104 protein-coding genes and 1 tRNA gene (2 of these 105 running past the window's edge) are annotated in these 115343 nt (G+C 56.7%); 79 read left to right on the forward strand and 26 right to left on the reverse strand.

Annotation, left to right across the window (positions count from 1 at the left end; genetic code table 11):
* The 5 genes from tssE to D5067_RS06925 all read left to right on the forward strand — a co-directional run.
* Positions 1 to 105: the 3' portion of a type VI secretion system baseplate subunit TssE gene (gene tssE / locus D5067_RS06910; protein ID WP_119937144.1), read on the forward strand. Its footprint begins 351 nt before the window's first position; 105 of the gene's 456 nt are visible here — the last part of the coding sequence; its start codon lies beyond the left edge, outside the window; it ends in the stop codon at positions 103 to 105.
* Positions 106 to 119: 14 nt separating this feature from the next.
* Entirely contained in the window at positions 120 to 590 is a 471-nt protein-coding gene (locus D5067_RS06915; RefSeq protein WP_119937143.1) for a hypothetical protein, read from the forward strand.
* A gap of 121 nt (positions 591 to 711) precedes the next feature.
* The gene (locus D5067_RS24125; RefSeq protein ID WP_119937142.1) at positions 712 to 1110 is read left to right on the forward strand and encodes a YdcA family protein; all 399 of its coding nucleotides are present in this window, start codon (positions 712 to 714) and stop codon (positions 1108 to 1110) included.
* A 78-nt stretch (positions 1111 to 1188) separates the two neighbouring features.
* Positions 1189 to 2433, forward strand: a complete 1245-nt coding sequence (locus D5067_RS06920) for a GIY-YIG nuclease family protein (protein WP_119937141.1) — start codon at positions 1189 to 1191, stop codon at positions 2431 to 2433.
* 46 nt (positions 2434 to 2479) lie between these two features.
* A complete protein-coding gene (locus D5067_RS06925; protein ID WP_119937140.1) occupies positions 2480 to 3859 on the forward strand; it encodes a VasL domain-containing protein in 1380 nt (459 codons plus the stop codon).
* A 114-nt stretch (positions 3860 to 3973) separates the two neighbouring features.
* On the opposite strand, the gene D5067_RS06930 is transcribed toward D5067_RS06925, so the two are convergent.
* Both D5067_RS06930 and D5067_RS06935 read right to left on the reverse strand, forming a co-directional pair.
* Positions 3974 to 4048: transfer RNA gene (locus tag D5067_RS06930), tRNA-Arg, on the reverse strand.
* 75 nt (positions 4049 to 4123) lie between these two features.
* Complete coding sequence (locus D5067_RS06935; RefSeq protein WP_119937139.1) at positions 4124 to 5044, reverse strand: formate/nitrite transporter family protein; 921 nt, start codon at positions 5042 to 5044, stop codon at positions 4124 to 4126.
* Between the two features lie 315 nt (positions 5045 to 5359).
* Here D5067_RS06935 and mlaA point away from each other — a divergent pair, with 315 nt between their 5' ends.
* Positions 5360 to 6112, forward strand: a complete 753-nt coding sequence (gene mlaA / locus D5067_RS06940; protein ID WP_119937138.1) for a phospholipid-binding lipoprotein MlaA — start codon at positions 5360 to 5362, stop codon at positions 6110 to 6112.
* 44 nt (positions 6113 to 6156) lie between these two features.
* On the opposite strand, the gene fadL is transcribed toward mlaA, so the two are convergent.
* A complete protein-coding gene (gene fadL, locus D5067_RS06945; RefSeq protein ID WP_119937137.1) occupies positions 6157 to 7491 on the reverse strand; it encodes a long-chain fatty acid transporter FadL in 1335 nt (444 codons plus the stop codon).
* Positions 7492 to 7857: 366 nt separating this feature from the next.
* On the opposite strand from fadL, the gene D5067_RS06950 reads away from it, so the two are divergent.
* The 4 genes from D5067_RS06950 to sixA all read left to right on the forward strand — a co-directional run bounded on the left by D5067_RS06950 (position 7858) and on the right by sixA (position 12534).
* Positions 7858 to 8142, forward strand: coding sequence for a YfcZ/YiiS family protein (locus D5067_RS06950; RefSeq protein ID WP_119937136.1), 285 nt, complete (start codon positions 7858 to 7860; stop codon positions 8140 to 8142).
* A 238-nt stretch (positions 8143 to 8380) separates the two neighbouring features.
* Positions 8381 to 9691 (forward strand): acetyl-CoA C-acyltransferase FadI, encoded by a 1311-nt coding sequence (fadI, locus tag D5067_RS06955; protein WP_119937135.1) that lies wholly within the window; start codon positions 8381 to 8383, stop codon positions 9689 to 9691.
* Positions 9691 to 11838, forward strand: a complete 2148-nt coding sequence (gene fadJ, locus D5067_RS06960) for a fatty acid oxidation complex subunit alpha FadJ (protein ID WP_119937134.1) — start codon at positions 9691 to 9693, stop codon at positions 11836 to 11838. The genes fadI and fadJ overlap by 1 nt, the downstream gene beginning before the upstream one ends.
* A 210-nt stretch (positions 11839 to 12048) precedes the next feature.
* Entirely contained in the window at positions 12049 to 12534 is a 486-nt protein-coding gene (gene sixA / locus D5067_RS06965; RefSeq protein ID WP_119937133.1) for a phosphohistidine phosphatase SixA, read from the forward strand.
* A 46-nt stretch (positions 12535 to 12580) separates the two neighbouring features.
* On the opposite strand, the gene smrB is transcribed toward sixA, so the two are convergent.
* A complete protein-coding gene (gene smrB, locus D5067_RS06970) occupies positions 12581 to 13132 on the reverse strand; it encodes an endonuclease SmrB (protein WP_119937132.1) in 552 nt (183 codons plus the stop codon).
* Between the two features lie 145 nt (positions 13133 to 13277).
* Here smrB and prmB point away from each other — a divergent pair, with 145 nt between their 5' ends.
* Genes prmB through D5067_RS07000 form a run of 6 tightly spaced genes read left to right on the forward strand, consistent with a single transcriptional unit; the run spans position 13278 to position 17829 of the window.
* Positions 13278 to 14210: a 50S ribosomal protein L3 N(5)-glutamine methyltransferase gene (prmB, locus tag D5067_RS06975; protein ID WP_119937131.1), complete on the forward strand. Its 933-nt coding sequence runs from the start codon at positions 13278 to 13280 to the stop codon at positions 14208 to 14210.
* Between the two features lie 60 nt (positions 14211 to 14270).
* Positions 14271 to 15356: a chorismate synthase gene (gene aroC / locus D5067_RS06980; RefSeq protein WP_119937130.1), complete on the forward strand. Its 1086-nt coding sequence runs from the start codon at positions 14271 to 14273 to the stop codon at positions 15354 to 15356.
* 2 nt (positions 15357 to 15358) lie between these two features.
* Positions 15359 to 16183 carry a penicillin-insensitive murein endopeptidase gene (gene mepA, locus D5067_RS06985; protein ID WP_119937129.1) on the forward strand — a complete coding sequence of 275 codons (825 nt, stop codon included), beginning with the start codon at positions 15359 to 15361 and terminating at the stop codon, positions 16181 to 16183.
* The gene (locus D5067_RS06990) at positions 16183 to 16992 is read left to right on the forward strand and encodes a sulfite exporter TauE/SafE family protein (protein ID WP_119937128.1); all 810 of its coding nucleotides are present in this window, start codon (positions 16183 to 16185) and stop codon (positions 16990 to 16992) included. Before mepA ends, D5067_RS06990 begins: the two co-directional genes overlap by 1 nt.
* A complete protein-coding gene (locus D5067_RS06995) occupies positions 16992 to 17537 on the forward strand; it encodes an elongation factor P hydroxylase (protein ID WP_119937127.1) in 546 nt (181 codons plus the stop codon). The genes D5067_RS06990 and D5067_RS06995 overlap by 1 nt, the downstream gene beginning before the upstream one ends.
* A 13-nt stretch (positions 17538 to 17550) precedes the next feature.
* Positions 17551 to 17829 (forward strand): YfcL family protein, encoded by a 279-nt coding sequence (locus tag D5067_RS07000; protein ID WP_024908938.1) that lies wholly within the window; start codon positions 17551 to 17553, stop codon positions 17827 to 17829.
* Positions 17830 to 17887: 58 nt separating this feature from the next.
* Here D5067_RS07000 and mnmC read toward each other — a convergent pair whose 3' ends face one another.
* A complete protein-coding gene (mnmC, locus tag D5067_RS07005; protein WP_162497940.1) occupies positions 17888 to 19885 on the reverse strand; it encodes a bifunctional tRNA (5-methylaminomethyl-2-thiouridine)(34)-methyltransferase MnmC2/FAD-dependent 5-carboxymethylaminomethyl-2-thiouridine(34) oxidoreductase MnmC1 in 1998 nt (665 codons plus the stop codon).
* A gap of 158 nt (positions 19886 to 20043) precedes the next feature.
* Between mnmC and fabB the strand changes: the two genes are divergently transcribed.
* Positions 20044 to 21261, forward strand: coding sequence for a beta-ketoacyl-ACP synthase I (fabB, locus tag D5067_RS07010; RefSeq protein WP_119937125.1), 1218 nt, complete (start codon positions 20044 to 20046; stop codon positions 21259 to 21261).
* 68 nt (positions 21262 to 21329) lie between these two features.
* The gene (locus tag D5067_RS07015; RefSeq protein ID WP_119937124.1) at positions 21330 to 22508 is read left to right on the forward strand and encodes an MFS transporter; all 1179 of its coding nucleotides are present in this window, start codon (positions 21330 to 21332) and stop codon (positions 22506 to 22508) included.
* A gap of 90 nt (positions 22509 to 22598) precedes the next feature.
* Here the strand turns inward: D5067_RS07015 and flk are convergent, their stop codons facing one another.
* A complete protein-coding gene (gene flk / locus D5067_RS07020) occupies positions 22599 to 23603 on the reverse strand; it encodes a flagella biosynthesis regulator Flk (RefSeq protein ID WP_119937123.1) in 1005 nt (334 codons plus the stop codon).
* 113 nt (positions 23604 to 23716) lie between these two features.
* Here flk and pdxB point away from each other — a divergent pair, with 113 nt between their 5' ends.
* From pdxB to hisP, 15 genes are all read left to right on the forward strand, one after another.
* Positions 23717 to 24853, forward strand: a complete 1137-nt coding sequence (gene pdxB / locus D5067_RS07025; RefSeq protein ID WP_119937122.1) for a 4-phosphoerythronate dehydrogenase PdxB — start codon at positions 23717 to 23719, stop codon at positions 24851 to 24853.
* A gap of 67 nt (positions 24854 to 24920) precedes the next feature.
* A complete protein-coding gene (locus D5067_RS07030; RefSeq protein ID WP_119937121.1) occupies positions 24921 to 25934 on the forward strand; it encodes an aspartate-semialdehyde dehydrogenase in 1014 nt (337 codons plus the stop codon).
* The gene (truA, locus tag D5067_RS07035; RefSeq protein WP_119937120.1) at positions 25934 to 26746 is read left to right on the forward strand and encodes a tRNA pseudouridine(38-40) synthase TruA; all 813 of its coding nucleotides are present in this window, start codon (positions 25934 to 25936) and stop codon (positions 26744 to 26746) included. The genes D5067_RS07030 and truA overlap by 1 nt, the downstream gene beginning before the upstream one ends.
* 28 nt (positions 26747 to 26774) lie before the next feature.
* Positions 26775 to 27434 (forward strand): DedA family protein, encoded by a 660-nt coding sequence (locus D5067_RS07040; protein ID WP_119937119.1) that lies wholly within the window; start codon positions 26775 to 26777, stop codon positions 27432 to 27434.
* A gap of 154 nt (positions 27435 to 27588) precedes the next feature.
* The gene (gene accD / locus D5067_RS07045) at positions 27589 to 28494 is read left to right on the forward strand and encodes an acetyl-CoA carboxylase, carboxyltransferase subunit beta (RefSeq protein WP_063145400.1); all 906 of its coding nucleotides are present in this window, start codon (positions 27589 to 27591) and stop codon (positions 28492 to 28494) included.
* A 70-nt stretch (positions 28495 to 28564) separates the two neighbouring features.
* Entirely contained in the window at positions 28565 to 29833 is a 1269-nt protein-coding gene (folC, locus tag D5067_RS07050) for a bifunctional tetrahydrofolate synthase/dihydrofolate synthase (RefSeq protein ID WP_119937118.1), read from the forward strand.
* Positions 29823 to 30509: a cell division protein DedD gene (gene dedD, locus D5067_RS07055; RefSeq protein ID WP_119937117.1), complete on the forward strand. Its 687-nt coding sequence runs from the start codon at positions 29823 to 29825 to the stop codon at positions 30507 to 30509. The genes folC and dedD overlap by 11 nt, the downstream gene beginning before the upstream one ends.
* 219 nt (positions 30510 to 30728) lie before the next feature.
* Positions 30729 to 31217 carry a colicin V production protein gene (gene cvpA / locus D5067_RS07060; RefSeq protein ID WP_000262116.1) on the forward strand — a complete coding sequence of 163 codons (489 nt, stop codon included), beginning with the start codon at positions 30729 to 30731 and terminating at the stop codon, positions 31215 to 31217.
* Between the two features lie 33 nt (positions 31218 to 31250).
* Complete coding sequence (gene purF, locus D5067_RS07065) at positions 31251 to 32768, forward strand: amidophosphoribosyltransferase (protein WP_119937116.1); 1518 nt, start codon at positions 31251 to 31253, stop codon at positions 32766 to 32768.
* An 89-nt stretch (positions 32769 to 32857) separates the two neighbouring features.
* The gene (locus D5067_RS07070) at positions 32858 to 33427 is read left to right on the forward strand and encodes a UbiX family flavin prenyltransferase (RefSeq protein ID WP_119937115.1); all 570 of its coding nucleotides are present in this window, start codon (positions 32858 to 32860) and stop codon (positions 33425 to 33427) included.
* Between the two features lie 290 nt (positions 33428 to 33717).
* Positions 33718 to 34500, forward strand: coding sequence for a lysine/arginine/ornithine ABC transporter substrate-binding protein ArgT (gene argT / locus D5067_RS07075; protein WP_119937114.1), 783 nt, complete (start codon positions 33718 to 33720; stop codon positions 34498 to 34500).
* 224 nt (positions 34501 to 34724) lie between these two features.
* Entirely contained in the window at positions 34725 to 35507 is a 783-nt protein-coding gene (gene hisJ, locus D5067_RS07080; RefSeq protein ID WP_119937113.1) for a histidine ABC transporter substrate-binding protein HisJ, read from the forward strand.
* Between the two features lie 88 nt (positions 35508 to 35595).
* Entirely contained in the window at positions 35596 to 36282 is a 687-nt protein-coding gene (locus tag D5067_RS07085; protein ID WP_119937112.1) for a histidine ABC transporter permease HisQ, read from the forward strand.
* Positions 36279 to 36992 (forward strand): ABC transporter permease, encoded by a 714-nt coding sequence (locus D5067_RS07090; protein WP_119937111.1) that lies wholly within the window; start codon positions 36279 to 36281, stop codon positions 36990 to 36992. The genes D5067_RS07085 and D5067_RS07090 overlap by 4 nt, the downstream gene beginning before the upstream one ends.
* Before the next feature lie 8 nt (positions 36993 to 37000).
* Entirely contained in the window at positions 37001 to 37774 is a 774-nt protein-coding gene (gene hisP / locus D5067_RS07095; RefSeq protein ID WP_028016220.1) for a histidine ABC transporter ATP-binding protein HisP, read from the forward strand.
* A gap of 97 nt (positions 37775 to 37871) precedes the next feature.
* Here the strand turns inward: hisP and D5067_RS07100 are convergent, their stop codons facing one another.
* From D5067_RS07100 to yfcG, 4 genes are all read right to left on the reverse strand, one after another.
* On the reverse strand, positions 37872 to 38393 hold the full coding sequence (locus tag D5067_RS07100; RefSeq protein ID WP_119937110.1) for a GNAT family N-acetyltransferase: 522 nt from the start codon (positions 38391 to 38393) through the stop codon (positions 37872 to 37874).
* A 44-nt stretch (positions 38394 to 38437) separates the two neighbouring features.
* Positions 38438 to 39331: a TIGR01777 family oxidoreductase gene (locus tag D5067_RS07105; protein ID WP_119937109.1), complete on the reverse strand. Its 894-nt coding sequence runs from the start codon at positions 39329 to 39331 to the stop codon at positions 38438 to 38440.
* A 13-nt stretch (positions 39332 to 39344) separates the two neighbouring features.
* Positions 39345 to 39713: a dihydroneopterin triphosphate 2'-epimerase gene (gene folX / locus D5067_RS07110; RefSeq protein WP_119937108.1), complete on the reverse strand. Its 369-nt coding sequence runs from the start codon at positions 39711 to 39713 to the stop codon at positions 39345 to 39347.
* Between the two features lie 75 nt (positions 39714 to 39788).
* Complete coding sequence (yfcG, locus tag D5067_RS07115; RefSeq protein WP_119937107.1) at positions 39789 to 40418, reverse strand: GSH-dependent disulfide bond oxidoreductase; 630 nt, start codon at positions 40416 to 40418, stop codon at positions 39789 to 39791.
* Positions 40419 to 40558: 140 nt separating this feature from the next.
* Between yfcG and yfcF the strand changes: the two genes are divergently transcribed.
* Genes yfcF through yfcD form a run of 3 tightly spaced genes read left to right on the forward strand, consistent with a single transcriptional unit; the run spans position 40559 to position 42433 of the window.
* Positions 40559 to 41203, forward strand: coding sequence for a glutathione transferase (yfcF, locus tag D5067_RS07120; RefSeq protein ID WP_119937106.1), 645 nt, complete (start codon positions 40559 to 40561; stop codon positions 41201 to 41203).
* A gap of 56 nt (positions 41204 to 41259) precedes the next feature.
* Positions 41260 to 41811: a phosphodiesterase gene (gene yfcE / locus D5067_RS07125; RefSeq protein ID WP_133302822.1), complete on the forward strand. Its 552-nt coding sequence runs from the start codon at positions 41260 to 41262 to the stop codon at positions 41809 to 41811.
* A gap of 55 nt (positions 41812 to 41866) precedes the next feature.
* Entirely contained in the window at positions 41867 to 42433 is a 567-nt protein-coding gene (yfcD, locus tag D5067_RS07130) for an NUDIX hydrolase YfcD (RefSeq protein ID WP_119937104.1), read from the forward strand.
* Between the two features lie 3 nt (positions 42434 to 42436).
* On the opposite strand, the gene D5067_RS07135 is transcribed toward yfcD, so the two are convergent.
* Positions 42437 to 43456 (reverse strand): LacI family DNA-binding transcriptional regulator, encoded by a 1020-nt coding sequence (locus tag D5067_RS07135; protein WP_119937103.1) that lies wholly within the window; start codon positions 43454 to 43456, stop codon positions 42437 to 42439.
* 236 nt (positions 43457 to 43692) lie between these two features.
* On the opposite strand from D5067_RS07135, the gene D5067_RS07140 reads away from it, so the two are divergent.
* From D5067_RS07140 to D5067_RS07160, 5 genes are all read left to right on the forward strand, one after another.
* A complete protein-coding gene (locus tag D5067_RS07140; protein ID WP_119937102.1) occupies positions 43693 to 44136 on the forward strand; it encodes a PTS sugar transporter subunit IIA in 444 nt (147 codons plus the stop codon).
* Between the two features lie 79 nt (positions 44137 to 44215).
* Complete coding sequence (locus D5067_RS07145; RefSeq protein ID WP_003861447.1) at positions 44216 to 44488, forward strand: PTS sugar transporter subunit IIB; 273 nt, start codon at positions 44216 to 44218, stop codon at positions 44486 to 44488.
* Positions 44489 to 44509: 21 nt separating this feature from the next.
* Positions 44510 to 45901 carry a PTS ascorbate transporter subunit IIC gene (locus D5067_RS07150; RefSeq protein WP_119937101.1) on the forward strand — a complete coding sequence of 464 codons (1392 nt, stop codon included), beginning with the start codon at positions 44510 to 44512 and terminating at the stop codon, positions 45899 to 45901.
* Positions 45898 to 46728, forward strand: coding sequence for a transketolase (locus tag D5067_RS07155; protein WP_119937100.1), 831 nt, complete (start codon positions 45898 to 45900; stop codon positions 46726 to 46728). Before D5067_RS07150 ends, D5067_RS07155 begins: the two co-directional genes overlap by 4 nt.
* Positions 46721 to 47674: a transketolase family protein gene (locus D5067_RS07160; RefSeq protein WP_048992666.1), complete on the forward strand. Its 954-nt coding sequence runs from the start codon at positions 46721 to 46723 to the stop codon at positions 47672 to 47674. Before D5067_RS07155 ends, D5067_RS07160 begins: the two co-directional genes overlap by 8 nt.
* Positions 47675 to 47748: 74 nt before the next feature.
* Here D5067_RS07160 and pta read toward each other — a convergent pair whose 3' ends face one another.
* Positions 47749 to 49893: a phosphate acetyltransferase gene (gene pta / locus D5067_RS07165; protein ID WP_119937099.1), complete on the reverse strand. Its 2145-nt coding sequence runs from the start codon at positions 49891 to 49893 to the stop codon at positions 47749 to 47751.
* Between the two features lie 77 nt (positions 49894 to 49970).
* Entirely contained in the window at positions 49971 to 51173 is a 1203-nt protein-coding gene (gene ackA, locus D5067_RS07170; protein WP_119937098.1) for an acetate kinase, read from the reverse strand.
* A 337-nt stretch (positions 51174 to 51510) separates the two neighbouring features.
* Here ackA and yfbV point away from each other — a divergent pair, with 337 nt between their 5' ends.
* From yfbV to D5067_RS07190, 4 genes are all read left to right on the forward strand, one after another.
* Complete coding sequence (gene yfbV, locus D5067_RS07175) at positions 51511 to 51966, forward strand: terminus macrodomain insulation protein YfbV (RefSeq protein WP_119937097.1); 456 nt, start codon at positions 51511 to 51513, stop codon at positions 51964 to 51966.
* A 92-nt stretch (positions 51967 to 52058) separates the two neighbouring features.
* Positions 52059 to 52553, forward strand: coding sequence for a YfbU family protein (locus D5067_RS07180; protein ID WP_119937096.1), 495 nt, complete (start codon positions 52059 to 52061; stop codon positions 52551 to 52553).
* An 11-nt stretch (positions 52554 to 52564) separates the two neighbouring features.
* A complete protein-coding gene (locus tag D5067_RS07185; RefSeq protein ID WP_119937095.1) occupies positions 52565 to 53224 on the forward strand; it encodes a sugar phosphatase in 660 nt (219 codons plus the stop codon).
* 75 nt (positions 53225 to 53299) lie between these two features.
* Positions 53300 to 55132 carry an SLC13 family permease gene (locus D5067_RS07190; RefSeq protein ID WP_119937094.1) on the forward strand — a complete coding sequence of 611 codons (1833 nt, stop codon included), beginning with the start codon at positions 53300 to 53302 and terminating at the stop codon, positions 55130 to 55132.
* An 81-nt stretch (positions 55133 to 55213) separates the two neighbouring features.
* Here the strand turns inward: D5067_RS07190 and yfbR are convergent, their stop codons facing one another.
* Together yfbR and alaA are read right to left on the reverse strand one after the other, a co-directional pair.
* The gene (gene yfbR / locus D5067_RS07195) at positions 55214 to 55813 is read right to left on the reverse strand and encodes a 5'-deoxynucleotidase (protein WP_119937093.1); all 600 of its coding nucleotides are present in this window, start codon (positions 55811 to 55813) and stop codon (positions 55214 to 55216) included.
* Between the two features lie 118 nt (positions 55814 to 55931).
* Positions 55932 to 57146, reverse strand: coding sequence for an alanine transaminase AlaA (gene alaA, locus D5067_RS07200; RefSeq protein WP_047346618.1), 1215 nt, complete (start codon positions 57144 to 57146; stop codon positions 55932 to 55934).
* 947 nt (positions 57147 to 58093) lie between these two features.
* Here alaA and lrhA point away from each other — a divergent pair.
* The 14 genes from lrhA (at position 58094) to nuoN (ending at position 74686) form a co-directional block, all read left to right on the forward strand.
* Positions 58094 to 59032, forward strand: coding sequence for a transcriptional regulator LrhA (gene lrhA / locus D5067_RS07205; RefSeq protein ID WP_119937092.1), 939 nt, complete (start codon positions 58094 to 58096; stop codon positions 59030 to 59032).
* A gap of 631 nt (positions 59033 to 59663) precedes the next feature.
* Positions 59664 to 60104, forward strand: coding sequence for an NADH-quinone oxidoreductase subunit NuoA (gene nuoA / locus D5067_RS07210; RefSeq protein ID WP_119937091.1), 441 nt, complete (start codon positions 59664 to 59666; stop codon positions 60102 to 60104).
* Positions 60105 to 60119: 15 nt separating this feature from the next.
* Complete coding sequence (nuoB, locus tag D5067_RS07215) at positions 60120 to 60794, forward strand: NADH-quinone oxidoreductase subunit NuoB (RefSeq protein ID WP_003861482.1); 675 nt, start codon at positions 60120 to 60122, stop codon at positions 60792 to 60794.
* 89 nt (positions 60795 to 60883) lie between these two features.
* The gene (gene nuoC / locus D5067_RS07220; protein WP_119937090.1) at positions 60884 to 62686 is read left to right on the forward strand and encodes an NADH-quinone oxidoreductase subunit C/D; all 1803 of its coding nucleotides are present in this window, start codon (positions 60884 to 60886) and stop codon (positions 62684 to 62686) included.
* Between the two features lie 2 nt (positions 62687 to 62688).
* The gene (gene nuoE / locus D5067_RS07225; protein WP_119937089.1) at positions 62689 to 63189 is read left to right on the forward strand and encodes an NADH-quinone oxidoreductase subunit NuoE; all 501 of its coding nucleotides are present in this window, start codon (positions 62689 to 62691) and stop codon (positions 63187 to 63189) included.
* Positions 63186 to 64523 carry an NADH-quinone oxidoreductase subunit NuoF gene (gene nuoF / locus D5067_RS07230; protein WP_089597913.1) on the forward strand — a complete coding sequence of 446 codons (1338 nt, stop codon included), beginning with the start codon at positions 63186 to 63188 and terminating at the stop codon, positions 64521 to 64523. The genes nuoE and nuoF overlap by 4 nt, the downstream gene beginning before the upstream one ends.
* Before the next feature lie 54 nt (positions 64524 to 64577).
* Entirely contained in the window at positions 64578 to 67301 is a 2724-nt protein-coding gene (nuoG, locus tag D5067_RS07235) for an NADH-quinone oxidoreductase subunit NuoG (RefSeq protein WP_133302821.1), read from the forward strand.
* A complete protein-coding gene (nuoH, locus tag D5067_RS07240; protein WP_006176509.1) occupies positions 67298 to 68275 on the forward strand; it encodes an NADH-quinone oxidoreductase subunit NuoH in 978 nt (325 codons plus the stop codon). The genes nuoG and nuoH overlap by 4 nt, the downstream gene beginning before the upstream one ends.
* Positions 68276 to 68288: 13 nt before the next feature.
* Positions 68289 to 68831 (forward strand): NADH-quinone oxidoreductase subunit NuoI, encoded by a 543-nt coding sequence (gene nuoI / locus D5067_RS07245; protein WP_119937087.1) that lies wholly within the window; start codon positions 68289 to 68291, stop codon positions 68829 to 68831.
* Positions 68832 to 68841: 10 nt separating this feature from the next.
* A complete protein-coding gene (nuoJ, locus tag D5067_RS07250) occupies positions 68842 to 69396 on the forward strand; it encodes an NADH-quinone oxidoreductase subunit J (protein ID WP_119937086.1) in 555 nt (184 codons plus the stop codon).
* Positions 69393 to 69695 carry an NADH-quinone oxidoreductase subunit NuoK gene (gene nuoK, locus D5067_RS07255; protein WP_006176506.1) on the forward strand — a complete coding sequence of 101 codons (303 nt, stop codon included), beginning with the start codon at positions 69393 to 69395 and terminating at the stop codon, positions 69693 to 69695. Before nuoJ ends, nuoK begins: the two co-directional genes overlap by 4 nt.
* On the forward strand, positions 69692 to 71533 hold the full coding sequence (nuoL, locus tag D5067_RS07260) for an NADH-quinone oxidoreductase subunit L (protein ID WP_119937085.1): 1842 nt from the start codon (positions 69692 to 69694) through the stop codon (positions 71531 to 71533). The genes nuoK and nuoL overlap by 4 nt, the downstream gene beginning before the upstream one ends.
* 159 nt (positions 71534 to 71692) lie before the next feature.
* On the forward strand, positions 71693 to 73222 hold the full coding sequence (gene nuoM, locus D5067_RS07265; RefSeq protein ID WP_119937084.1) for an NADH-quinone oxidoreductase subunit M: 1530 nt from the start codon (positions 71693 to 71695) through the stop codon (positions 73220 to 73222).
* A gap of 6 nt (positions 73223 to 73228) precedes the next feature.
* Positions 73229 to 74686, forward strand: coding sequence for an NADH-quinone oxidoreductase subunit NuoN (nuoN, locus tag D5067_RS07270; RefSeq protein WP_119937083.1), 1458 nt, complete (start codon positions 73229 to 73231; stop codon positions 74684 to 74686).
* A gap of 129 nt (positions 74687 to 74815) precedes the next feature.
* Here nuoN and D5067_RS07275 read toward each other — a convergent pair whose 3' ends face one another.
* A complete protein-coding gene (locus D5067_RS07275) occupies positions 74816 to 75820 on the reverse strand; it encodes a chemotaxis protein (RefSeq protein WP_119937082.1) in 1005 nt (334 codons plus the stop codon).
* A gap of 64 nt (positions 75821 to 75884) precedes the next feature.
* A complete protein-coding gene (rbn, locus tag D5067_RS07280) occupies positions 75885 to 76802 on the reverse strand; it encodes a ribonuclease BN (RefSeq protein ID WP_119937081.1) in 918 nt (305 codons plus the stop codon).
* A 71-nt stretch (positions 76803 to 76873) separates the two neighbouring features.
* Between rbn and D5067_RS07285 the strand changes: the two genes are divergently transcribed.
* The 10 genes from D5067_RS07285 (at position 76874) to D5067_RS07330 (ending at position 86751) form a co-directional block, all read left to right on the forward strand.
* Complete coding sequence (locus tag D5067_RS07285; protein WP_119937080.1) at positions 76874 to 77335, forward strand: GNAT family N-acetyltransferase; 462 nt, start codon at positions 76874 to 76876, stop codon at positions 77333 to 77335.
* Positions 77336 to 77388: 53 nt separating this feature from the next.
* The gene (elaB, locus tag D5067_RS07290; RefSeq protein ID WP_045351798.1) at positions 77389 to 77694 is read left to right on the forward strand and encodes a stress response protein ElaB; all 306 of its coding nucleotides are present in this window, start codon (positions 77389 to 77391) and stop codon (positions 77692 to 77694) included.
* Between the two features lie 96 nt (positions 77695 to 77790).
* The gene (menF, locus tag D5067_RS07295) at positions 77791 to 79086 is read left to right on the forward strand and encodes an isochorismate synthase MenF (protein WP_119937079.1); all 1296 of its coding nucleotides are present in this window, start codon (positions 77791 to 77793) and stop codon (positions 79084 to 79086) included.
* A gap of 88 nt (positions 79087 to 79174) precedes the next feature.
* Positions 79175 to 80845: a 2-succinyl-5-enolpyruvyl-6-hydroxy-3-cyclohexene-1-carboxylic-acid synthase gene (menD, locus tag D5067_RS07300; RefSeq protein WP_119937078.1), complete on the forward strand. Its 1671-nt coding sequence runs from the start codon at positions 79175 to 79177 to the stop codon at positions 80843 to 80845.
* Positions 80842 to 81618, forward strand: coding sequence for a 2-succinyl-6-hydroxy-2,4-cyclohexadiene-1-carboxylate synthase (gene menH / locus D5067_RS07305; RefSeq protein ID WP_119937077.1), 777 nt, complete (start codon positions 80842 to 80844; stop codon positions 81616 to 81618). Before menD ends, menH begins: the two co-directional genes overlap by 4 nt.
* Positions 81615 to 82472: a 1,4-dihydroxy-2-naphthoyl-CoA synthase gene (gene menB, locus D5067_RS07310; RefSeq protein ID WP_080328564.1), complete on the forward strand. Its 858-nt coding sequence runs from the start codon at positions 81615 to 81617 to the stop codon at positions 82470 to 82472. The genes menH and menB overlap by 4 nt, the downstream gene beginning before the upstream one ends.
* Positions 82472 to 83437 carry an o-succinylbenzoate synthase gene (gene menC / locus D5067_RS07315; RefSeq protein ID WP_119937076.1) on the forward strand — a complete coding sequence of 322 codons (966 nt, stop codon included), beginning with the start codon at positions 82472 to 82474 and terminating at the stop codon, positions 83435 to 83437. Before menB ends, menC begins: the two co-directional genes overlap by 1 nt.
* Positions 83434 to 84795: an o-succinylbenzoate--CoA ligase gene (gene menE, locus D5067_RS07320; protein WP_119937075.1), complete on the forward strand. Its 1362-nt coding sequence runs from the start codon at positions 83434 to 83436 to the stop codon at positions 84793 to 84795. Before menC ends, menE begins: the two co-directional genes overlap by 4 nt.
* A 124-nt stretch (positions 84796 to 84919) precedes the next feature.
* Entirely contained in the window at positions 84920 to 85459 is a 540-nt protein-coding gene (locus tag D5067_RS07325) for a YfaZ family outer membrane protein (RefSeq protein WP_119937074.1), read from the forward strand.
* Between the two features lie 92 nt (positions 85460 to 85551).
* Positions 85552 to 86751, forward strand: a complete 1200-nt coding sequence (locus D5067_RS07330; RefSeq protein ID WP_119937073.1) for a nicotinamide mononucleotide deamidase-related protein YfaY — start codon at positions 85552 to 85554, stop codon at positions 86749 to 86751.
* 32 nt (positions 86752 to 86783) lie between these two features.
* Here the strand turns inward: D5067_RS07330 and glpC are convergent, their stop codons facing one another.
* The 3 genes from glpC to glpA are packed head-to-tail and all read right to left on the reverse strand — an operon-like array spanning position 86784 to position 90806.
* On the reverse strand, positions 86784 to 87974 hold the full coding sequence (gene glpC / locus D5067_RS07335; RefSeq protein ID WP_119937072.1) for an anaerobic glycerol-3-phosphate dehydrogenase subunit GlpC: 1191 nt from the start codon (positions 87972 to 87974) through the stop codon (positions 86784 to 86786).
* A complete protein-coding gene (glpB, locus tag D5067_RS07340; protein WP_119937071.1) occupies positions 87971 to 89188 on the reverse strand; it encodes a glycerol-3-phosphate dehydrogenase subunit GlpB in 1218 nt (405 codons plus the stop codon). The genes glpC and glpB overlap by 4 nt, the downstream gene beginning before the upstream one ends.
* Positions 89178 to 90806 carry an anaerobic glycerol-3-phosphate dehydrogenase subunit A gene (glpA, locus tag D5067_RS07345; protein WP_119937070.1) on the reverse strand — a complete coding sequence of 543 codons (1629 nt, stop codon included), beginning with the start codon at positions 90804 to 90806 and terminating at the stop codon, positions 89178 to 89180. Before glpA ends, glpB begins: the two co-directional genes overlap by 11 nt.
* Positions 90807 to 91057: 251 nt before the next feature.
* Here glpA and glpT point away from each other — a divergent pair, with 251 nt between their 5' ends.
* Together glpT and glpQ are read left to right on the forward strand one after the other, a co-directional pair.
* Positions 91058 to 92410, forward strand: coding sequence for a glycerol-3-phosphate transporter (glpT, locus tag D5067_RS07350; protein ID WP_119937069.1), 1353 nt, complete (start codon positions 91058 to 91060; stop codon positions 92408 to 92410).
* Positions 92411 to 92421: 11 nt separating this feature from the next.
* Complete coding sequence (gene glpQ, locus D5067_RS07355) at positions 92422 to 93480, forward strand: glycerophosphodiester phosphodiesterase (protein WP_119937068.1); 1059 nt, start codon at positions 92422 to 92424, stop codon at positions 93478 to 93480.
* Between the two features lie 105 nt (positions 93481 to 93585).
* On the opposite strand, the gene yfaE is transcribed toward glpQ, so the two are convergent.
* The 4 genes from yfaE to ubiG all read right to left on the reverse strand — a co-directional run bounded on the left by yfaE (position 93586) and on the right by ubiG (position 98399).
* On the reverse strand, positions 93586 to 93840 hold the full coding sequence (gene yfaE / locus D5067_RS07360; protein WP_119937067.1) for a class I ribonucleotide reductase maintenance protein YfaE: 255 nt from the start codon (positions 93838 to 93840) through the stop codon (positions 93586 to 93588).
* Positions 93840 to 94970 carry a class Ia ribonucleoside-diphosphate reductase subunit beta gene (gene nrdB, locus D5067_RS07365; RefSeq protein ID WP_119937066.1) on the reverse strand — a complete coding sequence of 377 codons (1131 nt, stop codon included), beginning with the start codon at positions 94968 to 94970 and terminating at the stop codon, positions 93840 to 93842. Before nrdB ends, yfaE begins: the two co-directional genes overlap by 1 nt.
* 81 nt (positions 94971 to 95051) lie before the next feature.
* Positions 95052 to 97337, reverse strand: a complete 2286-nt coding sequence (gene nrdA, locus D5067_RS07370; RefSeq protein ID WP_119937065.1) for a class 1a ribonucleoside-diphosphate reductase subunit alpha — start codon at positions 97335 to 97337, stop codon at positions 95052 to 95054.
* 333 nt (positions 97338 to 97670) lie between these two features.
* Complete coding sequence (ubiG, locus tag D5067_RS07375) at positions 97671 to 98399, reverse strand: bifunctional 2-polyprenyl-6-hydroxyphenol methylase/3-demethylubiquinol 3-O-methyltransferase UbiG (RefSeq protein ID WP_119937064.1); 729 nt, start codon at positions 98397 to 98399, stop codon at positions 97671 to 97673.
* Positions 98400 to 98545: 146 nt separating this feature from the next.
* On the opposite strand from ubiG, the gene gyrA reads away from it, so the two are divergent.
* Complete coding sequence (gene gyrA / locus D5067_RS07380; protein ID WP_119937063.1) at positions 98546 to 101182, forward strand: DNA topoisomerase (ATP-hydrolyzing) subunit A; 2637 nt, start codon at positions 98546 to 98548, stop codon at positions 101180 to 101182.
* Positions 101183 to 101317: 135 nt separating this feature from the next.
* Complete coding sequence (gene rcsC, locus D5067_RS07385; protein WP_119937061.1) at positions 101318 to 104164, forward strand: two-component system sensor histidine kinase RcsC; 2847 nt, start codon at positions 101318 to 101320, stop codon at positions 104162 to 104164.
* A 90-nt stretch (positions 104165 to 104254) separates the two neighbouring features.
* Here the strand turns inward: rcsC and rcsB are convergent, their stop codons facing one another.
* Together rcsB and rcsD are read right to left on the reverse strand one after the other, a co-directional pair.
* Entirely contained in the window at positions 104255 to 104905 is a 651-nt protein-coding gene (gene rcsB / locus D5067_RS07390) for a response regulator transcription factor RcsB (RefSeq protein ID WP_003859405.1), read from the reverse strand.
* 16 nt (positions 104906 to 104921) lie between these two features.
* Entirely contained in the window at positions 104922 to 107594 is a 2673-nt protein-coding gene (rcsD, locus tag D5067_RS07395) for a phosphotransferase RcsD (protein WP_119937060.1), read from the reverse strand.
* A 742-nt stretch (positions 107595 to 108336) separates the two neighbouring features.
* Here rcsD and D5067_RS07400 point away from each other — a divergent pair.
* The 6 genes from D5067_RS07400 to mgtE form a co-directional block, all read left to right on the forward strand.
* Complete coding sequence (locus D5067_RS07400; protein WP_119937059.1) at positions 108337 to 109446, forward strand: porin OmpC; 1110 nt, start codon at positions 108337 to 108339, stop codon at positions 109444 to 109446.
* Positions 109447 to 109561: 115 nt separating this feature from the next.
* A complete protein-coding gene (apbE, locus tag D5067_RS07405; RefSeq protein WP_119937058.1) occupies positions 109562 to 110617 on the forward strand; it encodes an FAD:protein FMN transferase ApbE in 1056 nt (351 codons plus the stop codon).
* A gap of 72 nt (positions 110618 to 110689) precedes the next feature.
* On the forward strand, positions 110690 to 111748 hold the full coding sequence (gene ada, locus D5067_RS07410) for a bifunctional DNA-binding transcriptional regulator/O6-methylguanine-DNA methyltransferase Ada (protein ID WP_119937057.1): 1059 nt from the start codon (positions 110690 to 110692) through the stop codon (positions 111746 to 111748).
* On the forward strand, positions 111748 to 112398 hold the full coding sequence (alkB, locus tag D5067_RS07415) for a DNA oxidative demethylase AlkB (RefSeq protein WP_119937056.1): 651 nt from the start codon (positions 111748 to 111750) through the stop codon (positions 112396 to 112398). Before ada ends, alkB begins: the two co-directional genes overlap by 1 nt.
* Positions 112399 to 112474: 76 nt before the next feature.
* A complete protein-coding gene (locus D5067_RS07420) occupies positions 112475 to 114118 on the forward strand; it encodes a multidrug ABC transporter permease/ATP-binding protein (protein ID WP_119937055.1) in 1644 nt (547 codons plus the stop codon).
* A gap of 148 nt (positions 114119 to 114266) precedes the next feature.
* Positions 114267 to 115343, forward strand: partial view of a magnesium transporter gene (gene mgtE, locus D5067_RS07425; protein WP_119937054.1) — the 5' portion only. It continues 360 nt past the right edge of the window; 1077 of the gene's 1437 nt are visible here — the first part of the coding sequence; its start codon is at positions 114267 to 114269; its stop codon lies beyond the right edge, outside the window.

Consider the following 115343-nt stretch of genomic DNA (forward strand, 5'->3'; position numbering starts at 1 on the left):
GGCATTGGCCTCGTGCGTTACGGAACAGAGTTTATGCCCGAGGGACGTGTTCTCCTGCGGCATTTTAAACAACAGCACTATCTTGACACCACAACCCGTCTGTAAGGCCAGTTAACACCATGTCAGTAAAATCACAGTTTCTCGAAAAATTGCAGACCAGACAGTCTGCTCCGGTTTCATCTGTCAGTAAGAGTCAGGCCGATATTGCAGAGTTTCGCCTGCGAATGGCACAGCTTCAGGAGCAGATGGACGCGTGGCTGGTGAGTACCGGACTGAATGTCGAGACGCTCAATACACCCGTTACGGACCTGCTGGTTGAGGGGGGGAAATTTGATATTGTCTCCCTCGTTCTGCGTATCGACGACCGATCTGTAAAATTTGTGCCGGCATTCCTTTATGGTCAGGGTGTAACCGGGTGCGTGGAGGCGACCTTCCATAATGGAGGGCTCGTGACGCCACTGGGGCGATTATTTATGCGGTCAGGCACGGTGAACAACTGGACCTTTGTTCCGCCTGGTGCTTTATCCCCCTCCGGGCAGGGTTTTGATGAGAGCACATTTTTTGGTTTGATTCTGGCGCTGCTTCCATAGCAGAGCCGGAATGAGTAATAGTTTGTTTGCCTGTCTGTCATTGCATAATTACCTGGCGAAACAGTTAATGGCTGACGGAGAACAGATTCACAAAATAACGAAATAAATCAAGGATATGGAAATGAGAAAGTTAATCTTTTTTCTGGTCTCAGGGATACTGTTTACGGCACAAGCCGATGCTGCGCGTGGAAGGCAGCCCTGCTCAGGTTCAAAAGGCGGTATAGCGCACTGCACATCGGATGGCCGCTTTGTCTGTAATGACGGGAGTCTGAGTCAGTCGAAACGATTCTGTTCCGGGTATGGTTCCTCAGCAGCCAGCAATCCGGTAAAACAGTCCACTTCCACTCGCAAAGCTAAGCCGGAAAAAGTGACAACTGCAAAAAAACAGGAGCCGCAAAGTGTTGCACAAAACGACGAACCGGTCAGTACCCAACCCCGACAGCCCACATGCGCTCCTCTCTATATGGCCAACAAGCCCGGATACACTCATTTACCAATTTGCTCAGGGAATCAGTATTGATTTGCTATGGAAAAGATTCTATTCCCATTATTCAGATTAAATTGTCTGGATAAACATAAGAAAGGAAAGAAGTAAAACATGGCACGAAGAAAAAAAGATGACAATGCTACGGGTATTATTCTGATTATTATTGGTGTCATTGCCTGGGGTATTTATGTCGCGGTAAGAGCATTAATTAATCTTAATGAGCGATTTATTGAAACGGTGTCGAATCCGGCAGGTGTCATCGGTTTGTTCTTTGGCTTACTGATAGCCGTTGCGTTAATAATCCGGTTTTTCATTTACCGGGGCTTCCGGAAGAAAGCTGCGGAGCTTGAACAAGCCATGTCGGACCAGGCACAGAAAGAGAAAGCCTTTGAAGAAACTGTAAGTACTGAAGTGGCTCGTGGCCTGTATCAGGAAAAGAAACAGCTTTCCGGCCAGTGGGATAACTTTCACAATGCCAGAAATAAAGCCTCCCGGGCAATGCAGCGTATTGTGGACTCTGCGTATAAATTCAAAGTCAAAACCCTGCTTTCTGGCACCACGGTGAATAACTGGCAAAGTAAGTACGACCAGCTCAGAAAAGAGAGAGACGCTTATGCTGCTATAAGCGAGAGAATCACCTTTCTGGAACTTGAAGATAATGCCGACTGGGAAGGCGTAAAGCAGCAGTTTCTGGATAAGGTCGCCATGCTGGAAAAAGCGCAGGAAGAAAAAGAATATCAGGCTGAGCTCAAGCGTCAGATGCGGGAAGAAAAACAGCGACAGGACGAACTGGAGCAGCAGCAGCGCGAAGCGGAAGAAGAGGAACAACGCCTTGCTGAGCAGCAGCGTTTACTGGAAGAAGCCCTGTTCGCCGCTGAGGGGGCTCACAGGGAAGAGCTGGAACGACAGCGCCTGGAGCTGGAGCACAAAATCCAGGATGTGCATCAACAGTATGAGCGCGCCAAATCTATGGCCCAGCTCACGAAACAGGGACACGTGTATGTGATTTCGAATATCGGTTCCTTCGGTGAAAACGTCTTCAAAATCGGTATGACCCGACGGCTGGAGCCTATGGAGCGTGTAAAAGAACTGAGCGGGGCAGCCGTGCCGTTTGATTTTGACGTCCACGCCATGATTTCCTGCGATGATGCTCCTGCGCTTGAAAAGACACTGCATGACCATCTGGAAAGCTACCGGATTAACCGGGTTAATCTGCGTAAGGAGTTTTTCCGGGTTGAACTCAGTAAAATTATCGATGAGGTTGAGCGTCATCATGGGCAGGTTGAATATATCGCTGACCCGGTGGCGCTACAGTATCTGCAGAATCTCGAATATGCAGAAAGCGAAGCCGCATAAGCAATGACTTTCAATAGCTCCTTATACGTCAAATGGACAACTGGTCATGAATGACATTACCCCATGTAAAATTAAAACAGGCGGTGACCCAAGGGCGTTACCGGATTATGCCTCCCTGCGCGATGAGCTAAGTAAGCTGAAACATCCGGCGCGTCCGGACGTAAACTGGCGGTATGTCGAGAAGCTTTGCCTCTCACTGTTTGAGCAGAACGGAGTGGAGCTGCAGACGGCAGCCTGGTACACGCTTGCGCGTACGCAACTGGCCGGCTTATTCGGGCTCAATGAAGGGCTGGCGATACTCGAGGCGCTGATAAGCCATCAGTGGGGGGCGCTGTGGCCGCAGCCTGTCCATGCCCGAATGGAAATCCTCAGCAGCCTGAGCCAACGTTTGCAACAGCGGATGCGCTCGCTCCCTCTGAATTACAGCGACCTCAGCCAGTTATACCGGGCGGAGAAGCTGCTTACCGGTCTGGGGGAAGTTTTGCAGCGTCTGGAGCTTAAGCATCTGAGCCAGCTTGATACGTTGCGAACCCTGATGCATAACAGTGCTGTCCGGCTGGAAAACAGTGATGGCGTAACCAGCTCGGGGCCAAACAGTCAGCCTGGTATAGTGTTGCCTTCTTCCGTGATGAATGATGCGGCAGCAGTCAAGGCGGACCTTGCTGATAGTCCGCCTGAAGGTAAGCCTGACGGTGCCGCGAAGTGGGTGTATGTTGCGCAGCCCGAACACAATTTGAATGTGGAAGTACTGGCGGCAATGCCCACTCCGGTCAAAAAGTGGAAATCTTTCAGCGCCGGGATGTGTACCATGCTGATAATAAGCGCTGCTGCAGCGTGGAGCTGGCATTATCTTCACCGACCCGACCCGCTACAGTCTCAGCTTGCAGCCTCACTGGCTCCTTTACCTGCACCTCTCGTCCCTGAACAGCTGGATATGCTACGTCAGCAAGCTCCGTTGCCGAACGATCTTATTGGTCAAACACAACAGCAGCTTGCCCGACTGGATAAATACCCTCCTGACTGGAACATCACTTACGCCAGAAAACTTACAGAACAGGCTCAGGCGCTGTGGCCGGAACAGGCTAAGCCTCTAATACAACAGTGGCAGCGACAGATAAGTGCCTCAGCGCTACCTGCTGATGCAATGAATGGCTGGCATGAGGGAATGCTGAAACTGCAGGAGCTGACGACACAGCTCAATACCCTGGATGGGCAGAAAGGTAAGTATATTACCGTCAGCGAACTGAAATCACAGGTCTTTGCTGCTATCCAGGCATTCAATAAAACCGTGCCAGTTGAAGAACAGCTGCGGCAGATGAGCATTAGGGAAAACTCAGGAGTGGTCCCGTCAGCGCAAAAAATCCAGACAGAGCAGCATCTGAAGCAGCTTATCACGAGCTACTCAACGGTGACTGCGGGCCAATAGGCTTCACTGCGTGCTGGCTGAATTGCAGCAGAGACGTCGCATAGCCAGAATAAAGGGTTAATTGCTGATTGTCAGGGGGAGTAGTGAGTTCGGTAGACGTGAGGAGAGGTGAAATGGTGTCCCCTGCAGGAATCGAACCTGCAACTAGCCCTTAGGAGGGGCTCGTTATATCCATTTAACTAAGGGGACGAAGCGGCACGAGTATAGCGTTATTTACACTTTGCGTTAAGCTCATCGCCGCCTGACTGCTCAAAGAGTCACCATTCAGGCTGATTTTTTTACCGCTTTAGCATTATCGTCCTGCGCCTTTAGCTCTGCTTTACGCTTGTTAGACATGTCGTTACGGATTTGCGCATGGCTTAACAGGGAAAAAATAAAGGTTCCGCCGCAGATGTTGCCTGCCAGCGTTGGCAGTGCGAACGGCCAGATAAAATCGCTCCAGTGCAGCGTGCCGTTGAAAACCAGATACAGTATTTCAACGCTCCCGACCACAATGTGGGTGGTATCAGCAAGCGCGATGAGCCAGGTCATCAGGATAATCACCACAATTTTTGCGCTGCCTGCGGAAGGGAACATCCAGACCATAGTGGCGATGATCCACCCGGAAATGATTGCATTTGAGAACATTTCTAACGGCGTGTTTTTCATTACGTCCATACCGATTTTGACGAAGGCATCCCGCGTGGGTTCGTCAAAAATTGGCATATACTCGAAAGCCCACGCCGCGACGCCGGTTCCGACGATATTCCCCAGCAGCACCACGCTCCAGAGCCGCATCAGTAAACCGAAGTTACCGAGGGTAGGGTTTTGCATTACGGGCAGCACGGCGGTAACGGTGTTTTCAGTAAACAGCTGCTGGCGCGCCATGATGACGATAATGAAGCCAAAGGTGTAGCCGAGATTCTCCAGCAAAAAGCCCCCCGGTATGCCCTCAAGCTGGACATGAAATATCCCTTTGGCCAGCAGCGATGCGCCCATTGACAGCCCGGCCGCGATGGCCGACCAGAATAACGCCATGGCGTCGCGTTCCATCTCTTTTTCGCCATCCTGACGGATGTGCTCGTGAATCGCCATTGCCCGCGAGGGGAGGCGATCCTCATCAACCTCTATCTCCTCCCCACGGTCTTTTTCCTCACTTTCAATCTCTCTTTCTTCACCAATTTTTTCTTCATTAATTTCCTTCATAACATCTCCAGAGTGAGGGGCCCGCATTTAAGCGTAGCGGCTTTTACTGGAATCCCCGTGGGGATGCTCTTAAATTGAAAGTAATGGCAACAAAGGTGATACATCTCATTCAAAGACATTATAAAATTGCCGGCGAAACGAATTCCAAAAGCCAGGCTATGCTGAGATCAGAGTGACGGTGGTTACCGCCCGTAATTGTGCTCATAGACATCGGGAAACGTGCTGTTACAATCACTTGCACGTTTTCAGACGGAGCGCCAGACGCTTCGTTACGGATGGCAATCAACGATAGCCATACTGAACAGGGAGATAATGATGAAACTTCGGCTGTCGGCGCTTGCGCTGGGCACAACGATGCTTGTGGGGTGCGCCAGCTCTGGGGAGCAAACGGGACGCTCCGATCCTCTCGAAGGATTTAACCGCTCAATGTATAGCTTTAACTACAACGTGCTCGATCCCTACCTGGTTCGCCCGGTAGCCGTGGCATGGCGCGACTATGTTCCACAACCTGCGCGTAATGGGCTAAGCAACTTCACCAGTAACCTGGAAGAGCCTGCGGTGATGGTGAACTTCTTCCTGCAAGGTGACCCGTATCAGGGGATGGTGCACTTTACCCGCTTCTTCCTGAATACCATTTTGGGTATGGGTGGTTTCATAGATGTGGCCGGTATGGCTAACCAGAAGCTGCAGCGTGAACAGCCGCACCGTTTCGGCAGCACGCTGGGGCATTATGGCGTGGGCTATGGTCCGTATGTGCACCTGCCGTTCTACGGCAGTTTCACCGTACGTGATGATGGCGGCGACATGGCGGATACGCTGTATCCGGTGCTCTCCTGGCTGACCTGGCCGTTGTCGATTGGTAAATGGACGGTGGAAGGCATAGAAACCCGCGCGCAGCTGCTCGATTCCGACGGCCTGCTGCGTCAGTCTTCCGATCCGTACATCATGGTGCGTGAAGCTTACTTCCAGAACCATGACTTCATCGCCAACGGCGGCAAGCTGAAGCCGGAAGATAATCCGAACGCGAAAGCCATCGAAAACGAATTGCAGGATATCGATTCGGAATAAATAAAAAAGGTGAGCAATGCTCACCTTTTTTGATCCCTGCGCGATTAGAACGCGTAGTTGAAGTTCATGCCGTACAGCCAGGCTTTCCCTTCGGAAGAGAATTCATACGGGCCTTCCTGGAAGGTCACTTTCTGACCGTGCATATAAGAGACGCCCGCATCAATTGAGGCATCTTTGTTGAATGCATAGGTCGCACCGGCACTCAGCCAGAAGCGGTCCTGATCCGGAATAGAGATGGAGCGTTTATCTGCCGGAACCGGGCTGTCATCGAATGCAATACCGGTACGGAACGTCCAGTTGTCATCCATGTAGTAGGTGGTCCCCAGCGCGATGCGGTAAGCGTCACGGAAGCTTTCATCTTTATAGAAGAGGGTGTCGCCGTTGCTGTTTGTCGCTTTGAGCTCCTGGAACTGGCTCCAGCTGGTGTAGGTCAGGCTATAGTGAACGGCCCACTGCGGCGCCACTTTGTTATAACCGGACAATTCCCACATCTCAGGCAGGTGAAGGCTCAGAGAACCGCCGGTTGTGCGGCCGTCGGTGCCCATCGGCAGGCCGAAGCTTCCGAGGATCTGGTTATACGCTGAAGGCAGGCTGCTCTTATAATCGCCGTCAAAGTCGATTTTCACTTCAGAACGATAGGTCAAGCCGTAGCGGTTGTTCTTATCAATTTCATAAAGAATACCTGCGTTCCAGCCGAAGCCCCACTCGTCACCCTTCAGATAAGCGATCTGGGTATTGGCAGGGATGCCTGCAACCTGCTGCGCCAGGCCAGGAACTGCCGGCAGTGCGCCTGAACCCGCAACGATCTGGCCCAGGTCGCCCGCGTAGCGTTCAATCTTCGCTTTTGCGTAAACGGCATCAAAGCCAAGGCCGAAGCTCCAGTGGTTATTCAGACGATAAGCGCCGCTCAGGTTCAGGTTCAGCGTTTCGAGATCGGTGGTGCCGCCGTAAGCGCCGGCAGCGTAGCTGTTGCTAAACTCCGTGGCCAGACCATAGTTAGAGGTCACGGATGCCCCCCAACCAAACTGGTCGTTGATTGGCGCAACGAAGTGCAGGTTAGGAACCCATGCCGTTGGCGCAATGTTATCCGAATTCAGGCTGGCACCGGTAGGTGAACGGCCGGTGATATCAACACCCGGGTCCACAAAAATCGCACCCGCGGAGAACGTTGGGCGATCGAACATCATGATCAGCGCAGGGTTACGGCTTGCGTTGCCTGCGTCATCGGCAATTGCGCCTTCCCCGGAATATGCACGGCCAAGGCCAGAGGAAGAAAATTCGTTTAACTGGAAGCCCGCTGACCAGGCGGACGTTGAGACGATTGCCACTGCGACTGCCAGCGCAGTCTTTTTGAACAGGGTTTTCTGGCTCATGACCATAACCTCATTGAGTTATTTTTATTCAATAATTGTTACATACCGTAACAGGAGCGCGAAGTGTAGGGTCTGAGGTATCACATACAAATCAGACCAGTGGCGAGAGTATAGGTCTGACCAGCTGGAATGTTGCAAGTATGTTTATTAATATTTTCAAACATGTTTCTTGAAACGGGATCTGGTTGGCAAAATTGTGACAATAGCGATTCATCCGAAAGGGTGAATTTTGTTTTAGATCATTTTTTAGTGTGATATTGGTCACTTATCCCCGTTTACGTCATTAACGGCTGGAGAGAGCCTGCGCCGGGGCGTAAAATATCAGCATCGTGTTTATCTCGCGCGCAGCGCGAATACAGAGGAAATTGAGCTATGAGTAAATGCAGTGCTGATGAAACCCCGGTTTGCTGCTGTATGGATGTTGGCACCATCATGGACAACACCGATTGCACCGCCTCTTACAGCCGTGTGTTCACGAACCGCGCCGAAGCGGAAGAGACGCTGAGTGCGCTGAGCAAGCGTGCGCGTGACGTTGAGTCCGATCCGTGCGAAATCAAATCCACCTTCACGGAAGTGGAAGGCGGCGTGAAGCTGGATATCGACTTTGTGTTTGCCTGTGAAGCAGAAACGCTGATTTTCCAGCTGGGCCTGCGTTAATCCCAGCGGTCTGGTGCCCTCACCCCAACCCTCTTCCACGGGAGAGGGTGCAAACATCAAAAAACGGTAACCTCAGGGTTACCGTTTTGCTTTTAACTCGGGGCATTTTCTTTTTCTTCTCTGTGTTTTAGCTCGCATTTTTATGCTTCCCTGATTGGCTGAATGTAAAAAAATGGTTAAGACTGTTATCAGGTCAGACCACTTTATATTCATGTAAAATTTTTCACAGGGGAAGGTTATGAGTCAGGCATTACCGCTAATCACCCGACAAGGTGACCGCATTGCCATTGTCAGCGGACTGCGTACGCCGTTTGCACGTCAGGCGACGGCGTTCCACGGTATACCGGCCGTCGATCTGGGGAAAATGGTTGTGGGGGAAATGCTGGCTCGCAGCGAAATTCCGCCTGAAGTCATTGAGCAACTGGTCTTCGGCCAGGTCGTCCAGATGCCGGAGGCCCCCAACATTGCGCGTGAAATCGTATTGGGCACGGGAATGAGCGTGCACACCGATGCCTACAGCGTTAGCCGCGCGTGCGCGACCAGTTTCCAGGCGGTGGCGAACGTGGCGGAAAGCCTGATGGCGGGCACTATCCGCGCCGGAATTGCCGGCGGCGCTGATTCCTCCTCCGTGCTGCCGATTGGGGTAAGCAAAAAGCTGGCGCGTATCTTGGTGGACGCCAACAAGGCCCGCACCACCGGCCAAAAACTTAAACTCTTCTCGCGGCTGCGCCTGCGCGATCTCATGCCCGTTCCCCCCGCCGTGGCTGAATATTCCACCGGGCTGCGCATGGGCGATACCGCCGAGCAGATGGCAAAAACCTACGGCATCACCCGCGAACAGCAGGACGCCCTGGCGCATCGCTCGCATCAGCTCGCCGCTAAGGCCTGGTCGGAAGGCAAGCTGGCCGACGAGGTCATGACCGCCTACGTTCCCCCTTACCGCGAACCGCTTGCGGAAGATAACAATATTCGCGGCACCTCGACGCTGGCGGATTACGCAAAGCTGCGCCCGGCGTTTGACCGCAGGCACGGTACCGTCACGGCGGCTAACAGTACTCCTCTGACGGACGGAGCCGCCGCCGTGATCCTGATGACGGAATCCCGTGCCAGAGAGTTGGGCATCAAACCGCTGGGCTATCTGCGCAGCTATGCGTTCACGGCGATCGACGTCCACCAGGACATGCTGTTAGGGCCCGCCTGGTCCACACCGCTGGCGCTGGATCGCGCGGGGATTACGCTCGCAGACTTAACCCTGATCGATATGCATGAAGCCTTCGCCGCGCAAACCCTGGCGAACGTGCAGCTGCTGGCCAGCGAGCGCTTTGCCCGGGATGTTCTTGGCCGCGCTCATGCCACCGGGGAAGTGGACCAAAGCAAGTTTAACGTGCTCGGCGGCTCTATCGCCTACGGCCATCCGTTTGCGGCAACGGGCGCGCGTATGATTACCCAAACGTTACGTGAACTGCGCCGCCGTGGCGGCGGGTTTGGTCTGGTCACCGCCTGTGCGGCGGGCGGTCTGGGCGCGGCGATGGTACTGGAGGCGGAATAATGGACATGATTTCAGCATTTAATCTGACGGTTCGCCTCGATAACGTCGCCGTTATCACCATTGACGTGCCTGATGAAAAGATGAATACCCTGAAGGCGGAGTTTGGCGTTCAGGTACGCGCGATGTTAAAGCAGATCCGCGAGAACAAAGCGGTTCGCGGCCTGGTATTTATTTCGGCCAAGCCGGACAACTTTATTGCCGGGGCGGATATCAATATGATCGCCCGCGCGCAAAGCGCGCAGGAAGCCGAAGATCTGGCGCGTCAGGGGCAGCAGGTGATGGCCGAGATCCATGCGCTGTCGATCCCGGTTGTCGCCGCCATTCACGGTGCCTGTCTGGGCGGCGGCTTAGAGCTGGCGCTGGCATGCCATAGCCGCATCTGTACCGATGATGCGAAAACCGTGCTGGGTCTGCCTGAGGTGCAGTTAGGCCTCCTCCCGGGCTCCGGTGGCACGCAGCGCCTTCCGCGCCTGGTGGGCGTGAGCACGGCGCTGGAGATGATTTTAACCGGTAAGCAGCTGCGCGCGCGCCAGGCGCTGAAGGTCGGGCTGGTTGATGAAGTTGTCCCGCATTCAATACTGCTTGAGGCTGCGGTTGAACGCGCGCTGAAGGGCCGTCAGGCAAGTCGTCCTCTCCCGGTGCGCGAGCGCGTTCTGGCAGGGCCGCTGGGGCGCACCCTGTTGTTCAGCATGGCAGGTAAAAAGACCGAACAAAAAACCAAAGGTAACTATCCGGCGGCGAAGCGGATCCTTGACGTCATCGAGATCGGGCTGTCGCAGGGCAGCAGCAGCGGCTACGCCGCAGAGGCAAAAGCCTTTGGCGAGCTGGCAATGACGCCGCAGTCTCAGGCGCTGCGAAGCATCTTCTTTGCCAGTACCGAGGTGAAGAAAGATCCGGGAAGCGAGGCCGAACCCGCGCCGCTGCATGCTGTTGGCGTACTGGGCGGCGGGCTGATGGGCGGCGGTATTGCCTTTGTGACCGCCAGCAAAGGCAATTTGCCCGTACGTATCAAAGACATTAATCCTAAGGGAATCAACCACGCGCTGCAGTACAGCTGGCAAAACCTTGATCGGAAGGTGAAGCGCCGCCATATCAAAGCCAGCGAGCGCGACAGGACGCTGGCCGCGATCACCGGCACGACCGACTACAGCGGTTTTACCCATCGCGATGTGGTGATTGAAGCCGTATTTGAAGATCTGGCGCTCAAGCAGCAGATGGTGGCCGACGTTGAAGAGCATTGCGCGCCGCACACCATTTTTGCCTCGAATACGTCGTCATTACCGATTGGCGATATCGCGGCGAAAGCCGCACGGCCAGAACGGGTAATTGGCCTGCATTACTTTAGCCCGGTAGAAAAAATGCCGCTGGTAGAGGTTATTCCTCACGCTTCGACCAGCCCGCAAACCGTGGCTACCGTAGTAAAGCTGGCGAAAAAACAGGGCAAAACACCCATCGTGGTGGCGGACAAAGCCGGCTTCTACGTCAACCGTATTTTGGCCCCGTATATCAATGAAGCCCTGCGGCTGCTGACGGAAGGCGAGAAGATTGAACACGTCGATGAGGCGTTGGTAAAGTTTGGCTTCCCTGTTGGTCCAATCCAACTTTTGGATGAGGTAGGAATAGATACCGGCACTAAAATTATACCTGTGCTGGAAGCGGCTTATGGCGATCGTTTCAGCCCGCCTGCAAACATTGTTTCTGCAATTTTGAAGGACGATCGCAAAGGCAGAAAAAATGAACGCGGTTTCTATCTTTACTCTGCAAAAGGGCGTAAAAGCAAGAGACAGGTCGACCCTTCGGTTTATGGGCTTATTTCCGTTACCGGACAGGCAAAACTCTCAGCGGTACAGTGTGCTGAGCGCTGCGTCATGATGATGCTTAACGAGGCGGCTCGCTGCTTCGGTGAGCAGGCGATCAAAAACGCGCGGGATGGCGACATCGGTGCTGTTTTTGGTATAGGTTTCCCGCCGTTTCTTGGCGGCCCGTTCCGTTACATGGACACTCTCGGAGCGAGTGAAGTGGTTGCGATCCTGCAACGTCTGGCCACGCAGTATGGTTCGCGCTTTACGCCTTGTGACGAATTATTGCAGAGGGCGGAGCGGGGCCAGACATTTTGGCCAGCAAGGGAAACTGTCCTTGTAAGCTGAGGTCAAAGAAGGGTAAATCCCGAGGTGAATGAACCTGTATTGGCGATTTTGTAAACAGAGATTGACTATACTTACGCCATTGAGGTAAAAAACAGCGTTTCATTCACCGAATGGATCAGGCACAATGCCCGGCCATCGGGTTTTCTACCTTGAAGATGTTTATCGCGGGTAGTCAACGCCGGTGATTCTGGTTAACAAAAGCGGTGCAATATGCAAGTTTTTATCATGCGTCACGGCGACGCGGCACTCGATGCCGCCAGTGACTCAGTACGTCCTTTGACCGTCTGTGGCTGTGACGAATCCCGTCAGATGGCTACCTGGCTTAAAGGTCAAAAAGTGGACATTGAACGCGTTCTGGTGAGTCCTTTCCTGCGTGCAGAACAGACGCTGGATGTGGTAGGGGAGTGTATGAACCTGCCATCCGGTGTGGATGTTCTCCCTGAACTCACGCCGTGTGGTGATGTCGGTCTTGTGAGTGCCTACCTGCAGGCGCTGTGCAATGAAGGTGTCGCTTCCGCACTGGTCATTTCCCACCTGCCGCTGGTCGGCTATCTGGTATCTGAGCTCTGCCCTGGCGAAACGCCGCCGATGTTCACGACTTCCGCCATTGCCAACGTCACCCTCGACGAAACGGGCAAAGGGGTCTTTAACTGGCAAATGAGTCCGTGCAATCTAAAGATGGCTAAAGCTATCTGACGTGACGTGCGATAAGGCGGGGTGCAGCGTGCTTCCCGCCTTCCTGTCAGGGCAGCTCCGGTGGTTGCCACTCCTCAACTTCAATCAACACCAGCAATGCGGCATCTCCGCCGTACTCCTTGGGTGCCTGATGAAACGCCATCACGTGTGGATGCTGAGCCAGCCACAGCGGCGTTTGTTGCTTGAGAATATGCTTACCGTGGCCGTGCATCACGCAGGCGCAAAACACATGCTCGCGGCGGCAGGCGGCTATCAACGCACCCAGCTCCTGCTTCGCCTGCATCTGGGTTAACCCGTGCAAATCGAGAAACAGCTCCGGCGAGTAATCGCCGCGGCGTAATTTTTTCAGTTCAAAGTGGCTGACGTCTTCGCGCACGTACTTCACGGCTCCCTGCGTGTTAAGCAGCGGCTGAAATTCATCTGAAAAATAGTGGCTGTTGTCCGCCTGTTCTTGCAGAAGCCGTTTGACCGGTACTTCAGTGATTTTTTTGCGCTGGGGACGGTGGACGATGGTGTCCTGCCTGATTTGACGCGTCCCGGTCATAAGCTGTCGGAAGAGCGTCTGATCCTCCTCGCTGAGCGATGTTTTCTTTTTCATTCTTCTGTCTCATCTCTTATTTCCCCCAGTGTACCTGACTAAACGCATTTTTTAACCTCAAGCGGCACGCGTCATTGCTGATTTATCGCCGTCTTCATGGCAAACTAGCCGCCGAAAATTATGCGAGCGTGCCCTGGAGGAAAGAGTGGATAAAATTTTTGTCGATGAAGCAGTAAACGAGCTGCATACCATACAGGACATGTTGCGCTGGTCGGTTAGCCGCTTCAGCGCCGCCAATATCTGGTACGGCCACGGCACCGATAACCCGTGGGATGAGGCCGTTCAGCTGGTGCTGCCGTCCCTCTACCTGCCGCTGGATATTCCGGAAGACATGCGTACCGCGCGCCTGACCTCCAGCGAGAAGCACCGCATCGTTGAGCGCGTGATCCGCCGCGTGAACGAGCGTATCCCGGTAGCCTACCTGACCAATAAAGCCTGGTTCTGCGGCCACGAGTTCTATGTTGATGAACGCGTGCTGGTGCCGCGCTCGCCGATTGGTGAGCTGATCAACAGCCAGTTCGACGGAATCATTAACCGTCAGCCTCAGCACATCCTTGATATGTGCACCGGCAGCGGCTGCATCGCGATTGCCTGCGCCTATGCCTTCCCGGAGGCCGAAGTGGACGCGGTGGATATCTCCACCGACGCGCTGGCCGTCACCGAACACAATATTGAAGAGCACGGGCTGATCCATCACGTCACGCCAATCCGCTCGGATCTGTTCCGCGACCTGCCAATGCTGCAGTACGATCTGATCGTGACTAACCCGCCGTACGTCGATGCGGAAGACATGTCCGATCTGCCAAACGAGTATCGCCACGAGCCGGAACTGGGCCTGGCGTCGGGTTCCGACGGTCTGAAACTGACCCGCCGTATTCTGGCCTGCGCGCCGGATTACCTGGCCGACGACGGCGTTCTGATTTGTGAAGTGGGCAACAGCATGGTACATCTGATAGAGCAGTACCCGGACGTGCCGTTCACCTGGCTTGAGTTTGACAACGGCGGTGACGGCGTCTTTATGCTGACCAAAGCGCAGCTTCTCGACGCGCGCGAATACTTCAGCATCTACAAAGATTAATCCAGCGGGCTTCGGCCCGTTTCACAACGCTCAAACACAAACAACAACATCGGAGCCGTGATGGCAGGAAACAGTATTGGACAATTATTCCGCGTGACCACCTTCGGGGAGTCGCACGGGCTGGCGCTGGGATGTATCGTTGATGGTGTACCGCCAGGCATCGAACTGACCGAAGCTGATTTACAGCACGACCTTGACCGTCGTCGCCCGGGTACCTCTCGCTACACCACGCAGCGTCGCGAGCCGGACCAGGTCAAAATTCTTTCCGGCGTCTTTGAAGGCCGCACCACCGGAACCAGCATTGGCCTGCTGATTGAAAACACCGATCAGCGTTCCCAGGACTACGGCGCCATTAAAGACGTCTTCCGTCCCGGCCATGCCGACTACACCTACGAGCAAAAGTACGGCTTCCGCGACTATCGCGGCGGCGGGCGTTCGTCCGCGCGTGAAACCGCGATGCGCGTGGCGGCAGGGGCGATTGCCAAGAAATACCTGCAGCAGAAATTTGGCATCGTTATCCGCGGCTGCCTGACCCAAATGGGCGATATTCCGCTGGCGATCAAAGACTGGGATCTGGTGGAGCAAAACCCGTTCTTCTGCGCTGACGCCGACAAAATTGTCGCGCTGGATGAACTGATGCGCGGTCTGAAAAAAGAGGGCGACTCTATCGGGGCCAAAGTGACCGTGGTGGCTGACGGCGTACCGCCTGGCTGGGGCGAGCCGGTATTCGACCGTCTCGATGCAGACATCGCCCACGCGCTGATGAGCATCAACGCGGTGAAGGGCGTGGAGATTGGCGACGGTTTTGACGTGGTTCAGCTTCGCGGCAGCCAGAACCGTGACGAAATTACTGCACAGGGTTTCCAGAGCAATCACGCGGGCGGCATTCTCGGCGGTATCAGCAGCGGGCAGCAGATTATTGCCAATATTGCGCTGAAGCCGACCTCCAGCATTACCGTGCCGGGCCACACGATCAACCGCTCTGGCGACGAAGTTGAGATGATCACCAAAGGACGTCACGATCCGTGCGTGGGGATCCGCGCGGTGCCGATCGCCGAGGCGATGCTGGCGATCGTGCTGATGGATCACTTCCTGCGCCAGCGCGCGCAGAATGCGGATGTGACGACCACCATTCCACGCTGGTAAACATGAAAAAAACCGCAATTGCTCTGCTGGCGCTGCTCGCCAGTGGAGCCAGCCTGGCCGCCACGCCGTGGCAGAAAATCACCCATCCTGTGGCGGGAAGCGCGCAGTCCATCGGCGCGTTCTCGAACGGCTGTATCGTGGGCGCGCAAGCGCTTCCGCTGCAGTCGGATACCTATCAGGTGATGCGCACCGACCAGCGCCGCTACTTCGGCCACCCTGACCTGGTGCTGTTTATTCAGCGCCTTGGGAATCAGGTGCATAACCTGGGGCTGGGCACGATGCTGATTGGCGACATGGGCATGCCTGCCGGCGGCCGCTTCAACGGCGGACACGCCAGCCACCAGTCAGGACTGGATGTAGATATCTTCCTGCAGCTGCCGAAAGCGCGCTGGAGTTCAGCACAGCTGCTGAAACCGCAGGCGCTGGATCTGGTGGCGCGCGACGGTAAAAACGTGGTGCCGTCGCTCTGGACGCGTGATGTCTCCAGCATGATCAAGCTGGCGGCGGAAGATAACGACGTCACGCGGATTTTCGTGAACCCGGCAATTAAGCAACAGCTCTGCCTGGATGCGGGAACCGATCGCGACTGGCTGCGCAAAGTGCGCCCGTGGTTCCAGCATCGTGCGCACATGCACGTTCGTCTGCGCTGCCCGGCCAATAGCCTCGAGTGCGAAGATCAGCCGCTACCGCCGCCAGGCGATGGCTGTGGCGCAGAACTGCAAAGCTGGTTTGAACCGGCTAAGCCCGGAACCTCAAAGCCTGAGAAGAAGACACCGCCTCCGCTGCCGCCTTCCTGCCAGGCGCTACTGGATGAGCATGTACTTTAATGGATAATTTCGTCGATCTGTTTATGGTGTCGCCGTGGATGCTGGCGGCACTGTTTTTTGTTGCGATGTTTGCCGGGTTTATCGATGCGCTGGCGGGTGGGGGCGGTTTACTGACCGTTCCGGCACTGCTGGCGGTGGGGATGAGCCCTGCCCAGGCGCTCGCCACCAACAAACTTCAGGCCTGCGGCGGGTCGCTCTCCGCCTCGCTCTACTTTATCCGCCGTAAAGTGGTAAACCTTGCCGATCAGAAGCTGAATATTCTGATGACCTTTATCGGCTCGACCTCAGGTGCGCTGCTGGTTCAGCACGTGCAGTCTGATATTTTGCGTCAGATCCTGCCGATTCTGGTTATCTGCATTGGCCTCTACTTTTTGCTGATGCCAAAGCTCGGTGAAGAGGACCGCCAGCGTCGTCTGCTCGGCCTGCCGTTTGCGCTTATCGCGGGCGGCTGTGTGGGGTTCTACGATGGGTTCTTTGGCCCCGGCGCTGGCTCGTTCTACGCGTTAGCCTTCGTGACGCTGGCAGGCTTTAACCTCGCAAAATCAACCGCCCATGCAAAGGTACTCAACGCGACGTCTAACGTCGGCGGCCTGCTGCTGTTTATCATCGGTGGCAAGGTTATCTGGGCAACCGGTTTTGTAATGATGGCAGGACAGTTTTTAGGCGCGCGCGTGGGCTCGCGTCTGGTATTGAGCAAGGGGCAAACGCTGATCCGCCCGATGATTGTTGTCGTCTCGGCGGTGATGAGTGCCAAGCTACTTTATGACAGCCACGGACAGGAGATCCTCCACTGGTTGGGGATGAGCTAATGAACAGTACGCATAACTACGAACAGCTGATTGAGATCTTCGACGGCTGTTTTGCTGATGATTTTAATACCCGTCTGATTAAAGGCGACGACGAACCGATCTATCTTCCTGCTGATGCCGAGGTTCCGTATAACCGCATCGTGTTCGCGCACGGATTTTATGCCAGCGGGCTACACGAGATTTCGCACTGGTGCATTGCCGGAAAAGCACGCCGCGAGCAGGTGGACTTTGGTTACTGGTACTGCCCGGACGGGCGTAATGCCGCAACCCAGGGCCAGTTCGAGGACGTGGAGGTAAAACCCCAGGCGTTCGACTGGCTGTTCTGCGTGGCGGCGGGTTATCCGTTCAACGTGAGCTGTGACAACCTCGAAGGTGATTTCGAGCCAGACCGTATTGTCTTCCAGCGCCGCGTCCACGCGCAGGTGATGGAGTATCTTGAGAAGGGCATCCCGGAACGTCCGGCGCGCTTTATCAAGGCCTTACAGAATTATTACCACACGCCGGAGATCACGGCGGAATGCTTCCCGTGGCCGGAAGATATTTAACAGAGGAAAGAAGATGATCGCAGAATTTGAATCACGCATTCTGGCGTTAATTGATGACATGGTGGAACACGCCAGTGATGATGAGCTGTTCGCCAGCGGTTATCTGCGTGGTCACCTGACGCTCGCGGTAGCCGAGCTGGAAGCAGGTGACGATCACTCTGCCGACGCCGTTCACGCTGAAGTCACCCGCAGCCTGGAAAAAGCGATACTGGCCGGGGAACTCTCTCCGCGCGACCAGTCTCTGGTGCTGGGCATGTGGGACAATCTGTTCCAGCAGGCGAAAGCGAAGTAAGTGTTTCACCTCCCTCTCCCTGTGGGAGAGGGGCGGGGTGAGGGCAGCAGACCGCACCCTACTTAACGCTTTTCCCCTTCAGCAGTTTCCGTACCCACAATCGATTCGGGTTCAGCCCCGCCAGCGTGGTTCTGTCCAGCGGGATCGGCTCGTCGCTCATTTGCGCGGCTAACGCTTCAGCCAGCAGCGGCGCGGAGCACAAGCCTCGCGACCCTAACCCACCCAGCATATACAGTTCCGGATAAACCGGCGCGCTCGCTGCCGCATCCCGGTTTTCAGCAAGGCCCTTATAGGCCTCAAGCGTCGCCTCGTAGTCCGGCACGTTTCCCGCCATCGGCAAATGATCGCGCGTTGCACAGCGTACGCCGCAGCGTGCCTCACCCGCGCTGACGTCAACGGCCTGCGCCCAGTCAGCCTGTGGGAAGCAGTCAACCAGGCGCTGACGGTTTTGCTGCTGATCTTCCTCGCTGTAGCGCGTATCCGTTTCGCCGCGACGGTAGCTGGCCCCAATGCAGTGGTGCCCGTTAGACGGGTTTGGAGGAGTGAGATACCCGTCGTAACAGAGCACCTGACGCAGTTTCTCCAGCGCTGGCGCGGTTGGAATATGGCTTACCTGCCCGCCGACCGGATAAACCGGCAACTTTTCCGTCTGGGCGAACTGGCTGATGCTGTGCCCGTTGGCGAGCACAACGCTGGCGTGCTGCGCCTCGTTACCCTCGGCAAAACGCAGCGTCCAGCCGCCAGCCCTGCTGAGAGACTCAAGGTTATGGGCATAGTGAACCGACAGCCCGCGAGACTGCGCAAGGGCAATTGCCGCAGCCGTCAGTTCAGCAGGGCACAGCCAGCCGCCGAGCGGATAGTGAATACCGTCGCAGCCGGTGTCGACGCCAGCGGTGTCAGAAACCTGCCGTGCGGTGACCGCATGGGCGATCGCGTCAGGCAGGCCCAGGGAGAGCATCTGCGCAATTTTCTGCCGGCTTTTTTCATCCCAGCCGAGCTGCGTCACGCCGCACCAGTCATGGTCAAAATCGACAGGCAGCATGTCATACAGGCGGCGGGCGAAGGTGAACGCGGCCGGGAAAAACTGGAACAGCGCGGGGTCATGCGCGCTCAGCAGGGGGTAGAGTGCACCCTGACGATTGCCCGATGCGCCCGTAGCCGGTGCGTCATCGGCGCAGTAGAGCGTCACCTGCCAGCCGCGATGCAGAAGCGCGAGCGAGAGCAGGGCGCTGGCAATTCCACCGCCGATGATGGCAACTTCACGAGAGCCGCTGGCGCGGCGGGCATACCAGGGCGCACGAGCGGGGATAGTCAGCTCCTGCTCCATCACCCCGACCAGCATGTCGCGCTTGCGGCCAAAACCTTTGGTCTTTTTCATGGTGAAACCTGCCTCCTGCAGCCCGCGGCGGACAAAGCCTGCAGAGGTGAAGGTGGCGAGCGTTGCCCCAGGGCGTGCCAGGCGCGCCATCGCGGCAAAGAGATGCGGGCTCCACATGTCCGGGTTTTTGGCAGGCGCAAAACCGTCGAGGAACCAGGCGTCAACCTTCTGGTTCATCGCGTCGTCGAGTTTATCGGTCAGTTCGTTAATATCGCCCAGCCACAGGTCCAGCGTTACGCGCCCGCCGTTCAGCAGCAGACGATGGCAGCCGCCAATGGCCGGTGGCCACTGCGCCTGGAGCTGTTCTGCCCAGGGGGCAAGTTCAGGCCAGTGCTGATGGGCAAGCCGCAGGTCGTGGGCGGTGAGCGGATATTTTTCAAAACTGACGAAATGTAATCTTTGGAGCGTAGCCTCTTGGTGGGCAGCGTGAAACTGGTCAAACGCCTGCCAGAGGGTCAAAAAGTTTAGCCCGGTGCCAAACCCGCTTTCCGCCACCACAAAAAGGCTGCGCGGATGAGTAGGAAAGCGGGTGCTGAGATCGTTTCCGTCGAGGAAAACATAACGGGTTTCTTCCAGTCCGTTATCATTAGAAAAATAGACGTCATCAAAATCTCGGGAAACAGGTGTACCCTCAGCGTTGAATTCAAGGTTGGCGGGTTGTATAGCGTTTTGTTTCACGTAAGTTACTCGTCTGACAGGCAGTGGCACGATCTTAGCGATGTGAGTCCAATGGTGCAAATTTCCTCAGAAATTGGCTGATCGGACTTGTTCGGCGTACAAGTGTACGCTATTGTGCGATTCGAAACTTTTTATAGTGCGACTTACAGAGGTATTGAATGAAACGTGCAGTGATTACTGGCCTGGGCATCGTTTCCAGCATCGGTAATAACCAGCAGGAAGTCCTGGCATCTCTGCGTGAAGGACGCTCCGGGATCACTTTCTCTGAAGAGTTTAAAGATTCTGGCATGCGTAGCCACGTATGGGGTAACGTCAAACTGGACACCACCGGTTTGATCGACCGTAAAGTGGTTCGTTTCATGAACGATGCCTCTATCTATGCCTACCTCTCCATGCAGGAAGCTATCGCTGATGCTGGCCTGAGTGAAGAAGTTTATCAGAACAACCCGCGCGTGGGCCTGATTGCCGGTTCCGGCGGTTCGTCTAAAGCGCAGGTATTCGGTGCTGATGCAATGCGCAGCCCGCGTGGCCTGAAAGCGGTTGGTCCGTACGTAGTGACCAAAGCCATGGGCTCAGCGGTTTCCGCTTGCCTGGCGACCCCGTTCAAAATTCACGGCGTGAACTACTCCATCAGCTCTGCATGTGCGACTTCCGCACACTGTATCGGTAACGCGGTAGAGCAAATCCAGCTGGGCAAACAGGACATCGTGTTTGCTGGCGGCGGCGAAGAGCTGGGCTGGGAAATGGCCTGTGAGTTCGACGCGATGGGCGCACTCTCCACCAAATATAACGAAACGCCAGAAAAAGCGTCCCGTACCTATGATGCACATCGCGACGGTTTCGTTATCGCGGGCGGCGGCGGTATGGTTGTCGTTGAAGAGCTGGAACACGCTCTGGCACGTGGTGCACACATCTACGCTGAAATTGTTGGCTACGGCGCAACGTCCGACGGCGCTGACATGGTTGCTCCATCCGGCGAAGGCGCTGTGCGCTGCATGAAGATGGCGATGCACGGCGTTGATACGCCAATCGACTACCTGAACTCCCACGGCACCTCCACTCCGGTAGGCGACGTGAAAGAGCTGGGTGCGATCCGCGAAGTGTTCGCTGATAAGAGCCCGGCCATCTCCGCGACCAAAGCGATGACAGGTCACTCTCTGGGTGCCGCTGGCGTGCAGGAAGCGATCTACTCTCTGCTGATGCTGGAACACGGCTTCATCGCGCCAAGCATCAACGTGGAAGCGCTGGACGAGCAGGCTGCCGGCCTGAACATCGTGACCAAACCAACAGAGGCGACGCTGAACACCGTAATGTCTAACAGCTTCGGTTTCGGCGGAACGAACGCCACGCTGGTCATGCGTAAGCTGAAAGCATAAGCGTTTGAATGTATAGTAGAAGGGAGCCTGATGGCTCCCTTTTTTTATGCCTGAACTTGGAGTTATGCATGACGGCCGTAACCTCAGAAAAAAACGCCACGTCCGGAAACACCTCGCTGTTCCGCATCGCTTTTGCGGTATTCCTTACCTATATGACCGTTGGCCTGCCGCTGCCGGTGATCCCGCTGTTTGTTCATCAGGAACTGGGCTATGGCAATACCATGGTCGGCATTGCTGTCGGCATTCAGTTTTTAGCTACGGTATTAACCCGCGGCTATGCCGGACGCCTGGCCGATCAGCACGGAGCAAAACGCTCGGCGTTGCAGGGGATGTTCGCCTGCGGGCTGGCGGGCGCCGCATGGCTACTGGCTGCCCTGCTGCCGGTGGAGCCGATGTATAAATTCGCCCTGCTGGTGGTGGGGCGCTTAATCCTCGGTTTCGGTGAGAGCCAACTGCTGACCGGAACGCTGACCTGGGGAATGGGGCTGGTGGGGCCTGCGCGTTCGGGCAAGGTGATGTCCTGGAACGGAATGGCCATCTACGGCGCGCTGGCGGCTGGCGCGCCGCTGGGCCTGCTGATCCACAGCACGTTTGGCTTTGCGGTGTTGGCCGCTACCACCATGGTGCTGCCGCTGCTGGCATGGGCGTTTAACGGTACGGTGCGAAAAGTGCCGGCCCACAAAGGCGAGCGTCCCTCCCTGTGGAGCGTGGTGGGGCAGATCTGGCAGCCGGGTCTGGGGCTGGCGCTGCAGGGCGTAGGCTTCGCGGTGATAGGGACCTTCGTCTCCCTGTACTTTATGAGCCGCGGCTGGGCGATGGCTGGATTTACGCTGACCGCGTTTGGCGGCGCGTTTGTACTGATGCGCGTGCTGTTTGGCTGGATGCCGGATCGCTTTGGCGGCGTGAAGGTGGCGGTGGCGTCGCTGGTGATTGAGACCCTCGGTCTGGTGCTGCTCTGGCAGGCACCGACCGCGTCTGTTGCGCTGCTGGGTGCGGCGCTGACCGGCTGCGGCTGTTCGCTGATTTTCCCGGCGCTTGGCGTTGAGGTGGTGAAACGCGTGGCCCCGCAGGTGCGCGGTACGGCGCTGGGCGGGTATGCGGCCTTTCAGGATATCTCCTACGGCGTCACCGCGCCGCTCGCGGGCCTGCTGGCCACATCCTTTGGCTATCCGTCAGTATTTCTTGCCGGGGCCGTTTCGGCGGTGGTGGGGATTGTGGTGACGCTGGTGGCGTTTCGCAGAACTTGAGCCGTTGTTGCCGGGTGGCGGCTGCGCCTGACCCGGCCTACGATTCGTGGTTTTGTAGGCCCGGTACGCGGAGCGCCACCGGGCAAAAGGTCAGGCAACCAGCCAGAAAATTGCCAGCGCAATCATTAACGCAATGAACATCATTCCCGGACGGGCGGACAGCGTTTTGAAGGTTTCCACGACGGGCGCAAACAGCGGGCTGTAGATGGGCTGAACGTTCCGCGCTTCCGGTATACCGCCCTCCCGTTCGCTGCGGCGAACAACGATCTGATTCAGAATATCCTGCACCTGCGCGGTGGTCAGCACCGTTTGCGGCGTGGCCTGCCAGGTCTGCTGGGCATAATCCCGAATAGCCTCAAAATCGCGCGGCTCCAGCGGCTGCTTAAGCGCCGCCTGGAGCGTATGCAGCGTTGGGGCGCTCTGGGTACTCAGGGTCTGGCGCGCCTGCAGCCAGGTCACCAGATGCGTAAACTGCTTCGCCGGGATGAGCTCACCGGTCTTCACGCCGGACAGTTCCAGCATTGATTGCCAGATGAGCTTTGTCGGCTCGCCGGTAGCCGCCGCCAGCTTCGTAACCATCTGCTTAAGCGTATTATGTTCTGCAGGCAGCATAGGGCGCTCGGTTGCAGGGCGCTGCTGCGGCTGTGGAATAGAAAGCTGGTTGCTCTGCAGCAGCGTAAGCACCGCTTTCAGCTGGTCCGGCGCAAGCTGGCTCAGGGCGGTATGACCATACTGCTGGCGAATGAAATCACTCACCGCCTGGCGATTATTTCCCTGACCCAACAGTTCGGTCAGCTGCGAGACAGTCTGGCGCGCGGTGTGATTTTGCTGCGCGGCGTTGATGCGCTGGCTCAGGTTTTGCTCGGCGGCGGGAAAGTGGCGCGACTGTAGCGGCGCGTCATTCCTGACCCCTAAATCATGCTTTACTCCTGCCCACACCTCGGCATTCTGCTGCGAGGTTAACGCTATCAGGCGCGTGATCAGGCGCTCCAGCACGGTGCGCTGTTGCGTGGAAAGGGGCTGTTCGCCTGCGACGTTGGGCGCTACGGGGCCATCACCCGGAGGGCGCGGCGGCGTACCTGAGATGGGCTGCATCGTCAAAAATCCTTAAAGTCAAAACTCTGCGTAAACCCGGCATACATATATGCCCGGCGGCGAGATTATGGCACACTTGGCAGGTTTTCTTCCTCTCAAACAGGTACTCAGACGTGAAAATCCTCGTTGACGAAAATATGCCTTATGCCCGCGAGCTGTTTAGCCGCCTGGGTAACGTTAAGGCTGTCCCTGGTCGCCCAATCCCGGTCGCTGAACTGGATGATGCCGACGCCCTGATGGTGCGCTCGGTGACCAAAGTAAATGAGGCGCTGCTCGCTGGCAAAGCGGTTAAGTTTGTCGGGACTGCCACGGCAGGGACCGATCATGTGGACGAACAATGGCTCAAACAGGCGGGAGTCGGCTTTTCTGCCGCCCCGGGCTGTAACGCGATTGCCGTTGTAGAATATGTCTTCTCCTCTCTGCTGATGCTGGCCGAGCGCGACGGATTTGCGCTGAAAGATCGCACCGTGGGGATTGTCGGCGTGGGCAACGTGGGGGGACGCCTGCAAAAGCGTCTTGAAGCGTTAGGTATTCGCACGCTTCTCTGCGACCCGCCGCGTAAAGACAGCGGCGATGAGGGCGATTTCCGCTCGTTGGATGAGCTGGTCGAACAGTGCGACGTGCTGACTTTCCACACGCCGCTGTTTAAAGAGGGGCCATATAAGTCGCTGCACCTTGCCGACGAGGCCCTGATTCGCCGTCTGAAGGCTGGCACTATTCTGATAAACGCCTGTCGTGGCCCGGTGGTGGATAACGCGGCGCTGCTGAAATGTCTGGATGAAGGCCAGGACCTCAGCGTGGTGCTGGACGTCTGGGAGCCGGAGCCGGATCTGAACGTCTCTCTGCTTGAGAAAGTGGACGTAGCGACCGCGCACATTGCGGGCTATACCCTCGAAGGCAAAGCACGCGGCACAACCCAGGTCTTTGAAGCGTACAGCGCCTTTATCGGCCAACCGCAGCAGGTCGCCCTGGATACGTTACTGCCTGCGCCTGAATTTGGCCGTATCACCCTTCATGGCCCGCTCGATCAGGCAACGCTGAAAAGGCTGGTGCATTTGGTGTATGATGTGCGCCGCGATGACGCGCTGCTGCGTAAAGTAGCGGGTATTCCGGGTGAGTTTGATAAGCTGCGCAAGAACTATGTCGAGCGCCGCGAGTGGTCTTCCCTGTACGTTATTTGTGACGACGCAATGGCGGCGACGCTGCTGCAGAAACTGGGGTTTAACGCCGTTCACCACCCGGCACGTTAATGTCTTCTTAATGCTCCCTGCCGGATACTCTGGCAGGGACGCTTGTTTATTTCTGGAGTAAACCACCATGTCTGAAGGCTGGAACATTGCCATTTTGGGTGCCACTGGCGCCGTGGGCGAAGCACTGCTTGAAACCCTTGCTGAGCGTCAGTTCCCGGTGGGAGAGATTTACGCCCTGGCACGTGCCGAAAGCGCGGGAGAACATCAGCGCTTTAACGGTAAATCCGTTAGGGTGCAGGATGCGGCAGAGTTCGACTGGACCCAGTCGCAGCTGGCCTTTTTTGCTGCGGGTGCCGAAGCGACCGCCACCTACATTGAAGAAGCCACCAACGCGGGCTGTCTGGTGATTGACCTGAGCGGCCTGTTCGCTCTGGAGCCGGACGTGCCGCTGGTGGTGCCGGATGTGAACCCGTTTGTGCTGGCAGATTACCGTAACCGCAACATCATTGCGGTACCAGACAGCCTGACCAGCCAGCTGCTGACCGCGCTGAAGCCGCTGATCGACGACGGTGGCCTGTCGCGTATCACCGTGACCAGCCTGTTGTCCGCGTCCGCGCACGGTAAAAAGGCCGTTGACGCCCTGGCGGGACAGAGTGCGAAGCTGCTGAACGGCATCCCGATTGATGAAGATGATTTCTTCGGTCGTCAGCTGGCGTTCAACATGCTGCCGCTGCTGCCCGATCGCGAAGGTTCCGTGCGTGAAGAGCGCCGCATCGTCGATGAAACCCGCAAAATTTTGCAGGATGAAGGTCTGATGATCTCCGCCAGCTGCGTGCAGTCGCCCGTTTTCTACGGCCACGCGCAGATGGTGGGCTTTGAAGCGATGCGTCCGCTGGCGGCAGAAGAGGCGCGCGATGCGTTTGGCCGCGGCGAGGATATCGTGCTGTCAGAAGAGCGCGAGTTCCCGACGCAGGTGGGCGATGCCAGCGGTAGCGCGCATCTCTCCGTCGGCTGCGTGCGTAATGACTACGGTATGCCGGAGCAGGTTCAGTTCTGGTCAGTTGCCGATAACGTGCGCTTTGGCGGCGCGCTGATGGCGGTCAAGATCGCAGAAAAACTGGTGCAGGAGTACCTGTACTGATGTCAGAAGTGGAACAAAAGCCAGTACATAGAATTGCCCTCGGGATTGAGTACGACGGCAGTAAATACTATGGCTGGCAGCGTCAGAATGAGGTGCGTAGCGTCCAGGAGAAGCTGGAGAAAGCGCTGTCTCAGGTGGCAAACGAGCCGATTAACGTCCTGTGCGCAGGCCGAACCGACGCCGGTGTTCATGGAACAGGGCAGGTGGTTCACTTTGAAACCACCGCGGTGCGTAAAGACGCCGCGTGGACGCTGGGTGTAAATGCGAATTTACCTGGAGACATTGCGGTGCGTTGGGTGAAAGCTGTGCCGGATGATTTTCATGCCCGCTTCAGCGCCACCGCGCGTCGCTACCGCTACGTCATCTACAACCAGCGCCTGCGTCCGGCGGTGTTAGGCCAGGGCGTGACGCATTATTATGAACCTCTGGATGCAGAACGTATGCATCGAGCGGCGCAGTATTTGTTAGGCGAAAATGATTTTACGTCGTTCCGTGCGGTGCAGTGTCAGTCCCGCACGCCGTGGCGTAACGTCATGCACATTAACGTCAGTCGTTTTGGCGCGTATGTGGTGGTCGATATCAAAGCGAATGCCTTTGTACATCATATGGTGCGGAATATTGTAGGCAGCCTGATGGAAGTGGGCGCCGGACACCAGCCGGAGAGCTGGATTGCAGAACTGCTGGCAGCGAAGGACAGAACGCTTGCGGCAGCAACGGCGAAAGCGGAAGGGCTGTATCTGGTCGCGGTAGATTATCCGGATCGGTTTGACCTGCCAAAACCGCCAATGGGCCCGCTGTTTTTAGCGGACTAAACAAAGGTGCAATTAAGGTTTAGACAATATGGACGTAATACGTTTTCTGATTGATTTTATTTTGCATATTGATGTTCACCTGGCTGAGCTGGTCGCGCAGTATGGCGTCTGGGTGTATGCCATTCTGTTCCTCATTCTGTTCTGTGAAACCGGTCTGGTTGTGACCCCGTTCCTGCCGGGTGATTCACTGCTGTTTGTGGCGGGCGCATTATCTGCGTTGCCTACCAATGACCTGAATGTGCATTTGATGGTGGCATTAATGATTATCGCCGCGATTATTGGCGATGCGGTTAACTATACCATCGGGCGAGTGTTCGGAGAGCGGCTGTTCAGTAATCCGAATTCTAAAATTTTCCGCCGCAGCTATTTAGATAAAACGCATGCGTTTTACGAGCGCCACGGCGGTAAGACCATTATCCTTGCGCGCTTTGTGCCGATTGTACGCACCTTTGCTCCGTTTGTGGCGGGAATGGGACATATGTCCTATCGTCATTTTGCGATGTATAACGTCGTCGGCGCGCTGCTGTGGGTACTGCTATTTACCTACGCGGGCTACCTGTTTGGCGATCTGCCCGTAGTTCAGGAAAACCTTAAGTTGCTGATTGTAGCGATTATTGTGCTTTCCGTTCTGCCTGGCGTCATTGAAATTATTCGCCACAGGCGTGCGGCAGCAAAACAAGCGAAGTAAATGCACTCTGGCGGTTCGACCACTTTTTTATCCAAAGTTTCGGGCTGTTATGTTTTAATGTGCAACATTCATGGTCTGTTGGAGGCAAAAATGGCATTATTCGCCTCTTACAGCAAAACTGGCAAACGACCAGGTTCAGGCAGAAAGGTTATCAATGAGCTGGATTGAACGAATTAAAAGCAACATTACCCCAACGCGTAAAGCGAGCATTCCTGAAGGGGTATGGACGAAGTGTGATAGCTGCGGCCAGGTTCTGTATCGCGCAGAGCTGGAACGCAATCTTGAAGTGTGTCCGAAATGTGACCACCACATGCGTATGTCGGCGCGCAACCGCCTGCATAGCCTGCTGGACGAAGGCTCTCTGGTAGAGCTGGGTAGCGAACTTGAGCCAAAAGACGTGCTGAAGTTCCGCGATTCCAAAAAATACAAAGATCGTCTGGCCTCTGCTCAGAAAGAGACCGGCGAGAAAGACGCGCTGATCGTTATGAAGGGCACCCTGCACGAGATGCCGGTTGTTGCCGCAGCCTTCGAGTTCGCTTTCATGGGCGGCTCAATGGGTTCTGTGGTCGGCGCGCGTTTCGTGCGTGCCGTTGAGCAGGCGCTGGAGGACAACTGTCCGCTGATCTGCTTCTCCGCCTCTGGTGGTGCACGTATGCAGGAAGCGCTGATGTCTCTGATGCAGATGGCGAAAACCTCTGCCGCGCTGGCGAAAATGCAGGAACGCGGTCTGCCGTACATCTCCGTGCTGACCGACCCAACCATGGGCGGCGTTTCCGCGAGCTTCGCAATGCTGGGCGACCTGAACATTGCTGAACCAAAAGCGCTGATCGGCTTTGCCGGCCCGCGCGTTATTGAACAGACCGTACGTGAAAAGCTGCCGCCGGGATTCCAGCGCAGCGAGTTCCTCATCGAGAAAGGCGCTATCGACATGATCGTTCGCCGCCCGGAAATGCGCCTGAAACTGGCAAGCGTCCTGGCGAAGCTGATGAATCTGCCGGCGCCTAACCCGGATGAGCCGCGCGAAGGCGTGGTCGTACCGGATCAGGAACCCGAGGCCTGATAACTGAAAAGGGCAGGGCCGGTTGGCGCTGCCCTTTTGCTTTCTAAACTGTTAAAGACAACCGGGCATCATGGAAAATAAAAGCATTCCTCAAGCCACGTCGCCCCTGGCCGCGTGGCTTTCTTATCTGGAAAACCTGCACAGTAAAACCATCGATATGGGGCTTGAGCGCGTAAGCCAGGTTGCCGCGCGTCTCGATGTACTAAAGCCCGCACCGTTTGTGTTTACCGTCGCCGGAACGAACGGTAAAGGCACCACCTGCCGTACGCTGGAATCGGTGCTGATGGCGGCGGGCTATAAGGTTGGCGTTTACAGCTCTCCCCACCTGGTGCGCTATACCGAGCGCGTGCGCGTGCAGAATACCGAGCTGTCGGAGTCGGCCCATACGGCGTCGTTCGCCGCTATTGAAGCCGCGCGCGGCGAGACCTCATTAACCTATTTTGAATACGGTACGCTTTCCGCGCTGTGGCTGTTTAAGCAGGCGCAGCTGGACGTGGTGATTCTGGAAGTTGGCCTGGGCGGGCGGCTTGATGCAACCAACATGGTCGATGCCGACGTCTCTGTTGTCACCAGTATTGCGCTCGATCACACGGACTGGCTGGGGCCAGACCGTGAAAGCATTGGGCGCGAGAAGGCCGGTATTTTCCGCGCAGGTAAGCCTGCGGTCGTCGGTGAGCCCGATATGCCGCACACTATTGCAGACGTGGCCAATGAGAAGGGCGCTCGGCTGCTGCGTCGCGGCGTTGACTGGCAGTATGAGGTACAGGATAACAGCTGGCGTTTCAGCGATGCTCAGGGCACGCTGGATAACCTGCCGCTGCCGCAGGTTCCACAGCCTAACGCTGCAACCGCGCTTGCAGCACTGCGCGTCAGCGGGTTGAAGGTGAGCGAACAGGCGATCCGCGACGGTATTCAGAACGCGATCCTCCCGGGGCGTTTTCAGATTGTCAGCGAATCGCCGCGTCTGATTCTGGATGTGGCGCACAACCCTCATGCGGCGGCGTATCTCGCAGGACGTCTCAAATCGTTACCAAAAACCGGGCGCGTGCTGGCGGTTATCGGTATGCTTCATGATAAAGATATCGGCGGCACGCTGGCCTGCATGGAGACTGTGGTCGATAGCTGGTATTGTGCTCCTCTGGAAGGGCCACGCGGCGCCACTGCTGAACAGCTGATGGAACATCTCGGCAAGGGCGAAATTTACGGCAGCGTGGCGCAGGCCTGGCATGCCGCGATGGCGGAGGCTAAACCAGAAGATACCGTGCTGGTGTGTGGGTCGTTCCACACCGTGGCACATGTCATGGAAGTGATGGACGCGGGGAGAACCGGTGGCGAGTAAGTTTCAGAACCGTTTAACAGGAACTATTGTGCTGGTCGCGCTCGGGGTGATTATCCTCCCAGGGCTGCTCGACGGGCAGAAGAAGCATTATCAGGATGAGTTTGCAGCCATTCCATTAGTCCCGAAGGCGGGCGATCGTGATGAGCCGGACATGCTGCCGGCCGCAACTCAGGCGTTGCCCGCTCAGCCGCCGGAAGGCGCGGCTGAAGAGGTACGTGCAGGGGATGCTGCCGCGCCGTCGCTCGATCCGTCGCGTCTGGCCGCGAACAGTAACATCGAGATTGATCCGGTGCCGGTAGAGCAGCCTAAGCCTGTAGAAAAACCGAAACCGGTAGAGAAGCCGCAGCCGAAACCGCAGCGGGATAAAGCTGCCGAGCAGCTGGCTGCTGCCTCAGAAACGCCACCGCCGGCAAAACAGGACGCGGCGCCGACCGGAAAAGCCTACGTTGTTCAGCTCGGTGCGTTAAAAAATGCGGATAAAGTCAACGAGGTGGTGAGTAAACTGCGCGGCGCGGGATACCGCGTTTACACTTCACCGACCACGCCGGTGCAGGGTAAAATTACCCGCATTCTCGTTGGTCCGGATGCTTCGAAAGATAAGCTGAAGGGTTCGCTGGGCGAGCTGAAGCAGATCTCCGGTCTGAGCGGCGTGGTGATGAACTACAGCGCGAACTGATTAGATCTACCCCTCACCCCGGCTCTCTTCCCAAAGGGGCGAGGGGCGGAGTGAGGGAGAGCAGACGTTCAAAGAGACGTCAAAAGGACGGGGGCGTTGAGCATTTTTTCAGCGCCTTTTTTATTTACGCGCGGGAAGGAAATCCCTACGCAAACGTTTTCTTTTTCTGTTAGAATTCGCCCCGAACTGGATGACAGGGCGTTTAATCGTGGGACACATATGGTCTGGATTGATTACGCCATCATTGCGGTGATTGGTTTTTCCTGTCTGGTTAGCCTGATCCGTGGCTTTGTTCGTGAAGCGTTATCGCTGGTAACCTGGGGTTGTGCTTTCTTTGTTGCCAGTCATTACTACACTTACCTGTCTGTCTGGTTCACGGGCTTTGAAGATGAACTGGTCCGAAACGGAATCGCCATCGCGGTGCTGTTTATCGCGACGCTGATTGTCGGCGCTATCGTCAATTACGTGATAGGTCAGCTGGTCGAGAAAACCGGTCTGTCAGGGACGGACAGGGTGCTCGGGATCTGTTTCGGGGCGTTGCGAGGCGTGCTCATTGTGGCCGCGATACTGTTCTTCCTGGATACCTTCACCGGGTTCTCGAAAAGCGAAGACTGGCAGAAATCGCAGCTCATTCCAGAGTTCAGCTTCATCATCAGATGGTTCTTTGACTATCTGCAAAGCTCGTCGAGTTTCTTGCCCAGGGCATAAACCCTGAGATGTGGCTTAACGAGGAAAAGACGAATGTGCGGTATTGTCGGTATCGCCGGTTTCATGCCGGTTAACCAGTCTATTTATGACGCATTATCGGTGCTTCAGCACCGTGGACAGGACGCTGCGGGCATCATCACCATTGATGCACACAACTGCTTCCGTTTACGTAAAGCAAACGGCCTGGTAAACGATGTGTTTGAAGCCCGCCATATGCAGCGCCTGCAGGGTAATATGGGGATTGGTCACGTTCGTTATCCTACCGCTGGCAGCTCCAGCGCCTCTGAGGCTCAGCCTTTCTACGTCAACTCTCCTTATGGCATCACGCTTGCCCACAATGGCAACCTGACGAACGCCCATGAGCTGCGTAAAAAGCTGTTTGAAGAGAAACGTCGCCACATTAACACCACCTCTGATTCAGAAATCCTGCTCAATATTTTTGCCAGCGAGCTGGATAACTTCCGTCACTACCCGCTGGAAGCTGATAACATTTTTGCCGCCGTTGCCGCGACTAACCGCCTGATCCGCGGCGCGTATGCCTGCGTTGCAATGATTATCGGCCACGGCATGGTCGCCTTCCGCGATCCAAACGGTATCCGTCCTCTGGTGCTCGGCAAGCGTGACCTGGGCGATGGCCGTACCGAGTATATGGTCGCCTCCGAAAGCGTGGCGCTGGATACGCTGGGCTTTGAATTCCTGCGCGACGTCGCGCCGGGTGAAGCGGTCTACATCACCGAGAAGGGCCAGCTGTTTACCCGCCAGTGTGCAGACAACCCGGTCAGCAATCCGTGCCTGTTCGAATACGTATACTTCGCCCGTCCGGATTCGTTCATCGACAAAATCTCCGTTTACAGCGCGCGCGTGAACATGGGGACGAAGCTGGGCGAGAAAATTGCCCGCGAGTGGGACGACCTGGACATCGACGTGGTGATCCCAATCCCGGAAACTTCCTGCGATATCGCGCTGGAAATCGCCCGTATTCTGGATAAACCGTACCGTCAGGGCTTCGTGAAGAACCGCTACGTTGGCCGCACCTTTATCATGCCGGGCCAGCAGCTGCGCCGTAAGTCCGTGCGCCGCAAGCTGAACGCCAACCGCGCAGAGTTCCGCGACAAGAACGTCCTGCTGGTGGATGACTCCATTGTGCGTGGTACCACCTCTGAGCAAATTATCGAGATGGCGCGCGAAGCCGGTGCGAAGAAAGTGTATCTGGCCTCAGCGGCCCCTGAAATCCGCTTCCCGAACGTGTACGGCATCGATATGCCTACCGCGACGGAGCTGATTGCTCACGGTCGTGAAGTGGACGAGATTCGCCAGATTATCGGCGCCGACGGCCTGATTTTCCAGGATCTGAACGATCTGATCGACGCGGTACGTGCCGAGAACCCGGACATTCAGCAGTTCGAGTGTTCAGTGTTCAACGGTGTGTATGTGACTAAAGACGTTGACCAGCAGTATCTCGACTACCTTGATTCGCTGCGTAACGACGACGCAAAAGCCGTCCAGCTGCAGAACGATCTCGAAAGCTTAGAGATGCACAACGAAGGTTGATGCTTCTGCAGGTGAGGGCAGCCGCCCTCACTTGCAACTCCTCATAAAATCCTGCACAGTCAGCCCTGAAATCAGCCGGGGCGAATATCATGAAACGACTTATTGTTGGGCTTAGCGGTGCCAGTGGTGCCATTTACGGCGTACGCCTGCTGCAGGTGCTGCGCGACGTAAAAGAGGTTGAAACCCATCTGGTCATGAGCCAGGCGGCGCGTCAGACCCTCTCGCTTGAAACCGATTACTCCCTGCGTGACGTTCAGTCTCTGGCGGATGTGGTACACGACGCGCGTGATATCGCAGCCAGTATCTCATCAGGCTCGTTTAAAACGGCGGGCATGGTTATCCTGCCCTGTTCAATTAAAACGCTCTCCGGCATTGTTAACAGCTATACGGACACGCTGGTGACGCGTGCGGCTGACGTGGTGCTGAAAGAGCGCCGTCCGCTGGTACTCTGCGTGCGGGAAACGCCGCTGCATCTGGGGCATCTGCGTCTAATGACCCAGGCGGCAGAGCTTGGGGCCGTCATCATGCCGCCGGTGCCGGCGTTTTACCATCGCCCGCAAACGCTGGATGACATCATTAACCAGACCGTTAACCGCGTGCTGGATCAGTTTGATATTGAACTGCCCGACGAACTTTTCACCCGCTGGCAGGGCGCGTAAAGTTGTGCACCCGCAAGGTGCATGAAAAGACAACTTGCCCTGTTTCAGGGCAAAACTGCAACCGCGATCATATCCTCAACATTTAATTCCTTTTTTCCCTTTTTCTCTTTCCGGTTCGTTCGGCAGACCTGCTATCTTTCCTCATTAAGGCAATATCGCAACGTTTTATTAACATATTTAACGTCGAATTTTTGACCAGACGGCAATGTGGCATAAGACCTGCAAGAGAAGCCTGCTATACAACACACAACACAATACATAATAAAATCACGGTACTTGAGGGTAAATGTATGAAGAAGACGGTTCTGGCTCTGTCTTTGCTCGTGGGGTTAAGTGCAGCAGCAGGTAGCTACGCGGCACTGCCACAAACGGTACGTATCGGTACAGACGCAACCTATGCGCCATTCTCCTCCAAGGATGCGAAAGGCGAGTTCGTTGGTTTTGATATCGATCTGGGAAATGAGATGTGCAAACGCATGGAGGTGAAATGCACATGGGTGGGCAGCGACTTCGACGCGCTGATCCCGTCGCTGAAAGCCAAGAAAATTGACGCCATTATCTCCTCCCTCTCCATCACCGAAAAACGTCAGCAGGAGATTGCCTTCTCCGACAAACTCTACGCAGCGGATTCCCGTCTGATTGCCGCAAAAGGCTCTCCGATTCAGCCGACCATTGACTCGCTGAAAGGCAAGCACGTGGGCGTGCTTCAGGGGTCTACCCAGGAAGGCTTTGCAAACGCCAACTGGCGTGAGAAGGGCGTAGACGTGGTGGCCTACCAGAACCAGGATCTGATTTACTCTGACCTGGCCGCAGGCCGTCTTGATGCGGCGTTCCAGGATGAAGTCGCCGCGAGCGAAGGCTTCCTGAAACAGCCGGCAGGCAAAGAGTTTGCTTTTGCTGGCCCGTCTGTCAAAGACAAAAAATACTTTGGTGATGGTACCGGTATCGGCCTGCGTAAGGACGATACCGAGCTGAAAGCCGCCTTCGACAAAGCGTTTACCGAGCTGCGTAAAGACGGTACCTACGACAAGCTGGCGAAGAAATACTTCGATTTCAACGTCTACGGTGACTAATGCGTAACGGCAATGCACTGATGTGGTGCATTGCTGGTGCTCATGATCCAATATGGTGCAAAGGGTGCACCGTATTGGATCGCTGTGTGCATACTTAAGCATTTAAAATGCAAAAATTCCCGCCTCTCAGCCATTATTCTTTGCCTGAAAGCGTGAATTGATGGCACATTAACAGCACCCCGTCGTCGTAAAACGCGTATGAAGACAGTTTGTTGAGGATAGATATGAAAAAGCTAGCATTGTCACTTTCACTGGTACTGGCACTTTCCAGCGCCACCGCGGCATTCGCTGCCATTCCGCAAAAAATTCGTATTGGTACTGACCCAACCTATGCCCCGTTCGAATCGAAGAATGCGAAGGGTGAACTGGTTGGTTTTGACATTGATATCGCCAATGAGCTATGCAAACGCATCAAAGCGCAATGTACCTACGTTGAGAACCCGCTGGATGCGCTGATCCCATCGCTGAAAGCAAAAAAAATCGACGTGATCATGTCTTCCCTTTCCATCACTGAAAAACGCCAGCAGGAGATTGCCTTCACCGACAAACTCTACGCAGCGGATTCTCGTCTGGTGGTGGCTAAGTCTTCAGACATTCAGCCTACCCTTGAGTCGCTGAAGGGCAAACGCGTCGGCGTGTTGCAGGGCACTACCCAGGAAACCTACGGCAATGAACACTGGGCGCCGAAAGGGATTGAAATCGTCTCCTATCAGGGCCAGGAAAATATCTACGCTGACCTGACGGCGGGCCGTATTGATGCCGCTTTCCAGGATGAAGTCGCGGCGAGCGAAGGCTTCCTTAAGCAGCCTGTGGGGAAAGATTACAAGTTCGGCGGCCCGTCCATCAAGGACGAGAAGCTCTTTGGCGTAGGTACCGGTATGGGGCTGCGTAAAGAAGACAACGAACTGCGCGAAGCGCTGAATAAAGCCTTTGCCGAAATACGTGCAGACGGCACCTACGACAGGCTGGCGAAAAAATACTTCGATTTTAATGTTTACGGCGGCTAATCGCCCCGGCAAATAACGTGCGGCCCCTCCCGCTGCGGGAGGGGAATAGACACGGTTCCACCACTCACGACACGACAGGGCACGCGGTATGCTGTACGGATTTTCTGGCGTTATTCTACAAGGCGCGCTTGTCACCCTTGAGTTGGCTATCAGCTCCGTGATCCTGGCGGTGCTGATAGGCCTGGCGGGCGCGGGCGCGAAGCTGTCGGCAAATAAACCGCTGGCGATGATTTTCGAAGGCTACACCACGCTGATTCGCGGCGTCCCGGACCTGGTGCTGATGCTGCTGATTTTTTACGGTCTGCAAATTGCGCTCAACAGCGTGACGGATGCCGTCGGCATGGATCAAATTGATATCGACCCGATGGTGGCCGGTATTATTACCCTTGGTTTTATCTACGGCGCGTACTTCACGGAAACCTTCCGCGGCGCCTATATGGCGGTGCCGAGAGGGCATATTGAAGCGGCGACCGCATTCGGTTTTACCTCCTCACAAACGTTTCGCCGGATCATGTTCCCGGCCATGATGCGCTACGCGCTTCCGGGCATCGGTAACAACTGGCAGGTTATCCTCAAGGCAACGGCGCTGGTCTCTCTGCTGGGTCTGGAAGACGTCGTGAAAGCGACCCAGCTGGCGGGAAAAAGCACCTGGGAGCCGTTCTATTTTGCGGTGGTGTGTGGCGTGATTTATCTGGTCTTTACGACCGTCTCCAATGGTGTGCTGCTTCTGCTCGAACGTCGCTACTCCGTGGGTGTGAAGAGGGCTGACCTGTGATTGAGATTATTCAGGAGTACTGGAAATCGCTGCTGTGGACCGATGGCTACCGCTTCACAGGCGTGGCCATTACGCTGTGGCTGCTGATTTCTTCCGTCGTGATGGGCGGTATTCTGGCCGTGTTTCTCGCCATCGGCCGCGTGTCGAACAACAAGTATATCCGCTTCCCGATCTGGCTATTCACCTACGTGTTCCGCGGTACGCCGCTGTACGTACAGCTGCTGGTATTCTATTCGGGGATGTACACGCTGGAGATTGTGAAAGGCACCGAGATGCTGAACGCCTTCTTCCGCAGCGGCCTCAACTGTACGGTGCTGGCGCTCACGCTCAACACCTGCGCTTATACCACCGAGATTTTCGCAGGCGCCATCCGCTCCGTACCTTACGGTGAGATTGAAGCGGCGCGCGCATACGGTTTCTCATCGGTGAAGCTTTATCGCTGCATTATTCTGCCCTCGGCGCTGCGCATCGCGCTGCCGGCCTACAGTAACGAAGTGATTTTGATGCTGCACTCCACCGCGCTGGCCTTTACGGCGACGGTGCCGGACCTGTTGAAGATTGCGCGAGACATCAACTCTGCAACTTACCAGCCGTTTACCGCGTTTGGCATTGCGGCGGTGCTCTATTTAATTATTTCCTACGTCCTGATTAGCCTGTTCCGCAAGGCTGAAAAACGCTGGTTGCAGCATATAAAACCTTCGACGCACTGAGAAAGATGATGGCTGAGAACAAATTAAACGTAATTGATTTGCACAAACGCTACGGCGAACATGAAGTGCTGAAAGGGGTGTCGCTGCAGGCGAACGCGGGCGACGTAATCAGTATTATCGGCTCATCCGGTTCAGGAAAGAGCACCTTCCTGCGCTGCATCAACTTCCTCGAAAAACCGAGCGAAGGCTCGATTGTCGTGAGCGGGCAGAACATTAATCTGGTGCGCGATAAAGACGGCCAGCTGAAGGTGGCGGATAAAAATCAGCTGCGTCTGCTGCGCACGCGCCTGACGATGGTCTTCCAGCACTTCAACCTCTGGAGCCACATGACGGTGCTGGAGAACGTGATGGAAGCGCCGGTTCAGGTGCTGGGCCTGAGCAAGCAGGAAGCCCGCGAGCGCGCGGTGAAGTACCTTGCCAAAGTGGGTATCGACGAGCGCCAGCAGATGAAGTATCCGGTGCATCTCTCAGGCGGTCAGCAGCAGCGTGTTTCTATCGCCCGCGCTTTGGCGATGGAGCCGGAGGTGCTGCTGTTTGACGAACCGACCTCCGCGCTGGACCCGGAGCTCGTTGGCGAAGTGCTGCGCATCATGCAGAAGCTGGCCGAAGAGGGAAAAACAATGGTGGTGGTGACGCATGAGATGGGCTTCGCCCGTAACGTCTCAAATCACGTTATCTTCCTGCATCAGGGAAAAATTGAAGAGCAGGGGCATCCTGACGAGGTGTTAGCGAACCCGCAAAGCCCGCGTTTACAGCAGTTCCTGAAGGGATCGTTGAAGTAGGTTTTGCCTTTCTCCCTCTCCCTGTGGGAGAGGGTCGGGGTGAGGGCATCAGGCCGCAGTGCAGCCCAATCGCCCGGTGGCGCTTCGCTTACCGGGCCTACAAATTCCGTTGCCGTCCGGCACGCTCGAGCCGATACGCCCAGTCGTCATACCGTACTCCGTCAATCTCATACGCCTTCTCCAGCACCTGCGTACGCACAAACCCGGCTTTCTCCAGCACGCGCACCGACCCACCGTTGTCCGCCAGCACGTATGCGTTAATCGCCTTCACGCCCGTCTGGTTGAACGCATACTCGCACACTGCCCGCAGCGCCTCGCTGGCAATGCCTTTTCCCTGTGCGGCAGGCACAACCGTGTAGCCGATATCCGCCTCTTCACGGTTCTCTGAGCCGATCTGCAGGCCAATATCGCCCAGCGGCGTATCGTCATCCTTAAAACGGATCACGAATACATGCTCCGCCATCAGGCGTGCGGCAAACACGCGTCGGGTCTCTTTTTCCGGGGCAATAGCGGCCATGTAGCGCATGATGTCGCGGTTTTCGCGCAGCGTGCGAAAAAAAGCCCAGTCAGAGGGTTCGAAAGGAGTGAGATGAAGCCGGGAAGTGGTGATGGTTGCCATTGTTACGCCATATCATCGGAACATGGCGTATGACTGTAGCATATTCACCGCACCACATCCCCCAGCGCCTCTTCAAGGTCATACCACCGAAACGCAAAACCTGAGGCTTCTAATCTTTTTGGCAGCGCGCGCTGTCCGCCCAGCACCAGCACCGAAGATTCCCCCATCAACAGGCGAATCGCCGCGGCAGGCACACGCAGCACCGCCGGGCGATGCAGGGCATGCCCCAGCGCATGGGCGAACTGCTCATTACGCACCGGATACGGCGACACCATATTAAACGGCCCGCGCAGGTCGTTATCCAGCAGCCAGAGGATGCCGTTCACCATATCGTCGATATGGATCCAGGCCAGATACTGACGCCCGCTGCCGATTGGCCCGCCGAGCCCCAGCTTAAAGGGGGGAAGCATTTTGCCCAGAATGCCGCCTTTCGGCGCAAGCACCACGCCGGTACGCAGCAGGCAGACGCGGGTATTATCGCTCTGCGCGGCGCTGGCGATACGCTCCCACTGGGCGCAGAGCTTATAGGTAAATTCGTTGTGCGGCGGCTCCTCTTCGGTGACCACCACTTCGCCGAGATCGCCGTAATAGCCGGACGCAGAACCCGAAATCAGCACCGACGGCGGCGTCTGGCTGTTGCGAATCAGCTCAACCAGCTTCTCGGTGATATTCCAGCGGCTGCTGCACAGCCGCTGTTTTTGCTCTTCGGTCCAGCGCTTGTCGGCGATGGGCTCGCCCGCGAGGTTAATGACGGCGTCAAAACCGTCCAGATTCTCCTTTTCAGCCAGACCTTTCCAGATGTCGATACCCGTTCCCAACACCTGACGCGCCTTCTCAGGGCTGCGCGTGACCACGGTGACGTCATGATGCAACGCCTGCAGGCGGGGAATGAGATGGCGACCAATCAGGCCCGTACCACCGGTCAGCAGAATCTTCATATCACCTCCAGATTTACGCCTGGCGCTGCCAGCTTAACGTCATGGAGACGGAGTCGGCGTAACGCAGGGCGTGAAGTTTATCGATCTCTACTTCAGCATAAGTGACCCAGTGATGTTCGCGTGCGATATCGAGCACATCCTGAGTTAATTTTTCCAGCAGGAAGAAACGGTTGTTTTCAACGTACTGGATGATGCTTTTGGTAATGGTGCGGTAGTTCAGCGCGTCATTGATATCTTCACTGGCGCGCGCCTTGTCTGCCGGGTAGTGAATCGTCACGTTGACAACGATATCCTGTCGGTTTGCGATCTCTTCCTCTTTGATACCGATGAACGTGCGTAAGCGTAAGTTTTTTATTCGAATAATAGCGTCATGCTGCGACATTGCAGGTGTTCTCCGTGTCAGTATTTACTCACCATAATACATGAGAGCGATACCTGTACCCAACGGGGTGCAGGCTCAAATCTGATGGATTTTTTGCAGGGCGCGTTCGGTAGCCGGGCGATTGCGAATGCGTTCAAACCAGTTATTCACGGCGGGATAAGACGCGAGGTCAATACGGTGTTTTTCATGCGTATTTACCCACGGCCAGCAGGCAATATCGGCAATGCTGTAGCTATCGCCTCCCAGCCACGGCGTTTTCTCCAGCCGGCGGTTTAATACGCCATATAACCGCTGGGTTTCAACCTGATAGCGCTCGATAGCGTAGGGGATCGGCTGCGGCGCGTAGGCGGTAAAGTGATGGTTCTGTCCCAGCATGGGCCCCAGACCGCTCGACTGCCAGAAAAGCCACTGCAGCGTATGGTGGCGCTCGCGCAGCTCCCCGCTCAGCAGCTTGCCGGTTTTCTCCGCCAGGTAGAGCAAGATTTCGCCGGATTCAAACAGGCTTAGCGGTTTGCCGCCGTCGGCGGGCAGGTTATCGATAATGGCAGGAATTTTATTGTTGGGCGATATCGCCAGAAACACGGGCCGGAACTGATCGCCTTTGCTGATATCGACGCGAACGATCCGGTAGTCCAGCTCGGCTTCTTCAAGAAAGAGGGTGATCTTATGGCCGTTTGGGGTAGGGGCATAGTAAAGGTCGATCATGCTCAACTCCTGTCAGTGCGAATAGTGATGCCATGACAAATGAGTATAGGTGCTTGTTGTAAATCGTGAGTTTTCATCAAGTGACAGCGGCGTAAAGAGATTATATGTTGAATAAAAACCGATCAGACGATGAGGATGTTATGAACCAGCCTGCGATTACCCTGTGGTCCGACTCCAGCTATTTTTCACCCTATGTCCTGAGCGCCTACGTCGCGCTGGCCGAGAAAGGGCTCTCTTTTAGCCTCAAAACCGTCGATCTTGACAGCGGTGAGCACCTGAAACCGCAGTGGCAGGGCTACGCGCTAACCCGACGCGTGCCGGTGCTGGAAATCGACGGCTTTGAGCTGAGTGAATCATCCGCGATCGATGAATACCTTGAAGATCGCTTTGCGCCGCCGGAGTGGGAGCGTATCTATCCTCACGATCTGCAAAAGCGCGCCCGCGCGCGGCAGATCCAGGCGTGGCTGCGCAGCGATCTGGTGCCGATCCGCGTTGAACGTTCCACTGACGTCGTTTTTGCCGGGGTGATAAAGCCCGCGCTGAGTGCAGAAGGCCTTGCCAGTGCGCAAAAGCTGATTGAAACCGCCTCCTCGCTGCTGGCCCACGGCAACCCAAATCTGTTTGGCGAGTGGTGCATTGCCGATACCGACCTGGCGCTGATGCTGAACCGCCTGATCCTCAACGGCGATGAGGTTCCACCGCTGCTGGTGGATTATGCCGCATTCCAGTGGCAGCGCGCCTCGGTGCAGCGCTATGTGGCACTCTCCGCTAAGCGTGCTGGCTGATAAGCCCTGGCGCTTCAGGTATGATAGGGACAGTCTGTTTTCCCGAGGAGTGACTGATGAAACTGATGTTTGCGTCGGATATCCATGGATCGCTGCCCGCTACCGAACGCGTTCTTTCTCTGTTTGCCCAAAGCGGGGCGCAGTGGCTGGTGGTTCTGGGCGATGTGTTAAACCATGGCCCACGAAATGCCCTGCCGGAAGGCTATGCCCCGGCGCAGGTGGCTGAAAAACTGAATCAATATGCTTCGCGCATTATTGCCGTGCGCGGCAACTGCGACAGCGAAGTGGACCAGATGCTGCTGCACTTTCCCATCGTCGCGCCGTGGCAGCAGGTTTTACTGGAAAGAAGCCGTCTTTTTTTGACTCACGGTCATCTTTTTGGCCCGGACAATCTCCCCGCGCTCGCCGCTGGCGATGTCCTGGTTTACGGTCATACTCATATTCCGGTGGCAGAAAAACGCGGCGAGATCTATCACTTTAATCCCGGTTCCGTCAGTATCCCGAAAGGCGGATACGCGGCAAGCTATGGCATGCTTGCCGAGAATACGTTAAGCGTTATCGCACTTAATGATCAGCAAGTTATTGCGCAGGTAGCGATTAATCCGTAAGTTACACCTCAACTGCAAACGCGCCGAAAGAGCGCTTAGACGAGAAGGTTTCCCGATGGTGGAGCAGAGTCATTTGGCAAGTACAGAGTGGGTTGACATTGTCAGCGAAGAGAATGAAGTGATCGCGCAGGCCAGCCGCGAGCAAATGCGCGCGGAGCGTCTGCGCCACCGTGCAACGTACATCGTTGTGCATGACGGTATGGGCAAAATTCTGGTCCAGCGCCGTACGGATACCAAAGATTTTCTCCCCGGTATGCTGGATGCCACTGCGGGCGGCGTCGTGCAGGCAGATGAAGTGCTGCTGGATTCCGCGCGTCGCGAAGCAGAAGAAGAGTTAGGCATTGCCGGTGTGCCGTTTGCCGAACACGGTCAGTTCTATTTCGAAGACGAAAACTGTCGCGTCTGGGGCGGGCTGTTTAGCTGCGTTTCCCACGGGCCGTTCGCGCTGCAGGAAGAAGAGGTGAGCGAAGTGAGCTGGATGACGCCGGAAGAAATCACCGCGCGCTGTGACGAGTTCACGCCTGATTCGCTGAAGGCGCTGGCGCTGTGGATGACCCGCAACGCCAAAAACGAATCCGCGAAACCGGAAAATAAAGCGGAAAAAGAGGAAGAGGCCGAGTAAGCCTTAGCAACTCTCCCGCAGGCAGAGGCTGGACGCGATAGGCTTATGGTCGCGCCAGTCTCCATCATTCAGACGTTCCAGCAGCGCTTTTCCTGCTTCCATCCCAATCTTACGATGCGGCACCGCCATGGTTGTCAGCGGCGGCTGACAGACGCGGCTCACGTCGCTGTCGCCAAAGCCCACTACGGCAAGATCGTCCGGCACTTTAATGCGTCGACGCTGGCATTCGTACAGCGCCCCGCAGGCCAGTTCGTCCGAGACGCACACCAGCGCATCCAGCTCCGGCCACGCCAGCAGGAATTCTGGCAGCTGCGCCGCGCCCGTGGAAAAGCTCGGCGGCATGGCGGCGTTGATGACCCGGTTTGGCGACATGTGGTGGCGAAGCATGGCTTTATACCAGCCCTGCAGATGCTGCTGGAATATCCACTGTTCCTGGTTGGCGCACAGCAGGCCGATATTCTGGTAGCCGCGCTGGATCAGCATTTCCGTCAGTTCATACATGGCGGCAACGTTATCGATCCCGATATTCATATCAATCGGATCGGCGCGCATCGCGCCCATCTCCATTACCGGAATGGAGGCGTTTTTCAGCCAGTGGCGCACGGTGTCCGTATGCTCAACGCTGAGCAAAATGGCGGCGGCGATGTTCGATGCCAGCAGCGTTTCAAGCAGCTTCTCTTCCTGCTCAAGCCGGTGCTGAGATTCCGCCAGCATGATCTGATACCCGGCAGGCTGCAGCACCTGCTGTAGCCCGGCAAACATCTCCGAGCAGCCGGATTCGGAGAGGTTAGGAACCACCATTGCAATCGTCCAGGACGACGCCGATGCCAGCGCGCTGGCGGCGAGGTTGGGCATGTATCCCAGCTCCTGCACGGCGGCTTCAATTTTTTCTCGCAGCTTATCGGAAACCTGTTCAGGCGTGCGGAGTGCACGGGACACGGTCATTGTGCCGACCCCGGCAAGCTGTGCCACATCGGCGAGCGTCACTTTGCCGGTACTGCGTCGTTTTCGGGTTAGAGACATACATCTTCCTGCTGACAGGACGCGACAAATTTCATCCTTCGCTTCACGTGAAAGGCAGTATACGCCTTAAATCCCTTTTTTTGCTGTGATTTCACACCATGATGGCAATTTGATAGCGCTATCACACTTCTGAATGTTAGTCATTGGTAGCGCTATCTTTGTGATCCCGATCGCAGTCAATGAGTGATGTGTTGAATAAAGTTTGCTCATCTTTTGCGTTGTGGCCGGAGGGTAAAGTGCTCAAAAAGTGGATATATGATACAACCATCACGCTGCAGGACAGCGTAGAGGACTGGCCGCAGGCGCTGGAGCTGTGCGCGAAGCCGCTGCTGGATTTACAGGTGATTGCACCGGCTTACATCACGGCCATCATCGAGCAGCACCGCGCGTTAGGACCTTATTACGTGCTGGCACCAGGGCTGGCGATGCCGCATGCGCGGCCGGAAGAAGGCGCGAAAGGACTTGGCCTCTCATTATTAAAACTGAAACAGGGCGTCTCTTTTGGTGCCGGTGAGTTTGACCCCGTCGATACGATCGTAATGCTGGCGGCACCGGATAAACATAGCCATATCGAAATGATCTCCACACTCGCAGAATTATTTTCCAGCGACGAGGATATGGCGGAATTACATCGGGCGAATTCGCTGGAGGAGATAAAAACAATCATCGACCGCTTCTGATTTACCGGGTTAATTCGATTCTTCTCAACGTTACGCATTAGCGTGATGGGGCGTACTCTACTCAAAAAAGGGGATAACAATGAAAATAATGGCTATTTGCGGTTCTGGCCTGGGCAGTAGTTTTATGGTCGAAATGAATATTAAAAAGGTACTCAAAAAGCTGGAGATTGAGGCCGAGGTTGAACATTCCGATCTCTCCTCCGCCACCCCCGGTGCGGCCGATCTTTTCGTGATGGCAAAAGACATCGCGGCCAGCGCGAGCGTGCCGGAGAGCCAGCTGGTAGTGATTAACAACATCATTGACATCAACGAGCTTGAAGCGCAGCTGCGCGCCTGGTTCGAAAGACAATAACCCTGTTTAGGCGAGGTGGATATGTTTATCCTTGAAACGCTGAATTTCGTTGTTGATATATTAAAAGTACCTTCGGTGCTGGTCGGCTTAATTGCGTTAATTGGTCTTGTCGCGCAGAAAAAAGCCTTTTCAGACGTGGTGAAAGGCACCATTAAAACCATTCTTGGCTTTATTGTCCTGGGCGGTGGCGCCACGGTGCTGGTGGGGTCATTAAATCCGCTGGGCGGCATGTTTGAGCACGCCTTTAATATTCAGGGCATTATTCCAAACAATGAAGCCATTGTGTCGATTGCGCTGGAAAAATACGGCGCCTCTACCGCGCTGATTATGGCCTTCGGGATGGTGGCGAATATTATCGTCGCGCGCTTTACCCGCCTGAAGTACATCTTCCTGACAGGTCACCACACCTTCTACATGGCGTGCATGATTGGCGTGATCCTGACGGTGGCGGGCTTTGAAGGCGTGGGCCTGGTCTTTACCGGCTCGCTGATCCTCGGCCTGATCATGGCCTTCTTCCCGGCGATTGCGCAGCGCTACATGAAGCGCATTACCGGCAACGACGAGATTGCCTTCGGCCACTTCGGCACGCTGGGCTACGTGCTGTCCGGCTGGATTGGCAGTAAGGTCGGCACAGGCTCACGCTCAACCGAAGAGATGAACCTGCCGAAGAACCTGAGCTTCCTGCGCGACAGCTCGATCTCCATCTCCCTGACCATGATGATTATCTACCTGATCATGGCGGTGAGCGCCGGGCGTGAGTACGTAGAGGCCACCTTCAGCGGCGGTCAGAACTACCTGGTCTACGCCATTATCATGGCGATCACCTTCGCGGCAGGCGTGTTTATCATCCTGCAGGGCGTGCGCCTGATTCTGGCGGAAATCGTCCCGGCCTTTACCGGCTTCTCCGAAAAACTGGTGCCAAACGCGCGTCCTGCTCTGGACTGCCCGGTGGTCTATCCGTATGCCCCCAACGCGGTGCTGATTGGCTTCCTGTTCAGCTTCCTCGGCGGAATTGTGGGGTTGTTGATCTGCGGCCAGTTCAACTGGGTGCTTATCCTGCCGGGCGTGGTGCCGCACTTCTTTACCGGCGCAACGGCGGGCGTGTTCGGTAACGCCACCGGCGGACGCCGCGGGGCAATGATTGGCGCCTTTGCTAACGGCCTGCTGATCACCTTCCTGCCGGTTCTGCTGCTGCCCGTACTCGGTGCGATTGGCTTTGCCAATACCACCTTCTCCGACGCCGACTTCGGCGCCGTCGGGATTTTGCTGGGCAACCTGGCCCGCTTCCTGTCGCCGCTTGCGATTACCGGACTTGTCGTTGCGTTGTTCGCGCTGCTGGTGGCGTACAACGTGTTCGCTAAAAACAAACCTGCCGGCGGTAGCGCGCAGGAAAACACCGGAGCCAAATCATGAATGAGAATGAGATAACCCATCTGGCGCGTCAGATCCGTCTTGAGACGCTGAAATCCCTGACGCAGCTGGGCTTTGGGCACTACGGCGGCAGCATGTCGGTGGTCGAAACCCTTGCCGTACTGTACGGCGCGGTAATGAAAATTGACCCGGCCGACCCCGACTGGCCCGAGCGCGACTACTTTGTCCTGTCGAAGGGGCATGCTGGCCCGGCGCTCTACAGCACGCTGGCGATCAAGGGCTACTTCCCGGTTGAAGAGCTGAGCACGCTGAACCAGAACGGCACGCGCCTGCCAAGCCACCCGGACCGCCTGAAAACGCGCGGCGTGGATGCCACCACCGGTTCACTGGGGCAGGGGATCTCCATTGCGGGCGGCATGGCGCTCTCGCACAGGCTGGCGGGAAGGCCGAACCGGGTGTTTTGCATCGTCGGTGACGGCGAGCTGAACGAAGGGCAGTGCTGGGAAGCGTTCCAGTTTATTGCCCACCATCGTCTAAACAACCTGACGATATTTGTGGACTGGAACAAGCAGCAGCTCGACGGCGAGCTGGACGAGATCATCAGCGCGTTCGACCTGGAAGGAAAATTCCGCGCCTTTGGCTATGACGTGGTGACGGTGAAAGGCGACGACATTCCGGCGCTGCTGGAGGTGACCTCCCTGATACCCGAGGCCGATGCGCGTCCGCTGGTCGTCATTCTCGACAGCATCAAGGGGCAGGGGGTGCCGTACCTTGAGCAGCTCAGCAATTCGCACCACCTGCGTCTGACCGAGGAGAGCAAAGCGGCGCTCAACGAGACGATTCGCCAACTGGAGGCTTCACATGATTAAGGTTGCACCTGCAGGACAGAAAGATGCCGTCGAGATGCGCAAGGTCTACGCGGGCTTTGTGGCAAAACAGATCGAGGCCGGAAGCGAAATTATCGCCCTGGAAGCGGATTTGATGAGCTCAATGGCGATGGACGGCGTGGCGCGTGATTACCCGCAGCACGTGATCAACTGCGGGATTATGGAGGCCAACGTTATCGGCACCGCGGCGGGGCTGTCGCTTACCGGACGCAAGCCGTTCGTGCACACCTTTACCGCCTTTGCCAGCCGCCGCTGCTTCGACCAGCTGTTTATGTCCCTGGACTACCAGCGCAACAACGTGAAGGTGATTGCGTCGGACGCGGGCGTGACGGCCTGCCACAACGGCGGCACGCACATGTCGTTTGAGGATATGGGCATCGTGCGCGGTCTTGCGCATTCGGTGGTGCTGGAGGTGACCGACGCGGTGATGTTTGAGGACGTGCTGCGCCAGCTTATCGACCTGGAAGGCTTCTACTGGGTGCGCACCATCCGTAAGCAGGCGCCGAGCGTGTATGCGCCGGGCTCAACCTTCACCATTGGCAAAGGCAACGTGCTGCGCGAGGGAACCGATATCACCCTCATTGCCAACGGCATCATGGTGGCGGAAGCGCTTGAGGCTGCGCGCCAGCTGGAGCAGGAGGGCGTAAGCGCGGCGGTAATCGACATGTTTACCCTGAAGCCCATCGACCGGATGCTGGTGAAAAACTACGCCGAGAAAACCGGGCGCATCGTGACCTGTGAAAACCACAGCATTCACAACGGCCTGGGATCGGCGGTGGCGGAAGTGCTGGTGGAAACCTGTCCGGTGCCGATGCGGCGGGTGGGTGTCAAGGAGCGTTACGGCCAGGTGGGGACGCAGGACTTCCTGCAGAAGGAGTATGGCCTGACGGCGCACGATATAGTGTCGGCGGCGAGAGAGCTGCTGTAAATAAAAAAGGCGACCATTTCTGGTCGCCTTTTTGTTGCCCGGTGGCGCTAACGCCATCCGACAAGACCTTAAAATTACTGCTGCTGCTGTGAAGACTGGATCGCTGTCAGTGCGATGGTGTAGACGATATCGTCAACCAGCGCGCCACGGGACAGGTCATTCACAGGTTTGCGCATGCCTTGCAGCATAGGCCCGATGGAGATCAGGTCTGCTGAACGCTGTACCGCTTTGTAGGTGGTGTTACCGGTGTTCAGATCCGGGAAGATGAACACGGTAGCGCGACCTGCAACCGGCGAGTTCGGCGCTTTGGATTTCGCAACGTCGGCCATTACCGCGGCATCATACTGCAGCGGGCCGTCGATCATCAGGTCAGGACGTTTTTCCTGCGCCAGACGCGTTGCTTCACGCACTTTCTCTACGTCGCTACCTGCACCGGAGGTGCCGGTGGAGTAGGAGAGCATCGCTACGCGCGGTTCGATACCGAAGGCAATCGCGGAGTCAGCAGACTGGATAGCGATTTCCGCCAGCTGTTCTGCGGTTGGATCCGGGTTGATCGCGCAGTCGCCGTAAACGTAAACCTGTTCAGGCAGCAGCATGAAGAACACGGAAGAGACCAGAGAGCTGCCCGGTGCCGTTTTGATCAGCTGCAGCGGTGGACGGATGGTGTTCGCCGTGGTGTGAACCGCACCGGAAACCAGACCGTCAACTTCGTCCTGCTCCAGCATCAGCGTACCCAGCACCACGTTGTCTTCCAGCTGTTCGCGCGCAACGGCTTCGGTCATGCCTTTGCTCTTACGCAGCTCAACCAGACGCGCAACGTAGCTTTCGCGAACCACTTCCGGGTCAACGATTTCGATACCAGCGCCCAGCTCAACGCCCTGAGACGCCGCCACGCGGGTGATCTCATCCGGGTTACCCAGCAGCACGCAGGTCGCGATGCCGCGCTCTGCACAGATAGCAGCCGCTTTAACGGTACGCGGTTCGTCGCCTTCTGGCAGAACAACGCGTTTGCCCGCTTTACGCGCCAGCTCGGTCAGCTGATAGCGGAAGGCTGGCGGGGACAGACGACGGCTGCGCTCGGAGGTCGCGGTCAGGGATTCGATCCAGTCGGCGTTGATGTAGCCCGCAACGTATTCTTGAACTTTCTCGATACGCTCGTGGTCATCAACCGGCACTTCCAGGTTGAAGCTCTGCAGGCTCAGGGAGGTCTGCCAGGTGTTGGTGTTCACCATGAAGACCGGCAGGCCCGTCGCAAATGCGCGTTCGCACAGCTTGCTGACGCGTGGGTCCATCTCGTAGGCACCGGTCAGCAGGATAGCGCCGATCTCAACGCCGTTCATCGCGGCCAGACAGGCTGCAACCAGCACGTCCGGACGGTCAGCGGAGGTCACCAGCAGGGAACCTGCGCGGAAGTGTTCCAGCATGTGCGGAATGCTGCGCGCACAGAAGGTCACGGACTTCACGCGGCGGGTGTTGATGTCGCCTTCGTTAACCACGGTGGCGTTCAGGTGACGCGCCATATCAATTGCACGGGTGGCAATCAGATCGAAGCTCCACGGCACCGCGCCCAGTACTGGCAGCGGGCTGGCGTCCTGCAGCTTAGCCGGATCAACTTTAACCACTTTCGCTTTGGAAGAGTCGTCGAAGATCTCGGACAGGTCAGGGCGAGTACGGCCCTGCTCATCAACCGGTGCGTTCAGTTTGTTAACGATAACGCCGGTGATGTTAGAGTTTTTCGCGCCGCCGAAGCTGCTGCGGGTCAGTTCAATACGCTCTTTGAGCTGTTCCTGGGTATCTGTACCCTGGGACATCACGAACACGATTTCAGCGTTCAGCGTTTTCGCGATTTCGAAGTTCAGTGACTGCGCGAACTGGTGTTTACGCGTTGGAACCAGACCTTCAACCAGCACCACTTCTGCGTCCTGCGCATTCGCGTGGTAGTTGGCGATGATCTCTTCCATCAGCACGTCTTTCTGGTTGCTGGACAGCAGAGACTCAACGTGGCTCATCTTCAGCGGTTCAGCCGCTGGCAGATTGGAGTTCTTACGAACAATGGAGGTGGTCTGGTCTGGCGCATCGCCACCGGCACGCGGCTGGGCAATAGGCTTAAAGACGCTCAGACGAACGCCTTTGCGTTCCATAGCACGGATAACGCCAAGGCTGACGCTGGTCAGGCCGACGCTGGTTCCGGTAGGGATCAGCATAATAGTACGGGACACGGTTTATCCTCTTTCGTTACCGCCGCAAAGTGGGCGGGTTACAAAACAGCACCGCCAGCATTGCTGGCGGTGTGGAATCAGGCAGTCAGGCGGTGCGCGTCTTGCGCGATGACCAGCTCTTCGTTAGTTGGAATAACGATCGCAGGGCGGGTGCCTTCTTTGTTGATGAAGCCAGACTTGCCAAAGCGGGCAGCCAGGTTACGCTCATGATCAACTTCGAAGCCCAGAACGCCCAGTTTGCCCAGGGACAGTTCACGCACCATTGCCGCGTTCTCACCGATACCACCGGTGAAGATAACCGCGTCCAGACGACCGTCCATCAGTGCAGTGTAAGAACCGATGTATTTCGCCAGACGGTGGCAGTAAACGTCCATTGCACGTTTAGCGTCTTCTTTCTCTGCGTAGTTGTCTTCAACGTAGCGGCAGTCGCTGGTGACTTCGGTCAGACCCAGCAGGCCAGACTCTTTAGTCAGCATTTTGTTGATGTCGTCAACGCTCATGCCCAGGGTGTCGTGCAGGTGGAAGATAATCGCCGGGTCGATGTCACCGGAACGGGTACCCATCACCAGGCCTTCCAGCGGGGTCAGACCCATGGAGGTATCAACGCATTTACCGTTGCGGATAGCAGAAACAGAACCACCGTTGCCCAGGTGGCAGGTGATGATGTTCACTTCTTCAACCGGCTTGTTCAGAACTTTTGCGGCTTCCTGAGTCACATAGAAGTGGCTGGTGCCGTGCGCGCCGTAGCGACGTACGCCGTGCTCTTTGTACAGGCTGTACGGCAGGGCATACAGGTAAGACTCTTCCGGCATGGTCTGATGGAACGCGGTGTCGAACACGGCCACGTTTTTGTCTTTCAGGTTAGGGAAGGATTTCAGCGCTTCAGCGATACCGATCAGGTGAGCCGGGTTATGCAGCGGTGCAAAGGATGCAGAGTCTTTGATGCCCTGAATCACAGAGTCGTCGATCAGGACGGAGCTGGTGTATTTTTCGCCGCCGTGGACGATACGGTGACCGATCGCAGTCAGCTGAGCAGACAGTTCTGGTTTTTGTGCCAGAATAGTGTTAACGATAAAGTTCAGCGCTTCACTGTGAGCGGCGCCTGCACCTAAAGCCGCTTCTTGTTTGCTGCCGTCCATCTTCCACTTGATACGTGCTTCAGGCAGATGGAAACATTCGGACAAACCAGAGAGGTATTCTTCACCGTTCAGCGCATCAATGATGGCGAATTTCAGGGAAGAGCTACCGCAGTTCAGAACCAGTACTAACTTACTCGACATGGAAGTACCTATAATTGATACGTGGCTAAAAAAACGTCAGTGAGTCTAAAAGCGTAACGCATGCTGACCCAGACATTTATGATTAACATCATGCCGAACGAACATTGTGGCATGATGAAAGGAATACTTATGATTTTATGCCATTTTGAACATTTTTCAGACAATGGCATAATAGGCATTAATTTGACGAGTTAACAATTCTCGTCTACAGCCCAATCAGGCTGGCACAGAATACCCGATACGGGGTAGCGATGACAAAATATTTTGAACGTTGTCATAGCCTGTTGTGGTTTTGCACAAAAATTTTAATTTTTATATGTGAAGTTGAGGTACAGCCATGTCGACACCCGAAATCCCATCCGTGAACTTCTTCAGTCTGTTTCGCCGGGGGCAGCATTACGCAAAGACGTGGCCAATGGAAAAGCGCCTTGCGCCGATGTTTATTGAGAACCGCGTCATTCGCGCCACGCGCTATGCGATTCGTTTCATGCCGCCCGTTGCTATCTTTACCCTGTGCTGGCAAATTGCCCTCGGCGGCCAGCTTGGCCCCGCCGTCGCCACGGCGCTGTTTGCGTTGAGCCTTCCGATGCAGGGGCTGTGGTGGTTGGGGAAGCGTTCGATTACCCCGCTACCGCCTACCATTTTACACTGGTTTTATGAAGTCCGTGGAAAACTTGAGGAGGCCGGGCAGGCGCTGGCACCCGTTGAAGGGAAGCCGGACTACCAGGCGCTGGCCGACACGCTCAAGCGCGCTTTTAAGCAACTTGATAAAACATTCCTTGATGACTTGTGATTGATCATCGAAACGCTCGCTAAAAGAAGGCACAGTAACAAACAGTTACCGTGTCTTTTTTTTAAAGTGCAATGCGCTACAGGAGTCGAAAGATGGAAATGACCCATGCTCAACGTCTGATTTTGTCTAACCAGTACAAGATGATGACTATGCTTGATCCCGATAACGCTGCGCGCTACAGCCGCCTGCAGACCATCGTCGAGCGCGGATTTGGTTTGCAGATGCGCGAACTGGACCGCGAGTTTGGCGAGCTGAAAGAAGAAACCTGCCGCACCGTAATCGATATCATGGAGATGTACCACGCGCTGCATGTGTCCTGGACCAATCTAAAAGATCGACAGTCTATTGACGAGCGCCGCGTGACCTTCTTGGGCTTTGATGCCGCAACCGAAGCGCGCTATCTCAGCTATGTCCGCTTTATGGTGAACACCGAAGGGCGTTATACCCACTTCGATGCAGGCACCCACGGTTTTAATGCGCAGACCCCAATGTGGGAAAAATACCAGCGCATGCTGAGCGCATGGCACGCCTGCCCGCGCCAGTACCATTTAAGCAGTAACGAAATTCAACAAATCATTAATGCCTGACGGAGGTGCGTGTGCAGTGTAAAGGTTTTCTGTTTGATCTGGACGGTACGCTGGTGGATTCGCTGCCGGTAGTGGAGCGCTCGTGGTGTCACTGGGCCGACAGGCATGGCATTGACCATCAGGACGTACTGAATTTCATCCATGGCAAACAGGCCATTACCTCATTACGGCACTTTTTAGCGGGGCGTTCTGAGGAAGAGATTCAGGCGGAGTTCACCTACCTGGAGCAGATTGAAGCCAGCGATACGGACGGCATCACCGCGCTGCCCGGCGCGCGGGAACTGCTTGAGCATCTGAACGAAGCGCAGATCCCGTGGGCGATCGTCACCTCCGGCTCGATTCCCGTCGCCCATGCGCGCCATAAGGCTGCCGGTTTACCGAAGCCAGAGGTGTTTATCACCGCGGAGCGCGTCAAGCGCGGTAAGCCGGAGCCGGATGCATTTCTGCTCGGCGCGGAGCTGCTGGGCCTGGCTCCGGCTGACTGCGTGGTGGTGGAAGATGCCGCGGCGGGCGTGCTGGCCGGGCTGAACGCCGGAAGCCACGTAATCGCGGTTAACGTACCGGCAGATTCCCCCCGTCTGAACGAAGCGGATTTTGTGCTAACCACCCTGACCGCGATTAACGTCTCGAAGGCACCCGACGGAGTTGTAACCGTCTCGCTAAAAATGTAATCCTATGATTTAGCCCCACATTGTTGGGGCTTTTTTATGGCAGAATTCCAACTCCTCCACTGACAAGGATAGGTTGTGAACGGTGAACTGATTTGGGTCCTGAGCCTGCTGTTAATCGCCATCATTCTCTTTGCTACCGGCAAGGTGCGCATGGATGCCGTCGCCCTGTTTGTTATCGTCGCGTTTGTGCTGAGCGGTACGCTCACGCTGCCGGAGGCCTTCTCCGGGTTTAGCGACCCCAACGTCATTCTGATTGCCGCCCTGTTTATCATTGGCGACGGCCTGGTGCGCACCGGCGTCGCGACCATCATGGGGACCTGGCTGGTGAAGGTGGCGGGCAGCAGTGAAACCAAAATGCTGGTTTACCTGATGGTGACGGTTGCCGGGCTGGGCGCTTTCATGAGCTCAACGGGGGTTGTGGCGATCTTTATTCCGGTGGTGCTGAGCGTCTCCATGCGAATGCAGATTTCACCCTCGCGCCTGATGATGCCGTTGAGCTTTGCCGGGCTTATCAGCGGGATGATGACGCTGGTGGCCACGCCGCCGAACCTCGTGGTCAACAGCGAGCTGCTCCGTGAAGGGCTTGAGGGGTTTAGCTTTTTCAGCGTGACGCCGCTTGGGCTGGTGATTCTGGTGATGGGCGTAATTTATATGCTGTTCACCCGCTTCGCGCTGAAGGGCGAAAAGCAGGATAAAAACAAAGACGGCTGGAAGCGCCGCACGTTTCGCGATCTCATTAAAGAATACCGCCTGACCGGCCGCGCCCGCCGGCTGGCTATCCACCCGGGCTCGCCGCTGATAGGCCAGCGTCTGGATGATTTAAAACTGCGTGAACGCTACGGCGCGAACGTGATCGGCGTGGAGCGCTGGCGCCGGTTTCGTCGGGTGATCGTGAACGTAAACGGCGTGTCAGAGTTTCGCGCGCGTGACGTCCTGCTGATTGATATGTCCACGGCTGAGGTGGATCTGCGCGAGTTTTGCACCGAACAGCTGCTGGAGCCGATGGTGCTTCGCGGCGAATATTTCTCAGACCAGGCGCTGGACGTTGGCATGGCCGAGGTGTCGCTGATCCCGGAATCAGAGCTGCTGGGTAAGACGGTGCGGGAAATCGCGTTTCGCACCCGCTATGGCCTGAACGTGGTCGGCTTGAAGCGCGACGGCGTGGCGCTGGAAGGGGCAGTGGTCGATGAGCCGCTCCTGCTGGGCGATATTTTCCTCGTTGTTGGCAACTGGAAGCTCATCAGCCAGCTTGGCCAGAAGGGCCGGGATTTCGTGGTGCTGAATATGCCCGTCGAAGAGAGCGACGCGTCACCGGCGCACAGCCAGGCCCCGCACGCTATTTTTTGCCTGGTGCTGATGGTGGCGCTGATGCTGACCGACGAAATCCCTAACCCGGTTGCGGCGATTATCGCCTGCCTGCTGATGGGCAAATTCCGCTGTATTGACGCCGAAAGCGCGTATAAAGCCATTCACTGGCCGAGCATTATTCTTATCGTCGGGATGATGCCCTTTGCCCTTGCCCTGCAAAAAACGGGCGGGGTGGATTTGATCGTTAAAGGGCTGATGGACGTTGGCGGGGGATACGGCCCGTACATGATGATGGTGTGTCTGTTTGTTATGTGCGCCTCGATCGGGCTCTTTATCTCCAATACCGCGACGGCGGTACTGATGGCGCCGATTGCGCTGGCGATGGCCAAATCCATGGGCGTGTCGCCGTATCCTTTTGCAATGATGGTGGCCATGGCCGCCTCGGCGGCATTTATGACGCCAGTTTCTTCACCGGTGAATACGCTGGTGCTGGGGCCCGGGAATTATAGGTTCAGCGACTTTGTGAAGATTGGCGTGCCGTTCACCGTGCTGGTGATGCTGGTATGCGTGGTGCTGATACCGGTCCTGTTCCCGTTCTGAGCATTTTGCCGGGTGGCGGCTGCGCCTTACCCGGCCTACAACCCGTAGGCCCTGCAAGCGCAGCGCCGCTGGGCAAACAGATTACAACGGTGAATCCTGGCTAATTTCGTCCAGCGATAAATGGAAGCTCGGCACAAACACCTGCATAAAGTAGTCCATCTCGTCGCTGCGGCGGGATTCCAGCGTTTTTTCCAGACGCGTTTTTGCCAGTAAAAATTCGTTGTTCCCCGCGGACAGCTCTTCCAGACACTTCAGGTAGGCGCACAGCGCGTCGGCCTGCTTAACCAGCAGCTTCTCTTCTTCGGTGTACTGATGCTCGTCGATGAGCGGCTCAAAGATATCGCGCAGCTCGTCCGGCACCATGTCAATCAGCTTCTGCTGGGCAATCTTCTCGATGGCCTTATATTCCTGCGCAATCTGCGAGTTGAAATATTTCACCGGCGTAGGTAGGTCGCCGGTGAGCACTTCTGACGCATCGTGGTACATCGCAAGCAGGGCAATGCGCTCTGGGTTGACCTGACCGTTGAATTTGCGGTTTTTAATGGCGGCCAGCGCGTGAGCGACCATCGCAACCTGCAGACTGTGCTCTGACACATTTTCCGTGCGGACATTGCGCATCAGCGGCCAGCGGTTAATGAGCTTCAGGCGGGAGAGGTGGGCAAAGAAATGACTCTGACTCATAGGTTACCTTTTGTCTTTACTGCGACAGGCGTTCATTGTGCGGGGAGGGGAGGGAAGATGCAAATCTGAAGATGTTGCAGGCCGGGTAAGCGCAGCGCCACCCGGCAGAAAGGCAGCTTTACTGATGATAACCGGAAAGGAAGCGACCGAAGCGGCTGATGGCCATTTCGAGGTCGTCTTCGCGCGGCAGGGTAACGATACGCACGTGATCCGGCCACGGCCAGTTAAACGCCGTACCCTGAACCAGCAGCACTTTTTCCTGCAGCAGGAAATCAAGCACCATTTTTTGGTCGTCGTGAATATTGAAGCGCTTCGCGTCGATTTTCGGGAACATATACAGCGCGCCGTTCGGCTTCACGCAGGAGACGCCCGGAATATCGTTGATCAATTCCCACGCGCGGTTGCGCTGTTCGTACAGACGACCACCGGGAACGATGAACTCGCTAATGCTCTGGTAGCCGCCGAGCGCCGTTTGAATCGCATGCTGGGCGGGAACGTTGGCGCACAGACGCATCGACGCCAGCATCTCGAGCCCTTCAATGTAGCCTTTCGCATGTTTCTTCGGACCGTTCAGCACCATCCAGCCCTGGCGGAAACCGGCTACGCGGTAGGTTTTTGATAACCCGTTAAAGGTCACGGTCAGCAGGTCCGGCGCCAGCGCGGCGATCGAGTGGTGCTGCGCGGCGTCGTACAGGATCTTGTCGTAAATTTCGTCGGCAAAAATGATCAGGTTATGCTGACGAGCAAGCTCCACGATCTCCATCAACAGTTCTTTAGAGTAGACCGCACCCGTTGGGTTGTTCGGGTTGATGATCACGATCCCGCGCGTGCGCGGCGTGATTTTAGCGCGGATATCGTCTAAATCCGGGAACCAGTCAGCGGACTCGTCGCAAAGATAGTGCACGGCTTTTCCGCTGGAAAGCGACACGGCCGCCGTCCACAGCGGGTAGTCAGGTGCCGGAACCAGCATTTCGTCGCCGCTGTTCAGCAGGGCCTGCATCGCCTGGACGATCAGTTCAGAAACGCCGTTACCGATATAGATATCTTCAACGGTAACATCGCGCATCCCGCGCGCCTGGTAGTGCTGCATGATGGCTTTACGTGCGGAGTAGAGGCCTTTGGAGTCACAATATCCCTGCGCGGTAGGCAGGTTGCGGATCACGTCGACCAGGATCTCATCCGGCGCTTCAAAACCAAACGGCGCGGGGTTACCAATGTTAAGTTTCAGAACCTTGTTGCCTTCTTCTTCAAGACGCTTTGCCTCTTTCAGAACCGGGCCACGGATGTCGTAACAGACGTTGTCTAACTTGCTGGATTTTTCGATAGGGGACATGAACCTTTAACCTTTTTGCTATGAGTGCCACTCCCTGCCGTGGAAGTCAGCACGGAACAATGTACTCCCACCTCGCTTCGTTTTGAAGGGCGTGCAGAGGAAGATTTTGTTCATCATGATAATTCCTGTGTAATCTATTTTGCTGCCTGAGTATTAATTTACTGGCCGAAAGCAGTAGAGAGATTGCGGTTATTAGCGCGTTATACTGTTTTTTGTGATTTTAATTGAATTTTATTCTGGTAAAAATAAAAAACGCGCTTTACATCGAGCATGACGGGCTGGAAGTTGCGATAAGTGACTTTTCGTAAAATCTGAATGCTGAGCGAGAGGTTGCCCTAATAGCAAACCTGGGTTAAAAGTTACTCATGTGAAAATAATGTTAAGTGTTATTAATGAATGTCCTTAATCTAAATTAAAGTTTATTTATTATTAACGACGAAAATGCAACTTTCGTTAATTTTAATAAAAGGAGTTAGGCGGCTTATCAACGTCGTTAAATCCTCAATATTGCAATAAGACTTATAAATAAAGTGGATTTGGGTTAAGATGTCTTTCAGGAAAGCAGATGTGAGATACGCTTTTTTTGTATATCTTAACGTGCCTTTCTGATTTAATTGGTTGTTATTGTTAGAATTATCTCTGTCTGGAATGTGAGGGTCCTCTCTTGCTACGTTGACAGCGCTGCGATCAAGATGGCAGATGACGTTTTTTCCTTTAATGGAATTTACATAAACCTGCAAACATCTAAATATCCTGAACGTTTAAGAGAATAAAAATAACGTCATGAAACGTGCTTTCTGACTGTTGATATACCGCGGCACAATAACTATCTGTCAGGCAGTCTGCCGGGCCGGGATGCGAGGGAAACCTTCAGAAGGAATTGCTTAACTGTTACACACAGCTTCAACCCGGGCAGCTCCGCACGAGCAACCTGAAAGTGAAAAGATATGATAAATGCAAATCGTCCGATAATGAATCTCGACCTCGATCTGCTGAGAACGTTTGTTGCGGTCGCCGATCTCAACACTTTTGCAGCAGCTGCTGCCGCCGTTTGCCGTACCCAGTCCGCCGTTAGCCAACAAATGCAGCGGCTGGAGCAACTGGTCGGTAAAGAGCTATTTGCGCGCCATGGGCGCAATAAGTTATTAACTGAACACGGTATCCAGCTTCTGGGTTATGCCAGAAAGATACTTCGCTTTAATGATGAAGCATGTATGTCATTAATGTTTAGCAACCTTCAGGGGGTGCTAACCTTAGGGGCGTCTGATGAATCAGCGGATACCATATTACCTTTCCTTCTCAACCGGGTTAGTTCGGTTTATCCGAAGCTTGCGCTGGACGTTAGCGTAAAACGGAATGCTTTTATGGTTGAGATGCTGAAAAATAACGAGGTTGACCTTGTGGTCACGACGCATCGTCCCGGGCAATTTAACTGCCTGACGCTGCGTACCTCGCCAACGCACTGGTACTGCGCCGCGGAATACGTGCTGCAAAAAGGTGAGCCGATTCCACTGGTCTTGCTTGACGATCCCAGCCCGTTCCGCGATATGGTGCTGTCGGCGCTCAACGAGGCCAGCATCCCATGGCGTCTGGCGTACGTGGCCTCGACGCTGCCTGCGGTACGAGCTGCAGTCAAAGCCGGCCTGGGCGTAACGGCTCGCCCGGTGGAGATGATGAGTCCGGATCTGCGCGTGCTGGGGAAAAGTGATGGTCTTCCTGTGCTTCCGGATACGGAATACCTGCTGTGCCACAACGCATCCAGCAATAACGAGCTGGCGAAAGTGGTGTTCGAGGCGATGGAAAACTACCATAATCCATGGCAATACGAGCATGTTACTCCCGAAGGGGGGGATGACTCGCTGCTTGTTGAAGGGGACTTTGAGTGATCAATCCCTCAAAATTCTCGTAACAAATTGTAAGTGTAAAAAAGAGCCACTCGCGCGATTTTCGCGTGGAGTGGTTTTTTTTTGCGATAAATAACCCTGTGCAGAGGGTGGTAATGTCAAATAGGCTATATTTATCAATCGAATGAATGCATTTGGTTATTTCGTGAGCTAATGCCGTCCTCACTTCCTTCCCGCCCCCCTCATGTTAAAAAAACAGGAAATATGTTGCCGTTTTTTTGATTGAATTAACAAAAGCGTGTCTCAGATCAAGAAAATACTCCTATTTGGGGGGAGGAATCGTTGGCAAATCCTGTCAAAATAGGAGGGTTATTTTTTTTACTTCCAAAACGGACACGATTCAACAACATGCATTTGACGTGAAGTCAGGTACCCACCAGGGTTAAAGGGCATGAAATGTTAATGAGAATCGCTCGATGTCATTTAATGTGAAGAAACCTTTGTTAAAGTTGACAAAAGGTTATAGAAAGGAGTAAAAAACCCCATCATTTTGCTGTCTATGTCTCATTTCTGACAGTTAGTGTAAGGTTATTTTGTTCCTCCCCATGAATCGATGTGATGCCTATCTGCCAGCAAGAGCAGTGTCGTCGGTATCACTTTTGATGAGTAAGCAATGAGTATGTCAACATCCACAGAAGTCATCGCTCATCACTGGGCATTCGCAATCTTTCTTATTGTAGCCATTGGCCTGTGCTGCCTGATGTTAGTCGGCGGCTGGTTCCTGGGCGGTCGCGCCCGCGCAAGGCACAAAAACACACCTTTCGAATCAGGTATTGATTCCGTAGGTACCGCTCGCTTACGCCTGTCTGCCAAGTTCTACCTGGTAGCCATGTTCTTCGTCATCTTTGACGTGGAAGCGCTTTACCTCTTCGCATGGTCAACGTCCATTCGCGAAAGTGGTTGGGTGGGCTTTGTCGAGGCCGCAATTTTCATTTTAGTGTTACTGGCCGGTCTGGTTTATCTGGTGCGTATCGGCGCGCTGGACTGGACACCTGTGCGTTCACGCCGTGAACAGACCAACCCGGAAAACAGTATCTCTAATCGTCAGCAGTAACAGCGAGGCAATAAGATGGATTATACGCTCACCCGCATAGATCCTAACGGTGAGAATGACCGTTACCCCCTGCAAAAACAGGAGATCGTAACCGACCCCCTGGAGCAAGAAGTCAACAAAAGCGTGTACATGGGCAAGCTCGAGCATGCCATGCACGATATGGTCAACTGGGGTCGTAAGAACTCCATCTGGCCGTACAACTTTGGGCTTTCTTGCTGCTACGTTGAAATGGTGACGTCATTCACTGCGGTGCATGACGTTGCGCGTTTTGGGGCAGAGGTACTCCGTGCTTCCCCACGTCAGGCTGACCTGATGGTGGTGGCCGGTACGTGCTTTACCAAGATGGCACCGGTTATTCAGCGTCTTTATGACCAGATGCTGGAGCCTAAATGGGTAATCTCCATGGGCGCATGTGCAAACTCTGGCGGTATGTACGACATTTACTCTGTCGTGCAGGGCGTAGATAAGTTCATCCCGGTGGATGTGTACATCCCGGGCTGCCCGCCGCGTCCGGAAGCTTACATGCAGGCGCTGATGCTGCTGCAGGAGTCTATCGGTAAAGAACGCCGCCCGCTTTCATGGGTTGTTGGCGATCAGGGTGTGTATCGCGCGAACATGCAGTCCGAGCGCGAGCGTAAACGCGGTGAACGTATTGCCGTCACCAACCTGCGTACGCCTGACGAAATTTAATTTGCGCCTGTGGGCCTGGAGACTACCTTCGCATATCACTACTCAAATAGCGCGAAGCCAGGCTTAACAGTCACCACGGACCATTTGCAATGGTGAACAATATGACCGACTTAACCGCGCAAGAAGCCGCCTGGCAGACCCGGGATCATCTCGATGACCCAGTCGTTGGCGAACTGCGCAACCGTTTTGGGCCGGATGCCTTTACTGTTCAGGCCACCCGCACCGGGGTACCCGTTGTTTGGGTGAAGCGTGAACAATTACTGGAAGTGGTCGATTTCCTTAAGAAATTGCCAAAACCTTACGTCATGCTGTTTGACTTACACGGCATGGACGAACGTCTGCGTACGCACCGCCAGGGTCTCCCTGCTGCGGATTTTTCCGTTTTCTACCACCTGATCTCAATAGACCGCAACACGGATATCATGCTCAAGGTGGCATTGTCTGAAAACGACATGCATCTGCCGACGATTACCAAACTTTTCCCGAACGCGAACTGGTACGAGCGTGAAACCTGGGAAATGTTCGGCATGACCTTTGACGGCCACCCGCACCTGACGCGCATCATGATGCCGCAGACCTGGACCGGCCACCCGCTGCGTAAAGACTACCCGGCACGTGCTACCGAATTTGACCCGTTTGAGCTGACCAAAGCCAAGCAGGATCTGGAGATGGAAGCGCTGACCTTCAAGCCGGAAGACTGGGGCATGAAGCGCGGTACTGAAAACGAGGACTTCATGTTCCTCAACCTCGGTCCGAACCACCCGTCTGCGCACGGTGCATTCCGTATCATTCTTCAGCTTGACGGCGAAGAGATTGTCGACTGCGTACCTGACATCGGCTACCACCACCGTGGTGCGGAGAAGATGGGCGAGCGTCAGTCCTGGCACAGCTACATTCCGTATACCGACCGTATCGAGTACCTCGGCGGCTGCGTAAACGAAATGCCATACGTGCTGGCCGTTGAGAAACTGGCGGGCATCACCACGCCGGATCGCGTCAACGTGATCCGCGTGATGCTCTCCGAGCTGTTCCGTATTAACAGCCACCTGCTCTATATCTCCACGTTCATTCAGGACGTCGGCGCGATGACGCCGGTCTTCTTCGCCTTTACCGACCGACAGAAAATCTACGATCTGGTGGAAGCGATTACCGGTTTCCGTATGCACCCGGCCTGGTTCCGTATCGGCGGCGTGGCGCACGATCTGCCGCGCGGCTGGGACCGCCTGCTGCGTGAATTCCTCGACTGGATGCCGAAACGTCTGGCCTCTTACGAGAAAGCCGCCCTGCGCAACACCATCCTGATTGGCCGTTCCAAAGGCGTTGCTGCCTACGGTGCGAAAGAGGCGCTGGAGTGGGGGACAACGGGTGCTGGCCTGCGTGCAACCGGTATTGATTTCGACGTGCGTAAAGCCCGTCCTTATTCTGGCTACGAGAACTTCGACTTTGAAGTCCCGGTTGGCGGCGGTGTTTCCGACTGCTATACCCGCGTGATGCTGAAAGTGGAAGAGCTGCGCCAGAGTCTGCGCATCCTTGAGCAGTGCCTCAATAACATGCCGGAAGGCCCGTTCAAAGCGGATCACCCGCTGACGACGCCGCCGCCGAAAGAGCGCACGCTGCAACATATCGAAACCCTGATCACCCACTTCCTGCAGGTTTCCTGGGGTCCGGTCATGCCGGCGCAAGAATCCTTCCAGATGATTGAAGCGACCAAGGGTATCAACAGTTACTACCTGACCAGCGACGGCAGCACCATGAGCTACCGTACCCGTGTGCGTACGCCAAGCTTCGCGCACCTGCAGCAGATCCCAGCCGCCATTCGCGGCAGTCTGGTCTCCGACCTGATTGTGTATCTGGGTAGTATCGATTTTGTTATGTCAGATGTGGACCGCTAATTATGCACGAGAATCAACAACCACAGACCGAGGCTTTTGAGCTGAGTGAAGCAGAACGTGCCGCGATTGAGCACGAGATGCACCACTACGAAGACCCGCGTGCGGCGTCCATTGAAGCGCTGAAAATCGTACAGAAACAGCGTGGCTGGGTGCCGGATGGGGCGATCTATGAGATCGCAAAAGTGCTGGGTATTCCGGCGAGTGACGTAGAAGGCGTAGCCACGTTCTACAGCCAGATCTTCCGTCAGCCGGTTGGCCGCCACGTGATCCGCTACTGTGACAGCGTTGTTTGTCACATCACCGGTTACCAGGGCATTCAGGCAGCGATTGAGCAGAAGCTCAATATCAAGCCGGGCCAGACCACGTTCGATGGACGCTTTACCCTGCTGCCAACCTGCTGCCTGGGTAACTGCGACAAGGGGCCGACCATGATGATTGATGAGGACACTCACAGCCATCTGACGCCGGAAGCGATTCCTGACCTGCTGGAGCAGTACAAATGAAAACGGTAATTCGTACTGCTGAGACGCATCCGCTGACCTGGCGTCTGCGCGATGACAAACAGCCGGTATGGCTTGAAGAATACGAAAGCAAAAACGGCTATGCCGGCGCGCGTAAAGCCCTGGGCGGCATGGCGCCGGATGACATCGTTAATGCGGTAAAAGACTCCGGCCTGAAAGGGCGCGGCGGTGCGGGCTTCTCCACCGGTCTGAAGTGGAGCCTGATGCCGAAAGATGAATCCATGAACATCCGTTACCTGCTGTGTAACGCCGATGAAATGGAGCCGGGCACCTATAAAGACCGCCTGCTGATGGAACAGCTGCCGCACCTGCTGGTGGAAGGCATGCTGATCTCCGCGTTTGCGCTGAAAGCCTACCGTGGCTACATCTTCCTGCGCGGTGAGTACATCGAAGCGGCGGAAAACCTGCGTCGCGCGATTGCGGAAGCAACCGAAGCGGGCCTGCTTGGGAAAAACATCCTGGGCACCGGCTTTGACTTCGAACTGTTCGTGCACACCGGTGCAGGGCGTTACATCTGCGGCGAAGAAACCGCGCTGATTAACTCCCTGGAAGGCCGCCGCGCGAACCCGCGTTCCAAGCCACCGTTCCCGGCAAGCTCCGGCGTGTGGGGTAAACCGACCTGCGTAAACAACGTCGAAACCCTGTGTAACGTTCCGGCGATCCTCGCGAACGGCGTGGAGTGGTATCAGGGTATCTCTTCAAGCAAAGATGCCGGTACCAAGCTGATGGGCTTCTCCGGCCGCGTGAAGAATCCTGGCGTCTGGGAACTGCCGTTCGGTACCACCGCGCGTGAAATTCTCGAAGACTACGCGGGCGGCATGCGCGATGGCCTGAAATTCAAAGCCTGGCAGCCGGGCGGGGCAGGGACTGACTTCCTGACCGAAGCCCACCTTGACCTGCCGATGGAATTCGAAAGCATCGGTAAAGCGGGCAGCCGTCTGGGTACGGCGCTGGCGATGGCCGTCGATCACGAGATCGGCATGGTCTCGCTGGTGCGTAACCTGGAAGAGTTCTTCGCTCGCGAGTCCTGCGGCTGGTGTACACCGTGCCGTGACGGTCTGCCGTGGAGCGTGAAGATCCTGCGTGCTATTGAACGTGGCGAAGGCCAGCCTGGCGATATCGAGACACTTGAGCAACTGTGTCGATTCTTAGGCCCGGGTAAAACCTTCTGCGCCCACGCACCGGGTGCCGTCGAGCCGCTGCAGAGCGCGATTAAATATTTCCGCGACGAATTCGAAGCAGGCATCAAGCAGCCGTTCAGCAATACCCATTCAATTAATGGTATTCAGCCGAACCTGCTGAAAGCGCGCTGGTAAAAACAGAATTTTGATTAACGCTCGGTTTCGACCGAGACAACTGGAAGCATGCTAATGGCTACGATTCATGTAGACGGCAAAGAATACGAAGTTAACGGGGCGGACAACCTGCTAGAAGCTTGTCTGTCTCTTGGCCTCGATATTCCGTACTTTTGCTGGCATCCGGCGCTGGGCAGCGTCGGTGCTTGCCGCCAGTGTGCGGTGAAGCAATATCAAAACGCGGAAGACACGCGTGGTCGCCTGGTGATGTCCTGTATGACGCCAGCCACCGAAGGCACCTTTATTTCGATTGATGACGAAGAAGCCAAACAGTTCCGCGAAAGCGTGGTGGAATGGTTGATGACCAACCACCCGCACGACTGTCCGGTCTGTGAAGAGGGCGGTAACTGCCACCTTCAGGATATGACCGTTATGACCGGTCACAGCTTCCGTCGCTATCGCTTTACCAAGCGTACCCACCGTAACCAGGATCTGGGGCCGTTCATCTCTCACGAAATGAACCGCTGCATCGCCTGCTACCGCTGCGTGCGTTACTACAAAGACTACGCGGACGGTCAGGATCTGGGCGTGTATGGCGCGCATGACAACGTCTACTTCGGTCGTCCGGAAGACGGTACGCTGGAAAGCGAATTCTCCGGTAACCTGGTAGAAATCTGCCCGACCGGCGTATTCACGGATAAAACGCACTCCGAACGCTACAACCGTAAATGGGACATGCAGTTTGCACCTAGCATCTGCCAGCAGTGTTCCCTTGGCTGTAACACCAGCCCGGGCGAGCGCTACGGCGAACTGCGTCGTATCGAAAACCGTTACAACGGTACCGTTAACCACTACTTCCTCTGCGACCGCGGTCGTTTCGGCTATGGCTATGTGAACCTGAAAGACCGTCCGCGTCAGCCGGTTCAGCGCCGTGGAGACGACTTCATTACCCTGAACGCCGAGCAGGCGATGCAGGGCGCGGCGGATATTCTGCGCCAGTCGAAGAAAGTGATCGGTATCGGCTCCCCGCGCGCCAGCATCGAAAGCAACTTCGCGCTGCGCGAGCTGGTTGGAGCGGAAAACTTCTATACCGGCATCGCCCAGGGCGAGCAGGAACGTCTGCAGCTGGTACTGAAAGTGCTGCGTGAAGGCGGTGTTCATACCCCTGCGCTGCGCGAAATTGAATCTTACGATGCGGTTCTGGTGCTGGGTGAAGACCTGACGCAGACCGGCGCACGCGCGGCTCTGGCGGTTCGCCAGGCGGTGAAGGGTAAAGCACGTGAAATGGCAGCGGCGCAGAAAGTGGCTGACTGGCAGATTGCGGCAATCCTGAACATCGGTCAGCGCGCGAAGCATCCTCTGTTTGTGACCAACGTCGACAGCACCCGTCTGGACGATATCGCGGCGTGGACCTACTGCGCGCCGGTTGAAGATCAGGCGCGTCTTGGCTTTGCGATTGCCCACGCGCTGGACAACAACTCCCCGGCCGTTGAGCTGGATCGCGACCTGCAGAACAAGGTCGACGTGATTGTTCAGGCCCTGGCGGGTGCGAAGAAACCGCTGATTATTTCCGGTACCAACGCCGGCAGCGCGGAGATCGTTCAGGCGGCGGCCAACGTGGCCAAAGCCCTGAAAGGCCGCGGTGCTGACGTTGGTGTGACCATGATTGCCCGCGCGGTGAACAGCATCGGTCTGGGTATGATTGGCGGCGGCTCGCTGGAAGAGGCGTTAAGCGAACTGGAATCCGGCTCTGCTGACGCCGTTGTGGTGCTGGAAAACGACCTTCATCGCCACGCCTCCGCCGCTCGCGTTGACGCCGCGCTCTCCAAAGCGCCGCTGGTGATGGTTATCGACCATCAGCGCACCGCGATCATGGACAAAGCCCACCTGGTGCTCTCTGCGGCAAGCTTCGCAGAAAGCGACGGTACCGTTATCAATAATGAAGGCCGCGCGCAGCGCTTCTTCCAGGTTTACGACCCGTCTTACTACGACAGCAACACCGTGATGCTGGAAAGCTGGCGCTGGCTGCACTCCCTGCACAGCACCGTGCAGAGCCGTGAAGTGGACTGGACGCAGCTCGACCACGTTATCGACGCGGTGGTGGAAAAACTGCCTCAGCTGGCCGGCATCAAAGATGCTGCACCTGACGCAAGCTTCCGCATTCGCGGCCAGAAACTGGCGCGTGAACCGCACCGCTACAGCGGTCGTACCGCGATGCGTGCCAACATCAGCGTGCACGAACCTCGTCAGCCGCAGGACAAAGACACCATGTTTGCCTTCTCTATGGAAGGGAACAACCAGCCGTCTGCGCCGCGCTCTCAGGTTCCGTTTGCATGGGCACCGGGCTGGAACTCCCCGCAGGCATGGAACAAGTTCCAGGCTGAAGTGGGCGGCTCTCTGCGCCACGGCGACCCGGGCGTGCGTCTGATTGAAGCCTCCGAAACCGGTCTGGACTTCTTCACCAGCGTTCCGGCGAGCTTCGAGGCTCAGGACGGTAACTGGCGTATCGCGCCGTACTACCATCTGTTCGGTAGCGACGAAATGTCCCAGCGCTCTCCGGTCTTCCAGACCCGCATGCCGCAGCCGTACATCAAGCTCAACCCGGCGGATGCCGCGAAGCTTGGCGTTAACGCGGGTGCGAACATTGCCTTCAGCTACGACGGCCAGACAATCAGCCTGCCGCTGATTATCTCCGAAGGTCTGACAGCGGGGCAGGTAGGTCTGCCGATGGGCATGCCTGGCATCGCGCCGGTACTGGCGGGTGCGCGTCTTGATAACCTGCAGGAGGCAAAAGCATGAGTTGGTTAACGCCGGATCTTATCGACATCCTGCTGAGCATTCTGAAAGCGGTTGTCATTCTGCTGGTGGTGGTCACCTGCGGCGCGTTCATGAGCTTTGGTGAACGTCGTCTGCTCGGTCTGTTCCAGAACCGTTACGGACCGAACCGCGTGGGCTGGGGTGGTTCACTCCAGCTGGTCGCGGACATGATCAAGATGTTCTTTAAAGAGGACTGGATCCCGCGCTTCTCGGACCGCGTGATCTTTACCCTGGCTCCGATGATCGCCTTTACCTCGCTGCTGCTGGCGTTTGCTATCGTTCCCGTCAGCCCGACCTGGGTGGTGGCTGACCTGAACATCGGCATTCTGTTCTTCCTGATGATGGCAGGCCTCGCGGTTTACGCGGTCCTGTTCGCAGGCTGGTCCAGTAACAACAAATACTCCCTGCTGGGTGCGATGCGTGCTTCCGCGCAGACGCTGAGCTACGAAGTGTTCCTGGGGCTTTCCCTGATGGGCGTGGTGGCGCAGGCCGGTTCATTCAACATGACCGACATCGTCAACAACCAGGCCGACATCTGGAACGTTATCCCGCAGTTCTTTGGTTTTGTTACCTTTGCTATCGCGGGCGTGGCGGTGTGTCACCGTCACCCGTTTGACCAGCCAGAAGCCGAACAGGAACTGGCCGACGGTTACCACATTGAATATTCCGGCATGAAGTTCGGTCTGTTCTTTGTGGGCGAGTACATCGGTATCGTCACCATTTCCGCGTTGATGGTAACGCTGTTCTTTGGTGGCTGGCATGGCCCGTTCTTACCGCCGTTCATCTGGTTCGCGCTGAAAACCGCGTTCTTCATGATGATGTTCATTTTGATTCGTGCGTCCTTACCGCGTCCGCGTTATGACCAGGTAATGTCCTTCGGCTGGAAAGTGTGCCTGCCGCTGACGCTCGTCAACTTGTTGGTAACGGCGGCTGTCATTCTCTGGCAGCAGCCATAAGGGGCTTTAGACCATGACCTTAAAAGAAATACTGGTAGGTTTCGGCACCCAGGTACGCAGTATCTGGATGATCGGCCTGCACGCGTTTGCCAAACGCGAAACCCAGATGTACCCGGAAGAGCCGGTATATCTGCCGCCGCGCTACCGTGGCCGTATCGTGCTGACGCGCGACCCGGACGGTTCCGAGCGCTGCGTGGCCTGTAACCTGTGTGCGGTAGCGTGCCCGGTGGGCTGTATCTCTCTGCAGAAAGCAGAGACGGTAGACGGCCGCTGGTATCCTGAGTTCTTCCGCATCAACTTCTCACGCTGCATTTTCTGCGGTCTGTGTGAAGAAGCGTGCCCAACCACGGCGATTCAGCTGACTCCAGACTTCGAGCTGGGTGAGTACAAGCGTCAGGACCTGGTGTACGAGAAAGAGGATCTGCTGATTTCCGGTCCGGGCAAATACCCGGAATATAACTTCTACCGGATGGCGGGTATGGCAATCGACGGCAAAGATAAGGGCGAAGCAGAGAACGAAGCCAAGCCTATCGACGTCAAGAGCCTGTTACCGTAAGGAGAGGGCAATGGAATTCGCTTTTTATATCTGTGGCCTTATCGCCATCCTGGCTACGCTGCGAGTGATCACGCACACCAACCCGGTGCATGCGCTGCTGTACTTAATCATCTCGCTGCTGGCCATTTCCGGGGTGTTCTTTGCGCTGGGCGCGCACTTCGCCGGTGCGCTGGAAATCATCGTCTACGCCGGGGCCATTATGGTGCTGTTCGTGTTCGTGGTGATGATGCTGAACCTGGGCGGCTCTGAAATTGAGCAGGAACGTCAGTGGCTCAAGCCGCAGGTGTGGATTGGCCCGGCAATATTGTCGGCCATCATGCTGGCGGTGATTGTTTACGCCATTCTGGGCGTGAACGATCAGGGCATCGACGGCACGCCAATCAGCGCCAAGGCTGTTGGTATTGCGCTGTTCGGTCCATACGTTCTGGCGGTTGAACTGGCCTCTATGCTGCTGCTGGCGGGCCTGGTTGTTGCCTTCCACGTGGGCCGCGAAGAGCGTATTGGTGAGGTGCTGAGCAACCGCACTGATGACCGCGCGAAAAGAAAAACGGAGGAGCGCGCATGATCCCCTTAACACATGGACTGATCCTCGCTGCGATTTTGTTCGTTCTGGGCTTAACCGGTCTGGTTATCCGCCGCAATCTGCTGTTTATGCTGATCGGTCTGGAAATCATGATTAACGCCTCCGCGCTGGCCTTCGTGGTCGCCGGAAGCTACTGGGGCCAGGCCGACGGTCAGGTGATGTACATTCTCGCCATCAGCCTTGCGGCTGCCGAAGCGAGTATTGGCCTGGCGCTGTTGCTGCAGCTCCATCGTCGCCGCCAGAACCTGAACATCGATTCAGTAAGTGAGTTGCGTGGATGAACATGCTTGCCTTAACCATTATTTTTCCGCTGATTGGCTTCGTGCTGCTGGCGTTTTCTCGCGGCCGCTGGTCTGAGAATCTGTCTGCGACCGTGGGCATTGGCTCAATCGGTCTGGCTGCGCTGGTCACGGCGTATGCGGGTATCGACTTCTTAAATAGCGGACGCCAGCCTTTCAGCGTACCGCTGTGGACCTGGATGTCGGTCGGTGATTTCAACATCGGTTTTAACCTGGTGCTGGATGGTCTGTCTCTGACCATGCTCTCCGTGGTGACCGGCGTGGGCTTCCTGATCCACATGTTTGCCTCCTGGTATATGCGCGGTGAAGAGGGTTACTCCCGCTTCTTCGCCTACACCAACCTGTTTATCGCCAGCATGGTTGTTCTGGTGCTGGCCGATAACCTGCTGTTGATGTACCTGGGCTGGGAAGGCGTGGGTCTCTGTTCTTACCTGCTGATCGGCTTCTACTACACCGATCCGAAGAATGGCGCAGCGGCCATGAAAGCGTTCGTCGTGACCCGCGTGGGTGACGTGTTCCTCGCTTTCGCGCTGTTCATTCTCTACAACGAACTGGGCACGCTGAACTTCCGCGAAATGGTGGAACTGGCGCCGGCTCACTTCGAAGCGGGCAACAACATGCTGTGGTGGGCAACGCTGATGCTGCTGGGTGGCGCCGTGGGTAAATCCGCACAGCTGCCGCTGCAGACGTGGCTGGCCGACGCGATGGCGGGTCCAACCCCTGTCTCCGCGCTGATCCACGCCGCGACCATGGTAACTGCCGGTGTCTACCTGATAGCGCGTACCCATGGCCTGTTCCTGATGACCCCGGAAATTCTGCATCTGGTGGGCATCGTGGGTGCGGTCACGCTGGTGCTGGCAGGCTTTGCCGCGCTGGTGCAGACCGACATCAAACGCGTTCTCGCCTACTCCACCATGAGCCAGATTGGCTACATGTTCCTGGCGCTGGGCGTACAGGCGTGGGACGCGGCGATTTTCCACCTGATGACGCACGCGTTCTTTAAGGCGCTGCTGTTCCTCTCATCCGGTTCCGTGATCCTGGCCTGCCACCACGAGCAGAACATCTTCAAGATGGGCGGACTGCGTAAGTCTATCCCGCTGGTGTATGTCTGCTTCCTGGTGGGAGGCGCGGCGCTGTCGGCGCTGCCGCTGATTACCGCGGGCTTCTTCAGTAAGGACGAAATCCTTGCGGGTGCCATGGCGAATGGTCATATCAATCTGATGGTGGCGGGTCTGGTCGGTGCGTTCATGACCTCCCTGTATACCTTCCGTATGATTTTCATCGTATTCCACGGTAAAGAACAAATTCACGCTCACGCAGGGAAGGGGATTACCCACCACCTGCCGCTGATTGTGCTGCTGGTACTGTCTACCTTCGTTGGCGCGATGATTGTGCCACCGCTGCAGGGCGTACTGCCGGCAACAACCGAGCTTGAGCACGGTCGCGTTCTGACGCTTGAAATCACCTCCGGCGTGGTCGCTATTGCGGGCATCCTGATTGCGGCATGGCTGTGGCTGGGTAAACGTACGCTGGTCACTGCCGTTGCCAACAGCGCGCCGGGCCGCCTGCTGGGCACCTGGTGGTACAACGCGTGGGGCTTCGACTGGCTGTACGACATGATCTTCGTTAAGCCGTTCCTGGGCATTGCGTGGCTGCTGAAGCGCGACCCTCTGAACAGCCTGATGAATATCCCGGCGATCCTCTCCCGCTTTGCAGGTAAAGGCCTGCTGTACAGCGAGAACGGTTACCTGCGCTGGTATGTGGCGTCCATGAGCATCGGTGCGGTCGTCGTACTGGCGCTGCTGATGGTGTTGCGATAGTGGTATTTGCCCGGTGGCGCTGCGCTTACCGGGCCTACGAGACCGTAGGTCGGGAAGCGTGAGCGCCACCCGACACCACAAACCGCACTAACGCGTGAATTTTGTCGAATTTGTTGAAAATCGGTCCCTGAGGGACTTTAACAAGGAATAAAAATCGCCATGTTACTACCCTGGCTAATATTAATTCCCTTCATCGGCGGCTTCCTGTGCTGGCAGACTGAACGCTTTGGCGTGAAGATGCCGCGCTGGATCGCGCTGATCACCATGGGATTGACGCTCGCGCTTGGCCTGCAACTGTGGTTGCAGGGTGGCTACTCACTGACCCAGTCTGCGGGTCTTCCGCAGTGGCAGTCTGAGTTTATCCTGCCGTGGATCCCACGTTTCGGCATTACGATCCATCTGGCGATTGACGGTCTGTCGCTGCTGATGGTGGTGCTGACCGGTCTGCTCGGCGTTCTGGCGGTACTCTGCTCCTGGCGAGAAATCGAAAAATACCAGGGCTTCTTCCACCTGAACCTGATGTGGATCCTGGGCGGCGTTATCGGCGTGTTCCTTGCCATCGACATGTTCCTGTTCTTCTTCTTCTGGGAGATGATGCTGGTGCCGATGTACTTCCTGATCGCGCTGTGGGGCCATAAGGCATCCGACGGTAAAACGCGCATCACGGCGGCAACCAAATTCTTCATCTATACCCAGGCGAGCGGTCTGGTGATGCTGATTGCTATCCTGGCGCTGGTGTTCGTGCATTACAACGCAACCGGCGTCTGGACCTTCAACTACGAAGATCTGCTGAAGACCCCGATGTCTCACGGCGTGGAATACCTGCTGATGCTGGGCTTCTTCATCGCCTTCGCGGTGAAAATGCCGGTAGTTCCGCTGCACGGCTGGCTGCCAGACGCGCACTCCCAGGCGCCAACGGCGGGTTCCGTTGACCTGGCGGGCATCTTGCTGAAAACCGCGGCCTACGGCCTGCTGCGTTTCGCACTGCCGCTGTTCCCGAACGCGTCCGCAGAGTTCGCGCCAATTGCCATGTGGCTCGGCGTGATCGGCATCTTCTACGGCGCGTGGATGGCCTTCACGCAGTACGACATCAAGCGTCTTATCGCCTATACCTCCGTTTCCCACATGGGCTTCGTGCTGATTGCCATCTACACCGGCAGCCAGCTGGCGTACCAGGGCGCGGTGATCCAGATGATTGCGCACGGTCTCTCCGCAGCCGGTCTGTTCATTCTGTGCGGTCAGCTGTACGAACGTCTGCACACCCGCGACATGCGCATGATGGGCGGCCTGTGGGGCAAAATGAAATGGCTGCCAGCGCTCTCCATGTTCTTTGCGGTTGCGACGCTGGGTATGCCGGGCACCGGTAACTTCGTCGGCGAATTTATGATTCTGTTCGGCAGCTTCAAAGTGGTTCCGATGATTACCGTCATCTCCACCTTTGGTCTGGTGTTCGCTTCCGTGTACTCGCTGGCGATGCTGCATCGCGCCTACTTCGGTAAAGCGAAGAGCGAAATTGTTGCTAAAGAACTGCCGGGGATGTCGCTGCGCGAGCTGTTCATCATCCTGCTGCTGGTCGTACTGCTGGTGCTGCTGGGCTTCTATCCGCAGCCGATTCTGGATACCTCGCATAGCGCGATGGGCAATATCCAGCAGTGGTTTGTTAATTCTGCTTCTACTACAAGGCCGTAATTCGCCATGACAATAACTCCACAACAACTGATCGCGCTGCTACCGCTGCTGATCGTCGGATTGACGGTGGTGGTTGTGATGCTCTCCATTGCGTGGCGACGCAATCACTTCCTGAATGCGACCCTGTCCGTTTTGGGTCTGAACGCTGCGTTAGTCTCCCTCTGGTTTGTTGGCCAGGCGGGGGCGATGGACGTCACGCCGATGATGCGCGTTGACGGCTATGCCATGCTGTACACCGGTCTGGTTCTGCTGGCGAGCCTGGCAACCTGCACCTTTGCGTACCCGTGGCTCGAAGGCTACAACGACAACAAAGAAGAGTTTTACCTGCTGGTACTGATTGCCGCACTGGGCGGCATTCTGCTGGCGAACGCGAACCACCTGGCCGCGCTGTTCCTCGGTATTGAGCTAATCTCACTCCCGCTGTTCGGCCTGATTGGTTACGCCTTCCGCCAGAAACGCTCTCTGGAAGCGGCGATCAAGTACACTATCTTGTCCGCTGCTGCCTCGTCGTTCCTGCTGTTCGGTATCGCGCTGCTGTACGCACAGACGGGTAATCTCTCCTTCGTGGCCATCGGCAAGAGCCTCGGCGACGGCATGCTGCACGAGCCGCTGATGCTGGCAGGTCTGGGCATGATGATTGTTGGCCTCGGCTTCAAGCTCTCTCTGGTTCCGTTCCACCTGTGGACGCCAGACGTGTACCAGGGTGCTCCGGCGCCGGTATCAACCTTCCTGGCGACGGCAAGCAAAATTGCTATCTTCGGTGTGGTGATGCGTCTGTTCCTGTACGCACCGGTGGGTGATAGCGAAGCGGTTCGCGTGGTGCTGGGCATTATCGCCTTCGTTTCCATCATCTTCGGTAACCTGATGGCGCTGAGCCAGACCAACATCAAGCGTCTGCTGGGCTACTCGTCTATCTCCCACCTGGGCTACCTGCTGGTGGCGCTGATTGCGCTGCAGAGCGGCGAGATGTCGATGGAAGCCGTGGGCGTGTATCTGGCGGGTTACCTGTTCAGCAGCCTCGGCGCGTTCGGCGTGGTGAGCCTGATGTCCAGCCCGTACCGTGGCCCGGATGCCGATTCACTGTTCTCCTACCGTGGTCTATTCTGGCACCGTCCGATTCTGTCCGCGGTGATGACGGTGATGATGCTCTCTCTGGCGGGTATTCCGATGACGCTGGGCTTTATCGGTAAGTTCTACGTGCTGGCCGTCGGTGTTCATGCGGGTCTGTGGTGGCTGACTGCAGGGGTCGTTATCGGCTCCGCGATTGGTCTCTACTACTACCTGCGCGTTGCCGTGAGCCTGTACCTGAGCGCGCCTCAGCAGCTCAACCGCGATGCGCCGTCGAACTGGCAGTACAGCGCCGGGGGCATTGTGGTGCTCATCTCCGCGCTGCTGGTGCTGATCTTCGGTATCTATCCGCAGCCGCTGATTGATATCGTCCAGCGAGCGATGCCGCTGATGTAAGGTAAAAGCAAAAAGGCAACGAAAGTTGCCTTTTTTATTGTTTTCTCCCTCTCCCCGTGGGAGAGGGACGGGGTGAGGGCACCAGCCCGCACAGAGTAAAACATGCCCAGCGGCGCTTCGCTTACCCGACTAGGCCAGCTGCTTGCGGCTAATCAACGGCCCGTCAATCTTCTTCATCGAGCGGTCCAGCACTTCCTCAATCACCGACGACAGCTCGTTCAGTTCAAACTTCGCCACGTAGCCGTCGGCCTTCACCTTGCGAATATGGTCTTCGTTGGCGTTGCCGGACAGGGACGAGTGGATCACCACCGGAATATCCTTCAGGAACGGATCGGTCTTGATTTTGCGCGTCAGCGTAAAGCCGTCCATCTCCGGCATTTCGAGGTCGGTCAGCACCAGCGCGATTTTATCGGTGATCGGCACGCCCTCGGCCTGAGCCTGAGCGGCCAGCACGCCAATTTTCTCCCACGCGTCTTTCCCGGTGATGTGCAGCTGGGCAGGGATTTCCATCGCCTGCAGGCCTTTCTCCAGCATCGAGCGCGCCACTTTGGAATCTTCCGCGACAATCGCGACTGAGCCCGGCTTGATGTTGAATTTGGTGGTCTTCAGGTTGGTGGCGTGCAGATCGTGGTTCGCCGGGGTGATGTCATACAGGATCTGCTCGACGTCCAGCACCATCGCCAGATCGTTGGTATCGGTCTTTTCGTCGAGGCAGGCAATGCTGGTGATGTAGCGTCCGCTGACGGCGGTCTCCGCGGCGTGAACCTGCTTCCAGTCCAGACGCATGATGTTCTCAACGGATTCCACGGCAAACGCCTGCACGCTGCGGGCGTATTCGGTGATCAGCAGAATGTTCAGCCCAGTAGTGGGCCTGCAGCCCGCGACGGCCGCGAGGTCAATGACCGGGATCACCTGATCGCGAATGTTTACCATCCCCATCAGCGGCGACTTCATCCCTGCGGGTTTGGTGAACGCCGGCATCGGCACAATTTCGCGCAGCTTAAAGACGTTAATTCCAAACAGCTCGGATTTGTCTTCGTTCAAAGAGGTGCCAAGACGGAACAGCAACAGTTCAAAGCGGTTCGACAGGGTAAGATTCGCCCTGTCATCAATATCTTTCTGGAAATTATCCATTCTACCCTCAAGAGAAATGCTGACCTTTTAATCGTTATCGGCACCCTGAGGGAAAAATGAAGGACTAAACGCTGACCTGAGTGAAATCTTCCGCCAGCTCACACGCAGAGAATACCTCGCGGCACTCTGCCAGCAGGCTTTCGCATCCCCGCGCGTCGTAGCGTGAGCTCACGTGAGTGACGATCAGCTTCCCGACGCCCGCCTCACGGGCCAGCCGCGCGGCCTGGCGCGTGGAGCTGTGGCCGCGGCCGTTGGCTTTCTCTTCCATGGCCGTTTCAAGCGTCGCTTCATGCACCATCACATCTACGCCCTGCGCAAGCAAAAGGGCGGAAGGGCACGGCCCGGTATCGCCAAAGATTGCCAGCTTTTTCCCCGGCTGTGGCGCAGAAAGATAGTCCTGCCCGTTCACCACGCGCCCGTCGTCCAGCGTGATGGTCTCACCCAGCTTCAGGCGCTGGAACATCGGCCCCGGCTTCACGCCGTCTGCCATCAGCGCGGCGGCGTTTAGCGCGCCGGGTTTGTCATGCTCTTCGATACGGTAGCCGTAGCACTCAACCGGATGATTAAGCGGCCAGGCGGAGACGGTATAAACCCCGTCATCAAAAACCTGACCCTCTGCAATTTCAATGACCTCCAGCGGGTAGTCCGTCCACGAGCCGCTCAGGCGCAGCGTGGTTTCAACAAACTCGGCAATGCCCTTCGGCCCATAAATCGTCAGCGGATGCGCAATGCCGGCCATCGAGCGGCTGCACAGCAGGCCGGGCAGGCCAAAGATATGGTCTCCGTGCAGGTGGGTAATAAAGATCTTATCCAGCTTGCCCGGATTGTACACGGTGCGCAGCAGCTGGTGCTGAGTCCCTTCACCACAGTCAAACAGCCACAGCCCGCCGCGGGTTGGGTGCTGCAGATCCAGCAGGATTGCCGTCACATTTCGCGTACGGGTTGGTACGCCAGCGGACGTGCCCAGAAAAATCAGTTCCATAATGCAATCAGCCCTTTGCCGAACGGGAAGGGGTTTAGTATAACGTGATGAACCCCAGGAAGGAGAAAGACATGATCCAGTGGCAAGATGTACACCATAGCGAACTCACCGTACCGTCACTTTATGCGCTGCTTAAACTCCGCTGTGAAGTGTTTGTTGTAGAGCAAGCCTGCCCGTATCAGGACATCGACGGGGATGACCTGGTCGGTGAAAACCGCCATATCCTCGGCTGGAAAGAGGGCGAGCTGGTGGCGTATGCGAGGATTCTGAAAAGCGCCGATGATTTTGAGCCCGTCGTCATCGGCCGCGTCATCATTAGCGCACGCGCGCGCGGTGAAAAACTGGGCTATCAGCTCATGGAGAAAACGCTGACATCCTGTGAAAAACAGTGGCCAGACAGGGCGTTATACCTCGGAGCGCAGGCTCACCTGCAGTCCTTCTACGCCCACTTCGGCTTTGCGCCGGTGACCGACGTGTATGACGAAGATGGCATTCCGCACGTTGGCATGGCGCGGGAAGCGAAGCAGGCGTAATCGGCAGTCGTTGGCTATAGTTAGCGGACTGGTGTACTAACATGGAGAAAACTATGTCATTTCAATCCTGGGATACCCGTATCGACGACGACCTGGCCCTGCTGAGCGAAACGCTGGAAGAGGTACTGCGTTCGTCGGGCGACCCTGCCGATCAGAAGTATATCGAGCTGAAAGCGCGCGCTGAACAGGCGCTGCATGAAGTGAAGAACCGCGTCAGCCATGCGTCTGACAATTACTACTATCGCGCCAAAAAAGCGGTGTACCGTGCCGATGATTACGTGCATGAAAAACCGTGGCAAGGTATTGGTGTCGGTGCGGCCGTAGGGCTGGTGCTGGGGCTGCTTCTGGCTCGTCGCTAACAGCTTTTTAAACGGTCAACCACTCCCTATACGTGGGTACTGCAATTTGTGGGCAGTACCCCGTATAATATGAGGTTTTAACAGGGAGAGGTTCGCGTGCATTCGATTTTCCTCGCGCTGGAACGTCTGCGCACTCAGCTTGCGCAAGCGCTGCCTGCTACACCCGGTCTGCATCACGTTGACGTCTCATTCCCGTTAAACGACGCCTTCGATCCTCTGGCCTGGCTGGGCGCACAGCGTATCTATCCCCAATTCTACTGGCAGCAGCGAAACGGCGATGAAGAACTTGCCGCGCTGGGAAGTGTCGCTCACTTTGACTCTCTGGCTTTTGCCTCTCAGTTTCTACAAACCCACGATGCGCAAAACGATACCCTCATTTGCGGGCTTAACGCGTTTAACCCCGAGAAGAGCAGCCTGTTTTTGCCGCGTTTGCTGTGGCGACGCTCTGCCGGAGTGGCCACGCTGCGCCTGCAGCTGTGGAGTGATACCTCGCTTGCGGATGATGCCCCTGCTGCGCGGAGATTCCTGGACCAGCTGAACGCGGCGGGGCCGATCCGCCCGCTCTCCGTTCAGGTTGAGCGTGAGACGCACCAGCCGCAAAAGCCGGAGTGGCTGCGTCTTATCCGTCAGGCAACGGACGCCATCGCGCGCGGTGACGTTGAAAAAGTGGTGCTTGCCCGCGCTACCGATCTGCAGTTCAAACAACCGGTTAATGCCGTTGCGTTGATGGCCGCCAGCCGCGCCCTCAATGTCAATTGCTACCATTTCTGCATGGTATTCGATGCCGGTAACGCGTTTCTCGGCTCCACGCCTGAGCGTTTGTGGCGGCGTCGCGGCACGCTGCTGCGCACCGAAGCCCTGGCAGGAACGGTTGCCAGCCATTCGGACGATAAACAGGCTCAGCGCCTCGGCGAGTGGCTGATGAATGACGATAAAAACCAGCGTGAGAATATGCTGGTGGTAGAGGATATTTGCCAGCGGCTGCAGCATCATACCCAGACGCTGGAGGTCTTACCGGCGCAGGTGGTGCGTTTACGCAAAGTGCAGCATCTGCGCCGCTGCATCTGGACCGCGCTTAAACACGCCAGCGACGAGCAGTGCCTGAACGCGCTGCAGCCGACGGCTGCCGTTGCGGGCCTGCCGCGGCAGGCCGCGCGGGAGTTTATCCAGAAGGTTGAGCCATTCGACCGCGAGTGGTACGCCGGTTCCGCCGGGTATCTGTCACGCGAACAAAGCGAGTTCTGCGTGGCGCTACGCTCCGCGCGCGTCCACGAGGCCATGCTTCGGCTCTATGCCGGGGCGGGGATCGTCAGCGGATCTGACCCGGAGCAGGAGTGGCAGGAGATCGAAAATAAAGCCGCAGGGCTGCGCTCTCTCCTCCTAAGGGATTAATACTGATTCGCGCATTCCCGATTCATATCAAAATTCTAAATTTTTCTATTATTTATACTGTGTCGCATTATTGATACCGGACAATCTCATGTCAGTAAGTTCTTTTAACCGGCGCTGGGCGGCGGTGATCCTTGAAGCCCTGACCCGCCACGGCGTCAGGCACGTGTGTATTGCACCGGGCTCTCGCTCCACGCCGCTGACGCTGGCCGCGGCGGAAAATCGGGCTTTCATTCACCACACCCATTTTGACGAGCGCGGTCTGGGCCATCTCGCGCTGGGGCTGGCAAAAGTCAGCAAAGCGCCGGTGGCGGTGATTGTCACGTCCGGTACGGCGGTGGCGAACCTCTATCCGGCAATCATCGAAGCCGGGCTGACCGGCGAAAAACTGATTGTGCTGACCGCGGACCGTCCGCCTGAGTTAATCGACTGCGGTGCCAATCAGGCCATTCGCCAGCCGGGCATTTTTTCATCTCATCCTTCAGAAACGGTCTCGCTGCCGCGTCCAACCCAGGACATTCCGGCAAGTTGGCTGGTCTCCACGCTTGATCATGCGATGGCATCGCTGCGCAGCGGTGCCCTGCACGTGAACTGTCCGTTTGCCGAGCCGCTGTATGGCGAAATGAACGAAACTAGCCTCGCCTGGCAGCAGCAGCTTGGCGACTGGTGGGAGAGCGAAAAGCCCTGGCTTAGCGAGCAGATCCACGTTGAAAGCGCCAAACAGCGCGACTGGTTCTTCTGGCGGCAAAAGCGCGGCGTGGTGGTTGCCGGGCGCATGAGCGCCGCCGAAGGGAAGCGGGTTGCAGAGTGGGCGCAAACCCTCGGCTGGCCGTTGATAGGCGATGTGCTTTCCCAGACCGGCCAGCCGCTGCCGTGTGCCGACCTCTGGCTGGGTAACGCGAAGGCGACAACCGAGCTGGCGAAGGCGCAGATTGTGGTGCAGATAGGCTCCAGCCTCACCGGTAAACGTCTCCTGCAGTGGCAGGCGACCTGCACGCCGGAAGAGTATTGGCTCGTTGACCCGCTGGAAGGGCGGCTCGACCCGGCGCACCACCGCGGGCGTCGTCTGGTCAGCGGGATTGACAGCTGGCTTGAGCTGCATCCGGCTGAAAAACGTAAGCCATGGGCGGTAGAGATCCCGGAACTGTCGAGTCAGGCGTGGGCGCTCGCCGAAGCGCAGTGCGGGGGCTTCGGTGAAGCCGAGCTGGCTCACCGTATACGTCAGTATCTGCCCGAGCAGGGGCAGCTGTTTGTCGGTAACAGCCTGGTGGTGCGCCTGATTGACGCGCTCTCTCAGCTTCCCGCGGGGTATCCGGTTTACAGCAACCGCGGTGCCAGCGGCATCGACGGGCTGATCTCGACGGCGGCTGGCGTGCAGCGTGCCAGCGCGAAATCGACGCTGGCAATAGTGGGGGACCTCTCGGCGCTCTATGACCTCAACGCGCTGGCGCTCCTGCGTCAGGTTTCAGCACCCCTGGTGCTGATTGTGGTCAACAATAACGGCGGGCAGATCTTCTCCCTGCTGCCCACGCCGCAGAGCGAGCGCGAGCGCTTTTATCTGATGCCGCAAAACGTGCAGTTCGAGCACGCGGCGGCGATGTTCAGCCTCCGGTACCATCGCCCGGAAAGCTGGGAGCAGCTGGACGCGGCGATGAGCACCGCGTGGAAACAGCCTGGCACAACGCTGGTCGAGCTGGTGGTAAACGATTCTGACGGCGCGCAGAAGCTGCAAAACCTGCTGGCGCAGGTGAGCCACCTGTGAACCTCGCAGGCACGCAGCGAGCCGGAAAGCCAGGCTATCCCTGGCTGGTCTTTCTGCACGGTTTTTCCGGCGATAGCCGCGAGTGGCAGCCGGTTGGGGAGTCATTAGAGGATTATCCCCGGCTGTACCTTAATCTGCCGGGGCACGGCGCTTCAGCGGATATCAGCGTGGCGGGATTCGACGCGATGAATGCGTTGCTTACCCGAACCCTTATTAGTTACAACATACTGAACTACTGGCTGGTGGGGTACTCCCTCGGCGGCCGCATTGCGATGTTTCATGCCTGCCAGCAGGCAAAAGGGCTGAGCGGAATTGTCGTTGAAGGCGGCCATCCTGGGCTACGGGACGCGGATACGCGAGAAGCGCGGCTGGCCTCCGATCGCCGCTGGGCGGCGCGCTTTCGCGCCGGGCCGCTGAATAACGTCTTTACCGACTGGTACCAGCAGCCCGTCTTCGCTTCACTATCCGACGCACAGCGCCGGGGCCTGATAACTCTGCGCAGTCAGAATAACGGCGCCGGTCTGGCGGCAATGCTCGAGGCCACCTCGCTTGCCGTACAGCCAGATTTGCGCGCAGCGCTGAATGCGCTCTCTGTTCCTTTTCACTACCTGTACGGCGAACGTGATGAGAAGTTCGCGGCTATTGCCGCTGAGCTGAACGCCACGCGCCACGTTATTCCTCATGCCGGGCACAACGCCCATCGGGAAAATCCCGGTGCGGTCGCGTCGAGCCTGGTGCAGATACTGCGTCTTCGAACTAAGGACACTCTATGATCTATCCTGATGAACACATGCTTTACGCGCCGGTTGAATGGCAGGACTGCTCCGAAGGTTATACCGACATTCGTTACCACAAGTCCGCCGACGGCATTGCCAAAATCACCATCAACCGTCCGCAGGTGCGCAACGCGTTCCGTCCGCTGACCGTCAAAGAGATGATCCAGGCCCTGGCCGATGCGCGCTATGACGACAATATTGGCGTCATCGTTCTGACCGGTGAAGGGGATAAAGCGTTCTGCTCCGGCGGCGATCAGAAAGTGCGCGGCGACTACGGCGGATACCAGGACGATGCGGGTACGCATCATCTGAACGTGCTGGATTTCCAGCGCCAGATCCGCACCTGTCCAAAACCGGTTGTCGCGATGGTGGCGGGCTACTCTATCGGCGGCGGCCACGTGCTGCACATGATGTGTGACCTGACCATTGCTGCAGAGAACGCCATCTTCGGCCAGACCGGCCCGAAAGTCGGATCCTTCGACGGCGGCTGGGGCGCGTCCTATATGGCACGCATCGTCGGGCAGAAAAAAGCACGTGAAATCTGGTTCCTGTGCCGTCAGTACAACGCGCAGGAAGCGCTGGATATGGGGCTTGTGAATACCGTGGTGCCAATTGCCGATCTCGAAAAAGAGACCGTGCGCTGGTGCCGCGAGATGCTGCAAAACAGCCCGATGGCGCTGCGCTGCCTGAAGGCGGCCCTCAACGCTGACTGCGACGGTCAGGCGGGTCTGCAGGAGCTGGCGGGTAATGCCACCATGCTGTTCTACATGACCGAAGAGGGTCAGGAAGGACGCAACGCGTTTAACGAAAAACGCCAGCCGGACTTCAGCAAATACAAACGGAACCCGTAATGCGTCGCGCGCAGGTTTACCGCTGGCAGATACCGATGGACGCGGGCGTGGTGCTGCGCGAGCGGCGGTTAAAAACCCGTGACGGACTTTTCATTCATTTGCAGCAGGGCGAGCGTGAAGGCTGGGGTGAGGTTTCACCTCTGCCGGGCTTTAGCCTGGAATCGCTGGATGACGCGCAGGCGGCGCTGGTGGCCTGGGTACGCGAGTGGCGCGAAGGGGCCGCTCCGGCGCTGCCGGACACGCCTTCCGCCGCCTTCGGCATCAGCTGCGCGCTGGCGGAGCTTGACGGCAGCTTGCCTCAGGAAGCCAACTACCGCGCCGCACCGCTCTGTACGGGCGATCCGGACGAACTCTTCGCGCTGCTCTCCGCCATGCCCGGCGAGAAGGTGGCGAAAATCAAAGTCGGCCTGTACGAAGCGGTACGCGACGGGATGGTGGCGAATCTCCTGCTGGAAGCGATACCGGATCTGCACCTGCGTCTGGACGCTAACCGCGCCTGGACGCCGCTCAAGGCGCAGCAGTTTGCGAAGTACGTTAATCCGGCGTACCGCAACCGCATCGCGTTTCTGGAAGAGCCGTGCAAAACGCGGGATGACTCCCGCGCCTTTGCTCGTGAAACGGGTATTGCGATTGCCTGGGATGAAAGCCTGCGCGAAGCCGATTTTGCGTTCGTCGCCGAGCCCGGCGTGAGTGCGGTCGTGATTAAACCGACGCTGACCGGCAGCCTGGCGAAGGTACGCGAGCAGGTCGATGCTGCCCACGCCTTAGGCCTGACGGCGGTGATCAGTTCGTCCATAGAGTCCAGCCTCGGGCTGACGCAGCTGGCGCGCATCGCGGCATGGTTAACGCCAGACACCCTCCCCGGCCTTGACACGTTAAGCCTGATGCAAACGCAGCTTATTCGTCAGTGGCCGGACAGCACATTGCCGTGCCTCGACGTTGAGGCGCTGGAGCCGCTGCTATGAGTTTTACCGACTGGCCGTGGCGGCACTGGCGCGCGCAGTGGCCCGATAAGCCCGCACTGCGGCTGAACGACGAGGTTCTCACCTGGCAACGGCTCTGTGCGCGTATAGATAGCCTTGCCGCCGGGTTCCATCGTCAGGGCGTGCAGGAAGGCGACGGCGTTATGCTGCTTGCCCATAATCACCCTCAGACGCTGCTGGCGTGGCTCGCGCTGCTCCAGTGCGGCGCGCGCATTCTGCCGGTCAACCCTCAGCTGCCGGGACCGCTGCTGGACGTGCTGATGCCGCAGATGACGCTGCGCCATGCCCTGGTGCTGGACGGCGCGTATGACGGCCTCTCTTCGCTTAGCCTGTCCGGGCTGCCCGGGGAGTATTCGTCGTCATGGGCGCCGGAACGTCTGGCTTCCATGACGCTGACCTCCGGTTCGACAGGCTTGCCGAAGGCGGCCGTTCACACCTGCGCGGCGCATCTTGCCAGCGCGCAGGGCGTGCTGGCGCTGATGCCCTACAGCGACGAGGACGACTGGCTGCTGTCGCTGCCGCTGTTTCATGTTTCCGGTCAGGGAATTTTGTGGCGCTGGCTTCAGGCGGGCGCGCGGTTAACCGTGCGCGAAAAACAGCCGCTTGAGCAGGCGCTGCAGGGCTGTTCCCACGCTTCTCTGGTGCCGACGCAGCTCTGGCGTCTGCTCAACGCGGAGCATCAGGTTGCGCTGAAGGCCGTTCTTCTTGGCGGGGCAGCCATTCCCGTTGAGCTGACGGAGAAGGCGCGAGAGCAGGGTATTCGCACCTTCTGCGGCTATGGCCTGACGGAGTTTGCCTCAACCGTCTGCGCGAAGGAGGCGGACGGTGCGCCGGACGTCGGCAGCGCGCTGCCGGGCAGAGAGGTGCAGGTTGTCGACGGTGAAGTCTGGATCAGGGCGCGCAGCATGGCTTCGGGCTACTGGCGTGACGGTGCGCTACTTCCCATCACGAATGCGCAGGGCTGGTTTGCCACCCGCGACTGCGGGGAGTGGCATAACGGACGCCTGACCATTTTAGGCCGTATGGACAATCTCTTTTTCAGCGGAGGAGAGGGGATCCAGCCGGAAGCCGTTGAGCGTACGATTGCCACGCACCCGCAGATAAGCCAGGCGTTCATCGTCCCGCTGGACGACGCCGAGTTCGGTCAACGTCCGGTGGCGGTGGTGGAATGTCAACCGGGAACCGATATCGCGCAGTTCCCTGACTGGATCCAGGGCAGGCTGGCGCGTTTTGAACAGCCGGTACACTGGCTGGTGCTGCCCGCAGAGCTAAAAAATGGTGGGATTAAAATCTCCCGCCAGGCGCTGAAGCAGTGGGTGAATGCGTCGCTAAAGAGATAACAGCAGTTTCAAAAAGTTACAAACTTATTGTCTGACGCACGCAGAGTGCTTGATCCCGCAGTGAGGCAGGTTAAAATCTCGCGGTTTTGGGACATCTCTAAATAAATTGTGCGGGATCACGACAATGAAAAAAGTGGCATTAATGGGCTTAGGCCTGATGGTTATCTCTTCGGCGGCTAACGCCATCAGCTTTAACGGCTCGGCGGGTCAGGATTACACCCACCTGGGCTTTGGCCTGGGTACGGAAACCTCCGGCCTGGCAATGACCGGCGGCTGGACGCATAACGATGACGACGGCGATGCGGCTAGCCTTGGCCTCGGTCTGAACGTTCCGCTGGGCCCGTTCCTGGCGACCGTTGGCGGTAAAGGCATTTACACCAACCCGAACGACGGCGATGAAGGCTACGCGGCGGCAGTGGGCGGCGGCCTGCAGTGGAAAATCGGCGACAGCTTCGGCCTGTTCGGCGAGTACTACTACTCTCCGGATTCGCTCTCCAGCGGCATCGAAAGCTATGAAGAAGCCAACGCCGGTGCGCGCTGGACCATCATGCGTCCAATCACCATTGAAGCGGGCTATCGTTACCTGAACCTTGCCGGTAAAGACGGCAACCGCGACAACGCGCTGGCCGACGGCCCGTACGTGGGCGTGAGCGCAGGCTTCTAATCTCTCCGGCGCGGCGTTCCGTCGCGCCTGTTTCTCTTCTCCCTTGTTCCATATGCGTTATAGTGTTTTGACCATAGAAGTGGGAGAACACAATGATAAACGTGGAAATGCTATCCACTGGCGACGAAGTGCTGCATGGGCAAATTATTGACACCAATGCCGCCTGGCTGGCCGATCTATTCTTTGAGCAAGGATTACCCTTAACGCGCCGCAACACCGTGGGCGACAATCTTGAATCACTGGTGAACATTCTTCGCGAGCGCAGCGAGCACTGCGACGTGCTGATTGTGAACGGCGGGCTTGGCCCGACCAGCGATGATTTGAGCGCCCTGGCCGCCGCCACCGCCAAAGGCGAAGGGCTGGTGCTCCATGAGGAGTGGCTGGCGCAGATGGAGCGCTTCTTCTCCGGGCGCGGCCGGGTGATGGCGCCGAGCAACCGCAAGCAGGCCGAAATACCTGCCAGCGCCGAGCTTATCGACAACCCTGTCGGCACCGCCTGCGGCTTTGCCGTCCAGCTGAACCGCTGCCTGATGTTCTTCACGCCGGGCGTGCCGTCTGAATTTAAGGTGATGGTTGAGCAGCAGATCCTGCCGCGCCTTCGCCAGCGCTTTACGCTGCCTGAACCGCCGCTGTGCCTGCGTCTGACCACCTTTGGCCGCTCGGAAAGCGATCTGGCCCAGAGCCTGGATCACCTCCCGCTGCCGCCGGGCGTTTCGATGGGCTATCGCTCCTCCATGCCGATTATCGAGCTCAAGCTGACCGGCCCGGCGACGCAGAAAGCCGCCATGCTGGCGCTGTGGCCGGAAGTCCAGCGCGTGGCGGGCGAGAGCCTGATTTTCGAAGGAACGGAAGGACTGCCCGCGCAGATCGCGCAGCGCCTTCAGTCGCGTCAGCTGAGCGTCACCTTAAGCGAACAGTTCACCGGCGGCCTGCTGGCGCTGCAGCTTTCGCGTGCCGGCGCGCCGCTGCTGGCCAGCGAAGTGGTGCCGTTCCAGCAGGAGACGCTGGCGCAGACCGCGCGCTGGGCGTCCGAGCGCAGAGTGAAGCATTTCGCCGGGCTGGCGCTGGCCGTTGGCGGCGTGGATGATGAACACCTTAATTTTGCCCTTGCGACGCCGGAAGGCACGCATGCGCTGCGGGTGAAGATGAGTATCACCCGCCACAGCGTGGCGGTGCGCCAGGAAGTGTGTGCGATGATGGCGCTCAACATGCTGCGCCGCTGGCTGAACGGTAAAGAGGTCGCCAGCGAGCACGGCTGGATTAACGTGGTGGAATCATTGTTCGTTGAGTGATCCGTTTGCCGGGGCGGTCGCCCCGGCAACCTTTAGCCCAGCGCCTTCGCCAGCAGCGTTATCGGGTGTTCGCAGCGCTTGCTGGTGGACATCTCAATCTGCCATTTGCAGGTTTCACAGTCGGTCACCACGATATCCGCGCCGCTCTCCTCAATCTGCCTGAACAGCGGTGCGCCAATCGCCTGCGAGGTTTCGTAGTTTTCCCTCTTGAAGCCGTAGGTGCCCGCAATGCCGCAGCAGCGCGAGTCCAGCACCGTCAGCTCCAGCCCCGGAATAAGCCGCAGCAGCTCCAGCGTATAGAGCGACCAGCCCATCTTTTCCATGTGGCACGGCGTGTGATAGACCACTTTAAGCGGTAACGCCTTCAGCGGTAACGTTTTTCCGCCGTCCAGCCTGCGCCACAGGAAGCGCGTCGCCAGCTCGATATGTTCGCGCAGGCCGGTGTTATCCACGTCCAGCAGGTGCGGATATTCATCGCGCAGCGTAAAGGTGCAGGTGGATGAGGTGGCCAGTACCGGTATCCCCCTGTCGACGATGGCCTCGCGCAGCGACGAGACGTTAGTTTTCGCCTGCTTACGCGCTTTCTCGGTAAATCCGTTGGCAATCAGCGGCACGCCGCAGCACTTCTCCTTGCTGAGCAGCTGTACGCCCGTGCCCATCGCGTTCAGCACCTTCAGCAGGTCTTTGCCCAGCTGCGGATGGTTGTAGTTTACGTAGCAGCCGTGGAAGAAGGCCACCCGATCGGCAAACTGCGCCTGTTCCGTCGCCACGGATTTATACCAGCGGCGGAAGGTGCCGTGGGAATATTTCGGCAGGCTGCGGTGATGGTCGATTTTAAGCGCGGCATCCAGCAGCCGGCGCACCGGCTTGAGTGACGTTGCGGCATTCACCAGCGGGGCAAACGGCGTTGAGACGCTGCCCATTAGGTCGGTATGGCTCAGGATCGCATCGCGCAATGAGGGTTTCTGCGTGCCGTAGCGCGCGCGGGCGCGCTGGATGATATCGCCGATTTTAACATCCGACGGGCAGGCCACTTCGCAGCGTTTGCAGTTGATGCAGTACTTCAGCGCCTCGTCGTACAGCTTGCCGTCCTTCAGACGCAGGCGCTCACCGTCCGGCCCCGCCTGTTTCGGGCCAGGGTAGCGCGGGTTCACGCCGCTAACCGGGCAGACGGTGGTGCAGACCGTGCATTTGATGCAGCTTTCAAAACGGGTATCGTTCACTGTTGTGCCTCCGTGCGCTGGATAATCTGCTCTGCCACGTGGAGCGCCGTCACCGCGCAAACGCCGCCGCCGCAGCCCTGCGCGATGGGATCGTAGCCGCCCAGAATCGAGCCGATGGCGTAGAGATTGTCGACCCTGGTTCCTGCGAGCCGCGGGTGCAGAAGGTTATCGACGATAACGCCGAACTGCTGCCAGGGCTGCGGGGTGAAGAAATCACTCTGATACCAGTCCGCGCGCGAGGCGCTTTGCCGGACGTCCAGCCCGAGGACCGCCTCCCGAATGCCTTCGCGGCTGCTGAGCAACCCGTTGCTGAAGAAGCTGCCGCTGGCCAGCACCGTATAGCGTGCCCGAAGGGGAATGTCGCCGTGGTTTCGCGTCCACACCTCACTGGCTTCTCCGCCGTTCAGCGTGATTTTTTTTACCTCGTCACCCGCCATCCACACGCCGCCCTGAGCTACAAACTGGCGCTGGAGCTGGGTATGAAGACGAATGCCCGGCACGGACGGAGGAAGCGTGGGGAGCAGGCCGAGCGTGCAGGGCAGGCGATCCGACAGCCAGCGCCAGAGGCGGTTGTCCGTCAGGCCAAAGCAGGCGGGCATAAACAGGGCGTCGCAGGTCTCGCTGAGCGGCTTAAGCGCCTCGTACAGCAGCGGCCATTTTTCCGCGTTATCCAGCAGGCGAGCGATGTTCACCGCACGAAACTCGCTGGGGTTTTCCCGCAGCACGTCCAGTTCGGGAAGCTCTATCTCTGCCGTATCGACCTCAACCCCCTGCTGGCGCAGCGAGGCGGCAGCCAGATGCGGCTGAAAATCGAGGAAACCGGCGATCCCCACTACCCGCACGCGGCTGGCGTTGAAGGGGGCTACGGGTACCTCTTCCGGGCTGAGCCACGCCGCGCGCAGGGTACCCAGCGGCGTAACGCGCTGGTGGTTTTGCCGGGCGTGGCCCTGCATCCTCGCGCCACAGTCGGCCAGCAAATTTTCGGTTTCTAAGGCGAAGCGGGTGACGTTTTTGATGCCCAGCAGGCTGTAGGGATGGTCTGCGGGGAGATCTTCCGGGCGCGAGGTGCCCAGCAGATCCAGTGAACCGGACGAGAAGTGCAGGGCGCTTTGGCCCCGGGTGACAATGGCGCAGCGCAGCCCCTGCTTCGTGAGCCGGATACCGCAGAGCAACCCCGCCAGCCCGCCGCCGATAATGACGGTATCAAATTTCATGATCTGTCTCCTTGTCCAGGCCGCAAAGCCCCTGGTAAACCCAACGGGTGAACTCGCTTTCTCGCAGGGCATCGCCCCAGGCGACGGGCTGAATACCTTTCCAGCGTTCATTCAGAAAATCGCTGAGCTGAGCAAGCGACTGGGTAGAGGTCGTGGCGTGAAAACGCTGCAATAGCCCGGCAGCACGGCAGGCGCACAGCTCGCCCTGGCAGGTCCCCATGCCGACGCGCGTGCGTCGACGGAGATCGAGCAGGTTATTCACCGTCAGATTTTCCACGGCGTATTGCACCTCACCGGCGGTCACGGCTTCGCATTCACACACCAGGCTGCGGCTCAGTCGCCCTTCGCCGAGCCACTGCGGCGTTCTGTCGCCGTGGCGGTAGATGGCGGAGCCGCGCAAAGGCGCGGGGAGCGAGATGATTTTTTGCAGCGTCTTCTCGGTGGACTGCCGCGAGCCGGGCAGCGGCTGTTCCGCCGTCACGCAGCGTTCGGTATTCCCCAGCTTGCGGCACGCGGCATCGGTCGCCCACTGTGCCATCAGGCGGTAGGTCATCAGCTTTCCGCCGGTGATGGTGATAAACCCGTCCATGCCGTCGCGCTCGGCGTGGTCAAGCAGCACGATCCCCCGGCTGACGTTGCGCCCGCTCGGATCGTTGTCGCTGGCAACCAGCGGACGTACGCCAGCGTAGGCGCGAAGAATGCGGGTCTGCGCCATTATCGGCGCCAGCTTTTCCCCTTCGCGCAGCAGGATGTCGACCTCTTCTGCCGTGACCCGGTTTTGGTCAATCTCGCTGTAGTCGACGTGGGTAGAGGTGGTGCCGATGAGCGAAATGGTATCGCCCGGCACCAGAATGTCGGCGTCGGACGGTTTGCGGCAGCGGTTGATCACGTGATTATTGATGCGGTGGTCGAGGATCAGCAGCGAGCCTTTGGCCGGGAACATGCGAATGGATAAGTCAGCGTATTCCGCGATGCGCTGCCCCCAAATGCCGGCGGCGTTAATGACGACGGCGGCAAACAGCTCGCTGTGTTCGTTGTACTGCGTATCAAAGACCCGTACGCCCCGGACTGTGCTGCCTTCGCGAATAAGCCCGGTGACCTCATGTCCGGTCAGTATGCGCGCGCCGTGCTCGCGGGCGTCCAGCATATTGGCGGCGGTCAGGCGGAAGGGGTCGACGGTGCCATCCGGGACTTTCACCGCGCCCGTCAGGGCTGGGTTAACGGAAGATTCAATCCGACGCGCCTGGGCAGGGTCAATGGCCTCAGCCTGAATACCGGCTGCGGTACAGGCGGTGATAAAGGTCGACTGAAACGACAGATCGTCCTCGGGGAGGGTAATGAACAGGCCGTCGGTCGGCTCAACGCAGTGGCGGGCGATGCGCTTGAGGATCTGATTTTCGGCAATACATTCGCGTGCGGATTCGCCGTCGGTGACCGCATAGCGCGCGCCGCTGTGTAGCAGGCCGTGATTGCGCCCGGTAGCACCCGTCGCAATATCATGGCGCTCCAGCAGCGTGACGCTTAAGCCCCTCAGGGCACAGTCACGCGCGATCCCGGCGCCGGTGGCACCACCGCCAATGATTATCACATCGCTGTAACGAGGATCGTGATGGGTCATTGTTTACCCTCTATGTTCGTTTTTTATCATTTAGCCACAGCAAAAGTGTGGTTTGTTTGATTTCGAACATAAACGCGCGCAATTCGAAAGTGAAACGTGATTTCATGCGCTTTTTTGCGCATTCTGTCATATTTCTGTAACAATCTGTGCGTTGATTCACAGTAACAATCGTCATGATTTCTTAACATCGCCGCCTCTGGAATTCAGGTGCGAGCCACCTGCCCACTCAATACAAGGCCACGGAGGCTGTTATGCTCAGTATCTTTAAACCTGCGCCGCACAGGGCGCGTCTGCCTGAGGCAGAAGTAGATCCGCTTTACCGCCGTCTGCGTTGGCAAATCTTCCTGGGGATTTTCTTCGGGTACGCGGCTTACTATCTGGTACGTAAAAACTTTGCTCTCGCCATGCCGTACCTGGTGGAGCAGGGCTTCTCCCGCGGCGATCTGGGCTTTGCGCTGTCGGGGATCTCTATCGCCTACGGTTTTTCCAAATTCATTATGGGCTCGGTGTCGGACCGTTCGAATCCGCGCGTGTTCCTGCCTGCCGGTTTGATCCTGGCGGCAGCGGTGATGCTGTTCATGGGCTTTGTGCCGTGGGCGACCTCCAGTATTGCGATCATGTTCGTGCTGCTGTTCCTCTGCGGCTGGTTCCAGGGGATGGGATGGCCGCCGTGCGGACGCACCATGGTGCACTGGTGGTCACAGAAAGAGCGTGGCGGCATTGTGTCGGTGTGGAACTGCGCCCATAACGTCGGCGGCGGTATTCCACCTCTGCTGTTCCTGCTGGGTATGGCCTGGTTTAACGACTGGAAGGCCGCACTCTATATGCCTGCCTTCGGCGCCATCGTCGTGGCAATTATCGCTTTCGCGCTGATGCGCGATACCCCGCAGTCGTGCGGCCTGCCGCCGATTGAAGAGTATAAAAACGACTATCCGGATGATTACAGCCAGGAGCACGAAGAAGAGCTGACGGCAAAACAGATCTTCATGAAGTACGTCCTGCCGAACAAGCTGCTGTGGTACATCGCGGTGGCGAACGTGTTCGTTTACCTGCTGCGCTACGGCATCCTCGACTGGTCACCAACCTACCTGAAAGAGGTCAAGCACTTCGCGCTGGATAAATCCTCCTGGGCGTACTTCCTGTACGAATATGCGGGTATTCCCGGCACGCTGCTCTGCGGCTGGATGTCGGACAAGGTGTTCAGGGGCAACCGCGGTGCGACGGGCGTGTTCTTTATGACGCTGGTGACCATTGCCACCGTCGTTTACTGGCTCAACCCGCCGGGTAACCCGGGTGTGGACATGGCCTGTATGATCGTTATCGGCTTCCTGATCTACGGTCCGGTGATGCTGATCGGCCTGCACGCGCTGGAGCTGGCACCGAAAAAAGCGGCAGGGACGGCGGCGGGCTTTACCGGTCTGTTCGGCTATCTCGGCGGTTCGGTCGCAGCAAGCGCCATCGTGGGCTATACCGTCGACTTCTTCGGCTGGGACGGCGGCTTTATGGTGATGATTGGCGGCAGCGTGCTGGCGGTGCTGCTGCTGATTGTCGTTATGATCGGTGAAAAACGCCATCACGCGGAAATTCAGGCGCGTCGTCAATAAGGAGCTTTACGATGAAACTGACTCAATTAGCGACCGGCCTGCTGCTGGCCGGCTTGATGACCGGCTCCGCGCTGGCGGCGGATAAAATCGTTATTGCCCACCGCGGCGCCAGCGGCTATCTGCCGGAGCACACGCTTCCGGCAAAAGCGATGGCCTATGCGCAGGGGGCGGATTATCTGGAGCAGGATCTGGTGATGACGAAGGACGATCGGCTGGTCGTCCTGCATGACCACTATCTTGACCGCGTAACGGACGTGGCGGAACGTTTCCCCGACCGCGCCCGCAAGGATGGCCGCTACTACGCCATCGACTTCACGCTGGCGGAGATCCGCTCCCTGAAGTTTACCGAAGGCTTCGAGATTGAAAACGGCAAGAAGGTGCAGGTCTATCCGGGGCGTTTCCCGATGGGCAAGTCCGACTTCCGCATTCACACCTTTGAAGAGGAGATTGAGTTTGTTCAGGGGCTGAACCACTCGACCGGTAAAAATATCGGTATCTATCCGGAAATCAAAGCGCCGTGGTTCCACCATCAGGAAGGGAAGGACATCGCGGCGAAAACCCTGGACGTGCTGAAACAGTACGGCTACACCAGCAAGCAGGACAAGGTTTATCTGCAGTGCTTTGACGCCGCCGAGCTGAAGCGCATTAAAACCGAGCTGGAGCCGAAGATGGGGATGAACCTCAATCTGGTGCAGCTGATCGCTTATACCGACTGGAATGAAACCCAGGAGAAGCAGCCGGACGGGAAGTGGGTTAACTACAGCTACGACTGGATGTTTAAGCCGGGCGCGATGAAGCAGATCGCGCAGTACGCGGACGGCATCGGGCCGGATTACCATATGCTGGTGGCGGAAGGCTCAACGCCGGGCCACGTGAAGCTGACGGCGATGGTGAAAGAGGCGCATGCCAGCAAGATGCAGGTGCATCCGTACACGGTGCGTGCAGACCAGCTGCCGGAGTATGCGACGGACGTGAACCAGCTTTACGACGTGCTGTATAACCAGGCGGGCGTGGACGGGTTGTTTACGGACTTCCCGGATAAAGCGGTAGAATTCATTCACCGGAAGTAGGTTTGGTAGGTCGGGTAAGGCGAAGCCGCCACCCGACAATCAGGCTCTGCGGCCTGGTGCCCTCACCCTAACCCTCTCCCACCGGGAGAGGGGATAAGGACAACATCACATCTCGATCTCTATATCGCCTTTTGCCCGGCAGCAGCAGGGCAAAATTTCCCCGTCGTTGATAAAGGCCAGCGGCTCGGTCAGCCAGTCTACCTGGCCTGCAACCAGACGGCAGCGGCATGAGCCGCAATAGCCTGAACGACACTGGTACTCAACCTCTACCTGATGCGCCTCAAGCGCCACCAGCAGAGAAGGGTGCTCTTCCCGACACAGTACCTCAGTGCCGGAAAGGCGTAGCGTCACGCGTGACATCAGAGCTGGAAGTCGCTCAGGTCGTCAGTGTTGACTTCAGAATCAATCTGACCCACCAGGTAAGAACTCACTTCCACTTCCTGCGGCGCCACCTGTACGTTATCGGACACCAGCCAGGTGTTGATCCACGGAATAGGGTTAGAGCGCGTCTGGAACGGCAGGTCGAGGCCGACCGCTTGCATGCGGATGTTGGTAATGTACTCCACGTACTGGCACAGAATGTCTTTGTTCAGGCCAATCATGGAGCCGTCGCGGAACAGGTAGTCTGCCCACTCTTTCTCCTGCTGAGCCGCCAGCACGAACAGGTCGTAGCACTCCTGCTTGCACTCTTCGGCGATTACCGCCATCTCCGGGTCGTCCGTACCGCTGCGCAGCAGGTTCAGCATGTGCTGAGTCCCGGTCAGGTGCAGGGCTTCGTCACGGGCGATCAGGCGAATGATTTTGGCGTTACCTTCCATCAGCTTGCGCTCGGCAAAGGCGAAGGAGCAGGCGAAACTCACGTAGAAGCGGATCGCTTCCAGCGCGTTCACGCTCATCAGGCACAGGTACAGCTGCTTTTTCAGCGCGCGCAGGTTCACGGTAACGCTTTTGCCGTTCACGTTGTGCGTGCCTTCACCCAGCAGATGCCAGTAGCTGGTCATCTCGATCAGCTCGTCGTAGTAGTGGGCAATGCCTTCCGCGCGCTTCTGGATCTGCTCGTTGGTGACGATATCGTCAAACACCACCGCCGGATCGTTCACGATATTGCGGATGATGTGGGTGTAAGAGCGGGAGTGGATCGTTTCAGAAAACGCCCAGGTTTCAACCCAGGTTTCCAGCTCAGGAATTGAAATCAGCGGCAGCAGCGCCACGTTCGGGCTGCGGCCCTGAATGGAGTCCAGCAGCGTCTGGTACTTCAGGTTGCTGAGGAAGATATGCTTTTCATGATCCGGCAGGGCCTGAAAATCGATGCGGTCGCGGGAAACGTCCACTTCTTCGGGGCGCCAGAAGAAGGAGAGTTGCTTTTCAATCAGCTTTTCGAAGATGTCATATTTTTGCTGATCGTAGCGTGCCACGTTGACCGGCTGGCCGAAGAACATCGGCTCTTTGAGCTGGTCGTTTTTCGTCTGTGAAAAGGTGGTGTATGCCATGAGTGTGTCCTGTGAGAGATTTTGTCAGTCGGGCAAACAAAATCGTAGGCCGGGTAAGCGTAGCGCCACCCGGCATTTACATTAGATCTTACATGCGCCGCTTTCGCAGCCATCGTCCTGAATTGACGGCACCATGTCGTCCTGCGCGTCTTCCGCACCGTCACGGGTGTTGTGATAGTACAGCGTTTTCACGCCAAACTTATAGGCGGTGAGCAGGTCTTTCAGCAGCTGCTGCATCGGTACCTTGCCGGACGGGAAGCGCGTCGGGTCGTAGTTGGTATTGGCAGAGATCGACTGGTCGATAAACTTCTGCATGATACCCACCAGCTGCAGGTAGCCGTCGTTGTTTGGCATTTCCCACAGCAGCTCGTAGTTGTTGCCCAGGGTTTCGTAATCCGGTACGACCTGGCGCAGCACGCCGTCTTTCGACGCTTTGATGCTGACGTGGCCGCGCGGTGGCTCGATACCGTTGGTGGCGTTGGAGATCTGCGAAGAGGTCTCGGACGGCATCAGGGCAGAGAGCGTGGAGTTACGCAGGCCGTGGGTCTTGATGGACTCACGCAGGCCTTCCCAGTCGAGGTGCAGCGGCTCGTTGACGATCGCATCCAGGTCTTTCTTGTAGGTGTCGATCGGCAGAATGCCTTTCGCGTAGGTGGTTTCGTTGAACCACGGGCACGCGCCTTGCTCTTTCGCCAGCTCGTTGGAGGCTTTCATCAGGTAGTACTGAATCGCTTCGAACGTCTGGTGGGTCAGGTTGTTGGCGCTGCCGTCAGAGTAACGCTTGCCGTTTTTCGCCAGCCAGTACGCGAAGTTGATCACGCCGATACCCAGGGTACGACGGCCCATTGCGCCGCGTTTTGCCGCCGGGATTGGGTAATCCTGGTAGTCCAGCAGGGCATCCAGTGCGCGAACCGCCAGCACCGCCAGCTCTTCCAGCTCGTCCAGGCTCTTGATCGCGCCAAGGTTGAACGCGGACAGCGTACACAGGGCGATTTCGCCGTTTTCGTCGTTTACGTCGTCCAGCGGTTTGGTCGGCAGGGCGATCTCGAGGCACAGGTTAGACTGGCGCACTGGCGCAACAACCGGATCAAACGGGCTGTGGGTGTTGCAGTGGTCCACGTTCTGGATGTAGATACGGCCGGTAGAGGCACGTTCCTGCATCATCAGGGAGAACAGGTCTACCGCCTTCACGCGCTGCTTGCGGATGCTGTCGTCTTTTTCGTATTTGGTGTACAGACGTTCGAACTCGTCCTGATCGGCAAAGAACGCGTCGTACAGGCCCGGGACGTCGGACGGGCTGAACAGGGTGATATCTTCCCCTTTCAGCAGACGGGTGTACATAAGCTTGTTGATCTGTACGCCGTAGTCCATGTGACGCACGCGGTTGCCTTCCACGCCGCGGTTGTTTTTCAGGACCAGCAGGCTTTCCACTTCCAGGTGCCACATCGGGTAGAACAGGGTCGCAGCACCGCCGCGCACGCCGCCCTGAGAGCAGGATTTTACTGCCGTCTGGAAGTGCTTGTAGAACGGGATACAGCCGGTGTGGAACGCTTCACCGCCGCGAATCGGGCTGCCCAGCGCACGGATGCGGCCGGCGTTGATGCCGATACCGGCACGCTGGGAAACGTATTTCACAATCGCGCTGGAGGTGGCGTTGATCGAGTCCAGGCTGTCGCCGCACTCGATCAGCACGCAGGAGCTGAACTGACGGGTTGGGGTACGCACGCCGGACATGATTGGCGTCGGCAGCGAAATTTTGAACGTCGAGACCGCATCATAGAAACGCTTCACGTATTCCAGACGGGTTTCACGCGGATAGTTAGAGAACAGGCAGGCGGCCACCAGAATATAGAGGAACTGAGCGCTCTCGTAGATTTCGCCCGTCACGCGGTTCTGAACCAGATATTTGCCTTCGAGCTGCTTCACCGCCGCGTAGGAGAAGTTCATGTCGCGCCAGTGATCGATAAACCCGTTCATCTGCTCGAACTCTTCTTCCGTATAGTCTTCCAGCAGATGCGTGTCGTATTTGCCCAGCTCAACCATTTTCACCACGTGATCGTGCAGCTTCGGCGGCTCAAACTGGCCGTAGGCTTTTTTACGCAGGTGGAAGATGGCCAGACGTGCGGCGAGGTACTGATAATCCGGTGCTTCGCGGGAGATAAGGTCCGCCGCTGCTTTAATGATCGTTTCGTGGATATCAGACGTTTTAATGCCGTCGTAGAACTGGATGTGGGATCGCAGCTCAACCTGGGAGATAGATACGTTGTTCAGTCCTTCTGCTGCCCAGTCGAGAACTCGATGGATTTTGTCCAGATTGATACGCTCGGTAGTACCGTCGCGCTTTGTCACCAGCAGACTCTGATTCATGTGGGTTTTTACCTGTCCGTGAAATAAAAAAATATCCCCCGTTTATCCACAGGCTCTGTGGATAAATACTACATATAGGGGTTTTACGATAAGATTAACGCAAGATGGTGAGTATTCTAGTATCGAATCATTTCAGTACAAGAGTTGATTTTGACGTTAAATTGAGGTTGTGAAAGGGTAAAAAAGCCTAAGTCCTCGTATCGTAAGGCCTGGACGACATGTCAATAATTTAGAAAAAAAATCTAAAATTTGATCGAGTGCTGATTTCTTCAACGAGAGGTCAAAATTGCGCAACATGATGCCGCGCAATCTTTATAAGAATAACGAATGACGTTAGTCGTTTTTGGCGGTTGTGTGCAACATATAGTTAACATCAACGCCCGGGGCGAGCTTGAATTTATCCGTCAAGGGATTGTAGTGCAGACCGGTGATGTGCTGCTCCTTGAGCCACGTCTGGTCAACCCAGCCTAACAGCTCGGCAGGCTTGATGAATTTCTTCACGTCGTGCGTGCCTTTCGGCACCATGCGCAGGACATACTCCGCGCCTACGACCGCCATCAGCCAGGCTTTGCCGTTGCGGTTGATGGTCGAGAAGAAGACCTGGCCGCCCGGTTTCACCAGTTTTGCACAGGCATTGACCACGGACTGCGGGTCGGGAACGTGTTCCAGCATCTCCATGCAGGTCACCACATCATACTGATGGGCGAATTTCGCCGCGTGCTCTTCTACGGTTTCCTGCACGTACTCCACCTGCACGCCGGATTCCAGAGCATGTAGCTGCGCAACCTGCAAAGGTTCAAAGCCCATATCCAACCCGGTGACCGTTGCCCCTTCGCGGGCCATACTCTCGGCCAGGATGCCGCCGCCGCAGCCGACGTCGAGCACTTTCTTACCGAACAGACCGCCGGAGCGCTCCGCGATATAGCCCAGACGCAGCGGGTTAATGCGGTGCAGCGGTTTGAACTCGCCTTCGAGATCCCACCAGCGGGACGCCACCGCTTCAAATTTGGCAATCTCTTCATGGTCAACGTTGTGAGCCACCGGGGATTTTTCGGCATTCATGAGCGCTTTTACTCCTTATTTAGCAAGACTTCGGAGTATATCAGCCCGCGCGGGTGAATAAAGCTTATTGGTTTACCTCAATCACCGCGGCTGTGTTATAATTTGCGACCTTTGAATCCGGGATACAGTAGAGGGATAGCGGTTAGATGAGCGACCTTGCGAGAGAAATTACACCGGTTAACATCGAGGAAGAGCTGAAGAGCTCCTATCTGGACTATGCGATGTCGGTCATTGTTGGCCGTGCGCTGCCGGACGTCCGCGATGGCCTTAAGCCGGTACACCGTCGCGTACTATACGCCATGAACGTATTGGGCAATGACTGGAATAAAGCCTATAAAAAATCTGCCCGCGTCGTGGGTGACGTCATCGGTAAATATCACCCGCATGGTGATACCGCCGTGTACGACACCATCGTCCGTATGGCACAGCCATTCTCCTTGCGTTACATGCTGGTAGATGGTCAGGGTAACTTTGGTTCTGTTGACGGCGACTCCGCGGCGGCGATGCGTTATACGGAAATCCGTATGTCGAAAATCGCTCATGAGCTGATGGCCGACCTGGAAAAAGAGACCGTTGATTTCGTCGATAACTACGACGGCACCGAGCGAATCCCTGATGTTATGCCAACCAAGATCCCGAACCTGTTAGTCAACGGTTCGTCCGGTATCGCGGTAGGTATGGCAACCAACATTCCGCCGCACAACATCACCGAAGTGATCAACGGCTGCCTGGCCTATATCGACGATGAAGAGATCAGCATTGAAGGGCTGATGGAACACATCCCGGGTCCGGACTTCCCAACGGCGGCGATCATCAACGGTCGTCGTGGTATTGAAGAAGCGTACCGCACCGGTCGCGGCAAGATTTATATCCGTGCCCGCGCGGAAGTGGAAGCGGACGCCAAAACCGGCCGCGAGACCATTATTGTTCACGAGATCCCGTATCAGGTGAACAAGGCTCGACTGATTGAAAAAATCGCCGAGCTGGTAAAAGAAAAACGTGTTGAGGGTATCAGCGCGCTGCGCGACGAGTCTGACAAAGACGGCATGCGCATCGTGATTGAAATCAAACGCGACGCGGTGGGCGAGGTTGTGCTGAACAACCTGTACTCCCAGACTCAGCTTCAGGTCTCCTTCGGCATCAACATGGTTGCGCTGCACCATGGCCAGCCGAAGATCATGAACCTGAAAGAGATCCTGAGCGCGTTCGTGCGTCACCGCCGTGAAGTGGTGACCCGTCGTACTATTTTCGAACTGCGCAAAGCGCGCGACCGTGCGCACATCCTTGAAGCACTGGCCGTTGCGCTGGCAAACATCGACCCGATTATCGAGCTGATTCGCCGTGCACCGACCCCTGCGGAAGCGAAGGCCGGGTTAGTGGCGCGTCCTTGGGCGCTGGGTAACGTTTCTGCGATGCTCGAACGTGCGGGCGATGATGCCGCGCGTCCTGAGTGGCTGGAACCTGAATTCGGCGTGCGCGACGGTCAGTACTACCTGACGGAACAGCAGGCCCAGGCGATTCTGGATCTGCGTCTGCAGAAGCTGACCGGCCTTGAGCACGAAAAACTGCTCGACGAATACAAAGAGCTGCTGGAACAGATTGCTGAGCTGCTGCATATCCTGGGTAGCGCAGAGCGTCTGATGGAAGTGATCCGCGAAGAGCTGGAACTGGTCCGCGATCAGTTCGGTGACGAGCGTCGCACCGAAATCACCGCAAACAGCTCTGATATCAACATTGAAGACCTGATCAACCGTGAAGACGTGGTGGTTACCCTGTCTCACCAGGGCTATGTGAAGTATCAGCCGCTGACCGACTACGAAGCACAGCGCCGTGGCGGTAAAGGCAAATCTGCAGCACGTATCAAAGAAGAAGACTTTATTGACCGCCTGCTGGTGGCAAACACCCATGACACGATCCTCTGCTTCTCAAGCCGCGGCCGTCTGTACTGGATGAAGGTCTACCAGCTGCCGGAAGCGAGCCGTGGCGCGCGTGGTCGTCCGATCGTTAACCTGCTGCCGCTGGAAGCGAACGAACGTATCACCGCCATCCTGCCGGTACGCGAGTACGAAGAGGGCGTGAACGTCTTTATGGCGACCGCCAGCGGTACCGTGAAGAAAACCGCGCTGACCGAGTTCAGCCGTCCGCGTTCGGCCGGTATTATCGCTGTTAACCTGAACGAAGGCGACGAGCTGATTGGCGTCGATCTGACCTCCGGTTCGGACGAAGTGATGCTGTTCTCTGCCGCCGGTAAGGTGGTGCGCTTTAAAGAGAATGCAGTGCGCGCAATGGGCCGTACGGCGACCGGCGTTCGCGGCATCAAGCTGGCGGGTGAAGACGCCGTTGTCTCCCTGATCGTTCCGCGCGGTGAAGGTGCAATCCTGACCGTTACGCAGAATGGCTACGGTAAACGTACGGCAGAAAGCGAGTATCCGACCAAGTCTCGCGGCACCCAGGGCGTTATCTCTATCAAAGTGACCGAGCGCAACGGCTCCGTTGTGGGCGCGGTTCAGGTAGACGATGCTGACCAGATCATGATGATCACCGATGCCGGTACGCTGGTGCGTACGCGCGTGTCTGAGATCAGCGTGGTTGGCCGTAACACCCAGGGCGTTATCCTCATCCGTACCGCGGAAGATGAAAACGTTGTGGGTCTGCAGCGCGTTGCTGAGCCGGTGGATGATGAAGAACTCGACTCTATAGACGGTAGCGTAGCGGAAGGCGATGATGAGATCGCGCCGGAAGCGGACACCGACGACGAAGCAGCGGATGACGCTGACGAGTAATATCTCCTGATGCAAAAAGGGCCGGTTTCCGGCCCTTTTCTTTTGCAGATGCAGATACATGAACGTTGCGACCTGGCGCGTTTACCGCTACCTTAACCACATTCTTTTTACCCCCGACGGCGGAGCCTCGCCCCCTTGAAATACCTCGTCTCCTTTCGTACCACGCTGAAAGTCTCTCGCTATCTGTTTCGGGCGCTGGCGCTCCTGCTCTGGTTACTGGTCGCTCTGTTCTCGGTGTTTTACATCGTCAACGCGTTACACCAGAAAGAAGCGGAGATCCGTCAGGAATTTAACCTCAGCTCCGATCAGGCCCAGCGCTATATTCAGCGAACGTCTGACGTAATGAAGGAGCTGAAGTACATTGCCGAAAACCGGCTGACCGCGGAGAACGGCATTCTTGCCATCCGCGGGCGCAATGATAAAACGGAAGTGCCCGATTTTGAGCCGCTGTTCCCGGATTCTGACTGCTCGGCGATGGGCAACACCTGGCGCGGCTCGCTGGAATCGCTGGCGTGGTTCATGCGCTACTGGCGTGACAACTTCTCCGCCGCCTATGACCTGAACCGCGTCTACCTTATTGGCAGTGAAAACCTCTGCATGGCCGATTTCGGCCTGCGTGATATGCCCATCGAACGTGATGACGCGCTGAAAAGCCTGCACGAGCGCATTGTGAAGTACCGTAATGCTCCGCAGGACGAGCGCGGCAATAACATTTTCTGGATAAGCCAGGGGCCGCGCATGGGCGTCGGTTACTTCTATGCACTCACGCCGGTCTATCTGGGCAATCGCCTGCAGGCGCTGCTGGGAATTGAACAGACTATCCGCATGGAGAACTTCTTCACGCCGGGCAGCCTGCCGATGGGCGTGACTATCCTCGATGAAAACGGCCATACGCTCATTTCTCTTACCGGCCCGGAAAACCGGCTGAAGGTTGATCCGCACTGGATGCAGGAGCGTTCATGGTTTGGCTATACCTCGGGCTTCCGCGAGCTGGTGCTAAAGAAAAGCTTACCGCCATCGTCTCTGAGTATTGTCTACTCCCTGCCGGTGGACGTGGTGCTGGAACGCATTCGCATCCTGATCCTCAACGCAATTTTGCTGAATATCGCGGTAGGCGTTGTGCTGTTTATGCTGGCGCGGATGTATGAGCGGCGGATATTTATCCCTGCGGAGGCGGATGCCCAAAGGCTGGAAGAGCACGAGCAGTTTAACCGCAAAATTGTTGCCTCAGCGCCGGTGGGGATCTGTATCCTGCGCACCCAGGACGGCACCAATATCCTCAGCAACGAGCTGGCGCACAACTATCTGAACATGCTGACGCATGAGGACCGCCAGCGGCTCACGCAGATTATCTGCGGGCAGCAGGTTAACTTTGTCGACGTGCTGACCAGCACCCACACCAACCTGCAGATAAGCTTTGTGCATTCGCGCTATCGCAATGAAAACGTAGCGATTTGCGTACTGGTTGACGTCTCCGCGCGCGTGAAGATGGAAGAGTCCTTACAGGAGATGGCGCAGGCCGCCGAACAGGCCAGCCAGTCGAAATCCATGTTCCTTGCGACCGTGAGCCATGAGCTGCGTACGCCGCTTTATGGGATCATCGGGAACCTCGATCTGCTGCAGACCAAAGAGCTGCCGAAAGGGGTCGATCGTCTGGTGACGGCGATGAACAACTCTTCAAGCCTGCTGCTGAAAATCATCAGCGATATTCTCGACTTCTCTAAAATTGAGTCCGAGCAGCTGAAAATCGAGCCGCGCGAGTTCTCTCCGCGCGAGGTGATGAACCACATCAGCGCCAACTACATGCCGCTGGTCGTGCGTAAACAGCTGGGGCTGTACTGCTTTATCGAGCCGGATGTGCCGCTGACGCTGCAGGGCGACCCGATGCGCCTGCAGCAGGTCATCTCTAACCTGCTCAGCAACGCCATCAAATTCACCGATATCGGCTGCATTGTGCTGCACGTCTGTCGGGCAGGGGACTACCTGAGCATTCGCGTGCGTGATACCGGCGTGGGTATTCCTGCGAAGGAAGTGGTGCGCCTGTTTGACCCGTTCTTCCAGGTTGGGACCGGTGTGCAGCGTAATTTCCAGGGTACCGGGCTGGGTCTGGCGATTTGCGAAAAACTCATCAGCATGATGGACGGGGATATTTCCGTTGATACTGAACCCGGCATGGGCAGCCAGTTTACCATCCGAATTCCGCTCTATTCGGCACACTATCCGGCGAAAACGATCGTCGATGGGCTGAGCGACAAGCGCTGCTGGCTGGCGGTTCAGAATGCCTCCTTGCAGGATTTCCTGACGTCATTACTGACGAACAGCGGCCTGCGGGTGTCTCGCTATAGCGGCCAGACGCCGGGTGCTGACGATATGCTGATTACCGATGGCGAGCTGGAACAGGCGTGGACCGGCAGGGGCGTGGTGACGTTCTGCCGTCGTCATATCGGGATCCCGCTTGAGCGCGCGCCGGGTGAATGGGTACACAGCGTCGCGACGCCGCATGAGCTGTTAGGGCTGCTGGCGCGAATCTACAGCGTACCGCTGGAAGAGGGCGAGGGTGCCGCTGCGTTGCCGTCTCCGGATGCGCTGGCGTCATTGAACGACGATATGATGATTCTGGTGGTGGACGACCATCCGATTAACCGTCGACTTCTTGCCGACCAGCTTGGCTCGCTCGGCTATCAGTGTAAAACGGCCAACGACGGCGTGGATGCCCTGAACGTGCTGAGTAAAAACCACATTGATATTGTCCTCAGCGACGTGAATATGCCAAACATGGACGGCTACCGCCTGACGCAGCGTATTCGCCAGCTGGGGCTGACGCTGCCGGTTGTTGGCGTGACGGCAAATGCCCTGGCGGAAGAGAAACAGCGTTGTCTGGAGTCGGGTATGGACAGCTGTCTTTCGAAACCGGTGACGCTGGACGTTCTCAGGCAGACATTATCTATTTACGCGGATCGCGTGAGAAAAACCAGAATATAAAAAAGGCCCGCAAGGGCCTTTTACGCTTTTCTCCCTCTCCCAGTGTGAGAGGGGCGGGGTGAGGGCATCAGGCCGCACACCCGTTCGGAATCAATCCTTGTCCGTTGCGCTCAGCGTAACGGAGGAGAGATAGTTCAGCAGAGCAATATCGTTATCCACACCCAGTTTCATCATCGCTGATTTTTTCTGGCTACTGATGGTTTTAATACTGCGGTTCAGCTTCTTGGCAATTTCGGTTACCAGGAAACCTTCGGCGAACAGACGCAGAACTTCACTCTCTTTTGGCGACAGGCGTTTGTCACCGTAGCCACCCGCACTGATTTTTTCCAGCAGGCGAGAGACGCTTTCAGGCGTGAATTTCTTGCCTTTCTGCAGCGCTGCCAGCGCTTTTGGCAGGTCGGTCGGCGCACCTTGTTTCAGCACAATACCTTCGATATCAAGATCCAGAACCGCGCTCAGGATGGCGGGGTTGTTGTTCATGGTCAGAACAATGATCGAGATGTCCGGGAAGTGGCGTTTAATGTACTTGATGAGCGTGATCCCATCACCGTACTTGTCTCCAGGCATGGAGAGGTCGGTAATGAGCACATGTGCATCAAGTTTTGGGAGGTTATTAATAAGCGCTGTAGAGTCTTCAAATTCACCGACTACATTCACCCACTCGATCTGCTCAAGTGATTTGCGAATACCGAACAGTACAATCGGATGGTCATCGGCAATAATTACGTTCATATTGTTCATGTATAAGGCTACCTTGCTACAGCAAGCTCTTGACGTAAGCGTCAATGTCGCTGATGTATTTTTCAATGCCAGAGGCATCTTTCTCACGAATTAGATGTTCCAGCGTTTCACATAACTGCTTGCCGGGAACCAGATTAAGCATGGCAAACACCCCTTTAAGCCGGTGTGCTGTCTGTGCCAGCGCCGCAAAATCATTCGCAGCGGACTCAGTATACAACCGCTTAACATCATCTGGAACTGTATCAACAAAGAGTGAATAGTAGCCGCTGGCCTGGAGCTCGGCATTTTCGTTGCCGCCTAACGGTGACTCCGGTATCTCTTCCTCTGCCAGCTGCTCTTCTATAAGTTGTAGTACAGCTTCCTGCATCGCATTGCTCATATTAAAGTTGACGCGCAACTGGCCTAGGCCGATTTTTCGCACGCCTGACTCATCATCGCTTAAAAGCAAGCCGGAGGCAGTAAGATTAGACGGATTATCAGTTAAAAACAGATCAAATTCTTGACTCGCAAGCCTTTCGTCCGGGGTGATGCATGCCGCGCCCCAGTTTTCTAACTGGCGAACCACGATATTGCGGATCTCATTCGAAGTAACGTCCACCATCACCACGACATCATCCAGCAGGCGTTCTTCATCCTCTTCCTGCGGGTTCGCGGCCATTTTCACGTGCAGCGAGTAACGGGTGCCGAGTGATTCACGCGCCTTGATGTTCAGATGACCGCCCAGCTTGCGCGCCAGCTGGTCGCAGAGCCAGAAGGTGAGGGCGTTCGCCTTACCATAGTAGTCGCTCTGGGTATCGTTCAGGAACGGGAAGTGCAGGTTATCAATCTCACTGACCGTAACACCTTCACCGGTGTCCAGAATGCGGAACGTCAGGCGATCCTCAGTGGACTCATCGGTTCCGACTTCAAGGGTGATCTTCCCAATCTGCGTGGTCGTCACCGAATACTGAATAAGCATCAGCAGGATCCGACGCAGGGCTTCGCGATCGCCATGACGCTCGTCGTTTGCCGGCAGATTGTTGTTGATCAGCAGCTGTAAGCCTTTGCGTTTGATGACAGGCAGTACCTCCGGAACCACTTCATCGATGAGGTCCTGGATGGAGAAGAGTGTCGGAGTGCTTTTCCAGAGGTCATTTTCCAGCATGTTCGCCAGCTGGATTTCATCAACCAGACGCACCAGCGAATCGGCCTGACTGGCCACCAGCTGGCTTTCTGGCGTGTTCAGGTTTGCGGTCTGTGCGGCCAGTTTTTGTAGCGGCTTTTTAAAAGCATCGCCAATATTCTGCATAAATGCCGCGCGACCCTGCTGATTTTTTTCGTAGAGCCTTTGCGCCTGCTTAAGCTTTTTATTCACCAGCACTTCACGGTCCTGATCGCGAATCACGAAGATTTGCGTGCGCGAAGCGACCTGGCTGCGGAACTGGCGGATCTCATACAGTTCATTGTTTATGGTGGCCTGAATGACCCCCTGATGCTGGTCCGCCATGCTGGTGATATTTTGCAGGTTGAGGTGCGGCAACAGGTGATCGGCAATCTTGTTGCTCATCACCGTGCGGTTGGCTTCCTGATCGTGAACCAGCACCCCGAGCGGCAGGACGGAAACGATCTCTTCGTTCAACGCGCGCAGCATGCGCAGCTCTTTACTGTTACCCGTCGATACCGCAGCGGCATCGCTCTGGCGTCCCGGCTGGAAACGAAACGTACTGTAACCAAACAGCGCCAGCGCCAGCAGGCCAATATTCAGCAGCAGCGGCAGCAGGATATTTTGCAACGTATCAAGCAGCAGGGTCCCAAACGGCACCTGCCACACCAGACGCATACCGGTTGAGTTTAGCGATGAGGCAATCTCAATCTTCGAACCGTTAAAGGAGATGGATACGCTCTCGGCGCCCTCTTTATCCGGCGGCGTGCGCATGTTTTGCGTATTGTTGTCTGGCTCCAGGCGGAAGCTGTCCAGCGGCATATCCGGTGGGATCAGGTCGTTGATTGGCAGGTCGAAGGCAACGACGGTCGCCAGATGTCCGGGCTGATTAAACGTGGTGCGCAGCGTAAAGTAGTGCCCGTTTTGCCAGGCCAGACGGCGCAACGAAGAGAAGCTTTCGCGCTCGTCAAGCGCGTTAGCTTGCTGCAGCATTTCTGCCCGGCGAGAATCGACAATACTGCCGACGGTCGTCTCTTTAAATCCGGATGAGAGGTCTTTTAACGGCAGGGTAGAGATCAGGATCATGCTGTTGTCCTGACCGTTCAGATAATACATCGACCACGGCACCGTCTCAGCACCCCACAGGGTATCAAGATAGGTAGACATACGCTGCGTCATTTCAAGCGTCGCACTGTCGTGTGAGCCGAAGATCAGCGCTTCGGTTTTGCGCTGGGGTTTTTCCAGGTAGTAAACGTCCTGCTTAAGACGCGTCTCCTGCAGACCTTCTCCAGTGGAGGCTGCGGGCGCGGCGGCAATATTGTCGTAAATCTGCCAGGTGGCGTAACGCCAGGTGTCGACCCGCTTGTGAACGGCATGCGTGATATCAACGATTTGATAGCTCTTGTCCTTAAGCCAGGCATTCACCGCACTTTGAACCATGACCCCCATCGTGACCAGCAGCACAACAATCAATAGAAGAAAGAAACGGGTGATGCTCCCTGGAAGGAGGGAGAATTTGCCCGGAGCGGTAGTTTCAGTCTGACTCATTGATAAGGTTAACCCGTGGTGGCCGTGTTTTAAGGGGATAGCGCAGTATAAAGGGTAATAAGTGAATTTCCAGCGCCGCCATCCCGGAAGAGGGGACTTTTTCATTGTTGATGAACGGTCGCTGCGCCTGCGCTAAAGGTGTACACCCGGCGGTAAGATGTACAAATAATCGGCGTTATGCTCAGGGAAATAGCACGAATTAACAAGAAATTAAGTTTCACAGAAAAAAATTAAGCATACGGACAGCAATAACAGGATTTAGTTAATAGTCGTTATTGTTTCCGTGTGGTAGCACAAAAAATAGGGAGGAACGTAAAGAAAGGTAAAAAAAAACCGAATGCTCGGCATCCGGTTCAATTAGGGATAAACAGACATTCAAAGCTGAATGACGGTAATAAATAAAGTTAATGATGATAGCAAGAGATATTTTAGAGAGATCGGCGTCATTTGTTTTGTCATTCAGTGCGGTAACGAATATTGTGTTAACTAGCTGATTTAAATGTAATATATACTTAATTTGATTATTAGTGCTATATTTTTAAGCTCTCTGTGCTTCGCAAAAGTTCCCTCTCATTCACAAAATGAAACATATTGTGCGCAAAATGAAACACCTTCAAAGTTTTCGTATCATATTCCCGTTGGATTATTCTGTATTTTTGAGGAGAATGAAGTTGCCGACTGGTTAAGAGGGTTAATCAGTAAGCAGTGGTAATAATAAGGCATATAACAGAGGGTTAATAAAATGAAAGTTAAAGTACTGTCCCTCCTGGTACCAGCACTGCTGGTAGCGGGCGCAGCAAATGCGGCTGAAATTTATAACAAAGACGGCAACAAATTAGATCTGTACGGCAAAGTTGATGGTCTGCACTATTTCTCTGATGACGACAGCGTTGATGGCGACCAGACCTACATGCGTCTTGGCTTCAAAGGCGAAACTCAGGTTAACGATCAGCTGACCGGCTATGGTCAGTGGGAATATAACGTTCAGGCGAATGACACAGAGAGCAGCAGCAACCAGTCCTGGACGCGTGTAGCGTTCGCGGGTCTGAAATTTGCGGATGCGGGCTCTTTCGATTACGGTCGTAACTACGGCGTGATCTACGACGTAACCTCCTGGACCGACGTGCTGCCAGAATTCGGCGGCGACACCTACGGTGCAGACAACTTCCTGCAATCTCGTGCTAACGGCGTAGCGACCTACCGTAACCAGGACTTCTTCGGCCTGGTTGATGGCCTGAACTTTGCACTGCAGTATCAGGGTAAAAACGGCAGCGTAAGCGGTGAAAACGACTCTGGTCGTAGCACCCTGAAACAGAACGGTGACGGTTATGGCGCATCCCTGACCTACAATCTGGGTGAAGGCTTCAGCATCGGTGGTGCGATGTCTTCTTCCAAACGTACTTCCGATCAGAACAACACCGCAGCACTGGGTGAAGGCGATCGTGCAGAAGTTTACTCTGGTGGTCTGAAATATGACGCCAACAACATCTACCTGGCCGCGCAGTACTCTCAGACCTATAACGCAACCCGTTTCGGTAACTCTCAGAGCACCAGCGACATCTACGGTTTTGCGAACAAAGCGCAGAACTTTGAAGTGGTTGCTCAGTACCAGTTCGACTTCGGTCTGCGTCCATCCGTGGCTTACCTGCAGTCCAAAGGTAAAGACATCGAAGGTTACGGCGATCAGGATCTGCTGAAATATGTTGATGTGGGCGCGACTTACTACTTCAACAAAAACATGTCTACCTACGTCGACTACAAAATCAACCTGCTGGATGACAAAGAATTCACTCGCCAGGCAGGTGTCAGCACCGACGACATCGTCGCGCTGGGTCTGGTTTATCAGTTCTAATCGCTTAACGGTGTAGCTTAGGGGCCAATTGGCCCCTTTTTCATGCCTTTTTTAGGGTCTTACAAACCCCCTTTTTTGGTGTACTCTTGCCGCCCTGGCATGAGGATAATAACGAATGGACATGATTTTTTTACGCGCCAGCGTTCTGGCTACCCTTTTTTTCCTGACGGCATGTGACACGTCTACGCCCACCACAGAGACCGACGCGCCAGCGGCGACGGTACTGGAAGGCAAGACTATGGGCACCTTCTGGCGCGTCAGCGTAATGAATATCGACAAAACGCGCGGGGACGAACTTCGCGGTAAAATTCAGTCGCAGCTGGATGCCGACGACCAGCTGCTCTCGACCTATAAAAACGACTCAGCGCTAATGCGCTTTAACCTTTCCAAAAGCACTTCCCTCTGGCCAGTGAGCGAAGCGATGGCCGACATCGTGACGGAATCCTTGCGCGTGGGTTATAAAACCAACGGCGCGATGGATATCACCGTCGGGCCGCTGGTGAACCTCTGGGGGTTTGGCCCGAACAAACAGCCGGTGGTGACGCCCGAACAGGCGGCCATTGATGACGCCCGCGCCCGCACCGGCCTGCAACACCTGACGGTAATCAATCAGTACGGCCAGCAGTATTTGCAGAAAGATATTCCCGATCTGTTTGTCGATCTCTCGACGGTGGGGGAAGGCTACGCGGCGGATCATCTGGCGGCACTGATGGCCCGGGAAGGCATCTCGCGCTACCTCGTTTCCGTGGGCGGCGCGCTCGTTAGCCGGGGGATGAATGCCAGTGGCAAACCGTGGCGGGTGGCTATTCAAAAGCCGACCGACCAGCAAAACGCGGTGCAGGCGATTGTCGATATTAACGGGCACGGTATTAGCACGTCGGGCAGTTATCGTAATTATTACGAGCTGGACGGCAAACGCATTTCACACGTTATCGATCCGCAAACCGGCCGGCCGATTGAGCATAAGCTGGTTTCCGTAACGGTGATCGCCCCGACGGCGCTGGAAGCCGATGCCTGGGATACCGGGCTGATGGTGCTGGGCCCGGAAAAAGCCAAAGAGGTCGTGCGGCAGGAAGAGCTCGCGGTCTATATGATCACCAAAGAGGCGGATGGGTTCAAAACCTGGAGCTCGCCGCAGTTTAATAGCTTCCTGGTGAGCGAAAAAAATTAAAAAGCAAGGTTGCGGGTTTTTGTTTTGTGGCACTCGGGCAAGGTATGAGTATGCTTGTAAGAGGAGCCGATGATGAAAAAACCAGCCTTTATGACCGATGAGGATCGCTGGCAGGCCGTACAGGCCCGCGACCCTCACGCTGATAATCAGTTTGTCTTCGCCGTGCAGACGACCGGTATCTTTTGCCGTCCGTCCTGCCGCGTCCGCCGCGCGCTGCGCAAAAACGTTCGCTTTTATCCTGACGCTCTCCATGCCGCGCGGGACGGGTTCCGTCCCTGCAAACGCTGCAGGCCGGACGTCAGCGATCCCCGGGAACAGCGGCTTGCGAAGGTTGAACAGGCCTGTCGCCTGCTGGAACAAGATTCCGTATTAACGCTGGAAGCGCTGGCACGGCAGGTCGCCATGAGTCCTTTTCATTTCCACCGCCTGTTTAAATCCGTGACCGGGATGACGCCGAAAGCCTGGCAGCAGGCCGCGCGGGGGCAGCGCCTGCGTAATGCGCTGGCGCAGGGCGATAACATTACCGAGGCCGTCCTGGCGGCAGGGTTCCCGGACAGCAGCAGCTATTACCGCAAGGCCGATGAGGCGCTGGGGATGACGGCGAAGCAGTACCGGAAAGGGGACGTCGCGGTGCGTTATGCCATCGATAGCTGTTCACTGGGCCGCTGTCTGGTGGGGGAGAGCGAGCGCGGGATCTGCGCAATACTGCTTGGCGACGACGACAGGATGCTCACCGAAGAGCTGCTGACCCTGTTTCCGAGGGCAGAGCGTGAACCGCTTGAAGGCGCGTTTGCACAGCGTATACATCAGGTCCTGACCAGTATCGACAGCCGGGCCGTACCGCTGTCACTTCCCTTAGATATTCGAGGGACGGCGTTTCAGCAGCAGGTGTGGCAGGCGCTGCGCGCTATACCCTGCGGTGAAACGGCCAGCTATCAGCAGGTCGCAAAGGCGATTGGCAAACCGAACGCCGTTCGCGCCGTGGCGGGAGCCTGTGCGGCCAACAGGCTGGCGATTGTTATTCCTTGCCACCGCGTGGTGCGCAACGACGGGGCGCTCTCAGGCTATCGCTGGGGGACAGCTCGCAAGGCGCTACTTTTAGAGCGTGAGACGCAAAACCAGGAGGGATGATGCTCGATCTTTTTGCGGATGCCGAACCCTGGCAGGAACCGCTGGCACCCGGGGCGGTGATCCTCCGCCGCTTCGCGCTTGCCCGCGCGCCAGCGCTCTTCGACGGTATCGACCGCGTGGCGGCGCGTTCACCGTTTCGCCACATGGTGACGCCGGGTGGCTATACCATGTCAGTCGCGATGACCAACTGCGGCCGGCTCGGGTGGGCAACGAACGCGCGGGGCTATGTGTACGCTCATCACGATCCCCAGACCGGCAGCCCGTGGCCGCCCATGCCCGAGGTGTTTCAGGCGCTCTGCCACGCCGCCGCCGTTGCAGCAGGCTATGACGATTTCGTGCCGGATGCCTGCCTGATCAACCGTTATGCCGAGGGGGCAAAACTCTCCCTACATCAGGATAAGGACGAGCCGGACTTGCGCGCGCCGATCGTTTCAGTTTCTCTGGGGCTGCCCGCGGTCTTTCAGTTTGGCGGGCTGCAGCGCAGCGACCCGCTTAAACGCCTGATGCTGGAGCACGGTGACGTGGTGGTGTGGGGGCGGGAGTCCCGACTCTATTATCATGGCATTCAACCGCTAAAGCCGGGCATTCACCCGCTAACGGGAGCGTTTCGCTATAACCTCACGTTTCGGCAGGCCGCGCATAGAGAATAAAAATAAGAATTATTCTTGATGTGTACGAAAGGCAGTTTACACTGCTGGCTGTTTTTTCTTGTCCGGATTGCTCTGCATGCAACTACTTCTTCTCGTCTGGCGTCAGTATCGCTGGCCTTTCATTGCGGTGATGGCGTTAAGCCTTGCCAGCGCCGCGTTGGGCATAGGTTTGATTGCGTTCATTAACGTGCGCCTGATTGAAATGGTCGATACCTCATTGTCCGTTCTGCCGGAATTTCTGGGTTTGCTGCTGCTGTTAATGGCGGTCACGCTGGGCTCACAGCTGGCCCTGACCGTGCTCGGCCACCACTTCGTCTTCCGCCTGCGCAGCGAATTTATCAAGCGCATCCTCGACACGCACGTTGAGCGCGTGGAGCAGCTTGGCAGCGCTTCCCTGCTGGCGGGCCTGACCAGCGACGTACGCGCCATTACCATTGCGTTTGTCCGCCTGCCGGAGCTGGTGCAGGGCATTATCCTGACCTTTGGATCGGCGGCCTATCTCGCCTGGCTCTCCACAAAAATGCTGGCGGTGACCGCGCTGTGGATTGTCATCACCATCTGGGGCGGGTTCATGCTGGTATCGCGGGTCTATAAGCACATGGCGGTGCTGCGTGAAACCGAAGACAAGCTCTATAACGATTACCAGACGGTGCTGGAAGGGCGCAAAGAGCTGACCCTGAACCGCGAGCGCGCCGAGCATATCTTTAACAACCTCTATACGCCGGATGCCCGTGAATATCGTCATCATATAATCCGTGCCGATACCTTCCACCTGAGCGCGGTGAACTGGTCGAACATTATGATGCTGGGCGCCATCGGCCTGGTATTCTGGATGGCAAACAGCCTGGGCTGGGCCGATACTAACGTTGCGGCGACCTACTCCCTGACGCTGCTCTTTTTACGCACGCCGCTGCTTTCTGCGGTTGGCGCACTGCCAACGCTGCTGAGCGCGCAGGTGGCATTTAACAAGCTGAAGAAATTCGATCTTGCGCCGTTTAAGGCTCAATTCCCTCGCCCGCAGGCCTTCCCGAACTGGCAAACGCTGGAGCTGCGTAACGTAACCTTCCGTTACCAGGATAATGCCTTTTCCGTCGGGCCGGTGAATCTGACCATCCACCGCGGCGAGCTGCTGTTCCTGATAGGGGGTAACGGTAGCGGGAAATCGACGCTGGCAATGCTGCTGACCGGGCTCTACCAGCCTCAGTCAGGCGAAATTCTGCTGGACGGCAAGGCGCTCAGCGCGGAAAAACCGGAAGATTACCGCAAGCTTTTCTCGGCGGTATTTACCGACGTCTGGCTGTTTGAGCAACTGCTTGGTCCGGAAGGTCAGCAGGCCAATCCGGCGCTGGTGGAAAAATGGCTCGCGCACCTGCAGATGTCGCACAAGCTGGAGATGCAGGATGGCAAGATCCTGAACCTCAAGCTGTCTAAAGGGCAAAAGAAGCGCGTGGCGCTGCTGCTGGCGCTGGCGGAAGAGCGTGACATCATCCTGCTGGATGAATGGGCGGCAGATCAGGATCCGCACTTCCGCCGCGAGTTCTACCAGGTGCTGCTGCCGCTTATGCAGGAGATGGGCAAAACCATTTTCGCCATCAGCCATGACGATCACTACTTTATCCACGCTGACCGTCTGCTGGAGATGCGCGACGGCAGGCTGAGCGAGCTGACCGGCGAAGAACGCGATGCGGCGTCGCGTGACGCGGTGGCGCGTACGGCCTGATGCCCTCACCCTGACCCTCTCCCACAGGGAGAGGGGATAGATCGTGGCCGTAGTGGCGATTTTTTCTCCATCCCGCCCCGTTGTTTATTCTTATTTACATATCCCCGCGCTATGCTTAACGCCAACTCATTTAATGGATTTATGATTGATGTCGGTATTAAAGAAAAACAGCGCAAGGCAGCGTGACCAGGAGCGTGCGCGACTCATCTGGCTGCTCACGACCGATAAAGCGGTCACGTCAACGCTATTAGGCAAACTCACCCTGGCTGAGCAATATGATGTCGGCACCCTGGCCGACGATATTGCTGAGGTAGGTGCGCTGGTTGCTCATCTCCCCCCGCCCGACCTGGCGGATACGCTGGAAGCACTCCCCTCGGAAGAGCGTCACGCCCTCTGGCGCCTGGTGCAGGATCACGAGCGTGGACAGGTTCTGCTTGAAGCCTCCGAAAACGTCTGGGATGACCTCATTGATGAGATGAGCGACCGGGATATTCTCGATGCCCTGCAAACGCTGGATATCGACGAGCAGATTTACCTGGTTCAGCACCTGCCGCGAAACCTGACCGGACGCCTGCTGGCATCGCTGCCGGCCGAAGAAAGGGCGCGCGTGCGCCAGGTGATGCATTACGAAAAAAACACCGTCGGCGCGATCATGGAGTTCGGCGTTATTACGGTGCGCCCGGACGTTACGCTCGGCACGGTGCAGCGCTATCTGCGTCGCCTGGGCAGTATGCCTGACAACACCGATAAGCTGTTTGTCACCTCGCGGGATAAAACCCTGCTCGGCGAGCTGGAGCTGAAAACAATCCTGCTGAACAGTACGCAGCGGCGGGTGAGTGAGGTGATGGAAACCGAGCCGATGGTCTTCTCGCCGGAAGACGACGCGGAGAAAGCGGCGCGTACCTTCGAACGTGATGACCTTGTGAGTGCAGCGGTCGTGGATTCGGTTGGAAAACTGATGGGCCGTCTGACCATCGATGAGATTGTTGATGTGGTCTACGAAGAAACCGATAACGACCTGCGTGCTTTGGGCGGGATCAGCGCGGAAGATGACGTGCATGCCTCGGTGGGAAAGGCGGTCAAAACCCGCTGGGCCTGGCTCGCCGTTAACCTGTGCACCGCGTTTATCGCCTCACGCGTGATTGATGGCTTTGAACACACCATTTCGCAGCTGGTCGCGCTGGCTTCCCTGATGCCTATCGTGGCGGGGATTGGCGGTAATACT

Source organism: Enterobacter huaxiensis, assembly GCF_003594935.2.
Lineage (GTDB): Bacteria > Pseudomonadota > Gammaproteobacteria > Enterobacterales > Enterobacteriaceae > Enterobacter > Enterobacter huaxiensis.

Bases quoted from the DNA above. Each gene is read 5' to 3' on its own strand.
- D5067_RS06995 (WP_119937127.1), top strand. From the start codon at position 16,992: ATGAACAGTACGCATAACTACGAACAGCTGATTGAGATCTTCGACGGC.
- D5067_RS07105 (WP_119937109.1), bottom strand. From the start codon at position 39,331: ATGAAGATTCTGCTGACCGGTGGTACGGGCCTGATTGGTCGCCATCTC.
- menD (WP_119937078.1), top strand. From the start codon at position 79,175: ATGTCAGTAAGTTCTTTTAACCGGCGCTGGGCGGCGGTGATCCTTGAA.
- yfbR (WP_119937093.1), bottom strand. From the start codon at position 55,813: ATGAGTCAGAGTCATTTCTTTGCCCACCTCTCCCGCCTGAAGCTCATT.
- yfbV (WP_119937097.1), top strand. From the start codon at position 51,511: ATGTCGACACCCGAAATCCCATCCGTGAACTTCTTCAGTCTGTTTCGC.
- mepA (WP_119937129.1), top strand. From the start codon at position 15,359: ATGAAAAAAACCGCAATTGCTCTGCTGGCGCTGCTCGCCAGTGGAGCC.
- nuoC (WP_119937090.1), top strand. From the start codon at position 60,884: ATGGTGAACAATATGACCGACTTAACCGCGCAAGAAGCCGCCTGGCAG.
- D5067_RS07000 (WP_024908938.1), top strand. From the start codon at position 17,551: ATGATCGCAGAATTTGAATCACGCATTCTGGCGTTAATTGATGACATG.
- nuoL (WP_119937085.1), top strand. From the start codon at position 69,692: ATGAACATGCTTGCCTTAACCATTATTTTTCCGCTGATTGGCTTCGTG.
- nuoK (WP_006176506.1), top strand. From the start codon at position 69,393: ATGATCCCCTTAACACATGGACTGATCCTCGCTGCGATTTTGTTCGTT.
- smrB (WP_119937132.1), bottom strand. From the start codon at position 13,132: ATGAAAAAGAAAACATCGCTCAGCGAGGAGGATCAGACGCTCTTCCGA.
- D5067_RS06950 (WP_119937136.1), top strand. From the start codon at position 7,858: ATGAGTAAATGCAGTGCTGATGAAACCCCGGTTTGCTGCTGTATGGAT.
- D5067_RS06935 (WP_119937139.1), bottom strand. From the start codon at position 5,044: ATGAAGGAAATTAATGAAGAAAAAATTGGTGAAGAAAGAGAGATTGAA.
- fadL (WP_119937137.1), bottom strand. From the start codon at position 7,491: ATGGTCATGAGCCAGAAAACCCTGTTCAAAAAGACTGCGCTGGCAGTC.
- yfaE (WP_119937067.1), bottom strand. From the start codon at position 93,840: ATGTCACGCGTGACGCTACGCCTTTCCGGCACTGAGGTACTGTGTCGG.
- D5067_RS07160 (WP_048992666.1), top strand. From the start codon at position 46,721: ATGATTAAGGTTGCACCTGCAGGACAGAAAGATGCCGTCGAGATGCGC.
- menE (WP_119937075.1), top strand. From the start codon at position 83,434: ATGAGTTTTACCGACTGGCCGTGGCGGCACTGGCGCGCGCAGTGGCCC.
- truA (WP_119937120.1), top strand. From the start codon at position 25,934: ATGTCAGAAGTGGAACAAAAGCCAGTACATAGAATTGCCCTCGGGATT.
- D5067_RS07325 (WP_119937074.1), top strand. From the start codon at position 84,920: ATGAAAAAAGTGGCATTAATGGGCTTAGGCCTGATGGTTATCTCTTCG.
- D5067_RS07015 (WP_119937124.1), top strand. From the start codon at position 21,330: ATGACGGCCGTAACCTCAGAAAAAAACGCCACGTCCGGAAACACCTCG.
- yfcF (WP_119937106.1), top strand. From the start codon at position 40,559: ATGAACCAGCCTGCGATTACCCTGTGGTCCGACTCCAGCTATTTTTCA.
- D5067_RS07040 (WP_119937119.1), top strand. From the start codon at position 26,775: ATGGACGTAATACGTTTTCTGATTGATTTTATTTTGCATATTGATGTT.
- lrhA (WP_119937092.1), top strand. From the start codon at position 58,094: ATGATAAATGCAAATCGTCCGATAATGAATCTCGACCTCGATCTGCTG.
- nuoI (WP_119937087.1), top strand. From the start codon at position 68,289: ATGACCTTAAAAGAAATACTGGTAGGTTTCGGCACCCAGGTACGCAGT.
- menB (WP_080328564.1), top strand. From the start codon at position 81,615: ATGATCTATCCTGATGAACACATGCTTTACGCGCCGGTTGAATGGCAG.
- nuoA (WP_119937091.1), top strand. From the start codon at position 59,664: ATGAGTATGTCAACATCCACAGAAGTCATCGCTCATCACTGGGCATTC.
- glpT (WP_119937069.1), top strand. From the start codon at position 91,058: ATGCTCAGTATCTTTAAACCTGCGCCGCACAGGGCGCGTCTGCCTGAG.
- hisJ (WP_119937113.1), top strand. From the start codon at position 34,725: ATGAAAAAGCTAGCATTGTCACTTTCACTGGTACTGGCACTTTCCAGC.
- aroC (WP_119937130.1), top strand. From the start codon at position 14,271: ATGGCAGGAAACAGTATTGGACAATTATTCCGCGTGACCACCTTCGGG.
- menC (WP_119937076.1), top strand. From the start codon at position 82,472: ATGCGTCGCGCGCAGGTTTACCGCTGGCAGATACCGATGGACGCGGGC.
- D5067_RS07030 (WP_119937121.1), top strand. From the start codon at position 24,921: ATGTCTGAAGGCTGGAACATTGCCATTTTGGGTGCCACTGGCGCCGTG.
- D5067_RS07135 (WP_119937103.1), bottom strand. From the start codon at position 43,456: ATGTCTCTAACCCGAAAACGACGCAGTACCGGCAAAGTGACGCTCGCC.
- D5067_RS07400 (WP_119937059.1), top strand. From the start codon at position 108,337: ATGAAAGTTAAAGTACTGTCCCTCCTGGTACCAGCACTGCTGGTAGCG.
- nuoE (WP_119937089.1), top strand. From the start codon at position 62,689: ATGCACGAGAATCAACAACCACAGACCGAGGCTTTTGAGCTGAGTGAA.
- mlaA (WP_119937138.1), top strand. From the start codon at position 5,360: ATGAAACTTCGGCTGTCGGCGCTTGCGCTGGGCACAACGATGCTTGTG.
- yfcD (WP_119937104.1), top strand. From the start codon at position 41,867: ATGGTGGAGCAGAGTCATTTGGCAAGTACAGAGTGGGTTGACATTGTC.
- D5067_RS06990 (WP_119937128.1), top strand. From the start codon at position 16,183: ATGGATAATTTCGTCGATCTGTTTATGGTGTCGCCGTGGATGCTGGCG.
- purF (WP_119937116.1), top strand. From the start codon at position 31,251: ATGTGCGGTATTGTCGGTATCGCCGGTTTCATGCCGGTTAACCAGTCT.
- D5067_RS06915 (WP_119937143.1), top strand. From the start codon at position 120: ATGTCAGTAAAATCACAGTTTCTCGAAAAATTGCAGACCAGACAGTCT.
- D5067_RS07180 (WP_119937096.1), top strand. From the start codon at position 52,059: ATGGAAATGACCCATGCTCAACGTCTGATTTTGTCTAACCAGTACAAG.
- fadI (WP_119937135.1), top strand. From the start codon at position 8,381: ATGAGTCAGGCATTACCGCTAATCACCCGACAAGGTGACCGCATTGCC.
- ackA (WP_119937098.1), bottom strand. From the start codon at position 51,173: ATGTCGAGTAAGTTAGTACTGGTTCTGAACTGCGGTAGCTCTTCCCTG.
- D5067_RS07145 (WP_003861447.1), top strand. From the start codon at position 44,216: ATGAAAATAATGGCTATTTGCGGTTCTGGCCTGGGCAGTAGTTTTATG.
- nuoJ (WP_119937086.1), top strand. From the start codon at position 68,842: ATGGAATTCGCTTTTTATATCTGTGGCCTTATCGCCATCCTGGCTACG.
- yfcE (WP_133302822.1), top strand. From the start codon at position 41,260: ATGAAACTGATGTTTGCGTCGGATATCCATGGATCGCTGCCCGCTACC.
- accD (WP_063145400.1), top strand. From the start codon at position 27,589: ATGAGCTGGATTGAACGAATTAAAAGCAACATTACCCCAACGCGTAAA.
- glpB (WP_119937071.1), bottom strand. From the start codon at position 89,188: ATGAAATTTGATACCGTCATTATCGGCGGCGGGCTGGCGGGGTTGCTC.
- D5067_RS07285 (WP_119937080.1), top strand. From the start codon at position 76,874: ATGATCCAGTGGCAAGATGTACACCATAGCGAACTCACCGTACCGTCA.
- alkB (WP_119937056.1), top strand. From the start codon at position 111,748: ATGCTCGATCTTTTTGCGGATGCCGAACCCTGGCAGGAACCGCTGGCA.
- nuoB (WP_003861482.1), top strand. From the start codon at position 60,120: ATGGATTATACGCTCACCCGCATAGATCCTAACGGTGAGAATGACCGT.
- hisP (WP_028016220.1), top strand. From the start codon at position 37,001: ATGGCTGAGAACAAATTAAACGTAATTGATTTGCACAAACGCTACGGC.
- argT (WP_119937114.1), top strand. From the start codon at position 33,718: ATGAAGAAGACGGTTCTGGCTCTGTCTTTGCTCGTGGGGTTAAGTGCA.
- yfcG (WP_119937107.1), bottom strand. From the start codon at position 40,418: ATGATCGACCTTTACTATGCCCCTACCCCAAACGGCCATAAGATCACC.
- folX (WP_119937108.1), bottom strand. From the start codon at position 39,713: ATGTCGCAGCATGACGCTATTATTCGAATAAAAAACTTACGCTTACGC.
- D5067_RS07330 (WP_119937073.1), top strand. From the start codon at position 85,552: ATGATAAACGTGGAAATGCTATCCACTGGCGACGAAGTGCTGCATGGG.
- D5067_RS07070 (WP_119937115.1), top strand. From the start codon at position 32,858: ATGAAACGACTTATTGTTGGGCTTAGCGGTGCCAGTGGTGCCATTTAC.
- nrdB (WP_119937066.1), bottom strand. From the start codon at position 94,970: ATGGCATACACCACCTTTTCACAGACGAAAAACGACCAGCTCAAAGAG.
- glpQ (WP_119937068.1), top strand. From the start codon at position 92,422: ATGAAACTGACTCAATTAGCGACCGGCCTGCTGCTGGCCGGCTTGATG.
- apbE (WP_119937058.1), top strand. From the start codon at position 109,562: ATGGACATGATTTTTTTACGCGCCAGCGTTCTGGCTACCCTTTTTTTC.
- D5067_RS07275 (WP_119937082.1), bottom strand. From the start codon at position 75,820: ATGGATAATTTCCAGAAAGATATTGATGACAGGGCGAATCTTACCCTG.
- D5067_RS06925 (WP_119937140.1), top strand. From the start codon at position 2,480: ATGAATGACATTACCCCATGTAAAATTAAAACAGGCGGTGACCCAAGG.
- glpA (WP_119937070.1), bottom strand. From the start codon at position 90,806: ATGACCCATCACGATCCTCGTTACAGCGATGTGATAATCATTGGCGGT.
- folC (WP_119937118.1), top strand. From the start codon at position 28,565: ATGGAAAATAAAAGCATTCCTCAAGCCACGTCGCCCCTGGCCGCGTGG.
- nuoN (WP_119937083.1), top strand. From the start codon at position 73,229: ATGACAATAACTCCACAACAACTGATCGCGCTGCTACCGCTGCTGATC.
- D5067_RS06920 (WP_119937141.1), top strand. From the start codon at position 1,189: ATGGCACGAAGAAAAAAAGATGACAATGCTACGGGTATTATTCTGATT.
- ubiG (WP_119937064.1), bottom strand. From the start codon at position 98,399: ATGAATGCCGAAAAATCCCCGGTGGCTCACAACGTTGACCATGAAGAG.
- elaB (WP_045351798.1), top strand. From the start codon at position 77,389: ATGTCATTTCAATCCTGGGATACCCGTATCGACGACGACCTGGCCCTG.
- nuoF (WP_089597913.1), top strand. From the start codon at position 63,186: ATGAAAACGGTAATTCGTACTGCTGAGACGCATCCGCTGACCTGGCGT.
- nrdA (WP_119937065.1), bottom strand. From the start codon at position 97,337: ATGAATCAGAGTCTGCTGGTGACAAAGCGCGACGGTACTACCGAGCGT.
- D5067_RS07100 (WP_119937110.1), bottom strand. From the start codon at position 38,393: ATGGCAACCATCACCACTTCCCGGCTTCATCTCACTCCTTTCGAACCC.
- D5067_RS07155 (WP_119937100.1), top strand. From the start codon at position 45,898: ATGAATGAGAATGAGATAACCCATCTGGCGCGTCAGATCCGTCTTGAG.
- D5067_RS07420 (WP_119937055.1), top strand. From the start codon at position 112,475: ATGCAACTACTTCTTCTCGTCTGGCGTCAGTATCGCTGGCCTTTCATT.
- D5067_RS07150 (WP_119937101.1), top strand. From the start codon at position 44,510: ATGTTTATCCTTGAAACGCTGAATTTCGTTGTTGATATATTAAAAGTA.
- cvpA (WP_000262116.1), top strand. From the start codon at position 30,729: ATGGTCTGGATTGATTACGCCATCATTGCGGTGATTGGTTTTTCCTGT.
- rbn (WP_119937081.1), bottom strand. From the start codon at position 76,802: ATGGAACTGATTTTTCTGGGCACGTCCGCTGGCGTACCAACCCGTACG.
- D5067_RS07085 (WP_119937112.1), top strand. From the start codon at position 35,596: ATGCTGTACGGATTTTCTGGCGTTATTCTACAAGGCGCGCTTGTCACC.
- sixA (WP_119937133.1), top strand. From the start codon at position 12,049: ATGCAAGTTTTTATCATGCGTCACGGCGACGCGGCACTCGATGCCGCC.
- nuoH (WP_006176509.1), top strand. From the start codon at position 67,298: ATGAGTTGGTTAACGCCGGATCTTATCGACATCCTGCTGAGCATTCTG.
- alaA (WP_047346618.1), bottom strand. From the start codon at position 57,146: ATGTCCCCTATCGAAAAATCCAGCAAGTTAGACAACGTCTGTTACGAC.
- rcsD (WP_119937060.1), bottom strand. From the start codon at position 107,594: ATGAGTCAGACTGAAACTACCGCTCCGGGCAAATTCTCCCTCCTTCCA.
- fadJ (WP_119937134.1), top strand. From the start codon at position 9,691: ATGGACATGATTTCAGCATTTAATCTGACGGTTCGCCTCGATAACGTC.
- fabB (WP_119937125.1), top strand. From the start codon at position 20,044: ATGAAACGTGCAGTGATTACTGGCCTGGGCATCGTTTCCAGCATCGGT.
- gyrA (WP_119937063.1), top strand. From the start codon at position 98,546: ATGAGCGACCTTGCGAGAGAAATTACACCGGTTAACATCGAGGAAGAG.
- rcsB (WP_003859405.1), bottom strand. From the start codon at position 104,905: ATGAACAATATGAACGTAATTATTGCCGATGACCATCCGATTGTACTG.
- D5067_RS24125 (WP_119937142.1), top strand. From the start codon at position 712: ATGAGAAAGTTAATCTTTTTTCTGGTCTCAGGGATACTGTTTACGGCA.
- nuoM (WP_119937084.1), top strand. From the start codon at position 71,693: ATGTTACTACCCTGGCTAATATTAATTCCCTTCATCGGCGGCTTCCTG.
- flk (WP_119937123.1), bottom strand. From the start codon at position 23,603: ATGCAGCCCATCTCAGGTACGCCGCCGCGCCCTCCGGGTGATGGCCCC.
- nuoG (WP_133302821.1), top strand. From the start codon at position 64,578: ATGGCTACGATTCATGTAGACGGCAAAGAATACGAAGTTAACGGGGCG.
- ada (WP_119937057.1), top strand. From the start codon at position 110,690: ATGAAAAAACCAGCCTTTATGACCGATGAGGATCGCTGGCAGGCCGTA.